We start from the raw sequence: 115,343 nt of genomic DNA on the forward strand, positions 1-115,343 counted from the left end.
ACTAATAGATGAATAGATCGGGAGGGTACCGGTAGTTGAGGTACCCTTTTCGAATGGAAAGCAATTTTTACCTAATGGAAAGAAAGTAGGAGAATCATGGCTCTAGAGAACGAAACGATTATTTCATTTCAGAATGTGACCAAGCAATACCCAAATGGGGTATTAGGTTTGAAGGACTTAAACATCGATATCAAAAAAGGGGAATTTGTCATCGTAGTGGGTTTATCAGGAGCAGGAAAATCAACGATGCTGCGCTCCATCAATCGACTGCACGAGATCACGAGTGGCGAGATTTTAATCGATAGCAAGTCGATCACAAAAGCAAAAGGAAGAGAGCTACGCTTGATTCGTCGAGACATTGGCATGATTTTCCAAAGCTTTAATTTGGTGAAACGTTCGAGTGTCTTGCGAAATGTCTTAACTGGGCGAGTAGCTTATCACCCAACGATCAAAATGTTGCTTGGTTTGTTCCCGCAAGCGGATAAAGAGCTGGCTTATCAATCGCTGCAGCGGGTCAATTTAGCAGAAAAAGTCTATACTCGAGCCGATGAATTGTCTGGCGGTCAGCAGCAGCGGGTTTCGATTGCCCGTGCTTTGACGCAAGAGCCGAAGATTATTTTAGCGGATGAACCGGTTGCTTCCTTAGATCCTTTAACCACTGAAAAAGTCATGAATGACTTAAAACGGATCAATCAAGATCTGGGGATTACCATCGTAGTCAATTTGCATTCTGTCCAATTGGCAAGAGAGTACGGCACGCGGATCATCGGGTTGCGAGACGGAGGCTTGGTTTTTGATGGCCCTGTCAGTGAAGCGACCGATCAGCGATTGAAACAGATTTATGGCAGCGAGATCATAGAAGAGCAGGAAGGGGCAGGACAATGACGACAAATACGTTGCCGAAACGCAGCGGACTATGGAAAAATGTTCTTTGGCTCGTCATTTTTTTAGTGGTATTGTTCGTTAGCGGCTCTATTTCAGGCGTTGATTTGGCACGGTTCTTTAGCAATAGCAGTCAAATGAATGTCATTTTACAAAAGATGGCTCATCCTGATTGGGCATATGCCAAAATCATTGTAGAGCCGATTTTACAAACGATCCAAATGGCGATCATCGGCACGACCTTTGGTGCACTGGCGGCTTTTCCGTTTTCACTTTTAGCAGCACGAAATATCATGACGAATCATTGGATCAGCGGTTGTTTCCGTTTTGTTTTGAATATCATTCGGACGGTACCTGATTTGATGCTGGCGGCTTTATTTGTTGCCATTGTCGGAATCGGTCCCGTTGCCGGGGTGATCTCCATCTCTGTGTTTTCTTTTGGGATGATCACCAAATTGTTTTATGAATCGATTGAAACGATTGATGAAGGTCCGATCGAAGCAATCACGGCTTCTGGAGGATCGAAGTTTGACATCATCCGCTATGCAGTCGTACCGCAAGTCATGAGCCATTTTCTTAGTTACTTGCTTTATGCCTTTGAGATCAATGTGCGGGCATCGACGATTCTTGGGTATATCGGCGCAGGCGGAATCGGTGTTTTCTTACAACGATCTTTAAGCCAATTTCGATATGACCAGACGTCGATTATCGTCTTAGTGATTTTTGCAGTTGTTTTGGTGATTGATACCATCAGTAATAGATTAAGGGAGCGATTGTTATGATGTTGCCAGCAGAACCGAAAAAGAAAAAAATACGGAATTGGCTGATCGCAGTAGTCGTTATCCTCCTTTATATTTGGGCTTTCGCTGGTATACCTTTTGCCGGCGTTAAAGAAAATGTCGGTCAAATTGTCGGCTCAATCTTTTATGGCCTGATCCATCCTGATTGGGGCTATGTTTATACCGGTGATGGCGAAGATTTGATCAGTTTGATGATCGAAACCGTTGCGATCGCCTTTGTAGGTACGTTTTTATCCTCAATATTAAGTATTCCTTTTGCCTTTTGGGCGGCGCGCAGCAAAAACAGCCCTCGCTGGCTATCAGGTTTCGGTAAAATCGTGCTGACGGCGATTCGAACGTTTCCAGAAATCGTCTTAGCGATCATGTTCATCAAAACAGTGGGTCCCGGATCCTTTGCTGGTGTTTTGGCAGTTAGTGTCCATTCCATTGGGATGTTGGCGAAACTCTATAGCGAAGCGATCGAGAACATGGATCACGGTCCTTCAGAATCGGTCGTTAGTGCGGGAGGAAATCGTTGGGATGTGTTAGGCTTTGCGACATTGCCACAATTGATTCCAGAATTTCTTTCTTTTACCTTGTATCGTTTTGAACTGGCTGTCCGTTCAGCTTCGATCTTAGGGATCGTAGGGGCAGGTGGGATCGGTACGCCGATGATCTTTGCCATCAATGCGCGATCATGGAGCCGTGTAGGAATCATTTTATTAGGGATCGTTGTGACGGTCACGATCATTGATTTTATTTCTGGGCGCTTGCGTAAACGATTGGTTTAATAAAAGGAAGTGCGTACTCGAAAAAACACAGTCTGCATAGGCTGTGTTTTTTTGCAGCGGATAGGCGGATGTCGTTTAAGACAGGTTTCGTGAAACTTGTTATACTGGATTCATAGAAAATGAACCCAAACAAGGAGGCTGTTTTATGAAAGCATTATTGATCGTCAATCCAAGTTCTGGTGGGGAACAAGCGAAAGAATTTGAGGAGATGGCAGAAGAAAAGCTGCGGGAAGCTTTTTCAGAAGTCGTTGTCAAACATACCGAAAAAGAAGGAGATGCTACACGTTTTGCCTCTGAGGCAGCAGCAGAATTTGACAGTGTCTTCGCAATGGGCGGTGATGGTACCGTCAATGAAGCAGTCAATGGCTTAGCTCCTCATGACAAACGACCAAATTTCGGTTTCTTCCCGCTGGGCACAGTAAATGATTTAGCCAGAGCATTAGCGATTCCACTAGATCCCAAGGAAGCCATCGAATCATTTGCAGTGGACCACACCCGCAAAATCGATATTGGGCAGGTTAATCAAGACTATTTTACCAATGTAGTGGCGATTGGTATGATTCCAGCGGCGATCAACAATGTGGAAGTTGAAGAAAAAACCAAGCTGGGAAAAATGGCCTATTTTGTTTCTGGTCTACGGGAAGTGCGGAAAAATGAAAGTCATCCGTTTGAAGTGACCGCCGAAAATAATGGCGAAAAAACGACGATCGCTGTGGAAAGCAGTACGATGATCGTTGGTTCATCCAATACGATCGGCGGTTTCGAATCTCTTTTGCCTAAAGCGAGTACCGATGACGGCAAATTACATCTGATCTACTTAAAGGATACGAATCTTTGGGAAACTGTCAAAAGCGTGCCTGAGCTTCTCAAAGGAGTTACGGAATCAAATGATGTTCTTGGTTATCAAACTTTTGATAAAGCAACGATTCGTTTGACGGATGGGGCAACGATCGAAACGAATGTCGATGGTGATCCAGGGCCGGAATTGCCAATCACAGTAGCGGTGCTGCCGCAACATCTTACCGTGTATTGCGGAGTTGAAAAAGCCCGTTAAATCATTCATAACTAGGAAACGATCCGTCAAAAGCGGATTGTTTTTTTTATTCAGAAAGAGTATACTGGGAAAAAATTTACTGAAAGAAGGGGTTCTATGACGATACGTTCTGCCACGATTGCAGATGCCCAAGCCTTGACAGCAATCTATGCTTATTATGTAGAAAATACACCGATTACCTTTGAAACGGAGGTGCCATCGGTTCAAGAATTCGCGGAACGCATCGCCAAGACCTTGAAACGCTACCCGTATCTCGTTGCAGAAGAGGCTGGTGAAATTGTCGGTTATGCCTATGCGTCAGCCTATAAAGAACGGGCGGCGTATGATTGGACCGTTGAAGTAACCGTTTATTTAGCGCCGGATGCCAAAGCAAAAGGGCTCGGCACCGCTCTTTATCAAGGGCTTGAAGAAAAACTAAAAGCGCAAAACGTGGTCAATCTGACTGCGTGTATTACAGGAGGCAATCAACAAAGCGAGGCTTTTCATGAGAAGCTTGGGTATCGGAAAGTTGCTGATTTTTCGCATGTCGGCTATAAGTTCAATCAATGGCACGATGTGATTTGGATGCAAAAAGAACTGCAACGGTTTCTTGATCAGGTGCCAACGTTCATTCCCAATGAAAAAGCCTAACACATCCTGACTTTTGAATATCTTTTTTTGGCAAAATGCTTTATGCTGAGAGTAGCATGTGAAAGGACGTTCTATTGTTCTTTCGAACAAAGTATTTTGCTTTTTCTGTGTGGAAAAAAAGTTGCTTTTTTATAGAAAAATGAGTAAAGTATTCAAGTGGAAAAAACAAGGAGGCGAAGCTGTTGGGCAAGCGAATCGAACGGATTTATCAATATATCGTCGAAAATACGATGAGCGGCTTAGGGGAAAAGAAGGGGTTGTCTACTTCAGAAGTTGCCGATCATTTAGCCATTCAGCGCAGTAATGCCAGTAAGGATTTAAATAAGCTTGTTAAAGAAGGGCGCGTCGAAAAAAGCGACTCGCGGCCTGTTCGTTATTGGGCGGCAGGGGTCGATCCCAGCAGTAAGGAAAAGTATGTCCCAAGCTACAAAGAAAGTCGCCCGCAAAGAGAAAAAGCCTTCCCTCAACGAGTACAAGGAAAACCCTCTGACCGAGATATTTTTGCGACGATCATCGGTGCCAACGGAAGTATGAAAAACGCTGTTGAGCAGGCGAAAGCAGCGATCTTGTATCCGCCGAAAGGGCTAAACTGCTTGATCACAGGGCCTACTGGTTCTGGGAAAACGTACTTTGCCCATGCGATGTTCCAGTTTGCCAAAAGCAATCAAGTAATTGCCGATGACAAAGAATTGATCGTCTTTAACTGTGCGGACTATGCAAATAACCCAGAGCTTTTGATGAGCCATTTGTTTGGTTATGTACGGGGGGCATTTACGGGTGCCGATCAAGAGAAGATTGGTATTATTGATCAAGCGGATGAGAGTATGTTGTTTCTCGATGAGATCCATCGATTACCTCCAGAAGGGCAAGAAATGATTTTTTACTTTATGGATCATGGAACCTTTAGCCGTCTAGGAGAGACGGGCAAAAATCATCAAGCGAATGTCCGAATCGTTGGTGCTACTACCGAAGACCCCAACTCAACGCTATTAGATACCTTTACCCGACGCATTCCCATCAATATTCAACTGCCCTTTTTTGAGAAACGACCCGCATCAGAAAAAGTCGATCTCGTTCGGGTATTAGTCGGGCAAGAGGCGACCCGTATTCAGCGGACGATCTCCTTGACAGAAGATGTGGTCAAAGCGTTGATCGGCAGTGTCAGTTTTGGGAATATCGGTCAATTGAAATCCAATGTCCAGCTAGTCTGTGCACGGGGCTTTTTGAATCATATGCAACAAGATGAGATTGAAATCGATTTGATCGATTTGCCAGAAGGGATTCGTTCAGGATTGATCGTTTTGGGGAATCGCCGCAATGAGCTGGCAGAGCTCTCTAAGATCCTTGAACCGAAGATCAGCATTCAACCGAATCAAAACTTAAACAATATTCAATCAGATTCCTATGAATTGCCTTATAATCTTTACGATATTATCGGCGACAAGGCTGCTCTGCTAAAAGCAGATGGGTTAGATCAAGAAGCGATCAATCATTTTATCTCAACAGATATCAATGTTCACTTAAAGTCTTTTTATAAAGATCACGGGTTTTCCTTTAACTCGGTCAATAAACTAAGTGAATTTGTCGATCAGAAAGTGATCAGTGTAACAAATCAAATCTATGAGCTGGTTCGACAACGCTTAAATTATGATTTTCAGCAAAATTTCATCTATGCCATGAGCTTACACATCAGCTCGTTTTTGAAAAAAATCCATTTGGGAGAAGAACGACAAACCAATGACAATATTCGTCAGATGGTAGCTGATTATCCTCAAGAGTTTGAAGTCGCCAAAGAAGTCCGCGATTTTATTGGTGATAGTTTCCAAGTGGCGATTCCTGAGAGCGAATCTTATTATTTAGCGGTTCTTCTGGTTTCTCTTAGAACCTCTCATTCCTCTGGGAAAATCGGCGTCGTCGTTGCAGCCCACGGCAACAGCACAGCCAGTAGCATGGTACAAGTGGTCAAACAATTGCTGGAAGTCGATCAAGTGACAGCGGTGGACATGCCGTTAGATATGCCCCCGGCTGTGGCGTTGAAAAAAATCGTGGATAGTGTACGGGCAGTCAATGATGGCAGTGGGGTGATCCTCTTAGTCGATATGGGGTCCTTAGCGACCTTTAATAATGAAATCCAACGAGAAACGGGTGTGGCTGTTCGAACAGTCGATATGGTGACCACCTCCATCGTCCTAGAGACGGTCCGTAAAGCGTCAGTGATCGGCACGGACCTCGATCAGCTCTATGATTCATTACGGAAGTTCCGCGGGTATGGAGCGGTCACTGTGGAAGAACCAGTGACACAAAACCACCATCCTAAAGCGATTCTAGCGGTCTGCGCTTCGGGAAAGGGAACGGCGCAGCGCATCAAAGAATTGATCCAAAGCTCATTGTCAAAACGTCAAAACCAAAATGTCGAAGTGGTGACGTTATCGGTGGCGGATCTGAGGACGGACTTGGATCAGATTCAACAGCGCTACCGTCTGATTGCCGCAACAGGGATCATCGATCCCCATATCGACGCACCGTTTATTTCATTAGAACGTTTTATTGATCAAGATGTTGATCTACTGTTGGATGATATCCTATTAGAGAATGATTTGAGTTTTGAAGATGAAGTACAGCTAGATGATCGGCAGGCGAAAGAAATCTGTGTCCGGTATTTAGAGGAAAACTTTACCTATGTCAATGCGAAAAAAGTAGTAGAGCCGTTGTGGAAATTTGGCGAAGAGATCATTCACGATTTGGATTTGGTAGGGGCGCAGCAAGGCTTTCAGATCAATTTTGTGATGCATGGCGCAGGTATGCTGGAGCGGATCTTACTGCGGCAGCCATTGACTGTTTCTGAAATTGATTTAGCAGCGATGGAGGAGAATCCGCTTTATGGCCAATTGCATGTGCATGTCCAATCGTTTTCACGCTTGATGAATATCGAAGTGCCTAAGACTGAAGAGTACTATCTGCTAGAGCTGATCAAAAACCATCACGAAAAAGAAATGTATTTTTAATTCTTACAAATAATACAGATACACTAAAAAAGATACAGTATTTTTTAGTGTATCTTTTTTAGTGTATTATCTGAATGCTGATTCTTAAGGTTTTTTCAAGAATAGTGTATCGGAAAAAATTGGCACGCTTCTTGCTTCTATATAAGTGGATACAGGAGGTGATTGAAAAAAGAACAGATCCTCAATATGAAAAGCGGATCGATGGATGTAGGAGGCTTGCACAATGGGAATGGATATACGTCTTGCCCGAATCGACGATCGGTTGATTCATGGTCAGGTCGCCACAGCTTGGTCGAAAATGACTGGTATCAATCGAATCATCGTGGTCAGTGATGAAGTCGCAAATGACCAATTACGAAAGTTTCTCTTGAAAGAAGCTGCTCCACCAGGGATCAAATCCAATGTGGTGACAGTAGCGAAAATGCTTGAGGTGGCGCATAACACATTATTTAATACGCAAAAAGTCATGTTATTATTTACCAACCCTCAAGATGTCGTGACTCTGGTTAAAGGAGGCATTGACATTCGTTCCGTCAATATCGGCGGTATGAGTTTTTCAATGGGAAAACGAATGATCACTAATTTCGTGTCAGTCAATGATCAAGATCTTGCTTCATTGCTTTACTTGCAAAACCAAGGCATTGAAGTGGAGATACGCAAAGTTCCAGCTGATCGTAAAATCTTTTTGAAGGATATTTTGGAAAAAGAAGGTAGTCACCCTTAGTTTTTCGATGTTGTTTTTTCTTTCGTATTCGTGTCACATTTTTCAATTTTGATATAGGAGGTAAAAAGATGGTAGGAATTATCCTAGCAAGTCATGGAGAATTTGCTAACGGCATTTTGCAATCTGGTTCAATGATCTTCGGCGAACAAGAAAATGTTAAAGCTGTTACATTGATGCCAAGTGAAGGTCCAGATGACATCAAGGCAAAAATGCAAGAAGCAATTGCTACATTTGACGATCAAGAAGAAGTATTATTCTTAGTTGATCTTTGGGGTGGTACTCCTTTCAACCAAGCGAACAGCTTGTTTGAAGATCACAAAGACAAATGGGCAATCGTTGCTGGTATGAATTTACCAATGGTGATCGAAGCCTATGCTTCACGTTTTTCAATGAATACAGCGCATGAAATTGCTGCGCATATCGTTGAAACAGCTAAAGAAGGGGTCAAGGTCAAACCAGAAGAACTTGAACCAGAAGAAGCTTCAGCACCAAAAGCAGTGCAAGACGATCAACCTAAAGGATCACTTCCTCCGGGAACTGTTCTAGGCGATGGCAAAATCAAAATCGTACTTGCTCGTGTCGATTCACGTTTGTTGCATGGTCAAGTTGCTACAGCTTGGACAAAATCAGTGAATCCATCTCGGATCATCGTTGTTTCTGACGCGGTGGCAAAAGATGACTTGCGTAAAAAACTGATCGAACAAGCAGCTCCTCCAGGAGTAAAAGCGAACGTCATTCCAGTGGACAAAATGATTGAAGTTTCTAAAGACCCTCGTTTCGGGAATACGAAAGCTTTACTATTATTTGAAAACCCACAAGATGTATTACGTGCTGTTGAAGGTGGCGTTGATATAACTGAAGTGAACGTTGGTTCAATGGCTCACTCTGTTGGGAAAGTTGTTGTAAGTAAAGTATTGTCGATGGGTACAGATGATGTGAATACATTTGAAGATTTGAAAGAACGCGGCATCAAATTCGATGTGCGTAAAGTACCAAATGACTCTCGAGACAACATGGATGAAATCTTACGCAAAGCCAAAAATGAATTGGCAAATAAATAGAAACGTATTCAACTAAATAGGAGGTCTATCATGACTATTATATCTATGGTATTAGTAGTACTCGTTGCCTTTTTAGCTGGTATGGAAGGGATCTTGGATGAATTCCAATTCCATCAACCGCTAATCGCGTGTACTTTGATCGGTTTAGTGACCGGTAATTTGGAAGCATGTATCATTTTGGGCGGATCATTACAAATGATCGCACTTGGATGGGCAAATATCGGTGCCGCTGTTGCACCTGATGCTGCATTGGCGTCTGTCGCATCTGCAATTATTTTAGTTTTAGGTGGACAAGGAACTGCTGGTGTTGATACAGCGATTGCCGTTGCGATCCCTCTAGCTGTTGCTGGGTTGTTCTTGACAATGATCGTTCGTACATTGGCTGTGCCAATCGTTCACTTTATGGATGCTGCTGCTGAAGAAGGCAACATTCGTAAAATCGAAATGTGGCACGTGATCGCTGTATGTATGCAAGGGGTTCGTATTGCGATTCCTGCAGCTGCATTGTTGGCTATCCCTGCTGCAACTGTTCAAAACTTCTTAGAATCAATGCCTGCATGGTTAACTGATGGTATGGCTATCGGTGGTGGTATGGTTGTTGCCGTTGGTTACGCAATGGTTATCAACATGATGGCAACTCGCGAAGTATGGCCATTCTTTATTATCGGTTTCGTAATCGCAGCTATCTCTCAATTGACATTGATCGCTATCGGTGCCTTGGCAGTAGCAATCGCATTGATCTACTTGAACCTAACTAAAATGGGCGGATCATCAAATGGAGGCGGCGGCAGCAACACTGGCGACCCTCTAGGCGATATCTTGAATGACTATTAGAATCGAAGGAGGAGAAAAAAATGGCAGAAAAAATTCAATTAAATAAAAAAGATCGTTTAGCCGTAGCATGGCGCTCTACCTTCATTCAAGGTTCATGGAACTATGAACGTATGCAAAATGGTGGTTGGGCATTCTCAATGATTCCAGCAATCAAAAAATTATACAAAACAAAAGAAGACCGTGCCGCTGCTTTGAAGCGTCACTTAGAATTCTTTAATACTCACCCATATATCGCATCACCAATCTTAGGTGTAACTTTAGCGTTAGAAGAAGAACGTGCCAATGGCGCGCCTGTCGATGACGTAGCGATCCAAGGGGTAAAAGTTGGGATGATGGGTCCTTTAGCCGGTGTCGGTGACCCTGTGTTCTGGTTTACTGTACGTCCGATGTTAGGTGCATTAGGTGCTTCTCTTGCTTTAGGCGGAAACATCTTAGGCCCAATCATCTTCTTCGTTGCTTGGAACATCATCCGTTGGGCATTTATGTGGTACACACAAGAATTCGGCTACCGTGCTGGTTCTAAAATCACAGATGACCTTTCAGGTGGTTTGCTACAAGATGTAACAAAAGGTGCTTCTATTTTAGGGATGTTCGTATTAGGGTCACTTGTTCAACGTTGGGTATCGATTTCCTTTGCACCAGTTGTCTCAAGCGTACCGCTTGATGAAGGTGCTTATGTCGACTGGGCGAACTTGCCTTCTGGTTCAACTGGTTTGCAACAAGCCTTCCAACAAGTAGCTGAAGGCCGTGCATTGACTGATACAAAAGTAACAACATTGCAAAACAACTTGGATCAATTGATTCCTGGTTTAGCTGCACTATTGCTTACTTTGTTATGTATGTGGTTATTGAAGAAAAAAGTTTCTCCAATCGTCATTATTATCGGTCTATTCTTAGTCGGTATCGGTGGACACTTGATCGGATTGTTATAATCTTTTCAATGATAGGTGCTTGGGGAGACCCAAGCATCTTTTTATTTATTCGCCAAACATGCCGCAAACACGTATAATAGGTAACGATAAGACGATATAGAATGGAGTAAGCGCAAATGGTACAATCCCTTAATACAAAAGTTGATTTGACGATCGATGCTACGTCTTTTTTAGGTATCAATGAATACGGTAAAATAATGATCGGCGATAATGCCTTTGAGTTTTATAATGATCGTGACAAACGCAAGTTTATTCAAATTCCTTGGGAAGATGTCGACTATGTGATCGCTTCGGTCTTGTTCAAAGGACGCTGGATCCCACGGTATGCGATTCGGACCAAAAAGAATGGGACATATACCTTCTCATCAAAAGAACCAAAAAAAGTTCTGCGGGCAATTCGCGAATACGTTGACCCAGATCATATGGTCCATTCTCTTGGCTTTTTCGATATCTTGAAACGGGCAATTACCCGTAGAAAATAACAAGAGAGCATATGTTTTTCCAATTGATTCTCAATATGTTACCCTTTTTATAAGAAAGTTTAGGAGGGGTTATTATGCACTTTTTATGGACATTGATCGTGGGAGCGGTCATCGGTTCAATCGGTGGCGCCATCGCAGGAGAAAAACGCGGTTGCATTTTTGATATCGTGGCAGGACTTGTGGGCGCATCAATCGGACAAGGCTTATTCGGCACTTGGGGACCGCAAGTGGCAGGAATGGCAATCGTGCCAGCAATCATTGGGGCAGTCATTTTCGTGGCTGTCGTATCATTCTTTTTGGGACGTAAAAGATAATTATCAAAGAAGCAATCCGTTGATTGGGTTGCTTTTTTTGTGGATTAAAGTTATCTAGAAAAGAACAACGAGAGAGCCAACTAGAGTCTTTTTAAAACACCATTCTTTAGGTTCGTATTGTTTGATTTTTTAGAAAACTTTTCGCTTACTTTCCGCTTTTTCTGGAAGTTTGTTATAATACTATCGTATAGAACAAGAAAGTAGGGAACGATACATGTTAAGAGTTGAAAAATTACGTGAAGCAATGAGAAAAGATTCGATTGATGGGTTCTTGATCACCAGCCCATACAATTTGCGTTACTTGACAAACTTTACTGGTACAACTGGTTTAGCAGTCATTACGTTGGACAAAGCTTTTTTTGTAACAGATTTCCGATATACAGAGCAAGCAGCTGCCCAAGCCCAAGGATTTGAGATCGTAAAAAATAGTGGACCGATTTTTGAAGAAGTTGCAACTATCTGCCAAAAGGAAGAAATCAATGTCTTAGCATTTGAAGAAAGTTTCGTCAGCTTTGCTGAATACTCCGTCTTAGAAGACTTGATTGAGGAATCCTCATTAGCTCCTGTATCTGGTATGATCGAGGCATTGCGGGAAGTCAAAGATGAGGAAGAAATCGCATTGATCCAACAAGCCTGCCATATCGCCGATCAAGGGTTCGAACATATTTTGAAAATGATCCGCCCAGGGATGACCGAAATCGAAGTGGCGAATCAGTTAGATTTCTTTATGCGTTCATTAGGTGCCACAAGCGTATCTTTTGAAACGATCGTGGCCAGTGGTCTTCGTTCAGCAATGCCCCATGGGGTTGCCAGTGAAAAAGTGATTGAACAAGGCGATCTGATCACGTTAGACTTTGGCTGTTACTATCAAGGCTATGTGTCTGATATGACCAGAACTTTTGCTGTGGGGGATCCTGGCGATAAATTGAAAGAAATCTATCAAATCGTGCTAGAAGCACAAGAAAAAGTCTTGGCAGCAGCAAAACCTGGAATGACCGGAATTGAGCTAGATGCGATCGCCCGGGATCACATAGCTTCCTTTGGCTACGGGGATGCTTTTGGTCATTCAACAGGCCATGGGATTGGTTTAGAAATCCACGAAGGACCAAATGTCTCCTTCCGTGCTGATAAAGCATTTGTTGTCGGAAACGTCATTACAGATGAACCAGGCATCTATCTTCCAGGAATTGGCGGCGTTCGTATCGAGGATGATCTTTTGATCACTGAAACTGGTAATAAAGTGTTGACACATTCACCGAAAGAATTGATCATTCTCTGATTCATCGACCTTGTTTTTCAGAAAATTCATTGAGAATAGTGGGTTATTATAGATTCTCAGTGCAGAAAATGATAAACTTAGAGCGAGAAGAAACACTGTGCCATGGATGTTATTGATTGAATCAAGCGCTGGCTTGTTTCAAACGGAAAAAACGAGCGATTTTTTTACAAACAATACGGTACAGCTGTTTAGAATGGAGGCAAAAACGTATGAATGAAGATAAAAACCTTGTATTAAATGCAAGTCCTGAATTAGGCGAAATCGTCATCGCGCCAGAAGTGATCGAGATCATTATTGGGATCGCTGCTTCTAAAGTGGAAGGTGTCTATGGGATGCGAGGAACACTGGCAAACAGTGTCACTGAATTACTAGGCCGCGCAGCTCATGGCAAAGGAGTCTACTTAACGATCGATGAAACAGGGATCAAAGTGGATATCTACTGCTATATCACTTATGGGATGTCAGTGCCTAAAGTGGCAATGGAGATCCAAGAACGGGTCAAACAGCAAGTCTTATTTATGACAGATGTGCAACTGGCTGAAGTAAATGTTCATGTTGTGGCAGTCGTGCCAGAAAAAGTAGATTTACCAGACATCGAAGAATTATTTGGAAACGACGAGGAAGAAAATGAGTAAAGAATTATCTCGGCATGAAATACGGAAAATGGCGTTACAAGCTTTATTTCCACTAGACTTTAACAAAGATTTAACGAAACAAGATGCCATCATGCATGCCATCGAGTTGGAACACCATGAATTGATTGATGAAGAACAAGAGCATTTTGTCCCTGTTTATTTAGATCAATTAGTGGCAGGTGTCTGTCATTACAAAGAAGCCTTGGATGAAGTCATTCAAAGTCATCTAAAAGCCGGTTGGAAAATCCAGCGTTTATCAAAAATGGACGTGACGATTTTACGAATCGCTTTGTATGAAATGATCTATGTGGATAATGTGCCGAATCGTGTGGCTTTGAATGAAGCGATCGAATTAGCGAAAACCTTTAGTGACGATCAGTCAAGAAAGTTTGTCAACGGTATTTTATCGACAGTCAATCAAGAGCTAGAAACAAAAAACAACCAAGTAAGTGAGTAATTTTCAGCCTTAACACTATCGAACAAAAGAAAACAGCCTTTATTCGATCGAGGCAGAAACCGAACGATTTATGAGCAACCGCCTTGTTTTGACGGTCCTGCTTGATCGTTCGGTTTTTTTGCATACACTTTGTCGGTTTGACCTCGTTTTTTCCGAAAAAAGGGAGCCTTAGACGGTGTTTTTCTTTTCAGAAAATGCTATGATAGAAAACATGAAGAAGCAGATCGACAAACGATTGGTGCGTTTCTTTTTACAAAATAAGTCAGTATAATCAGGTTGGAGGAGTTGTCAGAATGGGTACATTGATCAATGGAAAAGAATTGGCTGAAAAAATGCAAGCGGCGTTTCTTTCAGAGACAGCAACACTAAAAGAGCAGGGTGTGACACCGGGATTAGTTGTTTTACTTGTTGGAGAAGACAAAGCAAGCCAGACTTATGTGAAAAATAAAGAACTAGCTGCGGCGAAAATCGGCATCAATTCCCGTGTTGCCCGCTATCCTGAATCCATTACTGAGGCAGAATTATTAGCAGAAATCGAACAGTTCAATAACGATGATGCCTTTCACGGCATTTTGGTTCAACTTCCTTTGCCAAAACATATCAATGAAGAAAAAGTGCTGTTAGCCATCAAACCGGAAAAAGATGTCGATGGTTTTCATCCAATCAATTTAGGAAAATTATTTGCCGGTGTACCTGACCGAATTCCTTGTACCCCTTATGGCATCATGAAAATGTTTGCTGCGTATGGGATCGAATTGGAAGGGAAAAATGCTTTAGTTATCGGCCGCAGCAACATTGTCGGAAAACCGATGGCGCACTTGCTCTTAGGGGCAAATGCCACCGTGACTATTGCTCATTCAAAAACCAAAAATCTGCCTGAGTTAGCGAAGCAAGCGGACATTTTAGTCGTGGCGATCGGCCGCGGTCATTTTGTCACAAAAGACTTCGTAAAAGAAGGGGCCGTGGTGATCGATGTAGGAATGAATCGGGATGCCAATGGCAAGTTGATCGGCGATGTGAAATTTGATGAAGTCGAACCGATCGCTAGCTATATCACCCCGGTACCTAGAGGTGTAGGACCAATGACGATCACGATGTTGATGGCCCAAACGATCGAGGCAGCAAAGGAGACAATGAAAAACTAAATGGCGCAAGAATATTTAACGGTGACCGCATTAACAAAATATATCAAGCGTAAGTTTGACGTCGATCCGTATTTAGAACGGGTTTATTTGACGGGGGAAATCTCTAATTTTCGTCGTCGCCCCAATCACCAATACTTTAGTTTAAAGGATGATGGTGCAAAAATTTCGACCGTCATGTTCAAGGGCGCTTTTGACAAGCTGCGCTTTCAACCAGAAGAGGGCATGAAAGTCATGGCGGTTGGACGTATCACCTTGTATGAGGCAAGCGGAAATTACCAAATGGTGATCGATCACATGGAACCAGATGGTGTCGGTGCCCTTTATCAAGCCTATGAACAATTAAAGCAGAAATTGGCAGCGGAAGGATTATTTTCTGCACCGAAGCAGTCGTTGCCGAAATACCCGAAACGCATCGCAGTCTTGACCAGTCCTAGTGGGGCGGTGATCAGAGATATCATCACGACGACCCAGCGGCGTTATCCCATTGCTCAGATCGTTTTGTATCCAACCGTGGTACAAGGCAACAAAGCCGCGGATGATGTGGTGAAAAATATCCAACGAGTCGAAGCCGATGGTACCTTTGATACTATGATCATCGGACGTGGGGGTGGATCGATTGAGGACCTCTGGCCTTTCAATGAAGAACGAGTGGCAAGAGCCATTTTTGGCGCAAAAACCCCCGTTATTTCTTCAGTGGGGCATGAAACTGATACGACAATTGCCGATTTAGTGGCGGATGTGCGGGCGGCAACTCCAACCGCAGCTGCCGAATTAGCAGTGCCCGTCCTATCAGAAGAGATTTTGCGGATCGAAGAAAGACAAGCCCGATTAGAGCAAGCTTTTATGCACCAGATCCAGTACAAACAAGAACGCTATCAGCGAGTGATTGGATCATATGTTTTTCGACAACCAGAGCGCTTGTATGAGGCACAGTCCATCAAACTCGATCAGTTGCAGCAGCGGATGCAGCAAGGTCTGCAAACCTTGCTTTATGACAAGGATCGCCATGCACAGCAATTGATTTCACGTTTAGCACAACAACAACCAAAAGCGCGATTGCAAGCTAGTAACCAAGAGGTCAGTTATCTTTCCCAACGCTTAATGAAAGCCATGAAAGATATTTATGCAGCAAAAGAAAATCAATTTGCAAATGCAGTCCAATCTCTTGATTTGCTAAGCCCACTGAAAATCATGGGTCGGGGCTACAGCTATACCACGAAAAATGAGCAGGTGATCAAATCGATTGATACGATCGAGCCAGAAGACAAGCTGACGATCCATTACCCAGATGGCCAAGCACTTGTCGAAGTTATTAGTACAGAAGGAGTTAATCATGGCAAATCCAACATTTGAAGAATCATTACAAGAATTAGAACAAATTGTAACCCGTTTGGAACAAGGGGATGTTCCCTTAGAAGAGGCACTAGATGCTTTTCAAAAAGGGATGGTTTTGAGTAAGCAATGCAAGGACACTTTGAGTAAAGCAGAAAAGTCCTTAACAAAAATGATGACAGAATCTAACGAAGAAGTGCCTTTTGAAGAGGAAAACCAATGAGTGCTTTAACAGAATTCACAAAAGAACACGCCCCATTGATTGAAGAAGTCATGGAGCGCTTTGTCAAAGAACACACCTCTGATCAACGATTGTTTAAAAGCATGCAGTATTCGATCCAAGCTGGCGGCAAACGTATTCGCCCGCTTTTATTGGCAGCAACAGTCGCCGCTTTTCACAAACCCGTCAATACCGCGGTGTACCAGTGTGCGGCAGCCCTAGAAATGGTGCATACGTATTCGCTGATCCATGATGATCTTCCAGCAATGGACAACGATGATCTGCGTCGAGGCAAACCTACCAACCATAAGGTTTTTGGTGAAGCTTTAGCGATTTTAGCTGGAGATGGTCTTTTGACGGCTGCATTTCAATTAGTCGCTATGGCGGAGATCGAAGCCAATCAAAAAGTCTTGCTGCTGCAGCAATTGAGTAAAGCGGCGGGAACACAAGGCATGGTCGCCGGCCAAGCAGCTGATATTCAAGGAGAAAACCAAGCCCTTAGTCTTGAGGAACTGATGTCCATTCATGAACGGAAAACTGGAGAATTGATCCGCTTTGCGGTGATTGCTGGAGGTGTCTTAGCCGACCAGACGGAAGAAGTTCTGCATGAATTGGATCGCTTTGCCCAGCATATTGGGTTAGCCTTTCAAATTCGCGACGATCTGCTGGATGCCACTAGTACGACCGAAGAGCTAGGCAAAGTTGTCCGTCGAGATGACGAATTGGCGAAAAGTACCTATCCTGCTTTACTTGGCTTAGCAGGCGCGCAGCAAGCCTTGACAGAAGAATTAGGCAAGGCCAAAGAAATTCTGGCGCAATTAAGTCAATACGGTCAATTTACGCCGGATGTTTTGTTGGCATTTGTGGAACGATTTGAGATTCGAGGGAACGCATGAAGAAAGAACGAGTAGATGTTTTAGCTGTCCAGCAAGGCCTGTTTGAGACCCGAGAGCAAGCCAAACGGGGAGTGATGGCTGGATTGGTGTACAAAGAAAAAAATAATGAGCGCCTAGATAAGCCGGGAGAAAAAATTGCCGCAGATACGCTGCTGCAGATCAAAGGCAAAAAGCTGCCTTATGTTTCTCGTGGTGGTCTCAAGTTAGAAAAAGCACTCAAAGTCTTTGATTTTGACGTAACCGATAAAATCATGTTAGACATCGGCGCATCCACCGGTGGTTTTACTGATGCGGCATTGCAAAATGGTGCCAAAAAAAGCTATGCATTGGATGTCGGTTACAATCAGTTAGCCTGGAAGCTGCGGCAAGATGAGCGAGTGATCGTAATGGAGCGGGTCAACTTCCGTTATGCAAAACCAACTGATTTTTTAGACGGTCTTCCAGATGCCGCTACGATCGATGTTTCTTTTATTTCACTTAAACTGATTTTACCCCCGCTATATGATATTTTGGTAGCGGATGGCGAAGTGATGGCGCTGATTAAACCGCAATTTGAAGCGGGCAAAGAAGCAGTCGGGAAAAATGGGATCGTTCGTGATCCCAAAACCCATGAACGAGTTTTGGAGGAAGTACTAGCATTTGCTAAGAAAACAAACTTCGATGTCTTAAACCTAAGTTTTTCACCAATCACTGGTGGCGAAGGGAATATCGAGTTTATCGTACATTTAAAGAAAAGCCTGCAAGAAGGTACCGCAGCAGGGATCGATATCCCGAAAGTTGTTGCATCAGCACATGAGACCTTTCATCAACCAAAATAAAGAATGGAAGAGAGTGGACATTTTACTTGTCGGCTCTCTTTCTTTCTTGCGCAAAATAGGATAAAATTAGTAGGAATTCATTCAGGAGGAACAAGAGATGAGAAAAAAAGAACGGCATCGCTTGATTACACGATTGTTAAGTGAACAAGATATTCAGAAACAAGAAGATTTTGTCGAGTTGTTAAAAGATCGCGGCGTCTCAGTCACACAAGCAACCATATCAAGAGATATCAAGGAATTGAAGTTAGTGAAAGTTCCTTCCCAAAAAGGTGGCTATCGCTACAGTATCCCGCAAGAGACAACGGAAGACGTGAGTGGTAAACTAGATAAAATCCTAAAAACGGCTTTTGTTTCTGTCGATCGAATGGACAAATTTGTGATCCTGCGCACACTGCCCGGCAATGCCTCGGCTTTGGCGAATTTAATCGATAAACGTTATGCCAAGGAATTATTTGGCACGTTAAACGATGATGACAACGTCTTGATGATCACTAGAACAGAAGCAGATACCGAGAACCTATTCAGGGATTTCCAACGTTACGTTTAGAAGAGGAGGCAAGGGATGCTTTTAGAATTGTCGATCCAAAATTTTGCGATTATTTCCAACTTGCACTTATCTTTCCATGAGGGAATGACGGCACTGACAGGTGAGACAGGTGCCGGGAAATCAATTATTATCGATGCGATGGGTTTGCTAGCAGGCGGTAGAGGTTCCAGCGACTATTTGCGTCAAGGAGCAGAGAAATGCCGTTTAGAAGGGATATTCGAATGGCCGAATCAGCAGGAGTTCAAAGACTTGACCGCAGATTTAGGTATTGATGAAGAAGAAGTTTTGATCGTACAACGAGATATCTCTCAATCGGGGAAAAATATTTGTCGTGTCAATGGTCGAACCGTTACCTTGTCGGTTTTGCGTCAAATAGGTTTATTCTTGGTCGATATCCAAGGACAAAATGAGCATCAAGAGCTGCTGCAGCCAGAAAAACATTTGACCTTGATGGATGGGTTTGGGGATGATAGCTTTAAAGCGGAGCTTGCGGATTACCGTCAAGCCTATCAAAGCTATCGCTCTTTAGAAAAACACGTCAGGACCATTCAAGAAAATGAACAGCTATATGTCCAGCGAATGGACATGTTGCGTTTTCAACAAGAAGAAATCGCCCAAGCAGAATTGATGGAAAATGAAGAAGAACTGCTGATCGATGAACGAGAAAAACTGACCAATTATCAAAAAATCGTGGATGCTCTAGGGCAAAGTTATGGTGCCTTATCTGCCGAAGAAGTCAATAGCCTAGATGGGGTCAGTGTAGCTTTATCCGAGATCCAGTCAATCGCCCATCTTGATCCGGCTTACGAAAAAATCAGTGAAGCGATCCAAAGTGCGTATTACTTGTTGCAAGATGCAGCCACTGATATTTCGCGGCAAGTCGACAATCTTGAATTAGATGAAGGCCGACTGGAAGAAGTCATTTCACGGCTGGAAACGATTCGTCAATTGAAGCGCAAATACGGGGAGTCGATTCCTGTGATTCTTGCTTATTATGATGAGATCACTAAAGAAATCAGCGAGTCTGCCTATACAGAAGGTCAGTTGGAGCAATTAGAAGAAGAGCTTGCCCAAAAAGCTGAAGCAGTCTGGCAGCTGGCGGAAGCCTTGCACGTCAAACGACGTGAACTGGCTCATCGTTTAGAAAAAGAAATCGTTCAAGAGTTAAAAGAGCTGTATATGGAGCACGCACAATTTGAAGTACGGTTTGCACCTGGCTCAAAACAATTGAGTAGCAGCGGATTTGACACCGTAGAATTTTATTTGACCACAAATCCTGGTGAAGGCATGAAGCCGTTGGTGCGGGTTGCTTCTGGGGGAGAACTTTCACGGATCTTACTGGCCCTCAAATCAATTTTCTCTCGGAAACAAGGAATCACCAGTATTGTTTTTGACGAAGTTGATACTGGGGTCAGTGGCCGAGTAGCCCAAGCAATTGCTGAAAAAATCGCCAAGATCGCAGCCAATTCGCAAGTTTTGTGTATCACTCACTTGCCGCAAGTAGCTGCTGTAGCGGATAATCAATATTTTATTGAAAAAGCAATTCAAGAAGGACGGACAGAAACCCACGTCCGTAAACTATCTAAAGAAGAACGGGTGGCAGAGATCGCCCGTATGCTCTCAGGTGCAGAAATCACCGATTTAACGGTCGAACATGCACGAGAACTATTGGCCCTTGCACACCGATAAAAATTGGGAAACATTCGTAGAAAGATTCAGGAGATGATGGACCAGCAAGTTTCGTCTGCCATCCTTTCCTGATCTTCTTTTTTGCAGGAGGATATGATGAGAAAAAGAACAAAAGTTTTGATTGGTGTATTGGTCACCGTTGTTATTTTAACTATTGCCGGTTGGATCGGTTGGCAACAACTACACTACCCAGCAGTTGATGCTGCAGTCACAGCTGCGAAAGAGGCAGAAGATGAGGGGAATGTCCTTTATTTTGCTGGAGATGAAGAAAAGCCATTGGTCATTTTCTATCCCGGCGCCCTTGTCGATGCGGAAAGCTATAGTGTATGGGCAGCAGGTTTAGCGGAAAAAGGCTATCCTGTCGCGATCGTTAAAATGCCCTTTAACATGGCTGTTTTATCAGGCAATCGTGCAGAAGAGGTCTTGAAAGAAATTCCCCATAACTCCTATGTCATTGGTGGTCATTCATTAGGTGGGGTAATGGCGAGCCGTTTTGCAGCGAATCAATTGGCTGCAAACGACAAGGATTTAAAAGGGGTCTTTTTCTTCGCAAGCTATCCCGATGAAAAAGGGTCTTTGGCTGATCAGTCGATTTCTGTGCTATCGTTGACAGGGAGTCAAGATCAGGTGGTCAATCAAGAAAATTGGCAAGCTGCCCGCAGCTTCCTTCCAGAATCTACCACGTTCCAAACGATCGAAGGCGGCAATCATGCTGGCTTTGGTACCTATGGGTTACAAAAAGGAGAAGCCGCTGCTGATTTATCAAATGAAGCACAGCAAAAAGCCATCGTTGAGCAGATGGCTGCGTGGCTAAGTGAATTAGAGTAAAAAAAGACGGCAGAAGATGCATAGAAATGCTTCTTTCTGCCGTTTCGATTCAACAGACATTTTGGGGAAATGTTGATGAAATCGTGAAAACGCTGAACATAACAACATATTGTACTTGATTGGGGAAGCAAGATTAATAATTATGTTCTTTTAAAATACGTTTCCTCTCACAGTATAGCATAGCATACCTTCTGGATGCACGTAATTTAATTAAGAAATTCTGTCATTTTTTTTACGAAACAGTTATTTTGAGAAAGAAAAAAAGCGTTTTAAATAAACGAACGGACGCTGTTCCAGAAAAAAAAGCAAATAATAATTTTCATTAAATTCAACTAATGGTAAAATGAAAATAATTGATTTTTAAGATCAATGACTTACGAAAGTACAAGGAGCGTTATGATGAAAAAATTTAAACTTCTAAGTCCTATTATCGGATTGGTTATTTTACTCTCAGGATGTGCAAGCTGGGCAGATAGAGGAGAATCGATCACCGCAGTCGGTTCCTCTGCTTTGCAGCCGCTAGTAGAAACAGTTGCAGAAGAATTTCAAAACTCAAATCCAGGTAGGTTCATCAATGTCCAAGGAGGCGGAAGCGGAACTGGACTAAGTCAAGTCCAAGCCGGTGCAGTCGATATCGGAAATTCTGATTTGTTTGCGGAAGAAAAGCCAGGAATCGATGCTGATGCCCTTGTTGATCATCGGGTGGCAACGGTGGGAATCACACCAATCGTTAACAAAGGAGTTGGTATCACAGACATTTCCACAGAAGATCTAAAAAATATCTTCTTAGGAAAGATCACCAATTGGAGCGAAGTCGGTGGAAATGATCTGCCAATCGTTTTATTGAACCGGGCGACAGGTAGTGGTACGAGAAGCACATTTGAAAAATGGATCATGGATGGCGAAACCGCTATTCCTTCTCAAGAGCAAGATTCTAGTGGGATGGTACGCTCGATCGTTTCTGATACACCAGGGGCTATTAGCTACGTTGCATTTTCTTATGTGACTGATGAAGTCAATGTCCTTTCAATTGATGGCGTTGAACCTACGATTGAAAATGTGACGACGAATGATTGGAAAGTTTGGGCGTATGAGCATATGTATACAAAAGGAGAACCAACCGGATTAACTGCTGAGTTTTTAGAATATATGCTTTCTGACGAAGTCCAAGAGCATATCGTTGGGGATCTAGGCTATATTCCAATTTCCATCATGCAGGTGGAAAGAGACTGGGAAGGCAACATTGTTGAATAATCTTTACACAAAATTTACACAAGCTTTAACAGAAATTGATGTTGAACCGATAAACTAATGGTTATGAGTTTAGTTTGATTTTTGAGGAGGAACCCTCGTGGAAAATGTAAAAGAAGTGTTAACAAAAAAATCTAAGCGCGCAAGAATGGAACAAAGAGGAAAACTAATCAGTTTTCTTTGTATCGCGTTGATTGTTTTGGTTGTGATCTCCATTTTTTATTTCGTTGCTAGCCGAGGATTAGCGACATTCTTTGTAGACAAAGTCAATGTGTTTGACTTTTTGTTTGGTACCCAATGGAATCCGAGTGCTGTGGGACCTGATGGACAACCGTTAGTTGGTGCCTTGCCGATGATTCTAGGATCGTTCTTCGTAACGTTCTTATCAGCGATCGTGGCAACACCTTTTGCCATCGGTGCAGCCGTCTTTATGGTAGAAATCTCACCTCGTAATGGAGAGAAGATCTTGCAGCCGGTCATCGAACTTTTAGTCGGTATCCCTTCAGTTGTTTATGGTTTCATCGGTTTGTCTGTCGTTGTACCAGCAGTCCGCTCCGTTTTTGGCGGTACTGGTTTTGGGATCTTGGCAGGGACGTTTGTCCTGTTTATCATGATCTTACCGACAGTGACTACGATGACTGTCGACGCTTTGCGGGCAGTTCCACGGCATTATCGTGAAGCTTCGTTAGCTTTAGGTGCGACTCGCTGGCAAACGATTTACAAAGTTGTTTTACGAGCAGCTGTTCCTGGTATTTTAACAGCGGTTGTTTTTGGAATGGCGCGGGCGTTTGGTGAAGCATTGGCGATTCAAATGGTTATTGGTAATGCGGCATTGATGCCAACTAGCTTAGTGACACCAGCTTCAACATTGACTTCTATCCTAACGATGGGTATCGGAAATACGATCATGGGGACAGTCCAAAATAATGTTTTATGGTCATTAGCCTTGATCTTGTTATTGATGTCCTTACTATTTAACATTGTTATTCGCTTTATTGGGAAGAAAGGAGCCTTGAAATAATGAATGCAAAACGTTCAGATAAAATTGCTACCGGCGTCTTGTATGCCGTTGCTGGAATCATTGTTTTGATTTTGGCTTCCTTATTACTGTACATTTTGGTTCGGGGGGTTCCTCACATTAGCTGGGAATTTCTGACCTCTTCTTCAAAAGCGTATCAAGAAGGCGGCGGGATCGGCATCCAATTGTTCAATTCCCTTTATTTGCTTTTAGTAACAATGATCATTAGCTTCCCGATTTCTTTAGGAGCGGGGATCTACTTATCAGAGTATGCAAAGAAAAACTGGTTGACGGATATCATTCGGACATCGATCGAGATCTTGAGCTCACTGCCTTCAGTGGTTGTCGGTCTCTTTGGTTTCTTAGTCTTTGTTATTCAGTTTGGTTATGGCTTTTCAATTATTTCTGGTGCCTTGGCATTGACCTTCTTCAATTTGCCACTATTGACGAGAAATGTAGAAGAATCACTTCAAGCAATTCATTACACGCAACGTGAAGCAGGCTTGTCTCTTGGTTTGTCACGTTGGGAAACGGTCACACGCATCATTGTTCCAGAAGCAACACCAGGGATTTTGACTGGGGTCATTCTAAGTTCTGGTCGGATTTTTGGTGAAGCAGCAGCGCTGATCTATACTGCAGGACAAAGTGCACCGGCCCTTGATTTTACAAACTGGAATCCATTGAGTGTTTCCAGCCCGATCGGTCTTTTCCGACAAGCGGAGACGCTGGCAGTCCATATTTGGAAAATCAATACAGAGGGCACGATGCCTGATGGCGCACAAGTTTCAGCTGGAGCTTCGGCAGTATTGATCATTGCCGTCTTGCTATTTAACTTTGGCGCCCGTGCAGCTGGCAAACGGTTGTACAAGAAAATGACGTCAGCATAAGGAGAATGACAGTATGAACGATTACAATTGGGATGATCGAAATATCATTACCTTCGATAAACCAGAAGATGTGGCGCTTTATACCACTGACTTGCATGTATGGTATGGATCAAATGAAGCCATCAAAGGCATTGATCTACAATTTGAAAAGAATAAAATCACCGCATTGATCGGTCCCTCTGGTTGCGGAAAATCAACGTATCTGCGTTCCTTGAATCGAATGAATGACGGAATCGCAAATACGAGAGTCACAGGAAACATCATGTACAAAGGGGTCGACGTGAACACAAAAGAAGTCGATGTCTTCGAAATGCGTAAGCGGATCGGCATGGTTTTCCAACGACCAAACCCTTTCAGTAAATCGATCTATGACAACATCGCCTTTGCTTTGCGACGTCATGGAGAAAGAAACAAAAAGAAATTGGATGAAGCAGTCGAAACCAGCTTGAAACAAGCCGCACTTTGGGATCAAGTAAAGGACAGCTTAGACAAAAGTGCTTTGGCATTGTCCGGTGGACAGCAGCAACGTCTGTGTATCGCTCGAGCAATTGCGATGAAACCAGATATTTTGCTTCTAGATGAACCAGCTAGTGCCCTTGACCCCATCTCAACCGGGACAGTGGAAGAAACTCTTATCAACTTGAAAAACGACTATTCAATCATCATCGTGACCCACAACATGCAGCAAGCTGCTCGGATCAGCGATTATACCGCCTTTTTCTACTTAGGAAATGCGATCGAGTACGATGAGACCCGTAAGATATTTACTCGTCCAAAAATTAAAGCAACAGAAGATTACGTATCCGGTCATTTTGGCTGAGCCGATTCGATCAGTAAACGGAGGCAAAACAATGGCAGAAGAAATTATTACATCGAAAGATCTGCATTTATACTACGGAAAAAAAGAAGCATTAAAAGGAATCGACCTTTCCATCAAAAAAGGCGAGATCACTGCGATGATCGGTCCTTCAGGTTGTGGGAAATCGACCTACTTGCGTTCTCTTAATCGAATGAATGATTTGATCCCTGGTGTGACAATTACAGGAAGTGTTGTCTATAAAGGGAAAGACATTTATAGTCCGAAGCAAGACATCGTTGATTTGCGTAAAGAAATCGGGATGGTTTTTCAGCAACCGAATCCATTTCCCTTTTCAATTTACGAAAATGTGATTTATGGGTTAAAATTAAAAGGAGTCACGGACAAGGCGATTCTTGATAAGACGGTAGAGGAAAGCTTGAAAGCAGCGTCTGTCTGGGAAGATGTCAAAGATAAGCTTCACCAAAGTGCGCTATCTTTATCCGGTGGACAACAGCAGCGGGTATGCATCGCTCGGGTATTGGCTGTCGATCCAGAAATCATTTTGCTGGATGAACCAACCAGTGCGTTAGACCCAATTTCATCTGGGAAAATCGAGAATACCCTTTTGGCACTGAAAGAACGCTATACCATGATCATCGTGACTCACAACATGTCACAAGCTTCAAGAATCTCAGATAAAACCGCGTTCTTTTTGGACGGCAACTTGATCGAGTTTAATGACACGAAAAAAGTGTTCCTAAGTCCAAGCAAAAAAGAAACAGAAGATTATATCTCAGGAAGATTTGGTTAGGAGGAAAAGGGATGTTGCGTACACAGTTTGAAGAAGAATTATTAAATCTACACAATCAATTTTATGAGATGGGGATGCTAGTCAGCAGCGCGATCCACAAATCCGTACGAGCATATGTCAGACATGATAAAGCAATTGCTCAAGAAGTGATTGAAAATGATTTGGCGATCAACAATATGGAAGTTCGTTTGGAGAAAAAGAGCTTTGAAATGATTGCTTTGCAACAACCAGTAACCACCGATCTACGAATGATCATTACTGTAATGAAAGCCAGCTCTGACTTGGAACGAATGGGAGACCATGCAGTATCGATCGCGAAGTCAACGATTCGGGTCAAAGGTGAAACACGGATCGCTGAAATCGAAAAAGAAATTTCTGATATGTCGGATTATGTGAAGAAAATGGTCGATAATGTTTTAGTTGCCTATGTAAAAACTGACCAAGAAGATGCCCGTATGATCGCCCAAATGGATGATCGGGTCAATGAGTATTACAAAGACATCTATTACAAAACGATCGAGAGTATGAAAGAAAATCCGGAAACCGTTGTTAGTGGAACCGATTATTTATCTGTTGCACAGTACTTAGAACGTATCGGTGACTACGTAACGAATATTTGTGAATGGATCGTGTATCTTGCTACTGGAAAAATCAGTGAATTGAATACAAACCGTACGGAAATGATTTAAGAAACCAGCTTAGGTTCTTGATCACTTATCTCTTTTAAAAGAGATGGGACAGACCGCCGAAAGAAGTTGACCTTTAAGGAGTAACTTCTCTCGGCGGTCTTTTTGATTTGGAAGAATCACTGAAATAGATGACGTGAACAAGATAGACAAATTATAAAATGGCTTCCCTAAAGATGGACAATGGAAATCGATTCTATCGTAACCGAATTTTTCAAGTTGAACCTTCTGCTCTTTTCATCCCCGACCCGCAGTGAAATGAACAATAGATCATTTACTCTAGCAGGCCTATTCCTCAAGGCTGCTATTAGCTGAAACTTTTGTTTCCAATGGTTTTTCGTGGTACTGTTAAGATAAGGAAGATCGTTTTGTGCCTAAAGTAACGAAGAAAAGTGCCGGTTCTGCTTGCCAATCTGCAGATTGAGAAAAACTTGGTACTTAAGACCTATGACACTTTTGCAAAAACAAGGCATAATAGGTTCGTAAGCTAAACTTGCAATCACACATTTGCTGAAGGAGGCAATTTCCATGAACGAAAGAGAACGTATATTGGATCTAGTAAAAAAAGGTGTGCTTTCTACAGAAGAAGCCTTAGATTTACTAGAAGGTATGGCAAAAGCCAAAGACGAAAAACAAATTAACAAAGCTGCTGCTGAGGTAACCGCGGATAAGAATGCGACAAGCCCATTTGATGATACTGAAAATGACGATGAGATGTTCACGTTTGACGGCGAAGAAAAACTTCGTCAAAACGAAGCGCAAGACAAAGAAAATCTTGAAAAGATTCTTGATGGCTTAGCAACGGAAGCCAACCAAGCATCTGCTGAGTTGGACGAAATCAATGCTGAAATTCTTGGCGTCAAAGAAGAATTAAAAGAAGCGCAAGAAACTCTGATGCAATTGAATACCAAAGAAGAATTGGATCAATTGTCAGAAGAGGAATTGGCAACACGTCATGAAACAGAAGCGACCATTACTAGCTTAGAAGAAACGTTAGATGGCTTAACCGAAGAAAAAGCAGAATTGGAAGCAAAACTAAAAAATATTCGCAAAGACCAATGGTCTCAAACGAAAGAGAAAATCTCTCAAAAATTAGATATTCCAGAAGATTGGAAAGAGCAAGCGACCGATACTATCAATCAAGTAAGTGAAAAAATGGTCGATGCCAGCACCCACTTCGGACACTTCTTGAAGAAAACGGTTCGAGCAGTAACGGATTCTGTTAACGACAACATGGAATGGAAAGATATCAACTTGAAAGTTCCCGGTGTTGCAGCGACGAAATTTGAACACACATTCAGCTATGACGAAACGGCAGCGACATTGATCGATGTGAAGTTAGCCAACGGCAATGTTTCCTTCCAATTATGGGATGAACCAGGTGTCAAAGTAGATGCCAAAATCAAACTATATGGTAAAATGGATGCGGCGGAGCCTTTCGATGCTTTTGAAGCAAGAAGCCAAATCAATGTCGATGATGAACGCATCTCCTTCCAAATTCCAAACAAACGCATTCGTGCCGATCTGGTTTTCTATTTACCAAAACGTACCTATGATCATGTGGCAGTAAAACTATTGAACGGAAATGTTACATTCATTGAATTGGATGCAAAAGATGTTTATACAAAATCAACAAATGGCAATATCGATTTCCGCAAAGTAAACGCATCGATGTTAGAGATTGAAGGCGTGAATGGAACGATCACTGTTCAAGAGGGTGAGATTTTAGATGCCATCATCGAAACAGTGAATGGCGACGTGACGTTGACAGCCACACCACAAAACACCGGTATTTCTTTAGTAAACGGCAATATCCGTGTGACCTACAAAGAAGAAACGGTCCAAAAATTAAACGCCAGCTCTGTAAATGGCAATGTTAAAGTAGCATTACCTGCAGGGATCGGTTTTGAAGGGATCGCCAAAACAAGTTTAGGTAGCATTAACAATCGCTTAAGTGAGATGGAAGTTGTACGGGAGAAAAAAGAACGCCTAAACCAACTATTGCAATTCCGTCGGGTTGCCGATAAAGTCGCACAAATCGATCTATCCACAACAACAGGAAATGTCTTTATCAAAGATACAGATAAATAAGAATAGTTGAGTATACACTCATTAAAGAAAAGAAGGAAGGTGTAGATAAATGAACAAAAAATTAACAAAATCAGCCAATAACGTCGTCATTACAGGGACTCTAGGGGGTCTGGCAGAATACTTGCGAATCGATCCAACTATCGTTCGCGTGATCTATGTCTTTCTATCTTTAGTGACTGCTGGGTTCCCTGGAATCACTTTATATATCATCATGGCGGTCTTGATTCCTTCAGGACGCAAGAGCACCTCAGGATATGGTCATGACAATCGATATTACAAACAAAACAAATACAATGAAGCAAATCGTCCCCGTAAAGAAGCGGAAAAGGTAGAGGATGAGGACTGGAGTGACTTCTAGTGTCTTATTTTCAACGGCTTATCATGAATACACTGACGTTTGTCACATTGGCGGTTCTATTACCAAATATGATCCACGTTCAAAGCATTATGACTGCAGTGATCGCCAGTTTTGTACTGTCGATCCTGAATGCTTTGATTAAACCAATTCTGATCGTCATTTCATTTCCATTGACTTTACTGACGCTTGGGTTTTTCACCTTTGTGATCAATGCGCTCATGCTGAATTTGACTTCGTATTTTGTTGGGTCAGCCAACTTCGGCTTTTCCTCGTTTGGGGCTGCTTTATTAGTGGCACTGATCATGTCAGTGATCAATATGATCGTGACCGAACACCATATCGAAAAATATTCACGTTAAAAAGACGTTTCACGTTTTCTCCTACTAGCTAAGAAGCTAGTGGAGAAACGGAAACGTCTTTTTTTAGTTTAACTGTTCTTCTTTGATGGCTGACAGATACGTATCTACTGCCTGTAACGTTTCATCAAGCGCTCCTTTTTCAAAAGGTGAACGTAGATGAGCCAGAGCCAGGATCTCAAGAAATGTTTTCGTGCCGCCGACTTCGCAAATGGCCAAATAATCTTGCCAAGCGGTTTCGTCTTTTGCCACGATGAATCGATACCAAAATTGGAACGCACACACTTGTGCCAATGTGTAATCGATATAGTAGAAAGGTGATTCAAAAATATGCCCCTGTCTGAACCAATACAAGCCACGATCAAGGTCTGGATACTCTGAATAATCCCGTTCTGGACAGTATTGGCGCTCTAATTCCCGCCAACGGGCTTTGCGCTGTGATGGTGTCCATTCAGGATGCTCATAAACGTCTTGTTGGAAGTGATCTACTAAAACGCCATAAGGCAGAAATTGCAGGCTGCTAGCAAGATGCGCAAATTTGTATTTTTCTGTTTCTTCTCCAAAAAAGGCGTCCATCCATGGCCAAGCGATAAACTCCATCGACATTGAATGGATCTCGCAAGATTCATAATTTGGAAACAAAATTTCTGGTTCTTTGATCCAACGAGAGCGAAAGGCTTGAAAGGCGTGGCCAGCTTCGTGGGTCAAAACATCGACATCGCCCGAAGTACCGTTAAAGTTGGCAAAGATAAATGGCGATTGATATTCTTGGATAAAGGTACAGTAGCCGCCAGATTGTTTGCCTTTTTTGCTGAGGAGATCAAGCAAGTCATGTTCGACCATAAAGTCAAAAAATTCGCCAGTTTCAGGGGATAGTTCCTGATACATCACACGGGCTTTTTCCACTAGTTCTTCAGGTGTTCCTTTAGGCTCTGCGTTGCCACTAGGATAAACAAGTGGCAAGTCGGTAAAAGTTGCTTGTGCCAATTGATTACGCTGTGCCTGTCTTTGGTACAGTTTTTGGGTGATTGGGACGACTTTTTCTAAAATTTCACGACGATAGGTCTCAATCATTGAACGATCATAGTCCCAACGATTCATTTGGGTATCCGCAAAGGCGACGTAATTTTCAAAGCCGAGCTTGTGGGCGATCTCGGTACGAACCTTGACCATCTCGTCATAAATTTGATCAAAACGGTCTTCATTTTCCGTGAAGAAAGCCGTTTGCTTTTCAAACGCTTCTTTACGAACGCTGCGATCTTTATTTTCGGTAAATGGTCGCAGTTGTGCGAGGGTATAGGTTTCTCCTTGGAAGTCGATTTGGGCAGAAGCGACCAATTTGCTGTAATCAGAAGCCAATTGGTTTTCTTTTTGAAACAATTCGATCAAGGCCTCATCAAAAAGCTTCACACGGCTTTCGGCAAACAAGAAAAGTGTTTCTGGATATTCGGCTTTTAATTCATCTAAGACCGGTGAAGCCAAGAGTGCTTGATAGAATTGAAAATCCAGAGCTTCAAAATGAGGCTGGTATTCATTCCAGAAAGTGTCTTCTGTTTCATAAAAGGCATCGTTGGTATCGATCGAATAACGGATCGAAGCCAAGTTCATTGCGGTATCGATCGTTCCTCTTAGTTCGTTCAAAGCATCAAGAGCTTGCTTCGCCTCCGAGAAGGTATCGGCTGACTGAAGGTTTGCTAATGCTTTTTTGAATGTTTCTTGATAGACTGGAAAATCAGGGCGTTGATACGTGTATGCTGAAAATTTCATTAAAAATCCCTCCTTAGTAAAATAATAACACAAACGAAAAAGAATGAGGACTTCTATTGGCGAAGGTAGTAACTTTACTGATAGAATGATAAAATAGAACCAGAGTGTCGTTTACAAGAAGCAGCGGCAAGAATCATTGAGAAAAGAGGGAAAACCTATGGCAGAAACCGTCAAAGTCAGCGAGCTGGCGGAGGCTTTAAATTTAGAGATAGTTGAAGGAACTGAAAACAGTTTAGAAAGAGAAATCATTACCGGCGATATTTCCCGACCTGGTTTGGAATTGACGGGTTATTTTAATTACTATTCCCATGATCGTCTGCAATTATTCGGCAGCAAAGAGATCACCTTTGCGGAACGAATGATGCCAGAAGAACGCTTGATGGTGATGCGCAAAATGTGTGCCGATGATACACCGGGATTTATTGTTTCTCGCGGCTTGGAAGTACCAGCAGAAATGATTCAAGCCTGCAAAGAACATGAGATTACGATTCTACGTTCGCCCATCTCAACGTCACGTCTGCAAGGAGAGCTTTCTAGTTTTCTCGATGGGCGTTTAGCAACAAGAACCAGTGTCCATGGGGTATTAGTGGATGTCTATGGCTTGGGCGTTTTGATCCAAGGCGATAGCGGAATTGGTAAAAGCGAAACAGCATTAGAGTTGATCAAACGTGGGCATCGGTTGATCGCTGACGACCGTGTGGATGTGTATAAGCAAGATGAATTGACTTTGGTGGGGGAACCGCCGAAAATCTTGCAACACTTGATCGAGATCCGGGGAATCGGGATCATCGATGTCATGAATCTTTTTGGTGCCAGTGCCGTACGAGGGTATATGCAGGTTCAAGTAGCGGTGTATTTAGAAGCTTGGGCGAAAGACAAAAAGTATGATCGACTAGGAACCGATGATACGACGGTTGAAATTGGTGGCGTTGATGTACCACAAATCAAAATCCCCGTAAAAACTGGTCGAAATGTTGCGATCATTATCGAAGTTGCTGCCATGAATTTCCGGGCGAAAACGATGGGTTATGATGCTACGAAGACCTTTGAAAATCGATTGACGCAATTGATCGAAGAAAATTCTGGAAACTAGAGAGGATAAGATAGATGTTAGGTTTAGTAAATCGAGTCGCATTTGAACTATTTGGTTTGCCGATTTATTGGTATGCGATCATTATCGTATCAGGCGTGATCATTGCTATGTGGTTAAGCACGAGAGAGGCGGTTCGTGTCGGGCTCAAGCCAGATGATGTGACTGATTTTATGTTGATTGGATTGCCAGTATCGATCATTGGTGCACGGCTTTATTATATTCTATTTGACTTGCAATACTATATTGATGACCCAAGTCAAATTTTCAATATTCGGTCTGGTGGGATCGCTATCTATGGTGCATTGATCGCCGGGGGGATTTGGCTGTACTTTTTCTGCCAACGAAATTTTATTTCTCCCTGGACCTTTTTAGATATCGCCGCACCAAGTGTCCTATTGGCACAAGGCATCGGGCGTTGGGGCAACTTTATGAACCATGAAGCATTTGGAGCAGAAGTCAGCCGCTCCTTCTTAGAAAGTTTGTATATACCGAAATTTATTATCGATAATATGTATATCGACGAAGCGTATCGGCAGCCGACGTTTCTTTATGAATCGGTTTGGAATGTGATCGGATTTATCGTTTTGATTTTCTTGCGCAAGAAAACTGGGTTATTAAAAGAAGGCGAAGTTTTCTTGAGCTACTTAATTTGGTATGGGTTCGGACGCTTCTTTATTGAAGGAATGCGCACCGATAGTTTATACTTATTTGGGGATATCCGTGTGTCACAAGCACTTTCCGCTTTATTATTTTTTGGAGCGATTGGGCTATTGATCTGGCGTCGGAAAAACCAAACTTTAAAAGACTACAATCGCAGCTTTGGCAAAAACCAAACGATTATCTAAACAGTCATTTTATCGAAATTATGGTAAAATGACAAAGTGCATGAATTTGCGAAAAGGATAGAGGAGGTTTCCATAGTGAAACAGAAAATCGCCGTTTTAGGTCCCGGATCATGGGGGACTGCTTTGGCACAAGTCTTGTCTGAAAACGGACATGAAGTGACTATTTGGGGCAACAATCCCGCCCAAATCGATGAAATCAATACGTATCATACCAATCGGCATTATTTGCCTGATTTGAAATTACCTGAAAATATTTTAGGCTGCAAAAATCTAGAAGAGGCGATCCAAGGGGCGGATGCTGTCTTGTTTGTAGTACCAACCAAAGCGATTCGTGCCGTGGCACAAGAATTCACTAAGAAGACAACCGGTAAACCAGTCATCATCCATGCCTCAAAAGGATTAGAACAAGGCAGTCATAAACGAATCTCAGAAGTACTTGCCGAAGAGATCCCAGCCGATAAACGGCAAGAAATCGTTGTCCTGTCAGGACCATCACATGCCGAAGAAGTCGCTGTCCATGATATTACCACGATCACGGCAGCTTCAGAAAATGAATCGGCTGCTAAATATGTACAAGAGCTATTTATGAATGATTACTTTAGAATCTACACCAATAACGATGTGATCGGTGTCGAAACTGGTGCCGCGCTGAAAAACATCATCGCTATTGGTGCCGGAGCGATTGCTGGACTGGGCTTTGGGGATGATGCGAAGGCTGCGATCATGACCCGTGGGTTAGCAGAAATCAGTCGTCTCGGTGTGGCAATGGGTGCAAATCCATTAACCTTTATCGGATTGAGTGGTGTTGGCGATTTGATCGTCACGTGTACCAGTGTCCATTCGCGGAATTGGCGTGCCGGAAACCTATTAGGAAAAGGCCATAGCTTAGACGAAGTGTTAGACAATATGGGCATGATCGTTGAAGGAGTTTCAACCACCAAAGCTGCCCGCGAATTAGCAGAAGCTTTGTCAGTGGAAATGCCAATCACAGAAACGATTTATTCGGTCTTGTATGAAGGCAAAGACATCAAGCAAGCAGCTAAAGATATTATGCTGCGAGACGGCAAAGAAGAAAACGAATTTACGGTAGATCAATCATTATGATTAAAGGAGCGAGTCACATGAATGTCAAAAAAGCAGTTATCCCAGCAGCCGGTCTAGGTACCCGATTTTTACCAGCTACAAAGGCAATGGCAAAGGAAATGTTGCCGATCGTTGACAAACCAACGATCCAATTTATCGTGGAAGAAGCTTTACAATCAGGGATCGAAGATATTTTGATCGTAACAGGAAAAGCAAAGCGTCCGATCGAAGACCATTTCGATGCCAATTTAGAATTAGAGATGAATCTAAAAGAAAAAGGCAAGACAGAGCTTTTGAAATTAGTGGAAGAAACAACTGACGTAAATCTGCATTTCATTCGCCAATCTCATCCGAAAGGATTAGGCCATGCCGTATTACAGGCGCGGGCATTTGTCGGAAATGAACCGTTTGTAGTCATGCTAGGTGATGACTTGATGGAAGATCAAGTGCCATTGACGAAACAGCTGATCGATAATTATGAAAAAACGCATGCATCAACGATCGCTGTCATGGATGTTCCTCATGAAGATACATCAAAATACGGAATTATTGATCCTGGTATGGAAGTTGAAAAAGGCTTGTTCAATGTCAAAAACTTTGTTGAAAAACCAGCGCCAGAAAATGCGCCAAGTGATTTAGCAATTATTGGTCGCTACTTGCTGACCCCTGAAATTTTTGATATTTTAGCCAATCAGGAACCTGGTGCTGGCGGCGAGATCCAATTGACGGATGCCATCGACACATTAAACAAAACCCAACGCGTGTTTGCTCATCAATTTACCGGCAAGCGTTACGATGTAGGAGACAAATTTGGTTTCTTAAAAACAAGTATTGAGTATGGTTTAGTACACCCTGAAGTCAAAGACAACTTGAAAGAGTATTTGATCGAGTTAGGAAAAGAACTAGCTCCGGCTCAAAAAGAAGTCAAAGAAGCACCGAAAGAGTCAAAAAAATAACAAAAACTCCTAAACAAGGCAATTTCTGATGAAATTGCTTTGTTTTTTTATTAATGACTTTAGTCAGTTTCGTTCGCGTAGCGTACGAAACAAAAAAACCGCGCGTTTCTACGCGTGGACGAAATAGCTTTAGCGATAAAAGTTTAGCACATACCAGATGGAATTGTAAGTATCACATAGTCTTCACCCCGAAGTATCGACGAAAAGTGATTTATGGAAAGTTAAGAGTAAGTATTGGTCAGATATTAAGAAAATTGTGTGAGATGAAGGATGTTGAAATCATTGAAGCTCATGCCATGCCTGACCATATTCATATATTAGTAAGAATACCACCAAAGATTAGTATTTCTAGTTTTATGGGCTACTTAAAAGGACGAAGTGCAACCTTAATCCATGAAAAACATGCGAATTTGAAATATAAGTATGGGAATAAAAGCTTTTGGTCCAAAGGATACTACGTGAGTACGGTTGGGTTAAATCAAAAAACAATCGAAAAATATATTCGAGAACAAGAAGCAGATGATCGAATAAGAGATAGTATAAGTAAACAAGAGTATGTAGATCCATTTAAATAGTTAAAGAGAGATAGGGCTGTGAGCGGTTGGTGGTCATTTAAAAAGCCCCTTTTAAGGGGCTAGCGAGTGGTGAGCCCTTCTAGGGCTGTTAAAAAGCCACCCGTTTCACGGGTGGATATTTACTATTTCCTGTTGAAAGCGGATAATTTTCTTAAAAATGCAGTCTTTTATTTGTAGAAAGTGCAGTGAAATGCTATTCTTAATATAAGTAAATGGGGAAAGGAGCCATTCTATGTCAGGAGGAGAACTAGCTGCATTGATTGCTGCGATCGCATTTGTCGTATTGGTCATTTTCGTCGTTCGTTTGTTGATGCAAGTCAGCAAGACAATGACCAAAGTAGACAAAACGGTCGAAGAAGCAAACACAACCATCCGTGTCATTACCAAAGATGTTGATATTCTTTCAAAAGAGGTTGAAGGTCTATTGGTAAAAACGAATGAGCTTTTACAAGATGTGAACGGAAAAGTCGCAACCATCGATCCTTTGTTCACAGCAGTTGCAGATCTAAGTACCAGTGTTTCAGAACTAAATGTTTCTGGAAAAAATTTAATTACGCGCGTGGGTAGTCTTGGCCGGACTACTGCCAAAGCAACGGTAGCTGGAAAAGTCGGTCAAACAGCCATGAAATTTTTCAAAGACAAAAATAACCAAAAATAAAAGGAGGACTTTCAATGAGTAAAAAAGGCGGATTTTTATTAGGAGCAATCATCGGAGGAACAGCGGCAGCAGCAGCAGCACTTTTGTTGGCGCCAGAATCTGGTAAAACATTAAGAAATAAATTAGCAAAACAAGCAGACGATTTATTAGATAAAGCATCTGATTATGGTGATTTAGCCAAAGAAAGAAGTACGGATCTTGTCGATATCGCTAAAGATAAAGCAGCAAAATTAAGCGAGCAAGCATCTGACTTTACCGGTTCTTTAACAGCGAAAGTCGATGACTTAAAAGAAACAGCAGCTGGTTCATCAGAAGAAACCGTTGAAGAGTTAAAGAAACAAGCAGGTGACCTATCAGAACGCTTCAAAAAATCAGCAAGCGATGTGAAAGAAACAGCGAAAGATGCCAAAGAAGATGCAGATGATACAGTCCAAGATATCATCATTGATGCAAAATCTTCTGCAGCGGATATGAAACAAACCGTCAAAGAAGGGGCACAAGAAGCAAAACCTGTAGTTGAAGAAGCCAAAAAAGACGGTCAAGCAGCCGCAGCTGATTTGAAAAAAGAAGCTGGAAAAGCAGCGGATGATGCCAAAAAAACAGCGAAAGCAGAAACAAAAGAAGCTAAAGCTGACTTGGAAGATGCAAAAGAAGAATTAAAAGATACATTAGAAAAAAACAATCCTGAAGCATAAGCAAGGATACAAAATTTGATTGCTTTAAAAGATAAAAACGTTCGCCAGTTAAATCGGCGAACGTTTTTTGTGACTTCAGTAGCTATTCGTTTGATGCTTGGGTGATTTCCCAATCGCAAAGTTGATAGATCCAATCCCGCAGTTGACTGAATGGAAACCCAATTCCCTCAGCGAGAGCAACATTGATCGAATAAACAGGTGTACCATTGTAAGGGCCTTGATCACCTGTTTCTGAAAAGAGCGGGGAAAGACCGGTTTTTTCCGTTACGTATTGCAGCACTTCTTCTAAAGAAATCGTGCCTTTTGACGCACCGTTGATGGGTCCTGTGAAAGAGCTGGTACCTAAAAACGCTGAAAATTGGCCAGCTTCTTCAGCATCGACAAAGCCCATTTGATGCGTTAGATTATCGACAGCCATTGGCTTTTGCTTTATCAGATGGTCGATGTAAAAGGCAAAACGTTTTGTATAATCATCTGCACCGATCACGTAAGGAAAGCGGACAAAAACGGACGGAATCTGACTGTAGTTTTGGGTAAGAATCTCTTCAACGGTTCGTTTGCCTTCAGCATAATTGACTTCCTCAGAGCAGACAATTTTGACCGCTTCTTTGGCAGGGTCAAAATCCGTTTCTTTCAAATCGAAGTGCAGTTCATGATAGGCAGACATCGAACTAGTGACAATGTAGCGTTTGGGTGTGACATGACGCAGTAGAATCTCAATGTCGTTGGAAGTATAAGCAATATTGTCGTAAATAACATCATAGGTTTCTTGTGTCAACGTCGTTTTGATACTTTCTTCATCCGTGCGATCAAAGACAAGTCGGTTGACTTGATCGCCAAAAGAATCAGTCGTCTTCCCTCTGGTAGCGATCGTGACATCACAGCCTTGATCCACTAAAGATTGGACCAAATATTTACCGAAAAAACGCGTGCCGCCTAAAACTAACACTTTTTTACTCATAAGAACACTCCTTTTCATGTAATTCCAACATATTGCGCCGTTTCATTAAAAGAATCAAGATAAAATCAACAATTCTTTTTCTGTTTTGGTAAATGGTACACAGCCATCTGCAGTGACATAGATGCAATCTTCAATACGAACACCGACTTGATCTGGCAAATAAATCCCTGGTTCGATAGAGAAGCACATGCCTTCTTCAATCACTAAATCATTGCCAGTGATCAAAGAGGGGAACTCATGAACCGTGGTCCCGATGCCATGACCTAAACGATGGTTGAAGTAGTCGCCATAGCCATAACCCGTAATCACATCACGAGCGATCTTATCTAATTCTCCTGCAGTGATCCCAGGTTTAACTGCTGCTTGAGCGGCCAATTCCGCCTCTAAGACGATGTCATAAATTTTTCTTTGTAATGCAGTCGGTTCTTTATAGGCAACCGTTCTGGTTGCATCGCTGCAATACCCTTTCCAGATGACTCCTAAATCAAATAAGACGAGTTCATTGGCAGTCACTTTGCGATCCCCAGGTACGCCATGAGGACTTGCTGCATTGGCACCAGCTAATACGGTCGTATCGAAGGACATATGGGAAACCCCACGTTTTTTCAACTCGTACTCAATTTCTGCCACGATTGCCATTTCGCTAACGCCTTCTTTGATGGCAGCAAACCCAACCTCAAAAGCAACATCTGCCCAGTTGCCAGCTTCTAGTAAGGTGTCAATCTCAGACGCGGTTTTTGTTAATTGCATTTTTTGAATCACCGGGGTCACATCTAAAGAAAAATCAGTTTTTGGCAAGAACCGTTTCAATGCTTCATAGCGCTCGACGGAAAGGTCATTTTTTTCTAATGCCAAGGAAGAAACCTCGTAACGAGAGGTCAATTCTTGGCAGATTTTTGCCCAAGGGTCTTCACTATCGAGATAACCGATAATGTCAAAGGGCCAGCCGCTATTTTTTGCTTCTTCTACTTCCAGAGCTGGTGTGAAAAGAAAGGGATCTTTTCCAGGTGCGACGAACAAAGCAAGGACCCGTTCATGAGGTTCACTTTTAAAACCGGAAAAATAAGCGATCGTTGCTGGATTAGAAATATAGGCAACATCGGCGCCAGTGGTTTTCAACCAGGCATTTAACTCATTGATTTTTTTATCATTCATTTGATAAAACCTTCTTTCAAGTATTCTTTTTCTATTTTATCATGCTTTCGAAGAGAATAGGGGAGGGGAAAGTAGGAAATTGCTAAGTTTTCATGAAAACAAAATTAAAACGGTTGCAAATCCAGAAAAAATTTGCTATCCTAACAAAGAAATGTAAATAAGATTTTCTGAAAATAGAATAAGGGAGATATATCATGGAAAAACAAACAATTACGATTTATGATGTTGCACGGGAAGCGAATGTATCGATGGCAACTGTTTCACGGGTAGTCAACGGAAATCCAAATGTAAAACCAGCAACTCGTAAGAAAGTGCTGGAAGTGATCGACCGCTTGGATTATCGTCCAAACGCAGTTGCTCGAGGGTTGGCAAGTAAAAAGACCACAACTGTTGGTGTTATCATTCCTGATGTCAGCAATATGTTCTTCTCATCACTTGCTCGTGGGATCGATGATGTAGCGACCATGTATAAATACAATATCATCTTAGCCAACTCTGATGGCGATACGATGAAAGAAGTCAACGTATTGAACAACTTGTTAGCAAAACAAGTAGACGGCGTTATCTTCATGGGTCATCGCATCACGGATGAAATTCGCGGGGAATTCTCTCGCTCAAAAACTCCAGTCGTTTTAGCTGGTTCGATCGATCCTGATGAACAAGTAGGAAGTGTCAATATCGATTACACAGCAGCTGCCAAAGATGCTGTTTCGTTATTGGCGAAAAACAATCAAAAAATCGCTTTTGTCAGCGGTGCTTTGATCGATCCAATCAATGGCCAAAACCGCTTGAAAGGCTATAAAGAAGCCTTGAAAGAAAACAACCTTGACTATTCTGAAGGGTTGATCTTTGAATCACCATACAGCTTTAAAGAAGGCTTAGCATTAGTTGATCGCATCATCAACAGTGGTGCAACAGCAGCTTATGTTACAGACGATGAGTTAGCCATCGGCGTCTTAGATGGTTTGTTAGACAAAGGCGTTAAAGTTCCTGAGGATTTCGAGATCATCACCAGCAACAACTCATTATTGGCTGAAGCAGCTCGTCCACGCTTATCAAGTGTGACGCAACCATTGTATGATATGGGTGCCGTTGCGATGCGTCTATTAACTAAAATGATGAACAAAGAAGATGTAGAACAAAAAACGATCGTCTTGCCTTACGGTATTTCAGAAAAAAGCTCTACGAAATAAGCAGCGATTTAATAAAAAGACTAGTGGAGCAACGCTTTGTTGTTCCACTTTTTGCTTCAACGATCGTTCGTGTGGGTAGAAAATCTATGGATTTTCTACCCACACTTTTTTTGTATAAAAAAACTGATCAGCACAAGGCTGATCAGTCATCATCATCATTTGTATTAGGTTGGTTATTTTCTTGCTCGTCATCGTCGTCATCATTTGCAGTAGGTGTAACATTGTTGGATGCGTTATTCGATGATGTATTCGACGAACGATTTGTTGAACGGCTAGAGGATGCTTTTTTCCAATAGTCAGCATAGTTTGCATCTGAACCACCGAGTCCAAATTTGAAATCGACCGTATCTGGTCCGCCAGTTGCCCAATAAGAAGTAACGGTACTACTTGGATTCGTATAGGTTCGATTATCGACTCGCACGGTTCCGCCTGGTTGGGTACCAGTAAACTTGGAAACTTGAGCTTTTTTGACATCACTAGAAAGTTCAAACTTCTGATTTACACCAAAGACTTCTTGGTTTGTTTGATAGATACGATTGATCAAGTAAGCCATGTAATTGGCTGTCCGAGTTCCTGCGGCACTATCGGTAGCTTTATTGTCATCCCGCCCTGACCAGCTGCTGATGGTGATCGATGGGGTGGAAACGACTAGCCAAGAGTCAGACCAATTATTGGTAGACCCAGTTTTACCGACCCAATCGGCATTCCCGAGGTTCCAATCTAATCCGCTGATAACCGATTTAAAGGAACTGGTTTTTTGCTCATCGATAACACTACGCATCATGTCGGTCATAATGGAAGCTGTCGCTTCAGAAAAGACTTGGACCGGTTTGGCTTCATGCTGATAAAGCACTTCGCCTTCATTATCCTTGATTGATTCGATGATGTAGCCTTGCTGATAGACACCGTTATTGGCAAATGTTTGGAAGCCATTTGTTTGATTCAACACTGTGACATCGGTAACCCCTAATGGCGCTGATTCATATGCCCAGCTGTTATCTTCAGGATAGCCCATTTTGCTCAAATAATTTGAATAGGCATAAAAATGATCGCCTTCTTTTTCCCACAGATCTTGGAAAATATTTGTCGCTGCGATATTACTGGAAACTTCCAATGATTCGCGAATCGACATAAAAGTATTGGTTCCACGGTTTGTGGCATTGACGATCGGCTCACCGGCGTTTTCTCCTGTCCGCCATTTTGCGGCATAATCAGAAACCATTGATTCAGAGCCCATCAAGCCACTTTCGATCGCCGGTCCGTAAACCAGCATTGGTTTGATACTTGAACCTGCTTGGCGTTTAGCATCAAAGGCATGGTTGAATTGATTGTCAGCATAGTTACGACCGCCAATAAAGCCTAATACTTTCCCGGTGGCATTGTCCATCATGACATTGCCGACTTCGATGGTGGAGTCGCCCCAGTTGTCTAACATATAGCCGTATTTATCGACGGCATCTTGCATCGCATTATAAATATCTTTATCGATCGTTGATGTGACGGTATAGCCACCATTAACCAGTTTTTGCTGCGCCAATTCGAAGTATTTTTGGTAGGTTTCGTCTTTGGCATATTCTTCGTCACTGACATCATCTTCATCTGCCAGCTGTTTGGCAATAATGTCTTTTGCTTCATTTAACACAGTGTAATAAAGGAAGCTTTGATCCGTTTGTTCAATGGCTTCTTGTTTTTTGAAGTCTTGCTTCAAGTCATAATTAAGCGCCTCTTCGTATTCTTCTTTCGTAATATCGTGGTTACGATACATACTGAAGAGCACGAAGTCTTTCCGCTCTAAGCCAGCGGTCAAGTTTTCCTTGATCTCGCCCGTATTTGTATAAGGGCTGTAGACGATCGGGCTTTGTGGCAGACCCGCAATAAAGGCTGCTTGCGGTAAAGACAGGTCAGCTGCGTTAACGCCAAAAATTCCTTGCGCCGCTTCTTGCACACCTGCGATATTTTGCCCTTTATTGTTCCGGCCGAAAGGGGAGATGTTTAGATACATGGTGACGATCTCATCTTTATCGAAAAATTTCTCCACTTCCATGGCTAATAAAATCTCATTGGCTTTGCGTTTGAAGGTCGTTTCACTGGAAAGGATTTGTTGTTTCACCAGCTGCTGGGTCAAAGTGGAACCCCCGCTGCCGCCAAAGCCTGTCGCTTCGGATAATAACGCCCGCACGACTGCTTTTGGTACGACGCCATTATGAATATTAAAATATTCGTCCTCTGTTGCGATGATCGCTTTTTTCAAGTAGTCTGAAATTTGATCGGAATTAACCGACGTTCGCATCAGATCTGAGCGAATCGTTGCGATTTTACTGCCATCAGCGTATGCGAGTTGAGAAGTCTCTGTGATGTCGGTCAGTTCTTTCTGCAACTCATCTTTAGAAGGAGCTGCGGTATCTTCCACAAGAAAAGCAAAGTAGCCGGCACCGATCCCTAAAGCTAAAGAACCGCCTAGCACCAGTAAAGAAATAGCCACTAAGAACAAGGCATGTAAAACCCTAAGACTGATATTGAAATAGAACCAGCCTCTATTTTTGTTTTCTGTATTCTTTTGATTTTTCGTTTTCTGGGACAAAAAGAGTCACCTCAATAAATTAGAATAGATTCCGTGTAATTATAGCAAAAAACAAGGCGCTTGGGTAGCACCCTATCTGTTATCGAAAGAAGTGTGCGAGAAAATGCCAGTTGGTATTTGTATTGAACCAGCGATAATAAGGGAAAACGAACTGATTTGCCTAAAAGTTTCTTTTTTGGTAAAGGACTTTGAGAGAAAGACTTTTCATTGCCCTCTTTTTCAGTTAAGATGAACAATGAAGCAATTATTAGGAGGAGAAAGAATGAGTACAGACTTTTTTGAAGAACTAAAGCAACGCGGATTAGTTCATCAGACCACAGACGAAGCAGCCTTGACCAAACAATTAAATGAAGAGTCTGTGAAACTATATATCGGCTTTGATCCTACCGCAGATAGCCTGCATATTGGTCATTTATTGCCTATTTTGATGTTGCGACGTTTCCAACAAAACGGACATGTGCCAATCGCATTAGTTGGTGGCGGTACAGGAATGATCGGTGACCCATCCTTTAAAGATCAAGAACGTCAATTAAACACATTGGATACCGTTTTGGAATGGTCACAAAGTATCAAAAGCCAATTATCTCGCTTTATTGATTTTGATGACCAAGAAAATCCTGCCATCATTGCCAATAACTATGAATGGTTAGGGGAATTGAAACTGATCGATTTCTTACGGGACACGGGGAAAAACTTTACCATCAACTACATGATGAGCAAAGAAAGTGTCAAACGTCGGATCGAAACAGGAATTTCCTACACCGAATTTGCATACCAGCTTTTACAAGCCTATGACTTTTTGAACCTTTACGACAACCACGGTTGCTTGTTGCAATTAGGTGGTAGCGATCAATGGGGGAATATCACCTCTGGAATCGAATTATTGCGTCGTGAGCGTGAAGTCCAAGGGTTCGGTTTGACTATGCCATTGATCACAAAAGCAGATGGAACGAAATTTGGGAAAACAGAAGGCAATGCGGTTTGGCTAGATGCCAAGAAAACAACGCCTTACGAGTTCTACCAATTCTGGATCAATACGGATGATCGTGATGCAGTCAAATTCTTGAAATATTTCACCTTCTTATCATTAGAAGAAATCGCTGCGATCGAAGCTGAATTTAACGCTGCACCAGAATCTCGAACAGCACAAAAAGCTTTGGCAAAAGAAGTCACTACTTTGGTTCATGGGGCAGAGGCTTATGAACAAGCCGTACGCATCTCAGCAAGTTTATTCAGCGGCAATATCAAAGAATTGAACGCTGAAGAGATCGAACAAGGCTTTAAAGGGGTTCCTAGTCATCAGGTAACAGCGGATGATTCTTTGAACATCGTTGAAGTGTTGACGACTGCTAAAATCGAACCATCAAAACGTCAAGCAAGAGAAGACGTACAAAATGGGGCCATCTACATCAATGGGGAACGCGTCCAAGACCTAACGTACGAGATCCAAGCAAGTGATCGGATCGGTGGAAAATACGTCGTGATTCGTCGTGGCAAGAAAAAATATTTCTTATTAACATTTTAATCGCAAAAAGCGAACCGACCTGTTGGTTCGCTTTTTTTCAAATTTTTGTAGAGGAAGGGTCTTTGTTGGAATGGGAAATATAGTGTTGAATGCCGCCGGTTTATTTGCCATGATCTTCTTAGGGTATTTTCTTAAACGGCTAAATGTCCTTTCAAAAGCGGATGGCTCGATCTTATCCAAAATTATTTTGAATGTGACGTTACCGGCAGCAATCATTTTGAATTTAGCTTCAATGCAAGTACAAGTCAGTGCGCTTAGTTTGATTGTGATCGCTTTGATCATTACGGTCGTCCAGATCCTCTTCGCATTTTTCTTGACCAAAAAAGAATCGAACACGCTGCAACAGTTTGCTATGTACTGCGGGTCAGGCTTTAATATCGGCAATTTTGCAATTCCTTTTGCCCAAAGTTTTTATCCTTTAGGGATTCCACTGATTTCGCTGTTTGATATGGGGAACAGTATCATGTTGGCAGGGGGAACGACGATTTTCATCGAGTTCTTGATTGGAAAGCGGACGACGTTTGAACCAGGAAAAATCTTTTTGAATCTCCTGCGCTCGCCAACATTTACCATTTATCTAGTGATGCTGATTATCCGCAGTGCGGATTGGAGGATTCCCGAGTCAGCCTTGGCGCTCGTTCAGCCAATCGGGATCGCAAATACGTTTCTGTCCATGTTTATGATTGGCTTATTTTTGGATTTCCGCTTACCGAAGCACACTACGCCAACGGTAATCAAAATTTTAAGCTTACGCTACGGACTGGCTTTCGTGCTGTTCGCGGCTTTCTATGTTTTACCGATCCCAGTTTTATTAAAACCAGTACTTTGTTTGTTAGTGTTTGCTCCGATCCCTTTATTTGGGGTCATTAATTCCGTGATTGCTGGGATGGAGGAAGAGGCGGTGGGATTTGTTTCTTCCATTAGCTTTTTGATAAGTATGCCGCTAATGACGGGTGTCCTGATGTTATTTGGACTCGCTTGATAAAAAAATACGGCAATGAGCAAAATAATCGCTTTACAAGGTGCTTTTATCGATAATAGAGAAGACTAGATTTAGGAGGAAAAGAAAAATGTTGATTGGTTCACACGTTTCAATGAGCGGCAAAAAAATGCTTTTAGGAGCAGCAGAAGAGGCGGCTAGCTATCAAGCTACTACGTTTATGATCTATACCGGAGCTCCGCAAAACACGCGGCGCAAACCGATCGAAGAGATGCAGATCGCAGCTGGACAAGATTTTATGACGGAAAAGGGAATTTCGAATATCGTTGTCCATGCCCCTTACATCATTAATTTAGGTAATACCATCAAACCAGAAAACTTTGGCTTTGCCGTTTCGTTCTTACAAGAAGAAATCCAACGAGCCCAAGCTTTAGGTGCAACTCAAATCACGTTGCACCCCGGTGCCCATGTCGGTGCAGGACCCGAAGCTGGGATCAAGCAGATCATTAAAGGCTTGAACGAGGTCCTTGAAAAAAATCAAACCGCCCAGATCGCATTAGAAACAATGGCAGGTAAAGGCACCGAGATTGGTCGCAGCTTTGAAGAATTGGCAGCAATTATCGATGGCGTTACCTTAAATGAAAAATTATCCGTTACACTAGATACTTGTCACACGAATGATGCCGGCTACAATGTCAAAGAAGACTTTGACGGCGTCTTAAACGAGTTTGACAAAATCATCGGATTGGATCGCTTGAAGGTCATCCATGTCAATGATTCAAAAAATCCACAGGGCAGCCACAAAGACCGACATGCGAACATTGGTTTTGGCACGATCGGCTTTGAAGCCTTGAATAAGATCGTTCATCATGAGCAATTATCAGCGTTACCAAAAATTTTGGAAACACCGTATGTCGGCGAAGACAAAAAGAATAAAAAAGCCCCTTATGGCTATGAAATCGCGATGCTGCGGGAAAAGACCTTTGATCCTGAGCTATTGACGAAAATCATGGCGGGTGCTTAAACGGTTCATTTAACCATGAGCCAGCTTATTATTGGAGGAAGAAAAATGGACTTTCAGTTGCTGATCGATGCCGCGAAACAAAAACTGGGATTCAGACAGCTCTCTCAATTTGCAGAAGCAGGGAGTTGTGCGGCAGCTCTGACTACTGCAGATGGACAGATTTATACAGGGATCTGTATCGATACCAGCTGTTCCATGGGTTTTTGCGCCGAACAGGCTGCGGCTGCGCAAATGATCACCGATGGGCAGCAGCGGGTGTTACAGATGGTTGCAATCAATTCGGCAGGTGAGCCGATCCCACCTTGTGGTCGTTGCCGTGAATTCATCAGCCAGCTGGATCCTGCCAACCACAACACGCAGGTCATGATCGCAGCAGGAAAAATCATGACGATAGAAGAGCTGTTGCCTTTTGATTGGAAAGCATCAAAATAAAAAGAGATTTAGCCCCTTAGACCGCTCTGTTCTAAGGGGCATCTTTGTTTTATCGATCCAATGGACGATCAACATGTTTAGATAAAAAAACTCCTCAACCAGCAATAGTGCTTTGTTGAGGAGTTGATCGATAGCAATGATTAGAATTTTTTCGCAGCTGCTGCTACGCGTTCTAAACCTTCAGCAATGATTTCTGCTGTTTTAGAAGGATCTGCATTGTGACCTTCGATGATTACTTCTTCTGTGATGTTCATGCCGAACATACCACCGAAAACTTTTTCCATAAAGGTTACAGCGTTTTCCATTGCGCTCATTTCGCCTGAGTAAACACCACCACGGGCATTCAGTAGAACGATTTCTTTGTCTTTCAACAATTGGTTCATTGAACCATCTTCGTTATAAGAGAAAGTAAAGCCAGCTTGGAAGATATAGTCGATGAATGTGTGCAAAGCTGCTGGGATCGTTAGGTTCCACATTGGGAAAGCGAAAACGATGGTATCTGCTGCTGCGAATTTGTTCATCACATCTTGACGGACAGTCATCAATTCTTGTTCTTCTTGGTTTAATTCTTGTTCTTGTGAAAGTTTGCCAAATGCTTCAAATAACGTTTGACCGATATAAGGCATTGGTTGTGCGTACACATCAAAGGTTACAACGTCCACATTGTTCGTATCAAGATTTTCAACGAACGTATCAAACATTTTTGCAGATACTCCATCAGGACGGTTATTGGCTTTAACAACTAAAATATTTTTCATTTTTTTCCACCTTTACTTTAAGTAAGTTTTAATCACAAAACGTAGTATACTATAAAATAATTTTGCTTACAATAAATAAGTGTACTTTTTTTAAAAAAGCTGGAATTTTGCAGTATTTTTCACGTAGTTTTGGTAAACTTTAGAGAAAACAGGAGGGGTTCTATGAAAATATTCGTGGTCGAAGATGACAAATCGTTAGTCAAAATGATGGAAAATCAATTATCCCGCTATGCGTATCAAACCTTTGTTCCGGAAAATTTCGCTGCGGTTTTAGCTGAATTCTTGATGATCCAACCTGATTTGGTTTTGTTAGATGTCAATCTGCCTTATTATGATGGGTTTTATTGGTGCCAAAAAATCAGGGAACATTCATTGGTTCCAATTCTCTTCATCTCCGCACGTGACGGCAATATGGACCAAGTGATGGCATTAGAATACGGTGCTGATGATTATCTGGTCAAACCTTTTTCTTATGACTTGCTGCTGGCTAAAGTGAAGAGCCATATTCGCAGAGTCTATGGGAATTATGCACAGTCTGATCGGGCGAGAAGCTTGAAAGCTGGCGAATTGACCTATTATCCGGAAGCGTTGAAGATGGTCTATCGTGAAGCCAGTGAATGGCTGACTGTTCGAGAAGGAGAATTATTGACCCTGTTAATGTCAGCGCACCCAGAAATGGTCAAACGGGAACGGATTTTAAATCTATTATGGGATGATGAGCGTTTCGTTGATGACAATACGCTTTCTGTCAATGTTGGCCGTTTGCGAAAAAAATTGGCGGCAATGGGCATCAATGATCCGATCCAAACGATTCGCGGCAAGGGTTACGCCTTATCGGTAGTAGGTACAGAAGAATGAGAGCATATGTAAGTGTTCATTTAACTAAACTACTCGTTACCTTCCTAGCCATTTCATTGTTCGTTTTAGTGATTTGGTTGGATGGCTATCGAAATAACCTCGTGATTGGTTATGGTCTGCTTCTATTCGGGCTATTCATTGTTCTTGTTTATTTGGCAGATTACCTTTCCAATACTGCGTTTTATCATTATATCAAGCATGGAAGAGCGACACACCGAAGCAATGGCTACCTTTCCAGGCAATGGCGCAAGCAGTTCGATGCACAAGAGCAGCATGAGCAAGAGCGGCTGACAGAATTAGATCAGCACCATCAAAATCATATTCGTTTCATGAATATCTGGGTTCATCAAATGAAAACACCTGTCTCAGTTTTGGCGCTAATGGCTGAAAGTGAAGAAGTCGATAGCTATGATCTTTTGGCTGAAACAGATCGCTTAAAAAGTGGCTTAGCGACTGCGCTGAATTTTGTGCGCTTGGAAGATTTCACGGAGGACTTCGTTATCGAGTCAGCCTCACTGTTGGAATTGTTAAAACACAGTATCGGTGACCAGAAGCGGAATTTTATTCGCAGTGAAGTCTATCCGAAGCTGATGAGTGAAGCAGATATCACGGTGACAACAGACAAAAAATGGCTAGGTATTCTGCTCTTTCAACTCATTAGCAACGCCATTAAGTACTCAACAGCAGAGAGCAAAGTCTATTTTGAAATTGATCCGTTTTCTAGAAGCTTGACGATCGCAGATGAAGGATGCGGGATTGCAGCAGCGGATCTCCCACGGGTTTTTCGCCCCTTTTATACAGGGCAGAATGGGCGGCAAACAGGAGAGGCAACTGGGATCGGTCTTTATTTAGTTGAAACGATCAGTACGCAATTAGATATCGATGTGTCGCTTGCCTCTATGGAGAATCAAGGCACGACGGTTACCCTAACATTTCGGAGGTGAAGGCTTTCTTACAATTTTGTAAGCTTTCTATCATGAAATCGATAACTGATTGCGGTGCCGCCTGCTAAACTAGTAGCAAAGGAGTGAAAATGATGGCTTTACTAGAATTGAAAAATGTATCGAAAACCTATACAGGGGAAGTGTATGTTGAGGTTTTACAGCAAATCGATCTCAAAGTGCCAGAAGGAGAATTTATCAGCATTATGGGTCCATCTGGCAGTGGCAAGACCACCATGCTGAATTTGGTGGCAACATTGGATAAACCGACTTCAGGTTCGTTGATCATCAAGGGCGAGCAGCCCCTAGAATTATCTAAGCAAAAACTCGCGGAGTTTCGTCGTCGGCAACTAGGTTTTGTTTTTCAAAACTACAATTTACTTTCGCCATTGAGCGTGCTTGAGAATGTGATTTTACCACTGACATTGGATCGGGTGCCGGTTCTTGAGATGAAAGAACGTTCGGAACAGCTATTACGTGAGCTTGGGATCTATGAGAAAAAAGACAAACGCATCTATCAGCTTTCCGGTGGAGAGCAGCAGAGAGTTGCGATTGCTAGAGCTTTGATCCATCAACCGGAATTGCTTTTAGCAGATGAACCGACGGGCAATCTTGATTCAAAGGCAGCACGAGATGTCATGGAAATACTAAGTCAGATGAACAAGCAACTTAAGGTCACCACCATGATGGTCACCCATGATCCTTATTCTGCCAGCTTTTCTGATCGGGTCGTTTTCATCAAAGATGGAAAGCTGTATAACGAAGTCTATCGCGGGGCTGATCAACAGCAATTTTATCAAAAAATTCTTGAAGTCCTAGCACATTTAGGAGGTCGCCGTCATGAATTTCAGACAGTTGATCATTCGTAATCTGCGGGGGAATTTTCGAACCTATGCGGCCTACTTCGTCAGTAGCGCCTTTGCGGCGATGGTGTTTTATATCTTTAGTCTTTTGCTCTTTCATCCGCAATTGGAAGAAAATTTGTCCAATAGCGGTACACTTTCAGAATTGGCGAAGGTCGGTCTATCCGTCGCACTTGTGGTGATCGCTTTACTGTCGCTGTTGTTTTTATGGTATACATTTGTGGTCTTTTTAAAACGACGCAAACGTGATCTGGCAATCTACTTGATTTTGGGGATCGAAGAAAAAGATCTGCGAAAGATTTTGTTTGTCGAAAATGCCCTTTTAGGAACCTGTGCCACAGTGACCGGTATTGGGTTAGGGATTTTATTGACGAAATTATTGCTGCTGATTGCGCAAAATGTCATGTATCTAACAGAAGGACTGAAATTTATGGTTCCTATGGAAGGTTTAGGATTGACCTTTGGGATCTATGTCTTTATTTTTCTCTTGATCTCCTTTTTCAGTACCCGCGCCTTGCAAGGAGAACAGATCATCTCATTGATCAAGGAAAATGAAAAGCCACGTCCTGAACCAAAAAGCCATTGGGCATTGGCTTTTTCAGGAATTGTGCTGTTACTAATTGGCTATGGATCGGTCTTTTATTTTAGCTACCAAACGTACTCGATGCTGCCGCTTATGCTAGGAGTCTTGTTGACTGTTGCGGGCACGATTTTGTCATTCCATCAGTTCAGCGTATTTCTATTGAAACGATTAAAGAAACGCCCGACCTTCTTACGAGGGACTCGGATGCTGACTATCAGCGAATGGATTTTTCGCATGCGAGACAATGCGGCGATGTATAGTCTGATTGCTATTAGTACCTCCGTGGCATTCGTTGGGATTTCCGTGATGCTGGCGATTGGCAGTTCTTCTTTTTCTTCGATCCAAGGAATTAGTGTAGCCTATGTATTTCCGTGGTCTGGGCCAGAAGACCTCGATCATTCTGAGAGAAAAGTGAATGAAATTAAAACTGCCATAGAAGAAAAAGGGTATGCACCTGTAACGGATAGTGTTTCCTTACTATGGGCCTATGCGAATCTTGATGAATCTGCAGTTATGAATGATTCATTTTATACGACGAATGGCTTTTCAATTATGCGAGAAAGCGACTATCAGAAAATGATGAAACAAATCGGTGAGGAAGCTGATTCCGTTGCAGATAATCAAATAATGACACTTAGTGCTAATTATTCACGTCGAAAACAGCTCCTAGAAGTCCCTGAGAACGAACGCACAAGTATCTACCCACTTGAATTGGGTTCAGAAACCGGTATAAAAAAGGATATTACGATTGTCCACAGCCCCTCAATGCTTTCTCTGAATCACTTTGGTTTGTCAGTTGTGACAGATAAGACCTTTGAGGAATGGCAAGCTCTCTTACAAGAATCTAACGATGATATGGAATCTGGTTTTATTTGGTTAGACTATCCAGAATGGGCTGAAACACCTGAATTGGTATCTGATTTCAATGGGAATTTAGATAAAGAAAATGCCTTGATCGATCAGCAATACGAAGAGCTCAGTCAGGAGTTTGAAGCCAAAGGTGACTATACGGATGAAGAGTGGTCAGAAGCGGCAAAAGACATTCCGATGCGTACGTCTTATACCTCGAAATACCAAGTTTTCCAAGAAAATCGTCAGGGAAATGGCATCATTTTAATGATCACGGTATTACTGGGTTCGGTTTTCTTTATTTTCTCCGCTTCGATTATCTATTTCCGTTTATTTGCAGATTTAGATAAAGATGGGGCGTACCATCGTTCCTTGCATATTTTAGGTGTGTCGCCGAAGGAGCGGCACAAAGTTCTGAGACGCCAGCTGCAAGTAATGTACTTCTTGCCAACAGTCGTTGCAATGATCCATTTCGCGGTAGCGATGACCGCTTTGCGTATCTTAGTAGAATTGCCTGTTTGGCAATACTACGGTGTGATCGCTAGTCTCTTTTTGATTTTTCAAATCGTTTTTTACTTGATTTGTCAATATCGATACTTCCAGCAAATTGATAGGATCGCCGATCCTACAGAGTAATTTATTCTTCAAGCCAAATCTCTTTCAGTTTGTACTGATTGGGATTTGGCTTTTTATTAGCTAGTTTGTCTAAATTTCTATCCATGAAGCCTTTTAATTGTGCAAATCATTGAAAAGCAGATAAAATTAAGTAACGCTCATTTTGTCAAACAAACGAAGAGACACTGTTAGAACACGACAACTGTCAGATGCAAAATTCATTTCGAGTACAGTGAAGGCTGCGGTCGATGGATTTAGGGAAGCACTTATTTGAGGGAGGAGACCAATGATCACACGACTTGGAAAAGCATTTGCAGTCTTACTGTTGCTGATTCCTTTATTTGCTGGTATCCGGATTGTTTATGGAGAAACCGATGTGGGCGCCAAGCTGATCACAAATGTGTCGATCGTCAATAGCCACAATGAGGTCATTACAAGTATCGAAAAAGATGACTCGTTTAAAATAGATATGACGTGGAGTTTAGAAAATCTGGGTGACTTAAAAGCCGGTGACAAAGCAACAGTCACCTTGCCAGTTGAGATTGAAGGCGTCAATAATACGTATGCTTTATACGATGAAAATAACAACTTAGTGGTCAATGTTACCCAAGTTGGCAATCAGCTGACCTTTGTTTTCACGGAATTTGTCGAACAAAATACCAATGTACACGGGGACTTTTATTTTTGGACAAAGTTCAGCGATGAAGTGACAGAGAACCAAATCAACAACATCAACTTCGAAACAGTAAATGGAACGCAATCGGTGCCTATTTTTATTCAAGCAGTGGATGATACAGGGGAGGGAGCCTTACTCACCAAACAAGGACTGTATTTAGGTACGCAAGAACCCAAACGGATTATTGATTGGCGTGTGTATATCAACTCGTTTGATACAAATCAAGTGACGATCAAAGATGGAACGTTTATTGATATTTTAGGTCCCCATCAGACACTCATCAGTACGACTGCCCGAGTGGTTTACGGCCCCAGCGTTTCCAACCCAACGTATGTTGAGCAAGTACCGATCGTTTTAAATAGTGATGGCTCCTTTGAAATTCCTTTGCGGGATACGGAGGAACGGATCTACATTACCTATAAAACAGAAACTGATGGATCATTGGAACAATATACCAATCGGGGCATCCTTGATGCCGTGGTCAATGATGTGCCAAGAACAAGCAGTATTACTGGCTATACGCCACGCTATGGTGGCGGTGGTGGCGGAACCGGTGAACCAGGGGAGTCCAGCAGCACGGAACCAAGTAGTGGAAGCAGTACTAGTAGTACTACCGAACCAAGTAGTGAAAGCAGTACAAGTAGTAGCACGGAATCAAGTAGTGAAAGCAGCACCAGCAGTAGCACAGAACCAAGTAGTGGAAGCAGTACTAGTAGTACTACCGAACCAAGTAGTGAAAGCAGTACAAGTAGTAGCACGGAACCAAGTAGTGAAAGCAGCACCAGCAGTAGCACAGAACCAAGTAGTGAAAGCAGCACTAGTAGTACTACCGAACCAAGTAGTGAAAGTAGTACTACTAGTAGCACAGAACCAAGTAGTGAAAGCCGCATTAGTAGTAGCACGGAACCAAGTAGCGACAGTAGCACCAGTGAATCCACCGAATCAACTAACAGGAGTAGTTCTAGTAATACTGGGGCGGTGTCACCTGAAAATTCATCCTCTGGGATCAATAAGTCATCCAAAACAAATAATTTGCATAATCAATCAGAAAAACAGCACTTTCCTCAAACGAATGAAGTGTCTAATCATTTATGGATTGCAATAGGAATGGTTTTAGCAGGATGCGCATTGAAGTTAGGTTGGAGTAAATTTATCAGGTAGATAGAAACTGAAATTTTGGAGGCAGTTTTATTACTTGGAAGAAAAATTAATAAAGACTTATTTAAAGGAAAGATGCCATTTTATGGCCACTTTCCTTTTTTTTTCGGCGCATGTTTTCTCTGAGATTTTATTATAATTTCTTTATCAAGTTATCTTGAAATATACATTTAGGAAGTGAGGAAATGAGAAAACTGGTTGGTGTATTAATCACAATACTGCTAATAGGGTTATTGATTCTTGTGTTTGGTTTCGATCATACTTCAGCAAAAGAACGTTCCAGAGGAAATCTGTCGTTTTCTGTACAAACGAACCGAGTGATTTATAACGAAGCCTTGAAAATGATCATGGTTCCGGTACGTCCGAACAAAACACTGACTTCACAAAAGGTTCGTGTCTTACTAACTTATGGTTGGGATGGGAACGGACACAGTGAAAAAGTGATCGGCGAAACAGTTTTAACGAAAGTCGATTGGTTTTCAGGTGTTGAAAACTACTTAAGGATCCATGCGGAGATGGCTATTGATGAGATAAAAAGTATGGATAAAGTTGATTTAGTTGTTATATATGATGGTGAAACAACAATAACTGAAAACCTGAAGCCCGGTCATTGGCAAGTAACCGCGCCGCCAAGCAGTAATGAGAGTACGACAGCTGAGACAAGTAAAAGCTCAAACGAAACGGTAGCAACAAGCGCTTCCTCTAGTACTATCGAGCCAAAATTTAGCGAGTCTCAATCGACGAATCCAACGACTTCTGAGGCTGAAATTACCAGTGAAGACATCCAAAGCACACAAAGCACTATCGATATCAGTGATTCGGAAACCGTCAGCACCCAACCAGTCACTAAAAGCGAGCCAAGTCAGACAGAGAGCTGTCAAGAAAACGCAGCGACAGCCATAACGTCTACCGAGAAGGAATCTGCTTCGACAAAGCATTCAGATTCACAAAAGAAAACCAAAGGATTGCCAGCCAATCAATCCCAGAAAAGTCAGGCGAGCGTTTCATCTAGTGTCCGTACAGAAGAGCACCAAGCGACAACATCTTCTCAAGACAAAAAGGAACAACTTCAACCCACGGAGATAAGCAGTGGCAAGGAGGTCAATGCAGCCGTACTACCGAAAACCGGCAGCAAAACTACCAATCTTCGCTATCTACTCTTTGGTCTAGTAGTGGTTCTGACTGTGTTTCTTTACTGGCTGAAGCGAAAGTTATTTTATGATGAGAAGCTGTAACGAACATACCCAAAAATCATGAGAAAATTGATAACCCACGATTGGAAATTTCTTCCCCAGAATGCACAATCACGTGTTGTTTTGCCGTAATTCATAATTAGTCTGACGATCGTTTTGAGGCGTCAGACTTTTTTTATGAAAATATACAGATAACAAAAGGAAAATTTGTTAAAAGTAATTTGACAGAAAAGAGGGCACAGTGGTACGATCACCAAACATTCACAGCTTACAATTTTGTAAGGTGATAGATTCAAAGCAAAAAACAGCTTTGGCTGACCATACAAGCGAGGGAATTTTCATGTTACACGCACTTTTGGATACCACAGAAAAACAAATTTTTCAGTTTCTAAGTTATTGTTACGAAACGAACAAACCAAAATATACAATTAAAGAGCTTTCTGATGTTTTCAATAGGAGAACGAATAAAATGCAGTCGATCGTGCAACAAGTCGAATGGTTTTGTGCCCGCTATCCTCAGTTTACGTTGATTTATGATGAACAAGAAAAAGAAGTGGTGATTGCTTTTTCTCCACGATTTTTATTGAGTCAAGCATATAATGTATTGTTACAGGGAACCGTTGGGTTTATCTTACTCGATGCACTCTTTCATGGGGACTATCACTCCCTTGAACAACTCAGCCTCAAAACCTTCAGCAGTCTCCGAACGGTCCAACGAAAATTGAAAGAACTAAATCACATTTTGGCGAACTATCATTTGTCCTATAGTCTGAAGAAAGGAGATCCCTTGACAGGTGAGGAATACGCAATCCGCTATTTTTATCATTTAACCTATTGGCAGATTTTCGATGAGAAGCACTCACAGGTCGTGGCATCGATCAAGGATAAAGAAAGCGTTATGGCTTTGTTTGAAACTCATGCTTCTTATATGAGAAAAATCGATATCGATAAGTTTCTTAATCTATTCGCTATCTCCCTGCAAAGAATTCATCAAAAGCATCCAATCACTTTTTTACCAGAGGAAGTAAGTACCTTTGAACATCCACTGATTGAAAGGAATCAGTTTTTTGAGGTCTTTTTAAAGCCATTATTCAACGGCAATCACCTTTCTCTATCTGAAATCTCGGAGCCTGAATGCAGCTTCTTGTATTTTATGTTTGGCGTAATGAACACCTATCTTGAAGAGGATCTTTGCGAGGCGGAACTCTCGTGGTTGACCCAACCCAAGTATCAGCCAGAAGTATTACTTGTTGAACAACTAGCCCAGTGTTTTCGTCTGAGGTTTACCGATGCTGAAAAAAACTATTTACTAGTTAATTTCGTAATGATCCATTCTGCTTCCAACCTTTTTGGTACCCGACAAAAAAGTGATAGTTTTGGTAAACCGACCGACAAGCAAGAGCTACAAGCGGCTTTCCCAGTGCTTTATCCGACCGTGAAACGATTTTTTGAGGAAGCGACTGTTTCTTTACCTGATTTGCGTGCATTGCTGCAAAAGAATGACCGATTGATTTTCCAATACTGTATGTTATTGAGAGTTATTTTTATCAAATATGAACAGCCAGTCACTTTCTCGATCCATTCGAAATACGGAAAAACGCAAGAACTTTGGATGAAGAACCGACTATTGAATGCAACGCATCGAGCGATGGCGCATCTTTCACTTACTCAAAAACCAGATTTGGTCATCAGTGATTATCCGATTCATCAAGAATTTTCTGAGGAAGAACAGCCCTATATCTTTTATTGGAACGGTCAACCAAGCGCAAAGGAGTGGAAACAACTTAAACAAACGATCAAACAGATCAGAAGTGCCAAGAACAAGGCAGCTTTTGAAAAGCTCGTTTTTGCCCAATCGATTTGATCGTACCATGTAAATAATCAGCCGCGTGGGTTGGCTGAGCAGACAGAACTTATAATTTCGTAAGTTTCGGCAGTAAGGCGAAAGTGAAAAGCGACTTTGATAAACACAGGTGTCAAGAAGCAAAAACAGGAACATCGTCGTTCCTTTTTCGCTTCTTGACTTTTTTTTACAGAGATGGCATGGTATACATATTATCATAACGTTTTTTATTTAAAATCGTTGCAGAAAAGGTGTTAGGAAGAAGGGGTAACTTTGACAGAAGTATTAGCACTGCAAAATGTTTCCAAATTGATTGGAACCAAACGAATCATTGAGGATGTTTCCTTTGTGGTGGACCAAGGACAAGTCGTTGGTTTATTAGGGCCTAATGGGGCTGGGAAGACGACGATCATTCGGATGATTGTTGGGTTGATGAAGCACAACACAGGATCGATTGCCATTATGGGGAATTTACTGGATTCTTCTTTTAAAACCGCGATTGCCTCAGTCGGTGCGATCGTTGAAAATCCTGAGTTTTATAATTATATGACAGGCTATGAAAATTTGATGCAGTATCAGCGCATGGCGAAGAAAAAAAGTACGACAGCAGAATTAGAAGCTCTTATTCGTCAGGTACATTTAGAAGGACACATCCATCAAAAAGTCAAAACCTATTCATTAGGGATGCGTCAGCGTTTAGGTGTTGCCCAGGCATTGGTCCATCAACCAGACTTATTAGTTTTAGATGAACCGATGAATGGCCTGGATCCTAAAGGCATGCGGGAGTTTCGAGAAATGATTCTTTCTTTGAGAGAAAAAGGCGTTTCTGTCTTAGTTTCCAGTCATCAATTAAGCGATATCGAACAAATTGCCGATCATTTGATCGTGGTGCAAAAAGGAAAAGTCACTCATCAAGTAGCAATGGCAGAGTTGAAAGCAGAGAAAAATGTACTGATTATTAAAACTGATGATAATGCGGAAACAGAAGCACTGTTAAAAGCTTCCTTTGAGGTCGAGGTCTTGCAGGTTGCAGATGAATTGCAAGTCACTCTAGCAACAGATCAGCGTTCGGCAATCGCTGGAGCGATCGTGACGGCTGGGATCGGCTTGAAAGAACTACGGACAAAGCAATCTTCTCTAGAAGATACATTCTTGGCTTGGACCGAAGAAGGAGGTTTGTAAGCATGCTGACATTGGTTAAAAATGAATGGATCAAATTAACCAAAAAACGTTCTACTTGGATCATGCTGCTTTTATTGGTTCTAATGACTTTTGGGTTGACCTATGTGGTTCGCTTAGGTAGTCCCGAGATTGGTGCCAATGATTTATTCGCTTCTTTGAGCGACATGACTTCCTTTTTAAACTTATTTGTGGTGATTGTGGCAGCTTCTTCAGTGGCGGAAGAGTTCAGTCGTGGAACAATCAAGTTCTTATTGATTCGGCCTTTTTCCAGAAGCCAAATCTTAGCAGCAAAAGCCATCAACACGTTTTTATTTGCGCTTTTAGGGACTGCTGTTTTACTGATCAGTAGTTTAGCAGCCGCCAATTTATTTTTAGCAGCTGAATCACCTTTTGCTGCTACTGGCTACAACGGGCTAGCGGCGATTCTCGTTGCCTTTGTTTTTGCGGGAACCAACTTGCTATTGATTGTCTTTTATATTGCATTGACCATCTTTATCTCAGCCGTCATTCGCTCTCAAAGCCTGGCGGTTGGCTTAGGCTTGGGTATGTTGTTTGGAAGCAGCATCATCAACTCGATCATGCTTTTTGCTCAAGAAAAATACCCATGGCTGAAGTGGAACCCGTTTAATTTTATGAATATCAAAGAGCAGATACCGAGTTTATTAAATAGTCCTGACATGCAGATGACTGCCTTTGATCCGGGATTGGGCTATTGGGAAATGGCGATCGGGATCCTTGTTTATAGTGTTTTAATCTACCTTTTAACAAATTGGTTATTCAATAAAAGAGATGTCGCATTAAGTTGAGGAAACGAGTGAAAGTTTTTGGATAAATCCAACTTTCACTCTTTCTTTTTGTGTTTTTTTCTAGTAAAATGATTCATTGAGAGTACAAGAGAAAGGAGAGTTTTCAAATGGTTAGTGTAGGAATCGTAATCGTGATCGCTGTTGTTGCAGCATTACTAGGCGCTGTCGGCGGCTTCTTTTTGGCGCGTAAATATATGCAAGATTATCTAAAGAAAAATCCTCCCGTTAATGAGGATATGCTTCGCTCGATGATGATGTCAATGGGTCAAAAACCTTCTGAGAAAAAGATTCGTCAGATGATGCAGCAAATGAAAAACCAAAAGTAGGTTTTTTTCTAAGAAGCGGGCTGATTTTATCAGCTCGCTTTTTATTGCGGCAAAATGCAGAAACTAAAAGAATGTCCCCAGGCTGCTTTTTCTATTTACGTTCTGTGAATAGCGGGGTAGCAATCGAATCTGAATCTAATAAATATTCGGAAAAATCGCAAAATTTAGGCAACAGGTCACAAAGAAATGGAGAGTGTTATGTCAATATTTAGGAAGTTAGGTTGGTTTTTTAAACAAGAAAAGAAACATTATTTGTTAGGCGTAGGCTCTTTAGTCCTAGTCGCCTTGGTACAGTTGGCCCCTCCCAAAGTTATCGGGATCATCATCGATGAAATTGCGGAAAAAGAGATCTCGATGCAGACGATCTTTTTTTGGGTCATGATCTTGATTGCTTCAGCTATCGCTCAATATGTGTTTCGTTTTGTCTGGCGAACGCATATCTGGGGCAGTGCCGCTCGGCTAGAAAAAACGTTACGCAGACAGTTATTTGCACATTTTACAAGGATGGATCAGTTGTTTTATCAAAAGCATCGGACAGGTGATTTGATGGCCCATGCCACCAATGACTTGAATGCCATCCAGAATGTGGCAGGGGCGGGGATCTTGACCTTTGCTGATTCCTTCATCTCTGGTGGAGCTACCATCATTGCGATGGTTCTCTTTATCGATTGGCGGTTAACGATCATTGCTCTATTGCCGCTGCCTTTCTTAGCAGTCATGGCACGGGTTCTTGGTAGCAAATTGCATGATGCGTTTCGTGACTCGCAAGAAGCCTTTTCTTCCATCAACGACAAAGCCCAAGAAAGTATTACTGGGATGAAAGTCATCAAAACCTTTGGACAGGAAAAAGAGGACATCGCTGATTTTCAAACCAAAATCGACCATGCCATCATCAAAAACCGCAAAGTCAATTTTCTGGATGCCTTATTTGATCCGTTTATTACGATCATCATTGGAATCTCCTATGTGCTGACGATCATCGTTGGCGGCAATTATGTCATGGACGGTACCATCTCGATCGGTCAATTGGTATCTTTCATCAGTTATATCGGTATGTTAGTTTGGCCAATGTTTGCCATCGGACGCCTGTTCAATGTGCTGGAACGAGGCAATGCAAGTTATGATCGGGTTGCCGAATTATTGGCGGCAAAGACCCATATCATTGAAGCCAAAGATGCGGTCGATACCCCAGCCCAAGGAACGGTGAACGTTCAAATCAATGATTTTCACTATCAAGGAGATGATTTTGCCCTGCAAGACATCCACTTTACTTTGCCTGCCGGGCAAACACTTGGTGTGGTCGGGAAAACTGGTGCAGGAAAAACCTCTTTGATGAAGCTCTTGTTGCGAGAGTATGATTCATTTGATGGGGCGATCACCTTCGGGGGCATCGACAGCAAGCAATACTCTTTGAATGCTCTTTTGGGTTCGATCGGTTATGTTCCGCAAGATCATTTCTTATTTTCCATGACGATTCGAGACAATATCCGCTTCGCGCAACCACGGTCTTCTCAAGCAGAAGTTGAAGCGGCTGCTAGATTAGCAGTGATCCACGAGGATATCAGTCAGTTTCCTGAAGGGTACGAAACGATGGTGGGGGAACGTGGTGTTTCTCTTTCCGGCGGACAAAAACAGCGTTTATCCATTGCCCGTGCCTTGATCACTGACCCAGAATTATTGATTTTAGATGACGCCCTTTCAGCAGTAGATGCCAAAACGGAAGAAGCTATTTTACAACAATTACGGACATTCCGTCAGAATAAAACAACGATCATTGCTGCCCACCGCCTAAGCAGTGTCAAGCATGCAGAAGAAATTCTCGTGATCGACAATGGGAAAATCAGTGAACGTGGGACCCATGAACAATTATTGGCTGCAAATGGCTGGTATAAAAAAATGTGGGACAAGCAGCAACTAGAAGCCAAAATCGAAGGGAGTGAAGCCTAATGCAAGAATCAGAATGGAGCAAATCGATTCCCTTTAAAGAGCAAAAAAACATCATCAAACGAATGTTTCTTTTTGCCAAACCGTTTCGAAAAACCTTCTATGCAGCGATCTTTTTTGCTTTTGTGCTATCGATCATCAATATCTTGTTGCCTTTGATCATTCAAACCTTTATGGATAATTATTTGACCAATCAGACGGCGACCCAGCAAGTCATTTATTTCTTTGCTGCGTTGTATTTCTTTGGGGTGTTGGTAAAAGCCGTGATTTGGTTTTTCCAATGGTTCCTTTATTCAATGGGTTCTTTAAAAACCTATCAATATATTCGAGCAAAATTATTTGAAAAATTGCATAGTCTTGGGATGCGCTATTTCGATCAGACGCCAGCGGGTTCGATCGTTTCACGGGTCAGCAACGACACAGAAACATTGTATGAATTTTGGTATGTCTTCTTGATGGTATTGACAGGAATTTTTGCGGTGGTTTCTTCTTTTGCCGCCATGTTCCGCATCAACGTCAAAATTGCCTTACTAAACTTGATTTTTCTGCCAATCCTAATGGTAGTCATCTGGTATTATCAAAAATTCAGCTCTCGTATCTATCGTCAAATGCGGGAAAAACTGAGTCAGCTGAATACGAAATTGAATGAATCGATTTCTGGTATGCAGATCATTCAACAATTCCGCCAAGAGGCGCGGCTGAATGAAGAATTCGAAGCGACCAACGATGATTATTTGAAAACCAGATACGCTATGATCCGCACGAATGCGCTGCTACTATCACCAATCATTAGTTTGTTGTATGCCTTAGCGATCGCCTTGTCATTGACGCTCTTTGGGTTTGATGCTTTAGAATCGCCGATTGAAGTTGGGTTAATTTTCGCCTTTACGACCTATATTCAAGGATTCTTTAATCCAATGACACAGATGATGGATTTTCTCAGCGTCTTTACTGATGGGATGGTAGCCGGCAGCCGGATTTTGAAGATTATGGATAACGAAGAATATACGCCGCAGCAAAATTCCGATGCCAGTCAAACCATCACCAAAGGAAAAATTGAATTTCGCGATGTCAGTTTTTCCTATGATGGAAAAAACAACGTATTGAATCATATTTCTTTCATCGCCTATCCAGGTGAGACCGTGGCTCTAGTCGGTCACACAGGAAGTGGCAAGAGCTCGATCATCAATGTGTTGATGCGTTTTTACGAATTTGGGGAAGGGCAAATTTTGATCGATGATCAAGATATCCGCGACTTCACGATGGAAGAGCTTCGGAAAAAAGTTGGACTCGTATTGCAAGATGCTTTCATGTTTTATGGGGACATCGCTGACAATATCCGCTTATTGAATCAGGACATTCGTGAAGAACAGATCGAAGCAGCAGCAAAATTTGTTCAAGCAGATGCCTTTATTCAAAAACTACCTGGTAAATACCACGCCAAAGTGATTGAACGGGGTGCCAGTTATTCAAGCGGGCAACGGCAATTGATTTCCTTTGCCCGAACGATGGTGACCGATCCGAAAGTGCTGGTCTTGGATGAGGCGACTGCCAATATCGATACTGAAACAGAAGGACTGATCCAAGAAGGCTTGGCAAATATGCGTCAAGGGCGAACCACGATCGCGATCGCCCATCGATTGTCTACCATTCGCGATGCTGAGTTGATTTTGGTGCTTGATAAAGGCTCGATCGTCGAACGAGGCACCCATGATGAACTTTTGGCTCAAAAAGGGTTGTATGCCGATATGTACCGTTTGCAGGCAAGTGAAGTTTAATAGCTTTGATAGTAATGCTAACCTTAAAGACTCTCGTTTTTAAGGTTTTTTTGTACGAAAAAAAGAAGGAAGGGATGAAAATAAAAATAACGAACAACGATTGACAGCGCTTTCTACCTTTGCTATGATAAAGATAATAGAACTGGTTCTAATGGATAGTGATTGTTGATTTTTAACAAGCTAAACCTGATGAAGCTGCGGTATTTGCGCTGCTTTCATGAGGTTTTTTCTGTGTTGACTGTTGGCTAAACAATAAAGACAAGCAATGAACCATATCCGCAATGATAAAGTAAGTGGGGGTAGGACATGAAAATCAGTAAAGTGTTAAACAATAATGTTGTGATCACTACCGATCAAAGTCAAAACGAGATTATTGTTATGGGGCGGGGGATTGCCTTTAAGAAAAAAGTGGGAGATGACATTTCTTCAGAAACGGTCGATAAAGTATATCGCTTAGAAAATCAGACGATCTTATCTCAATTTCAAGAGCTGCTTGCTGACTTACCACTGGAATATCTTGAATTATCCAATGAGATCATTGAGTATGCTCGGCGAGAATTGTCATCCCCCATCAATGATTCCATCTACATCTCGCTGACAGATCATATGCACTGTGCCATTGAACGATCGAAAAAAGGAATGACGGTCAAAAATGTCTTATTGTGGGATATCAAGCGTTTTTTCCCCGATGAGTACCAAATAGGCTGCAAAACAGTAGAAAAAATCAAAGAACATTACGGGATTCAGCTGCCAGATGATGAAGCTGGCTTTATTGCTCTGCATCTGGTCAATGCGCAAACCGAAAATGGTGACCAAGGCAATATTGCTGAGCTAACCCAAACGATGCAAGACATCATTAACATTGTTAAATATTTTTTCAAAACCACCTTTGATGAAGAGTCCGTTTATTTTTATCGCTTCACTACGCATTTGAAATTTTTTGTCTCAAGAATGCAAAACCATACCCCTCATACGGATGAAACCGATGAAGATCTTTTGGCTATGGTCAAAGTGAAGTACCGAAATGCGTATCAATGCGTACAAAAAATCGCTGAACTATTAGAAAATCAATATCAGTATCAAATGTCCAGTGACGAAAGTTTGTATTTAACGATTCATATTGCCAGACTTGTGCAAAAAAATCGTTGATTGAAATAAAGAAGAAAGGAGAAGGAGTTTTACTCAGTGCAAGATATAGAAGAAAGAATGATTTTTTGGCAATGATTTTTATTAAAACGTATTTTTAGGACCGCTAGTTAAGAAGTAGCATATCAAAGACGAAACATTTTGGATAGTGACATTCAGTTGGCTAAACCTTCAATACAAAAAAATTGGAGGAATCAAAAATGGGAAAATATCGTGAATTAGCAGAAAAAATCGTCGCAAATGTCGGTGGGAAAGAGAACATCAATAGCTTGACGCATTGTATCACACGCCTGCGTTTTAAGTTAAAGGATGAAGGCGTCGCAAATGATGAAGTCTTAAAGAACATGGAAGGTGTCGTGACGGTCATGAAGAGTGGCGGTCAATACCAGGTGGTTATCGGAAACCATGTGCCAGATGTCTATGCAGAAGTGATCGATGTTGCAGGAATCAGTGGTGATGCTGAAGAAACAGCCTCAGGTGGCAACTTGTTTGATCGTTTGATCGATATTTTGAGCGGCTGCTTCCAACCCTTCTTAGGTGCTTTGTGTGCGGCTGGGATGATCAAAGGACTAAACGCACTGTTGCTTTTTATTGGTACAACAGGTTTGATCGATTATACAACAACGACTGGTACCTATGTGATGTTCAATGCGATCGGTGATTCGATCTTCATGTTTATGCCGGTGATTTTAGGGTATACGTCAGCAAAAAAATTCCGCTTAAATCCAATGGTGGGAATCGTGATCGGGTCGGCGCTTTGCTATCCGACGATTCAAGGATCAGCCTTGCAAGCGGCATTTGTTGCCGGAGCTGGCGAGGGAGCTGCTGCACCTTATAGCTTATTAGGCTTGCCAGCGTATGAAACCTTCTTAGGGATTCCGTGGGTTGGTGCGACATATACTAGTAGTGTGGTTCCAGTAATCTTTATCATCGCATTCGCTGCACAAGTTCAAAAATTGGCGAAGAAAATCATTCCGTCTGTTGTCCAAACATTTTTAGTGCCTTTCTTGGTTTTATTGATTGCATTGCCAATTGGCTTTTTGGTGATTGGACCTGTGATCAGTATGTTGACGGATCTTTTAAGCTCAGGATTTGAAGCATTGATGGACTTCTCTCCAGCGATTTATGGTTTGTTATTAGGCTTCTTCTGGCAAGTCTTGGTTATTTTCGGCTTGCATTGGTCAGTTGTGCCACTACACATTATGCAAGTGACACAGCTCGGCTACAGTCAAATTTTGGTAGCATCATTTGGTGCCAGCTTTGCCCAAACAGCGGTAGTGATGGCTATGTACTTTAAACTTAAAGACAAAAAACTAAAAGCTCTATGTCCACCAGCCATTATCTCAGGACTTTTTGGTGTAACAGAACCAGCAATTTATGGGATCACGTTACCGAAAAAAATGCCGTTTTTCTTCTCAATGATTGGTGGGGCGGTCGCAGGTGCCTTCTTAATGATCAATGGCACAACGAGCTATACCTCTGGTGGTTTAGGCGTCTTTGGAATCTTTAACTATATCACTCCAGAAGGAGATGCCAGTGGCATGTGGTTCTCGGTCATCGGAATCTTGATCGCTGCTGCAATTGGCTTTGGTTTGACGATGGCTTTCTGGAAAGATGATGCGGTGGAAGAAGAAATCGCTGAAGGACAACCAGCGATGACTGTTCGGAAAGAAGTAATCACTTCCCCTGTTGAAGGAACGATCGCACCACTAAGCAGTGCAAAAGATGAAGCCTTCGCACAAGGGATTCTAGGAAAAGGCATCTTGATCCATCCCTCAAAAGGCGAAGTTGTGGCTCCTTTTGACGGAACAGTAATGACCTTGTTCCCAACCAAACATGCCATTGGGTTGATCTCTGAGAACGGCTTAGAGCTTTTGATCCATATTGGTTTAGATACTGTTCAATTAAACGGTGAATACTTTGAAGCCCATGTGAAGCAAGGAGACACGGTGACTCGCGGACAAAAATTGATCACCTTTGATAAGGATGCATTGATCAAAGCTGGATTTAATATTGAGACCCCAGTGTTAGTCACCAACTCCGCCGATTATTTGGATATCATCGAGTCAGACAAACGTGAGGTAGGCTGTTCCGATGATTTGATCACGGCTTTAGTTTAGCCAAAAACTTTCTAACAAGTTCTACGTAAGGTTAAAAGCGATCGCCCATGTGAAGCGATCGCTTTTTGTCAGTCATTTAATTGGGAAACAGTGAGTCTTTATAATGAAGATTTTTATCGTAGGTTGGCTCAGCGATTATCGTCGATGATGTAGGGCGCTTGTCATAAGCCATGCCAATATCGATCAAATGCTGCAAGTTTTTTTCATAATGCTCCGAAAAGACGACTGCGTACAACAAATCCAGCAAGTAGCAAACGGACGTATTGATCGTAAAGTTGGCGATCTTTGAGTAGAGCCGTTCTCTTGTCGTGATATTCAAAACACAATTACTTAATTTCGCCAAGGAGTTCTCCCCGATACTCGTCATGCCAATGATGGAAACCTGCCGCTCGGCAAGGATCTTACCGATTTCTTTGACCATTTTGTTTTCACCGGTGTAAGAAATCAAGATCGCGGTCGTATCGGAGGTACAGTTAGATGCCTCGTAAGCACTCTCGCCGAAGGTGTCGCAGACGTGAATGTTTTTTCCTAAACGCCGCATCTTCAAAACAAAGTCTTGAGAAATCAAGGTATTGGCATTACTGGCGAAGATCTTGATATGGTTGGCGTTGAGCAACGATTGTTTCGCTTTTTGTAATTCATCATGATGGATCAAGGAAAGCGTATCTTCAATCGTTGTTTGTTCAAGCTTTGCCAACTTTTTGGCGATGGTCATAATGCCGTCATGGGAGGAAAAAGGGAAGTTCGCATCTACATCAGTAAAATGGCTGCTCATATAAGTTTGCTCTTCCACAAAGGCCGTTTTTAAGTCGAGCCAACCATTGAAGCCTAATTTTTTGGCAATCCGAATAAAAGTAGAAGGATGAACGTAGGTCTTTTCTGACAATTCCTTAATGGTTTGATCCGCCATCGCAGTCGGGTTGGCTAATAAATAATCGATCAACGATCGTTCCGCTGATGCTAGTTTGATTTGGCGCATTTTTTCTTGTAACAACATGGTATATATGCTCCTTTTTACATTTTTTTATGATTATTTGTAAATGGTTTTTACAAAAATTCGTTTTTATTCAGTACCTAGCGAATCGTTTACATCCTAATTATTCCTTATTTGATGCTCTTTGTAAATCTTTTTTACAAAACATCTGCAAGAAGAAGCGAGATTTGCAAACGCTTTTTCTAAATATGCTATTTACATTGAATCAAATGTTTTTATGAATGATAATAAGAATGTAAATAAAATAGCAAAGGAGCAATACAATGACAAAAGGAATTAAAATTGCAACCATTGGTGGCGGCAGCAGCTATACCCCGGAGTTAATGGAAGGCTTTATCAAACGCTATGAAGAATTGCCGATTCGTGAGATTTGGCTAGTAGATATCGAAGCAGGAAAAGAAAAATTAGCAATCGTTGGTGCGATGGCACAACGGATGTGGGATGCGTCACCCTACGATGTAAAAATCCACATGACATTGGATCGAGAAGAAGCGTTAAAAGATGCTGATTTCGTTACGACTCAATTCCGAGTAGGATTGCTGAATGCCCGTATCAAAGATGAACGAATTCCTGCCTATTACGGCATGATTGGTCAAGAAACCAACGGCCCTGGTGGTATGTTCAAAGCGTTTCGTACGGTTCCAATCATTCTTGAAATCGTTGAAGACATGAAACGCTTGTGTCCCGATGCCTGGTTGATCAACTTTGCGAATCCAAGCGGTATGGTGACTGAAGCAATCGTGCGTTACGGAAAATGGGACAAAGTCATCGGGTTGTGTAACGTGCCTGTCATGGCAACGATGGTTGAACCTGCGTTGCTTGGCAAAGAACCTGACGAATTGATTTACAAATTTGCAGGATTGAACCACTTTCACTGGCACAAAGTTACCGACTCACACGGCAATGACGTTACGATGGACATTATTGATAAAATGTATGAAGAAGACAATGGCTTACCGAAGAATATCTTTGATGTACCATTTTACAAAGAACAGCTGGAACAAATGAAGATGATTCCTTGCGGGTATCACCGTTATTACTATCGTCAAGAAGAAATGTTGAATCATGCGATCGAAGAGTACAAGACTGTCGGTACACGCGCACAGCAAGTGAAACAAACCGAAGCCGAATTGTTTGAGTTGTACAAAGATCCTGAATTGGATCATAAACCAGAACAGCTGCAAAAACGTGGTGGTGCTTACTACTCAGATGCAGCGTGTGAAACGATTGCTTCCATTTATGCTAATAAAAATACCCAAATCGTCGTTTCAACCAAAAATGAAGGCGCCGTTCCAGATCTTCCTGCCGATTGCGTAGTCGAAGTAACAGCTTACGTTGGCGGACAAGGGGCTAGAAATGTTGCCTTTGGTGAGTTACCGACAGCTGAAAAAGGTTGGTTACAGGTAATGAAAGCAATGGAATTATTAACGATCGAAGCAGCTGTGACGGGGGATTACAATATCGCATTACAAGCCTTCACCATCAACCCATTGGTTCCATCAGGTGATACGGCAAAACGTGTCATGGACGAACTGTTTATTGCCCACAAAGATCACTTGCCTAAATTTAAGGAAACGATCGCACGTCTTGAAAAAGAAGGCGTAGAAGTACAAGATGAAGTAGCTCGCGAACTTGATCGCGAACTAGTTAAATAAAGAGAAAGTAGGAAAGAAACATGGCATTTAGAAAAGACTTTTTATGGGGCGGCGCAACAGCTGCCAATCAATGTGAAGGAGGCTACCAAGAAGGCGGACGCGGCTTGGCAAACGTTGACGTGGTACCGATCGGCAAAGATCGTTTTCCAGTCATTACTGGTCAAATGAAAATGTTCGATTTTGATGACGAACATTTCTACCCAGCAAAAGAAGCGATCGATATGTATCATCGCTACAAAGAAGACATCGCGCTATTTGGCGAAATGGGCTTTAAAACCTACCGTTTGTCGATCGCTTGGAGTCGGATTTTCCCTAAAGGGGATGAAACAGAACCAAATGAAGACGGCTTGAAGTTCTATGAAGATCTTTTCAAAGAATGCCACAAATATGGGATCGAACCATTAGTAACGATCACTCACTTTGATTGCCCGATGCATTTAGTTGAAAAATACGGAGCATGGCGTTCTCGTGAATTAGTCGGATTCTATGAAAACTTGTGTAACGTGATTTTCAACCGCTACAAAGGATTAGTAAAATACTGGTTGACCTTCAACGAAATCAACATGATTCTACATGCGCCATTTATGGGAGCGGGACTTTATTTTGAAGAAGGCGATAACGTTGAGCAAGTGAAATATCAAGCGGCTCACCACGAGTTGTTGGCATCCGCAATCGCAACGAAAATCGCTCACGAAGTTGATCCTGAAAACAAAGTAGGTTGTATGCTGGCTGCTGGCGCGTACTATCCATATACAAGCAAACCAGAAGATGTCTGGGAATCACGCAAAGCAGATCGCGAAAACTATTTCTTTATTGATGTTCAATCACGTGGGGAATATCCACAATATGCGCTGAAAGAAATGGAACGCAATGGGATCGAAATCAAAATGGAAGAAGGCGACCTTGAGCTGTTGAAAGCTCACACCGTAGACTTTATTTCTTTCTCTTACTATTCTTCACGCGTATCAACAACGGACGCTGAATTGTTAGAACAAACGGCTGGCAATATTTTTGCCTCTGTGAAAAACCCATACTTGGAAGCAAGTGAGTGGGGTTGGCAAATTGATCCACTTGGTTTGCGGATTACAATGAATGACATTTATGACCGTTACCAAAAACCATTGTTTATCGTTGAAAATGGTCTAGGCGCTGTGGATACACCAGATGCAGATGGCTATGTGGAAGATAATTACCGCATCCAATATTTGGCAGAGCATATCCAAGCAATGAAAGATGCGGTTGAACAAGATGGTGTCGACTTATTGGGTTACACGACTTGGGGTTGTATCGATTTAGTTTCAGCTGGAACAGGTGAAATGAAAAAACGCTATGGTTTCATTTATGTGGACCGTGACAATGAAGGAAACGGCACCTTGAAACGAACCAAGAAAAAATCATTTGATTGGTACAAACAAGTGATTGCTTCAAATGGTGAAGATTTATCGAATAACTAATCAAAAGAAGCTGCAGTTGATCCCGTTGAGAAATCAAAGGGGATCCACTGCAGTTTTTTTAAAGTCTTTTTGAAATCTTTGTAACGAATGGTTTCTTTAAGAAGAAATAGACATTCAGATATTTTGACAAGCGCCAATTTGATTGTTGTATAATGTTTATGTTGCAGCAATCACAAAAAGGTGACCTTAAGGATGACATGTTTTGTCCTCAAAACCGCCTTTCTCTGTTTTTTAAAGAACTTTTTCAATTTCTGGAATCATTTTTTGAGGATTTGTCTGGGGAGCAAAACGCTCAACGACTTTACCTTGGCGATCCACCAAGAATTTCGTGAAATTCCATTTAATGGCTTTTCCTAGCGTGCCAGGTGCTTCTTCTTCCAAATAGCGAAACAAGGGATCCGCGTCTTTTCCATTGATCACTGTTAACTTGTGCATCGGAAAGTCGACACCATAGGTGGTTCGGCAAGCGGCTGCGGCTTCTTCGGCTGACCCGACTTCTTGTTTGAACTGATCAGAAGGAAACCCTAAAACGACCAATCCTTGGTCTTTATAAGTTTCATAAAGACCTTGTAGTTCTTTGAACTGCGGGCTCAAACCACACTTCGTAGCTGTATTGACGATCACTAGCGGTTGACCTTCGTATTTTGCTAGCGAATAAGTTTCGCCATTTTCCAATGTTGCTTGGTAGTCATAGATTGACATAGCAAACGCTCCTTTTAATGTAAATCTTAGTCGATAGCTTCTGAGACAAGTATAGAGCAAAGTCTTCAAAAAAACCAAGCAAACTTCTTGGCGCATTTTATTTTTTATGGAAAACAAAAAAGTCCAGCAGTCACCGAGACCGCTGGACTTTAATTATGCTTCTGGCAATACTTCGGGTTCTGTTTCTTGTGGATGAACGACAGATTTAGTTTTCCATACACCGGAGTGCCAACGATAAATCATTAAGACGCTGCGCAATGCTTCGTCAATGGCATAAGCGATCCAAACGCCGATCAAGCCGAATTTAAAGACGATCGCCAGTGAATAGGAAAACGGTAAGCTGATGACCCATAGAACAACTAGACTACAGATCAATGGGAACTTCACATCGCCACTTGCATTTAAAGAACCCACAAGGATCATATTGACTGCACGCGCCGTTTCTAAAACGATCTCTACCAAAAAGACACCTTTGGCAATCTCGATCACTTCCGCGTTGGTGGTAAAGATTCCCATGATTGGCTCAATAAACAAGTAAGTCAATAAACAGATCGTTACCGACGCAATGATCCCGATCACCATTGTGTGCATGCCTCGCTGATGCGCGCGATCGTATTCTCCAGCACCGACATTGCGGCCAATCATGATTTGATTCCCTTGACTCAATGCGGAGGCAATCAAATAAACAAATTGGGTGATAGCTGTTACGTAAGATTTTGCAATCAAGACGCTGGCACCAAGTTGAGCCACGATCATCGTCACTACGACTTGCGCTCCCTGATAGGAAAGAGACTCGCCAGAAGAAGGCAATCCGTAAGTCAAAATGTTTTTCATCACACCCCAAGAGACATTCGAGAAACGGGCAGATAAAACAGAAAAATTCACATGCTTCTTCAGCAACATTGCGGCAATTATTAAACCGATCGAATTACCAAAGACGCTAGAAAATGCCAATCCGGTCACACCGAAATTCGGTAAACCAAAGGGGCTATATAAGACAAAGTAATTTCCAATGACGGCTAGGATACTAGCAAACATCGGCACCAATAACGCAGGTTTTGTGAAACTGTGGCTACGCATGACAGCAATTATGACCGCCGTGATCGATGAAAGGAACAGACTTCCTCCATACACTTGTAAGTATCCATGACCTAAAGCAACTAATTCAGCATCCAATCCCATGAAACGAAGGAGATAGGTTGAGCCGAAAAGGAACATTAAGCTGATCAAAATCCCGATGAACAATGAGCCAAAGAGAGCGGTATTGATGACTTTCGGTATCTGGTCGCGTTTTTTCGCACCAATCAATTGTGCGATAATGATCTGAGTACCCACGGTGATGAAACCGTAAATAAAGACCGTTAAATTCAATAGTTGATTGGCAGCACTGACGGCCGCTACTGCTGGCTCGGAGTAATGAGAAATCATCCAAACGTTGACATTCCCAATAACGACCCGCAAAAATAGCTCAACAAAAATCGGCCAGCTGAGGAAAAGCAGTTCACGGTCTGATTTTCCTAAAAGTTTTTTCTTATTCAATTGTAAGGACTCCTTATTTTCTATATAATAGACGTATCGTGAAAATTTTACAAAAATTGCAAAGAAAGTCAATGTAATTTTCAAAAGTAAAAGCAGGAATATCTTATTATTTTTTGTAAGCAGATGAGTTGAAAGAATTTGCTTTTGAAAGTAAAGTATGGGTAGTCCAAATTGGAGGGAAATATATGTATGATGTAATTATCATCGGCGCAGGCCCTGCGGGGATGACAGCAGCGCTTTATGCGTCAAGATCGAATTTATCAGTACTAATGATTGAACGAGGCGCACCTGGCGGTCAAATGAACAATACGGCTGAAGTTGAAAACTACCCAGGATACGAATCAATCTTAGGCCCTGAATTAGCATTTAAAATGTATGAAGGTGCCATTAAATTTGGTGTTGAAAATGCCTATGGGATCGTTCAGAGCATCACGGATCAAGGTGAATTCAAAGAAGTTGCCACCGAAGACAAAACCTATCAAGGGAAAACAATCATCATTGCCACAGGATGCGTACATAGAAAGTTAGGCGTCAAAGGCGAAGAAGAATTCGCGGGACGCGGTGTTTCATACTGTGCGGTTTGTGACGGTGCCTTTTTCCGTAACAAACGCTTGATTGTTGTTGGCGGAGGCGACTCGGCAGTCGAAGAAGCTATCTACTTAACACAATTTGCTTCCGAAGTAACGATCGTTCACCGTCGTGACGAATTACGAGCACAAAAAATCATTCAAGACCGCGCATTTGCCAACGAGAAAATCTCTTTTATTTGGGATTCTGTTGTTGAAGAAATCAAAGGCAATGAGATGGTCGTGACTGGCGTGCAAATCAGAAACGTAAAAACGGATGAAGTGACAGAAGAAGCTGCTGGCGGTGTCTTTATCTATGTTGGTTTAGATCCGTTGACAGAACCATTCAAAGCCAGCGGTATCACGAATGATGCTGGCTGGATTTTAACCAATGAGCAGATGGAAACTTCAATTCCTGGTGTTTACGCGGTTGGCGATGTTCGTGAAAAAGGCTTGCGTCAAATCACGACGGCAGTCGGCGATGGCAGTATTGCTGGTCAACAAGTGTTTGATTTTATTGAAACACAAAAGGATGCTCAATTAACGAAATAGTTTAATGGGATCAGCTGTTATTTTTAAAGTGTCAATCACTTTTGATAGCAGCTGTTTTTATTTTTCGTTTGGTTATTCTTTGAGAAATCTGTAAGTAGTGTTATACTAATTTTAGAGCATTTTAACGGAAAAAGGAGAGGTTATTTTATGGCATGGGAACAAACATTTAATCAATGGAAAAACAGTGAACACTTAGATCCACAATTAAAAGAACAATTGACCGCATTAGAAGCAGATCCTGCGATGTTAGAAGACGCTTTTTATATGCCTTTGGAATTTGGGACTGCCGGTATGCGAGGAATTTTAGGACCTGGTATCAATCGGATGAACATTTATACGATTCGTCAAGCAACCGAAGGATTGGCTCGCTTTATGGATACACAAGATCCTGAAACAAGACGTCGTGGCGTAGCGATCGCCTATGATTCCCGTCATTTTTCACCTGAGTTCGCGTTGGAAGCGGCAAAAACATTGGCAAAACACGATATTCCAGCCTTCGTCTTTGAAAGCTTACGTCCGACGCCAGAATTATCTTTTGCTGTGCGTTACTTAAAAACCTTTACTGGAATCATGATCACAGCTTCTCACAATCCAGCCGAATACAATGGCTACAAAGTATATGGGGAAGATGGTGGACAAATGCCACCAGCAGATGCGGATGCATTGACAAAATTCGTTCGGGAAATTGAAAATCCGTTAGAGATCCCTGTATTAAGTGAAGAAGAAGCCAAAAACAGCGGCTTGATCTCTATTATTGGCGAAGAAATCGATACTGCCTATCTGAAAGAGATCAAAGAAGTCACGATCGATCAAGAATTGATCGATACGGTGGGCAAAGATTTGAAACTTGTCTATACACCACTTCACGGAACAGGGCGGATGCTTGGGGAGAAAGCGTTGAAACAAGCTGGTTTCCAACAATTCATTATTGAACCTTCTCAAGCGGTTGCTGATCCAAATTTCAGTACAGTAAAATCACCGAATCCAGAAGAGCACTCTGCCTTTGAATATGCGATTGCTTTAGGAGAAAAAGAAGGTGCTGACCTGTTGATCGCAACAGATCCAGATGCCGATCGCTTAGGAGCTGCAGTAAGAATGCCAGATGGCAACTACCAAGTGTTGACAGGTAATCAGTTAGGCGCATTGATGATCCGTTACATTTTAGAAGCCCATAAAACAGCTGGGACATTGCCAGAAAATGCAGCAGTCTTAAAATCGATCGTTTCTAGTGAATTGCCAACAGCGATCGCTAAATCCTACGATGTGGATATGATCAACGTATTGACCGGCTTTAAATTTATTGCCGAAAAAATCCAACAATTTGAAAAAGCCCATTCTCAAACCTTTATGTTTGGCTTTGAAGAAAGCTATGGCTACTTAGTAAAACCATTCGTACGGGACAAGGACGCGATCCAAGCGCTCGTTTTATTAGCAGAAGTGGCTGCTTTTTACAAACAATCAAACAAAACATTGTATGACGGTCTGCAAGATATTTTTGAAGAGTACGGTTATTATGCAGAAAAAACGATTTCTGTAACGATGAGCGGCATGGAAGGGGCAACTAAGATTGCTGCCTTGATGAAGACTTTCCGTGAAAAAGCACCTTCTGTCTTTGCAGGAACCCCTGTCGTACAAACAGAAGACTTTAAACTGTTGACTCGTGTGGGCTTAGATGGTCACCAACAAAAAATGACCACACCGCCTTCTGATGTTTTGAAATACACCTTGGAAGATGAAAGCTGGATTGCGGTTCGTCCTTCTGGGACCGAACCGAAAATCAAGTTTTATATTGGTGTAAAAGGCGAAACGGCAGAAGCAGCAGAACAAAAAATTGCTGATCTGCAAGCAGCGATTGAAGAAATCACAGGTGAATAAAGTCATCTGCTGCCTTCATAATCAAAAAATTGCAATTTGACTGAATGATCCGAGTGGTAGAAAAAGAAGCATTTGTTTCCCCAACGAACAGTTGTTGAGGGACCTAAGCTTCTAAAGGGAATTTTCTGACACTTGGATCTATTCTTGTCTTTTATCTGATTACTTCTCCTTGTTTGGCGGCCGCTGATTGACAAGCCGTCTATCAAGGGCTAAAATGCAAAAGGAAATAAGAGAGGATGTGGCGCGATGACTCCGCCTAAATTAGAGGAAATTCAGCAAGTAACGCAGATTTTTAAGATGCTTAGTGATCCGACCAGATTAAAAATTTTGTTGTCCCTTCAAGAGGGTGAACGCAATGTCACTTCAATCGCGGAACAAGTACATATGGAACAATCAGCTGTCTCTCATCAGTTGAAACTATTGAAAGATAATCGGATCGTAAAGTCGGAAAGACAAGGAAAAACCATCCTTTATAGTCTTGATGACAAACATGTTGTGGATATTTTGCAAAAAACATTCGAACATATCCATCACCGTTAAAACTAGGGCGAGAATTTCTCAAAAGTCCTAGTTTTTTCTTATTGTTTTTGGTATGCTAGTGGAAATATTAAAATTGGATGAACGGTTTTTAATAACGTTTTCAGTTAGGGGGCATTATGGGTAAGCAATTGAACATTGGATTATTAGGAATGGGTGTTGTCGGCAGCGGGGTATGCCAAGTGTTGGCAGAGCAAAAAGAAGCCATTCTGGCACGCACAGGAGTCAGTGTGCAAATCACGAAAGCATTAGCTTCGCCTTATGAGGATAAGTCTGCGTTAGCAGCTAAGTATGGGTTTGCTTTGACGAATGAGGCAAATGAGTTGTTTGAAGATGAGACCATCGACGTAATTGTGGAATTGATCGGGAAGATCGATCCGGCAAAAGCGTTTATTTCAGCTGCTTTAGAAAATAAAAAGCATGTTGTGACGGCAAATAAAGATTTGATTGCCACCCATGGACCTGAACTGCTGGCAATTGCTGAAAAAGCCGGTGTTTCTCTTTATTATGAAGCCAGTGTGGGGGGAGGAATTCCGATTTTGCGCACATTGAGCACCCACTATCTACCTGATACCATCACAGGAATTTTTGGCATCGTCAATGGGACGACCAATTATATGCTGACGAAAATGACGGAAGATGGCATGACCTATGAAGATGCGTTGTCACAAGCTCAAGTAAAAGGTTTTGCCGAATCAGATCCTTCCAATGATGTTGACGGTATCGATGCGGCTTATAAAATGGTGATCCTGACCAAATTTGCTTTTGGGAAAACAATCGACGTTGCTGATGTTGCAACAAAAGGTATTCGCGGATTAGCTGTAGAAGATATTAAGCAGGCACAAGCTTTTGGCTATGAAGTGAAATTGATTGGCGCAGCTCAAAAGACTGATGACGGTTCCCTTACTGTATCGGTTGGGCCGGTGTTAGTGCCAAAAAACCACGCCTTGGCGACGATCCAAAATGAGTTCAATGGTATTTTTATCAAAAGCGACGGAATTGATCAGTCGATGGTTTATGGACCAGGGGCTGGATCGCGTCCGACAGCCACTAGTGTGGTTGCCGATTTGACGGTATTGGCTAAAAACAAAACATTCGGGATCGTTGAACCTTTTTTAACCTTTGAAAAAGAAACTGCATTGGCTTCGGTACAAGAAGTTCCTGTGCAACACTATGTTTCCTTTTCAAGTAAAGACCTTAATGCAGCTTCTTTCCCAGAATGGTTTGAATCAAAGCACACAGCATTTGATGAAGCAAGCCAACGAATAGCTGGAATCACGAAGCCAATCAGTGAAAAGGAACTAACAGTAGCACTCAAGGCATACGCGAATACGCAAAACGTGCAAATAATGAAAGTGATGGAGGAATAAACATGTATCAAGGATTATTGCATCAATACAAGGAATATCTCCCAGTTAATGAAAATACCCCAGCATTGTCGCTGGCTGAAGGAAATACACCTCTGATTCCATTACCAAGTCTTTCAAATGAATTAGGGATCCAATTGTATGGAAAATACGAAGGCCTGAATCCGACAGGCTCATTTAAAGACCGCGGCATGGTGATGGCGGTGGCAAAAGCGGTGGAAGAAGGCGCGAAAGCGATCGTTTGTGCCTCGACAGGAAATACTAGTGCAGCCGCAGCCGCTTATGCGACCAGAGCAGGAATCAAAGCTTATGTCGTCATTCCAGAAGGCAAGATCGCTATGGGGAAACTGGCGCAAGCGATCGTTTATGGTGCGGACATCATTTCGATTCCAGGAAACTTTGATGAAGCGTTAAAAGCAGTCCGGGATATTGCGAAAACAGAAGCTGTGGCATTAGTGAACTCTGTCAATCCTTATCGTTTAGAAGGACAAAAAACAGCTGCATTTGAAGTATGCGAACAGCTAGGACAGGCGCCTGATGTTCTTGCAATTCCAGTTGGTAATGCTGGGAATATCTCGGCTTATTGGAAAGGATTCAAAGAATGGCATGAGAAAAAAGGCACCACGTTGCCAAGAATGCATGGGTTTGAGGCAGAAGGTGCGGCTGCCATCGTTCGTGGGGAAGTCATTGAACAGCCGGAAACCATCGCTACAGCGATTCGGATCGGCAATCCAGCCAGCTGGCAGTTGGCAGAAGCCGCTCGTGATGAATCAAAAGGATACATCGATGCAGTAACCGATGAGGAAATTTTGAATGCGTATCGTAAAATTGCTGCGCAAGATGGTGTGTTTATTGAACCAGGCTCAGCTGCATCGCTGGCTGGTGTCATCCAGCACGTGAAAGCAGGGAAAATCAAACCAGGTGAGACTGTCGTTGCCGTCTTTACTGGAAATGGTCTGAAGGATCCTGATACAGCTATCAAAGCGACAGAAGTAACCATCAATAAGATGAGTGATTTAGAAGAAATGCGCCAGCATCTTCGTGAAGGAGTTGCCAAGTTATGAAGATCCGCGTTCCTGCAACCAGTGCGAATTTAGGGCCTGGCTTTGATTCCTGCGGGATTGCCCTGTCAAAGTATTTGTTCATCGAAGTTTTAAAAGAAAACGATACATGGGAAATCATCCATGAGCTAGGCTCAGAGATCCCAAACGATGAAACTAACTTACTTTTGCGTGTGGCACTAAAATTAGCACCAGACATGAATCCCCTGAAGATCCGTATGAGTTCGGATATTCCTTTGGCACGAGGCTTAGGCAGTAGTTCCTCGGTGATCGTCGCTGGTATTGAACTAGCCAACCGAATGGCCCACATGAATCTGAGTGCAGCACAAAAGCTTGAGATCGCAACTGCCATTGAAGGGCATCCTGACAATGTTGGACCAGCGATCTATGGAGATTTTGCAGTTGCTGCTTATGACCATCAGCACAAGCATACGTATTTAGTAAAGCATCATTTTCCAGAGTGCGAGATCATTGCCTATATTCCTCATGAAGAACTTTTGACTGAAGCAAGTCGTCAAGTCTTGCCGCAAACACTTTCTCACGAGCAAGCAGTTGAGGCCAGTGCGATCGCCAACGTGATGATCGCAGCGGTCATCAATGGCAATCTGCCTCTTGCAGGGAAATTGATGCAGCAGGATCGTTTCCATGAAGCCTATCGGGAAAAGCTTGTGCCACACTTGTCGACCATTCGCCAAATCTGCGAAGAAGAAGGCGGCTATGGTTGTTTCTTAAGCGGCGCTGGACCAACGGTCTTAGCGATCGTCCCAGAGGAACGGGCAGAACGAATCTCAAAACTTTTACATGCCTTGGAGAGCAATGCGTATATCGAACAATTACAAATCGATCGTGAAGGGCTGCAAGTTTTTTAAAAAACTTTGAAATGATAGATATTCTAAAAAAGATGAGCAGACGGCAGTCTGTTCATCTTTTTTTATTGCTTTATCGTTGTCAGTCTTTTGTCTCTGAAGTGTAATAGCTATGGTCTTCTAAGTTTAATGCATTTAAAATCATTGAGGCGGTTTCTTCGATGGAAAGGGAAGCGACATTGATCACGACACAACCTAATTTCTCATAAAGATCATTAGCAAACGTCAGCTCTGCTTTGATTTTTTCAATATCGGAATATGCAGAGTCAGGGTTCAGGCCATAAGAACGCATCCGTTCTTTGCGGATACTGTTTAACACATTCGGATCATTTGTTAACCCGACGATTTTTTTCGGATCGATTTCCCAGAGCTGTTTCGGGATGTGGGCTTGTGGAACCAAAGGCAAATTAGCGACTTTTAAGTTTTTGTTCGCTAAAAATAGACTCAACGGTGTTTTTGAGGTTCGAGAAACCCCTAGTAACACGACATCTGCTTCCAAGAAGCCACGAGGGTCTTTTCCGTCATCGTACATGACCGCAAATTCCATGGCTTTGATGCGTTTGAAATAATTTTCGTTCAGGTGGTGCAAAGCCCCTGGCTCTCGCGAAGGTGCTACTCCAGTGCGGCGTGCCACTTCACTGACAGGCGGTGTTAATACGTCGAAATGATAGAGATCCGCTTCTTCACAAAAATGATTCGTCAAATCCACGAGTTCTTCTTTGATCAAAGTGTGAAGAATAATGGCATTGTGTTTCTTAGCATCTGATAATGCTTTGATCAAGTGCTCTTTCGTGTGGATAAACGTGCGTCTAAAAAGGTTAAATTCGACGCTGGGGTACTGTGCCATTGTCGCTTGGGCAAGCTTCGATGCTGTTTCACCGGCAGAGTCCGACAAAACGAACATCGTCACTGCAGCACTGGTTTGCAATTTTTCTTGCAAGTCTAGTTGTTCTGGTTCATTTGGCTTCATAAGAAAAATCCTCTCTTGCTTTTTTATTGATTTCATTATACCATACTTAAGATTGATAGAATCGGAATGATTTTGATTTATCAGGAGGGTCTACGATGAAAAATCAAACGCTCATAGAGCATGCCATGACAACGTTGAAAGAAAATGGCTTTAAAAATACGAAAAAAAGAGAAGCGATCATTACCTATTTAGTGAAACGCAATCGCTATTTACCGGCAAAAGAAATTCACGAATACATGTCGGAAAAGTACCCTGGCTTGAGTTATGATACGATCTACCGGAATTTGCACGATTTTTCTGAGATCGGTATTTTAGAAGAAACAGAACTGAACGGTGAGATGAAGTTTCGCTATAACTGTTGTGCAGAATTAGAAGACCATCATCACCATCACTTTATTTGCACGGTTTGTGGCAAAACAAAAGAACTGCATATTTGCCCAATGGACTTCTTTCAAGAACAGCTTCCCGGTTGTTTGATCGAGGGTCATCGCTTCGAGATTTTGGGTCGTTGTGAAGAATGTCAATGAAAACCCAAACAAACTTGACAGTATCGAAGACTTTTTTAACAGAATGCCTTGACACTTTTTCAGGGGTTAGCTATAATTTTTAAAGGACAGTCGTGTTTTTTGGGATTTTATTTCAATAACAACTACGGTTACTTTTTAAGCTCGGAGGGAGGGAATTTACATGTCAAAAACAGTCGTTCGCAAAAACGAATCACTTGACGATGCTCTTCGTCGCTTCAAACGTTCCGTGTCAAAAGCGGGTACTTTACAGGAATCTCGTAAACGTGAATTTTACGAAAAACCTAGCGTAAAGCGTAAGAAAAAATCTGAAGCAGCTAGAAAACGCAAAAAATTCTAATTTTCTACTGTTTTGAGAATTGGAGCTGGTAGTGTGACACTACTAAGTACACTGAATGATGACATGAAGACAGCGATGAAAGCCAAAGACAAGGAAACCTTGCAGGTGATCCGCATGTTGAAAGCATCAATTCAAAATGAGCAGATCAAAAAAGGTTCTGACTTGAATGAAGAAGAAGAGTTGACCGTTTTATCTCGTGAGATGAAGCAACGTCGGGACTCTTTACATGAGTTTGAGAAAGCTGACCGAAATGATCTAGCTGAGAAAGTCGAAGTTGAAATTGCAGTTGTTGAAAAATATTTGCCAGCACAACTTGATGAAGCGGAAATCCGCCAAATCGTTGCTGGAGCGATTGAAAAGACTGGTGCTTCTTCTTCCAAAGAATTTGGAAAAGTGATGGGTGCTGTAATGCCGCAAGTCAAAGGCAAAGCAGACGGCAATCAAGTCAATGCGATCGTTAAAGAATTATTGGATCAAATGTAAGCTCACGCCGCGAGTATGGATGACATGCTCGCGGCTTTTTTTCTGATTTCAAAAACTTAAAAAAAGCATAAGGACAAAAAGGAAACTACCCTTGGACTTTATAAGTAATTTTTCTTTTTTCCATCTTATGTTATTATTAATAAGAACGCCAAAAAAGGAGCTGTAACATATTTGACAGACAAAACTATGACGATCGAGATAACACTTAGTGAGAACGATGACGTTCGTTTACTCTTAGGTGCTCACGATAAGAACATTAAAATCATTGAAGACTCGACGGGGACGGTCATTCACACTCGTGGGGAGCTGATCCAAATCGTCGGCGAAGCGGAAGCTACAGAAAAAGCACAATCCGTGATCCGAGCGTTGCAAGAGTTGATCAAACGAGGCATCAATATCAGTACTCCTGATGTGATCACAGCTTTGAACATGGTAAACAAAGGCAGTCTTGATTATTTCAAAGATATGTATGAAGAAGAAATCATCAAGGACCGTAATGGGAAACCGATTCGGGCAAAAAATGCCGGTCAAAAGAAATATATCGAAGCTGTCCGTAAACATGATGTGGTCTTTGGGGTCGGACCAGCCGGAACCGGAAAAACCTTTCTGGCCGTCGTAATGGCGATCGCTGCTTTAAAGAAAGGTCAAGTTCAAAAGATTATTTTGACACGGCCCGCGGTTGAAGCAGGAGAGAACCTTGGCTTTCTGCCAGGCGATTTGAAAGAAAAAGTCGATCCTTACTTACGCCCCGTTTATGATGCGTTGTATCAAATTTTTGGGATGGATCATACGAACCGTCTGATGGAACGAGGCGTCATTGAGATCGCACCATTGGCATATATGCGTGGACGTACGCTAGAAGATGCCTTTGTCATTTTAGATGAAGCGCAAAATACGACGATCGCTCAAATGAAAATGTTTCTGACGCGTTTAGGATTCAACTCCAAAATGATCGTCAATGGCGATACGAGTCAGATCGACTTGCCAAAAGGGACTTTAAGCGGTTTGATCCATGCGGAGCGAACGTTGCAGGAGATCCCTAAAATTGCTTTTGCTAATTTTGAAGCAGGAGATGTGGTGCGGCACCCAGTTGTGGCCGATATCATTCGAGCTTATGAAGAAGCAGATCTTAAAGACAAGCGCTGATCGTCTTTCAGGAGGAGAACTATGATCATTCAACCACTACGGAAACTTAGAGAAAGACTCGGGAAGTTTTATTTACCAGTTTTGATGTTTCTCTTCTTTCTTTTTTCGATTGGTATCATGTACACCAGTGTCAAACAGAATAATGTCGATTATAGCGAAGGCCAGGTGGCGGAAGAAAACATTCGTGCCAATAAAACGATCGAAAACACTACTGCAACGGAACAAAAACGCAAATTGGCAGCAGAAGCGGTTCCGCCAGAGTACACCTATCAGGATACTCTAGCGCAGACACAGCACGATCGCATCGACCACCTTTTTGACTTAGTTGATTCAGTCAAAAAATCAACGGATGAGGCACATGCAAAAGAAGTTGCTGAGGCGGATGAGGATGAAAATATCCCTAAACCGAGTACGGATGAATACATCGCAGCCTTAAAAAAAGAGTTTGAAAAAATGAGTGATGATGAACTTGATTTCTATCAGTCATTGACGAATAATTTTTTGTCGACATTGTTTTCATTAAGTACCGATGAATTGAATACGGTACGAACCTATGCGTTGCAGCTAGTAGACGAGCAAATGGCCAAACAGATCCGTCAAACAGAACTCAGTACTTTCCGCTCAGAGGCGGAAGACAAGATCCAATTTCTAGATGTTACTTCGGATATGGCGTCCGTTTTACGCTTCATTGTCAATCAAGGAATCGTCGTCAATGATATTCCCAATGAAAAGCGGACGGAAGAAGCGAGACAAACCGCCATGGATGCTGTTCCACCGGTAATGATCTATCAAGGGGAGATCATTGTTCGTGAAGGATCACAGATCGATGCCAACGCATTGGAAAAGCTGCAGCTTTTAGGAATGACCAATCAGACCTTCTCAGTTTTTCCATTAATCGCCTTAGTTTTAGCGACCTGCTTACAAATGCTCATGCTGTTTTATTATACAAGACAGACAAAAGATGTTGAAAAGCGAATGAACGCCGTCACTTTTTATATTTTGGCGATGGCATTCAGTATCTTGATCATGAAATTTTTCCAACTGTTCCAATCAGAATTAGTGACCTTTATCCCGCTCTTTTTCCCAGCAGCCTTTACACCGCTGATTCTAAGCATTTTCTCCAGCAGACGTTTAGGGATATTAGCCGCGATTTTCCAAGTGGTCAGTGCACTCTTCATTTACTTTGATTCCAGTGGGACCAACTTGTTGACGACTGTTTTAGTGACCTATCTCTTCTCTGGGTTGATGGGAACGATGATCAAACGAGCACGTATCGCCAGTCAAGGGAAAATCGCAGTCATGTGGGTGATCGTTTTCCCATTACTCTTAAGCATCATGTTGGTCATTTTCCAAGGAATGGATTTGGCCCGCGGCAATACGTGGACAACACTCGTCTGTGGATTGGCCGGCTCGCTTCTTAGCTATTTGCTGACGATGGGGCTGCATCCATATATCGAATTATTGGTAACGGATGAAAGTATGATCGTGTTGAATGAATTGAGTAACCCGAACCACCCGTTATTGAAGCAGTTGCTGGAAGAAGCACCAGGGACCTATCATCACAGTATGATGGTTGCTAATCTTAGCGCCAATGCCGTCGCCGAGATCGGTGGGCAAAGCTTACTGACCCGCGTGGCTTGTTATTACCATGATATTGGCAAAGTCAAACATGCCAATTTCTTCGTAGAAAATTTACCTGCTGGTGCCGAAAACCCGCATAATTTTTTGCTGCCGGAAGACAGCAAACAAATCATCTTCGGTCACGTGATCGACGGAGCGGAAATTCTCGAAGAAGCCAAAATGCCGCGGATGGTGATCGATATTTGCCGTCAACACCATGGCACAACTCTGATGCGTTATTTCTATGTAAAAGCTCAAGAGCGTAATCCCGAGGTGACGGAAGAAGATTTCCGTTATCCTGGGCCAAAACCGCAGACACGAGAAGCGGGTGTCGTGAGTATCGCTGACAGTTGTGAAGCAGCTGTTCGAGCGATGGAAAATCCGACCAATCAAAAAATTCAAGAATTTGTTGCGAATCTCATCAATGATCGGATCTTAGACGGTCAATTGGATGAAACGGGACTAACGTTGAAAGAAATCCGGATGATTGAAAAATCACTGGTCAACGGACTATGCAGTACCTTCCATTCACGGATCAAATACCCAAAAATGAAATCGGAAGCAGAGAAAATGAAAGAAGAACAAGAAAGAAGAGAGCGCTAATGGAGATTACCTTTTTAGATGAGACAAATTCAGTGGGGGAAACGAAGATCAAAGAGATCGAAGGACTTCTGCAATTTGCTGCAGGACATTTAGACCTTCCAGAGGATACGGAAATGTCCGTCACGTTTATGGACAATGCAGCCATCCAAGAAATCAATCGGGAGTATCGCGGCAAAGATATGCCGACAGATGTCATCAGTTTTGCCTTCGAAGAAGAAACGGCGGAGGAGATGCCGATTATTTTTGACGAAGTCCTTGAAGAGCTGCCGCGTGATCTAGGAGACATTATGATCTCCATTGAACGGGCAAAGGAACAAGCTGCTGAATATGGGCATACCTATGATCGGGAACTTGGTTTCTTGGCGCTGCATGGTTTCTTGCATATCAACGGCTATGATCATATGACACCAGAAGATGAAAAGGAAATGTTTGGATTGCAAAAGGAAATACTGGATGCCTATGGACTCAAAAGATAAGAATATTGGGAAAAATAAACAGTTTATCTCGTCAATCGAATTTGCTTTCACCGGTATAAAAACCGTCTTTAAAGAGGAACGTAATATGCGTAAACATGTTGGGTTAGGCATCGTTGCGATCATTGCAGGCTTTATTTTCCGATTGAATCAAATGGAATGGCTTTGGCTGCTGTTAGCCGTTTTCTTGGTCTGGATCGTGGAGATCATCAATACAGTCTTTGAGAATGTCGTTGACATGTTTACGGACTTTCATTTCCATCCAATCGGGAAAAAAATCAAAGATATGGCAGCTGGTGCTGTGCTGATGACCGCAGTTTTTGCATTAGTGGTCGCAGCGATCATCTTCTTGCCAAAATTACTGCAGCTCTTCTGATACGCACTAAAACCACAAGATAAAGGGGAACAACAATGACAACACACAAATCAGGCTTCGTTGCGATCGTCGGACGGCCAAATGTTGGGAAATCCACACTACTAAATCGAGTTGTAGGACAAAAAATCGCTATCATGAGTGACAAGGCGCAAACGACTCGTAATAAAATCCAAGGGGTCTATACGACAGATGACGCACAGCTCATCTTTATCGATACACCAGGGATCCATAAACCCAAACACCGTCTAGGCGATTTTATGGTGGAAACCGCCTATAGCGCACTTCGTGAAGTTGACGTGACACTATTTATGATCAGTGCCGATCAAAAGCGCGGCAAGGGTGATGATTTTATCATCGAACGGTTGCGTCAAAGCCAGACGCCGGTTTTCCTAGTGATCAATAAAATTGATAAAGTCCATCCGGATGCTTTATTGGCAATCATTGAAGATTACTCCTCACAAATGGACTTTGCCGAGATCGTACCGATTTCTGCAACGGAAGGCAATAATTTCGAAACGCTAATGAAACTATTGGTCGATGAAATGCCTGAAGGTCCTCAGTATTTCCCAGAAGATCAAATCACTGACCATCCGGAATACTTTATCGTTTCCGAGTTGGTACGGGAAAAAGTCTTGCTGCTGACCAGAGATGAAGTGCCTCACTCGGTAGCGGTCGTCGTTGACTCCATGAAACGAGATCATAATGATAAGGTGCATATTCAAGCGACGATCATTGTCGAACGTGACAGCCAAAAAGGCATTATCATCGGTAAAGGCGGTAAAATGCTGAAGCAGATCGGGACGAAAGCCCGTCTAGATATTGAACACTTACTAGATGACAAAGTCTTCTTGGAATTATGGGTGAAAGTTCAAAAAGATTGGCGCGACAAGCAAACCTTCTTAACGGATTACGGCTATCGTAAAGATGAGTATTAAGGAAAGGCAGATCCATCACGGTCTGCTTTAAAGAGGAAAAACTGATGCAGTTAGCGAACTGGATCATTTTTTTTCAAGAAATGAGGTGCGACGATGAATCTTGTTGAAACAAAAGGAATTTTGCTTTTTTCAAAGGACCATAAAGAAAAAGACAAGCTAGTCAAAATCTTTACGGAATCTGCCGGGAAGCAAATGTTTTATGTCAAGGGTGCTCATCGGAAAAATAATCCCTTGGCACCAGCGTTGCTCTCTTATACTGAAGCCACCTACATGGGAACCATCAAAACGGAAGGCTTGTCCTTTTTAAACAATGCCAAAGACATCCATCCTTTTCGTACGATCCAAAGTGATATTTTTATTGCTGGTTATGCGACCTACTTGTTGAATTTGGCTGATTCTGCTATCGATGATCGGGTCTATGACCCACATCTATACCAATTTTTACATGAGGCATTGCACTTAATGGATCAAGGGAACGACGCAGAGATCATCACCAATATCTTTGAGATCCAGATTTTGCATCGTTTCGGGATCACCCCGAATTGGACCCATTGTGCCATCTGCGGAAAAACCGACGGTCGGTTTGACTATTCCTCAAAGTTTAGCGGTATTTTATGCGAACAACACTGGGGGATGGACGAACGTCGCTATCATGCGGATTCTCGTGCGATCCATTTTATTCGCTTATTTTCGCAAATATCCTACGAGCAGATTGCTTCGATCAAATTAAAGCCAGAAACGAAAGCAGCGATTCGACAAGTGATCGATCTATTGTATGATGAATATGTGGGCATTCATTTAAAAAGTAAGAAGTTTATCGATCAGATGGGGCAATGGCAAGACGTCTTAAAACCGAAAAATCAATGATAGAGTTGGCGAAACTTCAATGGAGTTAAGCCGACTCTTTTTTTGAATAATGCGGTAAAGTGACTCGCATCCTGAAACCCTACAGCAAAAGCGGCTTGCTGAATGGGCAGATCCGGCTGTGCCACCAAAAGCTCTTTGGCACGGGTCATGCGATAGTTTAATAAGTATTGGGCGGTGGATTGTCCTAAAAAACGCTGGAACAACCGAGAGAGATATTGAGGCGAAACATAGACTAAACCAGCCAAGTTTTTGATCGTGATCGCCTGATCATAATTGGTTTCGATTTCTTGTATAACAGGGACCAGATATTGTTGAAACAAGGGGTGTTTTTCGGTTGGATTCCCAGAGCGCTCTTGCATGATCGCCAGCAAAAAACGATAACACTCACTAGAAGCCCGTAACGGATCCCAGCTTATTTTTTGGTCTTCTTTAATGCGTTGTTTGATCCAAGTCATATAGGAAAAAGTTTTAGACTCTTCAACTAAAAGATAAGGTTGACTTGTAAATTGTTTTAATATCTCAGCTGCCAAAGGTCCTTGAAAGGTAGCGAAGGAGGTTTTCCAATCTGATAAGGGATAGTAGCGATGAGGAGTGAAAGGGAAAATCAAGATGCCTTCACTGGGACGTAAAATAAAGGATTCTTGACCAAAGGTGACGCGACCTTCTCCTTGTTCTGTCTGCAGCCAATGAAAGTAAGGGTAGCCATCGGGACGAACAACGTCATCTTGTGGCCAATCGTTTCCGATACTTTCAAGCGACAAAGGCAACTGCTGGTTTGTTTGATAAAAATAAATAGGCATGTTCAACCTCCATGTTTCGAAAAGTTATAAAATAGTGTTTCATGTATTATACTACAACAAAATGAAAAGCCTTACAATAAGAGAGTAGAAATCATTTTATTTTAAAGGAGCGTTCACTTATATGACAAAATTTTTTGATCGAATTCTATTCGGCGGCGATTATAATCCAAATCAGTGGCCGAAAGAGATTTGGGAAGAAGACATTCGGATCTTTAAAAAAGCAAGTATCAATAGCGCGACCGTCAATGTTTTTTCATGGGCAAAGATCCAACCCTCTGAAAATTGTTATGATTTTGAGGAATTGGATCAAATCATCGAAAAATTAAGTACGGAAGGCTTCGACATCGTCTTAGCCACTTCCACAGCCGCTTTGCCAGCTTGGATGTTTAAGAAGTATCCGGAAGTCGCTCGCACCGATTATGATGGACGCCATCATAAGTTTGGGCAACGGCATAATGCCTGTCCCAATAGTTTGGTATATCAAAAATACGCAGAACGTCTGGCAACGAAATTAGCCGAACGTTACGGCGAAAATCCACAAGTGACTTGTTGGCACATCAATAATGAATACGGCGGCGAATGTTATTGCGACAACTGTGAAAAAGCGTTTCGTGTTTGGCTAAAGGATAAATATCAAACGATCGAAGCACTGAATAAAGCCTGGAATATGGAATTTTGGGGTCATACTGTATATGAATGGGATGAAATCGTTCTGCCAAATGCGCTGTCAGAAGGAATCGGCTATGACAAGACGGCATTTGCAGGAATTTCTATTGACTACCGACGCTTCAACTCGGATAGCCTTTTAAAAAACTATATGATGGAGCGGGACGCTATTCGGAAAATCGATCCCACGACACCGATTACAACGAATTTGATGGGAACCTTTAAAGGACTGGATTATTTCAAGTGGGCGAAGGAAATGGACCTTATTTCGTGGGATAATTATCCAGCGTATAATACGCCATGGAGTTTAGTAGCCATGACACATGATCTAATGCGCGGCTTGAAACAACAGCCCTTTATGCTGATGGAACAAACACCCTCTCAACAAAACTGGCAACCCTATAACTCATTAAAAAAACCGGGACAAATGCGGGCGCAAAGCTACCAAACGATCGCTCATGGGGCGGACACGATCCAATATTTCCAATTGCGACGTTCCATCGGTGCTTGTGAGAAATTCCATGGAGCTGTTATCGAACATGTCGGTCATGAAGACACGCGAGTTTTCCGAGAAACGGCAGCTCTTGGTGCTGAATTAGCGCAGCTTTCAGACATTATTGGGACGCAAACTCAAGCACAGGTTGCCGTGATTTTCGATTGGGACAATTATTGGGCATTAGAATATACGAGTGGTCCGACCGTTGATCTGAAGTATGTAGAACAGATCCATCGCTACTATCGTTATTTTCATGAACAAAATATTGCCGTCGACTTGGTTCCCGTGGATGCTGACTTATCAAAATACAAATTAGTCGCAGCACCTGTTCTCTACATGATCAAAGAAGGAATGCAAGAGCGGCTCACTGATTTCGTCAAACAAGGTGGTTCTTTACTTACCACGTATATGAGCGGTATCGTTGATCAATCTGACAACGTTCACTTAGGGGGCTATCCTGGGCCATTGCGGGAGTTAGCTGGCATCTGGGTGGAAGAAATCGATGCATTAGCCCCAGAACAATCAAACGGCGTTTCCTTAGTCAATGAAGAACTGACAGGAACCAGTAATTTAGTCAGCGATTTGATCCATTTAGAAACCGCCGAAGCGCTAGCGCATTACACAAGCAATTTCTATGCAGGAATGCCGGCAGTGACGAAAAATATGTTTGGCGATGGCACCGTCTATTACTTTGGTGGACAGTTGGAAGATCAGCTGCAAGATCAGCTTTTCAAAACGATTGTCGAAGAAAACGATATCACCCCAGTGATCGAGGAAGCAACAAAACTAGAAGTTGCCTGTCGTGAAAATGCAGAGGCGAAATTCTTCGTTATCATCAATTTCCACGAAGAAGCACAACCGTTGCCAGCAATGTTTGTTGGAAAGACGGATCTTCTGACGGGTGAGGTTCTTTCTTCAGAAACGAAACTGGCACAGTACACCACCTATATCGTCAAAGAGGAGCGTAACTGATGCGAACTTTTGCTATTGAAGATGACTTTTATTTAGACAACAAGCCGTTTAAAGTGATCTCTGGAGCGATCCACTATTTTCGTGTCGTTCCTGAATATTGGCAAGATCGTTTAGAGAAGCTGCGCTTGATGGGCTGTAATACAGTGGAAACCTATGTTCCTTGGAATCTCCATGAAGCACAAGAAGGTGTCTATCAGTTTGAGGGGATCCTTGATTTGCGGCGATTTATCCAAACGGCACAAGAAGTAGGGCTTTATGTGATTTTGCGACCAGCACCTTATATTTGTGCGGAGTGGGAATTTGGTGGGTTGCCTTATTGGCTATTGCAAGATCCTATGATGAAGCTTCGGTTTGATTATCCACCATTTATGGAAAAAATCACTCGTTATTTCGCCCATTTGTTTCCACAAGTGCGGGATCTGCAGATCACCCAAGGCGGTCCGATTTTAATGATGCAAGTAGAAAATGAATACGGCAGCTACGCCAATGATAAAGAGTATTTGCGGAAAATGGTGGCTGCGATGCGGCAACAGGGTGTAGAAACGCCGTTAGTGACCTCTGACGGACCTTGGCACGATATGTTAGAAAACGGCAGTATCAAAGACTTGGCATTGCCAACGATCAACTGCGGCTCCAACATCAAGGAAAACTTTGAAAAACTTCGAAGATTTCACGGAGAAAAACGGCCACTGATGGTCATGGAATTTTGGATCGGCTGGTTTGATGCTTGGGGTGATGACCATCATCATACAACATCAACGGCTGATGCAGTAAAGGAACTTCAGGATTGCTTGGCAGAAGGTTCTGTCAATATTTATATGTTCCATGGCGGGACCAATTTTGGCTTTATGAACGGGTCAAACTATTACGAGCGTTTAGCGCCGGATGTCACTAGCTATGATTATGATGCCTTGTTGACAGAATGGGGAGAACCTACTGCCAAATACCAAGCCTTCAAAAAAGTGATCGCTGACTATGCGGAAATTCCTGAGTTTCCCTTGAGTATGAAACTTGAGCGAAAAGCTTATGGAACATTCTCAGTGAAAGAACGAGTCTCCTTGTTTTCGACGATCGACACGATCAGTCAACCGATCATAAGGAATTACCCTTTATCGATGGAAGCCTGCAATCAAGCGACAGGTTATATCTATTATCGCTCACTGATTGGGCCTGCTCGGAAGATTGCCGACTACCGTCTGATCAATACGATGGATCGTGCCCATACGTTTATCAACCAGGAACTTTTGCGCATCGATTACGATCGAGAAATCGGTCAATCCTATAGTTTCGATCTATCAGAATCAGAAAACGAGTTGGGGATCTTGGTGGAGAATATGGGGCGGGTCAATTATTCCGTTAAAATGAACCATCAGCACAAAGGCATTAAAGACGGTGTGATCATTAATGGCGCATTCCAAAGCAACTGGGAAATCTATCCCTTGCCGATGGATAATTTGCATGCCATTGATTTCCAAGGGAAATGGCAAAAAGGCCAACCAAGTTTCTCACGCTTTGAATGTGTTTTTGATGAATGTGCAGATACCTTTATCGAATTGCCGGGCTGGGGCAAAGGGTTTGTCCAAGTCAATGGTCATATGATCGGCCGTTTCTGGGAAAAAGGACCGCAGCAGCGCTTGTACGTCCCGGCGCCGTTTTTAAAAACTGGAATGAATGAGATCATTGTTTTTGAAAGTGATGGGAAAATCGCTGATGAGATCGTCTTTCATGATCAGGCGGATTTAGGTCCAGAAGGATAAAAGTTCAAATTAATCATTGACAAACCCTAGCTTCAACTACTATCATAAGGGTAATCGAATCCGTGCTATGACCGGAAGAAAGAAAGAAGACCATTCCATGAAGCGAACTTGGGAGAGTGAAAGCCAAGTTGGAACCTTATTTCGCAGGCGTCCGTGAGCATGATCAATGAAGCTGCCGACTTGTCGGAAGTAGGGTGGAACCGCGAATGTATCGTCCCTATATCTATACACTTTGTATAGATATAGGGACTTTTTTATGTTTCACACTAAGAATAGCCAAAAATAAAGGAGGGTTTTTATGTTATTTGATATGACGATTCCAGCAAGTGCGTTTACCGAAAAAAAGCTCAAAGTATTAGCAAGTATTCCACTGCAGGTTCGCCTTTTAAAGGATGAACAGCTTTTACATGAATTTACAACGAGTCCAGACCAAATGCTTTACGACTTATCTGATATTTTAGAAGCAGATGCCGTGGTCGAAGTGAAATTGATCCCCGGATCAGTTGTCGAGTTTTATCCTGTCGTCAATGCGTTATAAGAAAGGAAGAAAAAGATGAGTAAACTAACTGTGCAAGAGATGATTTTGACTTTGCAAAAATTCTGGTCTGAAAACGGCTGTATGCTGATGCAGGCCTATGATACAGAAAAAGGGGCTGGAACCATGAGCCCATACACATTTTTACGTGCAATCGGTCCAGAACCATGGAACGCCGCTTACGTAGAACCTTCTCGCCGTCCAGCTGATGGCCGCTACGGGGAAAACCCAAATCGTTTGTATCAGCACCACCAGTTCCAAGTCGTGATGAAGCCCTCTCCTGAAAATATCCAAGAGCTTTATTTAGAAAGCTTGCGTCTTTTAGGGATCGATCCATTAGAACATGATATTCGTTTCGTCGAAGATAACTGGGAAAACCCCTCAATGGGTTGTGCAGGTCTTGGTTGGGAAGTTTGGTTAGATGGGATGGAGATCACCCAGTTTACTTACTTCCAACAAGTTGGTGGCTTAGCGTGTAAGCCAGTGACATCAGAGATCACTTACGGCTTAGAACGTCTAGCATCTTATATTCAAGAAGTTGAAAGTGTCTACGATCTTGAATGGTCTGCAGGTGTCAAATATGGTGAGATTTTCCGCCAACCTGAGTATGAACATTCAAAATACTCCTTTGAAGTCAGTGACCAAGACTTGCTTTTAGGGAACTTCGATCGTTTTGAAAAAGAAGCAAAACGCTGTATCGATGAACGCTTAGTTCATCCAGCTTACGACTATATCTTAAAATGCAGCCATACCTTCAACCTGTTGGATGCTCGTGGCGCAGTCTCCGTCACTGAACGTGCTGGGTACCTCGCACGTATCCGTAATATGGCCCGTCAAGTAGCAAAACTATTTGTAGCAGAACGGGAAAACCTCGGTTATCCATTGCTTGATCCAGAAGTGGCGCAAAAACTGATTGAGGAGGGAAAATAAGATGGCACAAAACCTATTATTAGAAATCGGCTTAGAGGAATTACCTGCGCATGTCGTAACCCCAAGTATGAAACAATTACAAGAAAAAACGGCAGCTTTCTTAGATGCTCATGCATTACCTTATACAGCGATTGAAGCTTATTCGACACCTCGTCGTTTGGCAGTCTATGTCACTGGTCTTCCTGAAAAACAAGCCGATACACAAGAAGAGGTCAAAGGGCCAGCGAAAAAAATCGCCTTAGACGAAGCAGGCAATTGGTCGAAAGCAGCTCAAGGATTTGTTCGGGGGCAAGGCTTGACAACTGATGACATCACCTTCCGTGAATTAAAAGGTGTTGAGTATGTCTATGTAACGAAACATACCCAAGGTCAACCAACCGTTGAGGTATTGAAAGGATTGCAGGAAGTAATCACGAGTTTGACTTTCCCAGTAACGATGCACTGGGCAGACTACGATTTTGAATATATCCGACCAATTCATTGGATCGTCGCACTCTTTGGTGAGCAAGTCATTCCTTTCCAAATCCTTGATATTGTTACCGGACGCGAGTCAAAAGGTCATCGTTTCTTAGGTGAGGCAGTCACGTTTGATCATGCGGACGACTATTTGGAGAAAATGAAGCATCAGTTTGTCATTGCTGATCCTAGCGAACGTCAACAAATGATCACCGCACAAATCAATGCGATCGCTCAAGAAAACAACTGGCGGATCGATTTAGATGAAGACCTACTCGAAGAAGTGACAAATCTGGTTGAATACCCAACAGCTTTTGTAGGGGACTTTGAAGAAAAATATCTTTCTGTACCTGAAGAAGTGTTAGTTACTTCTATGAAAGAACATCAACGCTACTTCGATGTCCGCACCCTTGATGGAGAATTGCTGCCGCATTTCATCTCTGCCCGCAACGGGGATGCCGTGAAAATTGATAATGTCATCAAAGGAAACCAAAAAGTACTGACCGCCCGTCTAGAAGATGCTGAGTTTTTCTATAATGAGGACAAAAAATTGACCATCGACCATTGCGTGGAAAAGCTTAAGCAAGTCACCTTCCACGAAAAAATTGGTAGTTTGTATGAAAAAATGCAGCGTGTTGGATTAGCTGCACAAATCATCGGGAATACTGTTGGTTTAACACAAGAAGAACTGACTGATCTCCAACGGGCAGCTCAAATCTATAAATTTGATTTAGTGACAAATATGGTGGGAGAATTCCCTGAATTGCAAGGAATCATGGGGGAAAAGTATGCCTTGATACAAGGAGAAAAACCAACAGTTGCCCAAGCGATTCGTGAACACTACATGCCGATCTCAGCAGAAGGTGAACTGCCGCAATCGAAAATCGGGGCTGTTTTAGCCATTGCGGATAAATTGGACAGCTTGCTTGCGTTCTTCGCTGTCGATATGGTTCCAAGTGGTTCAAACGATCCTTACGCACTCCGCCGGCAAACGTACGGAATTATCCGCATCCTAGCTGAAAAACGCTGGTATTTCCCATTTGCTCAGTTACAAGAAGAGATTCGTGAAGCTATTAATGCCCAACCGGAAATTTTTGGTATTCAACTTGCCGCAGGTCAAGAACAAGTGACCGATTTTGTGAAAGGCCGTCTGCGTCAATTCTTACTCAGCAAAAATACGCGTCATGATGTCATTGAAGCTGTTTTAGGCGCACGCCAAGCAGATATCAGTACGCTATTTGAAACGGCTCAAATGTTAAGAGAACATTTGCAAGACACCGACTTCAAACCATCGATGGAAGCCTTGACCCGAGTAATCAATTTAGCGAAAAAAGCCGAATTGGAACAAGTAGCAATTGATCCTGCCTTGTTTGAAAACGACTCTGAAACTGCCTTGTATGAAGCGGTCTTAACAGTAGAGAACAAGTTCCCACATCAAACGATGGAAGAAAACTACCAAAGCTTAGTGGCACTGCGCCCATTGATCGAAGCTTATTTTGATCAAACAATGGTCATGGTGGAAGATGAACAGATTCGCCGCAACCGTTTTGCCTTGTTGGATAAAATCGCGAATATGAGTCTGGCAGTGGCTAGTTTAGATGCTTTGATTACAAAATAAAAAGCAGCTTGCAGTTGCACATTTCTGAATAAAAAAGCTGGAACTGAAAGAATCAGTTCTGGCTTTTTTTCTATGTTTCTCGATTTTTTTTGTACTTAGAATTGCTTTCTTGCAGTGTTAAATATTATATAATAAAAAACATTTTGACCCATTACTTTTCAAGGGATCGAACGATTCTTCGGCTTTAATGATTGGGGATTTGATGATGCTTATAATGATACAAAGATTCTCATCATACAGACCGATTCATTTTTCCATTGAAAATACGCTGAAACGATAGGTGCAATAAAATAGCCTGACAGATCACAAAATGATTTGTCAGGCGAATGTTTATTTGCGGGTCAATTTTACCACCACTTCGCAGCGTGCGGTTTGTGGAAACATATCTACTGATTGCAGATATTCTACGTGAAACACTTTGGCTAATTGGACTAAGTCTCTTGCTAAAGTGGAAACATTACAAGATATATAGACCATCTTCTTCGGTGGTTGTTTCAGCAAAGCTTGCAATAATCGTTCATCCAAGCCTGTCCTTGGCGGATCAACAATGATGCTATCAGGTTTGAAGCCTTCATTGAACCATTTTGGTAAGAGCTCCTCAGCAGTTCCCGTTTCATAATGGGTATTTTGGGCACCAATACGGTGGGCATTTTCTTGGGCATTTTCGATCGCTTGAGGAATAATGTCCATGCCGCGGACTTCTTTGGCATAAGGTGCCACACTCAACCCAATCGTCCCCACACCACAGTAAGCATCAACAACTGTTTCATTTTTGCTCAAGTCAAGGGCTTTTAACCCTTCTTGATACAAGACGCTGGTTTGCTGCGGATTCAGCTGGAAGAATGCGCGGGCGGACAAATCGAAGGTCAGTTCATTCAACCGTTCTTCGATTGCTTCTTTGCCCCAAAGATGAATCGTTTCCTCTCCCATGACGACGGACGTTTTTTTGTTTTGCACATTTTGCATGATGGAAACGACTTGCGGCAAGCGCTGATTGATCTCGCGAATCAGCGCATTTTTTTGCGGCAGTTTGACAGAATTGGTAATGAAAACAACTTGGACTTCGCCAGTGGCGATCCCGATGCGAACCATCAATGTTCGTAAAATCCCGCTATTTTTTCGTTCATCGTAAATCGGGATCTGGTATTTGTTCAACAATTGGACGATGCCGTTGATCACTTTTTGCGTATCTTGTTCTTGTACGAGGCAATCATCAATGGCGACTAAGCGATGAGACTCCATTTCGTATAAACCCGCTTCGATTCGTTTGGTTTGACTGTTGTAACGCAATTGAAATTGTGCTTTGTTGCGGTAATGCCAAGGAACATCCATGCCTAAAGTATCCCTTAGTTCAAACTGTTGGTAACCTTTTGGCTTAAATTTTTCAAGTGCTTGTTTCAATAGGTCTTTTTTGAAGTCTAATTGTTTGTCGTAGACTAAGTGCTGCAATTGGCAGCCGCCGCACCGGTCGTAAAACTTGCAGGGTGGTTGGATGCGATCGCTGCTTGGCTTGATGATTTTGGTCATCTTAGCTTCAGCAAAGCGGGGAGAGGCTTTGGTGACTTCGGCAATGACCTGTTCCCCCGGTAGAACACGGGGAACAAAGATGATCAGCTTTTTGTAATACCCGATGCCTTCTCCGTTGATCCCCAAGCGTTTGATCGTTAGTTGTAGTTTTTGTCCAAGCTGGACTTGTGTATTTGCCATGTGAACTCCTTAAATAAAATAGTCAGTTCATTTTACCACATTTTTTCAGCTTGATTAGAAGGAATTTCATCGTAGTTGTGGTAAAATAGAATGTACGTTCGCGAGGTGAAGAAGATGAATACAATTATTCGTATCAATAAAGGAAAAGGACCATTTTATGAAGTGGCGACATCAGAAGGTGAAACGCTGCGGGTCTCAGAAGATCTTTTGGTCCGTTTTCGGCTATTAAAAGGCAAGGAACTGAGTGAAGAAGAATTAAAAGAAATCAAAAAAAGTGCGGGGTTTGATTTAGGATTGCAGCAAGCCATGAACTATATCAGCTATCAGCTGCGTTCTGAAATGGAAGTCCGTACCTATTTGAAAGACAAAGAAATCGAAAAACAAGACCGAGACTTAGTCGTTAAACGTCTGAAAGAGTTGAATTTGATCGATGACAAAAACTACGGAGAAAGCTACATTCGCACCCAAGTCCGCATGAGTGATAAAGGACCCGTGGTCATCAGTCAGCAATTGAGAAAAAAAGGATTAAAAGATCCCGTGATTCAGGAAGTATTGCCTTTGTATACCGAGGAAATGCAGTTTGAAGTCGGGTATCATACGGCTGAAAAAGCGATGCGTCGTTTTCACAACAAAAGCCATAAAGAAATGATCCAAAAGATAAAAATGCATTTGATGCAAAAAGGTTTTCATCAAGGAGTCATTCAGATGATTTTGGATGAATTACCGATGGAAAAAGATGAGGACCAAGAAAATGAAGCGCTCCAAAGAGAAGGGGCCCGACTTATGCGGCGGCATCAGCGGTTACCATTGATGAAACGAAAAATGAAAATCAAGCAAGGCCTTTATCAAAAAGGGTTTGCCATCGATGATATACAACGATTCTTAGATGAGGAAGTAATGGATGAGTAAGCAATGGGAAACTTGGGATGAAGAAAAAATCAAGACGTTCCAAGAAACATTTTTAACTTGGTATCATAAAGAAAAACGCAATCTGCCTTGGCGGGCGACCAACGATCCGTATGCAATCTGGATCTCAGAGATCATGCTTCAACAAACACGAGTGGAAACAGTGATTGGCTATTTCTATCGTTTTATGGAACAATTCCCGACGATCCAAGACTTGGCGGCAGCCGAAGAACAAAAGCTTTTAAAGGTTTGGGAAGGTTTAGGTTATTACTCTCGTGCCCGTAACCTTAAGGCTGCTGCACAGCAAATCGTTGCCGAATTCGACGGAGAAATGCCCCAATCAATTGAAGAGATTCGCTCATTAAAAGGAATTGGTCCCTACACAGCTGGAGCCATTGGCAGTATTGCTTTTGGCTTGCCAGAACCGGCAATCGATGGAAATGTGATGCGGGTCGTCAGTCGGTTATTTTGTATCGAAGCAGATATTGCGAAAGCCAGCAGCCGAAGACCATTTGACGAGGCGATGAGAACAATCATTTCCCCCGATGAACCTGGTGAGTTTAATCAAGCCTTGATGGATCTTGGCTCACGAATCTGTACACCCACTACACCGAAATGTGAAGAGTGTCCCATCAGTCAGTATTGTCTTGCTTATGCGGAGAATCGACAAACAGACTTTCCAGTGAAATCGAAAAAAGCAAAGCCAAAAGATGTCTATTACATCGCAGGCGCCATCGAAGATCAAGGCTCGTTTTTACTCGTGCAGCGACCTGAAACAGGCTTATTAGCTTCTATGTGGCATTTTCCTTTGGTAGAAGTGACGAAAGAACAGTACGAGGCTCTGCAGCGAACATGGGCAAAAGAGGAGCAGCTGCAGTTGGATTTGATTGCCGAAGATGATGCGCTCGAAATTTTTCCTGATCTGCCTGTCGTTTGGCAAAAACGACATTTTGGCGAGATCACTCATATCTTTAGTCATTTGAAATGGCACGTCCTTTTATTTTACGGCAGAAAACGTGGAGAGCTCACGTTACAAGACAGCGAATGGGCAGCAAAAGAATCCTTTCAAAACTATGTTTTCCCAAAACCCCAGCAGAAATTGGTGGATCAATTAAAGAAATATCAGAAACTCGATAAAGATTTCTAGGCAAAGCTTTCTTTTATTGCTATAATATTAACGATGTCGGTGTAATGAACACCCAAACAAAACGCAAGTTTTCTTGCTGAGGGAAGGGTTGCTATGCGAGTTCCAAAAGAAGGAGAGTTTGTCAGCATTCAAAGCTACAAACATGACGGCAATTTGCATCGAACGTGGCGGGATACGATGGTCTTAAAGACCAGTGAATTCTCAGTGATAGGGGTCAACGATCATACATTAGTGACCGAATCAGATGGAAGACGCTGGGTTACCCGTGAACCAGCAATTGTATATTTTCATAAAAAATACTGGTTTAATGTTATTGCAATGATTCGAGAAAAGGGGGTTTCCTATTATTGTAATCTTGCTTCACCGTATTTACTTGATGAAGAGGCATTGAAATATATCGATTATGACCTTGATATCAAAGTATTTCCTGATGGCGAGAAACGTTTACTAGATGTGGATGAGTATGAATTGCACAGTAAGATTATGCAATATCCGCAAGACATTGATTTTATCTTAAAAGAAAATGTCAAAATTTTAGTAGATTGGATCAATAATGGCAAAGGACCCTTTTCGCAAGGGTATGTGGACATTTGGTATGATCGCTACAAGCAGTTGTCTCAAAAATAAGTAAAATGGGTCGAATCGCTCATTTTCCCTAAGAAACTTCAACCAAGTTGGTTGGAGTTTTTTTGTGTTTCTAATGGAATGCTTCAATCAGCAGGTTTTAAGTTCTGTTTAAGCTGACAGTCCCATGATAGAGAGACCAAGAAAATTAGTGGGGGAAGCACATGAAGAAAAAAGGGAAGCTTGTTATCGGGACCACCATGATTCTGCTTTTTGCAGCGGGGTTTGCTGTGTTGAGAAACGACCAATCCGCTCGTGAGGAGAGTCAAGAAAGTACTTCTCAAACTGAGCTTAACGCTCAAACTGAAGAGACCGCTCAGACTGCCAGTATGGTTCAAATTTATGTAGATCCCTCAGAATACGATGCAGCGATTGAAAGTGAGAACGATTATGTACCGATTTATCAGTCAACAAGTCAAGAGACAGTCATTGGGAAAATCCATCGGGGAAGTTGGGCAACCTTCATCAGTCAAACAGAAGACATGGTTGAAATTCAAACAGACGATGGGGTAACTGGTTATATTGAAAAACAATCAGCATCGATTCAAGAAGTCGCGCTTTCGGCAATCCCAAAAGATCTATCGAACTTCAAAGTCGTCCTTGATGCAGGTCACGGCGGCGAAGATTCTGGGGCACTGTCAACGGATCAAACGATCATGGAAAAAGACTTGACGCTAACAACGGTCCAAACGATCGGCGAAGTGTTGACAGAAGCAGGTATTCAAGTCAGTTATACACGCACTGAAGATCGTTATCTCTCGCTGTCTGATATCACCGCTGCTTCGCTTTCAGAAGAACCGGATTTATTTATTAGCATTCATTACGATAATTCAGAAATACCAAACAGTAATCAAGGACTGACAACTTACTATTACTATACTGGGTCAAAAGAGATGGCAGAAACGATCACTGCCAATTTGAGTTCTTCGGTGGCATTGAGTTCCAACGGCACTCGTTTTGGTAACTATTATGTGTTGCGAGAACAATATCTTCCAGCAGTATTATTGGAGTTAGGCTATTTGAACAGTGACAATGATTTGGCAATGATTACAAGTGAAGGGTATGATCAAAGGGTGGCGCAAGCGTTGCTGACAGCGATTGAAGAGATCGTTGAAGCAGAGGAATAAAAAACGGCGACTACAAAACAGAGGAAGGATCTGTTTTGTGGTCGCTATTTTAAGGAATCACTTCTCGTTAAAGGTTTTGCTCATTTTGATATGGGGCATATCTGCGTCTAAAAAGACATCGCCTTCAGGCTGATAGCCTAACTTCAAGTAAAACTCTTTTGCGGTTATTTGTGCCCCTAAAGTGACTTTTTTGATTCCTTGTTTTTGAATGAAGGCTTCCGCACCTTCGATCAGTTGTCTGCCATAACCTGAACCTCGATGAGCAGCGGGGACCGCCATTCGCTGCAACTTCACTTCATGATCAGAGATAGGTAAGAAACGCAAGGTTGCGACTGCTTCATTATCGTCGTCATATAAGACAAAGTGGACTGCCAATGCTTCATTTTCATCTACTTCCAATGCTAATGGAACACCTTGCTCTTTCACGAATACTTGATTTCGTATTTTCAATGACGCCAAATAAATGTCACTCAGCGTATCTTTTGTTTGTGCAATATGCATAAAAAACTCACCTCAGCTAAGATTTCTCCGTTATTTTTAATAGTATACCACTTTTTTTACAAATTTTTTTTGTTTGCGGCTAAAGTCGCAAGCTTTTTTTTTCAAAATCATCTATAATGTTATAAAAAAGGGAGGGAATCTTTTGTTCGACAAATTCAAACAATCAAAACTGTTCTTTTGGTCATTGGAAGCATTGGTTTTAGTGACACTCGTGTTTGTGTTAAGTAAAGTCAATTTTCTATTTGCACCGATCGGCACGTTTTTTTCTACTTTATTTGCACCAGTATTGATTGCTGGCTTTCTGTATTACCTGCTAAATCCAATCGTCTTATTTTTGATGAAAACCACAAAAATAAAACGACTGTTTGCAGTCATATTGGTTCTGTTGTTATTAGTAGCAGCAATCATCTTGATTTTCGTCAGCGTTATTCCTAATCTAGTGAGTCAGATTACTTCATTGGCGGAAAATATTCCAACATTTGCCAAAAATATGGAAAGTTGGATCTCAAGAATCGCAGATGATCCATTTTTCAAACAAATCGATATCGCGCAGCAGTTAGAAAACCTAAATCTTTCTTATGGTTCTTTGCTGCAGCAGTTTCTTAGTGGGTTATCCACTAGCTTAGGATCGATCGTCAGTACGATTGCTTCCGCGACGATGATCATCGTTACAGTACCATTCATCCTTTTTTACATGTTGAAGGATGGAGAAAAGCTAGTTCCTAATCTGAAAACTGTCTTTCCAGAAAGAAGACGAGATCAGATTGTTGGGTTGCTAGGTGACTTAAACAAGACATTATCCAATTACATTAGTGGGCAAGCGATCGAATGTATTTTTGTCGCTACCTTCACGTTTATTGGTTACTGGATGATCGGCGTTAACTATGCCTTTCTTTTTGGGGTAATTGCAGGCGTCACAAACTTGATCCCTTATTTAGGCCCATATCTTGGTTTGATTCCGGCGGTGTTAGTGACGGTCTTTGATGAACCATTTCGCGCATTATTATGCTGTATCGTGGTTCTGGTCGTCCAACAATTAGACGGAAATGTTATTTACCCGAATGTAATCGGAAAATCATTGGCGATCCATCCGTTAACGATCATTTTGGTCTTATTAGTTGCTGGAAATCTAGCTGGCTTGCTGGGGATTTTCCTAGGTGTGCCATTTTATGCGATTTGCCGAACGATCGTCGTCTTTATTGTTCGCCTGATCAAAGACGACAAAATTAAGAAAAATCAGGAACGGTTGATCGAATAATCAATGACTGGTGTTTTTTATTGCAAAGAAAAAAACTTTGTGATAGGATTTTATCGTGGGCTAAGCCCACGATTTTTTTTAGAAAATGAAAAAATAAGGAGAGAATGCTATTATGAATGCTGACCCCGAGAGTCAGTCGCTTCTAGCGCAAATTTTATTATTGATCGTTTTGACATTGATCAACGCTTTTCTAGCGGCCTCTGAGATCGCAGTTGTCTCAGTTAACAAAAACCGTGTGGAGCAAAAAGCGGAAGAAGGAAATGTCAAATCACAAAAATTATTGAAAATCATTGATAATCCAACAAATTTCTTGTCAACGATCCAAGTTGGGATTACCTTGGTGAATATTTTATCTGGGGCATCTCTGGCAGATACCTTGTCGACCCGTTTGGCACCTTTATTAGGTGGAGGGACGGCGGCTAAAAGCTTAGCGAACATTATTGTTTTAGCGATCTTGACGTATGTGTCGATCGTTTTCGGTGAGTTGTATCCAAAACGGATCGCCATGAACAAATCAGAAGAAGTTGCCCAGTTCACTTCTGGTGTCATTCGAACGATCGGGATTATTGCAAAACCTTTCGTCTGGTTCTTATCTGCTTCGACAAGTTTATTGGCGCGCATCACTCCAATGGAATTTGACGATGAAGACACGAAGATGACCCGTGATGAAATGCGGTATATGTTGGAAACAGAAGGGGTCTTTGAAGAAGATGAATTAGAGATGCTGCAAGGGATCTTTTCATTAGACACGAAAGTCGCCCGGGAAGTCATGGTTCCTAGAACCTCAGCCTTTATGGTGGACATCAATGACTCAGTAGAAGAAATTTTGACTGAAATTTTAGCAGAAAATTATTCTCGTATTCCTGTATATAATGAAGATAAAGACAAAGTCGTAGGGATTCTACATACCAAAAATCTTTTGAAATGTGCGTACAAATACGGCTTTGATACGATGGACATCAAACAAATCCTGCAGGAACCATTGTTTGTGCCAGAAACGGTCTTTATCGATGATTTGCTTTATGAATTAAAGAAAACCCAAAACCAAATGGCGATTTTGCTTGATGAATATGGCGGCGTCGTTGGATTGGTTACACTAGAAGACTTGCTAGAAGAAATCGTCGGCGAGATCGATGATGAATCAGATGAAGTCGAAGAGCTTTATGAAAAAATCTCTGATAAAGAATATGTCATCCAAGGACGCATGTTGATCGATGATTTTAATGAAGCCTTCAACATGAGCTTGCATATGAGTGATGTGGATACGATGGCAGGATATTTGATCACTGCTTTAGGATTAATCCCCGATGAAGGAGAAAAACTATCCTTCGAAGTGGACAATGTGAAGCTGATCTCTGAAGAAATGGAAGGATCACGCGTCTTGAAGATCCGGGTGATTTTCCACGACCCGGAAGAAGGGGAAGTGGAACCAGAGGAAGAGCGGCGCTATTTCCGTAAAGATTTTGAGGAAGATGAGCCTCGCCGTTAAAGTTCCGTATAAATGAAATGAGAAAGACCAAGGCAGTTGCTTTGGTCTTTTTTGTTCGTTTTTTTACGTATTCCCCTTGATTTGTATGGAAGAAACGGTTACGATAAATTTATTGAATAATACAGTTTAAAAACAGATAAAAAAACACGTGTATCTTATCGTTAAGCAGTTTGATTGCAATTTTCCGTAAGAAAAGCGAGAATATCCATAGAAATATAATGAGAATGAGGGGCTTGAAATGAAATTTTACCGTATGCTTAGTGAAGATATCCGTTACAATTTGGCGACTGAAGAGTATTTGATGAATAACGTAGATGTTTCGGAGCCTTGTCTTCTGTTATACATACAAAAACCATGTGTTATAATCGGCAGAAATCAAAATGCGTATCAAGAGATTGATTTTGACTATCTAAGAAGCCGTAAGATCGTTTTGACTCGCAGAACGTCTGGTGGTGGAGCGGTTTATGACGATCTAGGCAATATGAGTTTTAGTTTTGTCACCAAAAAAGATGCCACGAGCTTTGGTGACTATCAAAGTGCAACACAACCTATCATGAAAGGCTTAGCGGCAATGGGAGCCAAGGATGTTGAAGTACATGGCCGTAATGATCTGTTCATTGATGGGAAAAAGTTTTCTGGCAATGCGATGTATACAAAAAAAGGCCGGACGTATTCCCATGGCACATTGATGTATGATGTGGATCTAGAAGAATTGACGAAAGTTCTACATGTTGCCCAAGAAAAAATTGCTTCTAAAGCAACGAAATCAGTTCGGAAAAGTGTGACGAATATCAAGCCCTTTTTGGCAGAGCAATACCAATCAATGGATACCAAGGAATTTCGAGATACACTGCTTTGCCGAATCTATGAAGTAGAATCGATTGATGAAATCAGTGAGCAAGAGATCGTCTTAACGGAAACCGATCGACAAGCGATCCAAACACTGTTTGAAGAACGATATGCCAATAATGAGTGGATTTTTAATGAAGCGCCTGCTTTCGAATGGCAAAAAAGAAAGCGGTTTGAGCAGGTTGGGATTGTTGAAGTCGATTTTACTGTCAACAAAGGCAAGATTGCAGCGATTCAAATTACCGGTGATTTTTTTGGACAAAAAGAGATCAGTGAACTTGAAGCGATGTTGCAAGGTATTGATTTTGAAAAAAGCACCATTAGCCGCTTGCTAGAGGGAATCGCCATCGATCAGTTTATCCATCAGATGACCGCTTCTGAATTTTTAGCATTGCTGTTTGATTAGGAGGAAAAAGATGTTAGAAGCGATCAATCTCACAAAGCGTTACGATCGAAAGGTTCTCGATGGTTTGTCTTTTTCTGTTCAGGCAGGAGAAATCGTTGGGGTCGTCGGCAAAAGCGGCTCAGGAAAATCGACGTTGTTGCGGCTTTTAAACTTGATTGAAACCCCAGACAGCGGGGAATTACTTTTTGATGGCAAAAAAATCGATACATCGAATAAAAAGCATCTGCTACGTGCACAACAAGAAATCGGCATGATTTTTCAAAATTACAATCTGTTACACAATCGAACCGTTTTCGAAAATGTCTATTTGCCCTTGAAGTTAATGGGAAAGTCAGCAGATATGGTACTTGAGATGCTTTCGTTTGTTGGCATGGAAGATAAGGCCCACATCTATCCGGCCAAGTTAAGCGGCGGAGAGAAACAACGAGTGGCTATTGCACGGGCTTTGATCCGTGAGCCAAAAATCTTGCTGTGTGACGAGCCCACTAGTGCGCTGGACGAAGATACGAAAGCCGATGTTCTTGCTTTGCTGCAAAAAGTTCAACAGACGTTTCAACCAGCTGTCGTCTTTGTCAGTCATGAGCTATCGGCCGTCCGACAAATTTGTCAACGTGTGTTTGTATTGGAGGACGCCGTCTTTGAGGCGGAGTTTGCCAATCAGCCACAACCAATCGTCCGCATTGAAAGCTCTTATGTGAACAAAGTGGAGAGGAGTCTGCTGCATGACGATCAGTGAGAGTATTTTGTATTATCTGCCTGAATTGCTGCAATCTTTGAAAGAAACAGCGATCATGATGGGCATTTCGATGCTCGCAGCCATTGTCTTAGGTCTACCGTTAGGTGTCTGGCTTTTTCTCAGTCGCAGCCGAGGGAAAAAAATCTCATTTCTTTATGAGTGTTTGAATCTCATTGTGACGATCATCCGCTCGTTTCCTTTTTTATTATTTGTTGTAGCGTTGATCCCGTTGACGCGGATGCTTTTAGGCAGCTCATTTGGACCGATTCCCGCCAGTTTTCCTTTGAGCATCGTTGCTATGAGTATTTTTGCTCGTTTGACGGAGCAAGTGCTGTTGGATGTTCCAGAAGAAGTTTCTTATTTGGCGAAATCTCTTGGTGTCAGTCAATGGCAGTATGTTTGGTCGTTTTTACTAGTGGAAGCTAGAAGCGGCTTGATTTTATCTTTAACGACGACAGCAGTCAGCATGGTTTCTTATTCGACGGTGATGGGGATCGTTGGTGGCGGCGGTATCGGCGATTTTGCGATCCGTTATGGGTACCAGCGTTATGAGTATGGCGTGATGTATTTTGCAATTATCATCATGATTCTTTTGGTCTTTATCCTGCAAGGGATTGGCAATCAAGCAGCAAGAAAACTTGATAAACGAAAATAGGAGGAATGAAAGTGAAAAAAGGATTTGTTTTAGGATTGAGTGTATTGGCATTAGGTGTATTGGGGGCTTGCGGTACAGGTTCTGATGAAGCGAGCGAAGAGAAAATCATCAAGGTCGCTTCGCAAACGACGCCAATGACCGATGTCGTAAAGGTTGCAGCTGAAGCAGTGGAAGATGGCTGGGAAATCCAATTGGTCCAAGTCAATGACAATATCCAGTACAATGAGTTGCTGAATAATGACGAGGTCGATGCTAACTTTGCGCAACATGAACCATATATGCAAATGTATAATGAAGAAAAAGATGCAAACCTAGTGGCACTAGATAAAATCTACAACGCAAAAGTCGGTTTTTATTCCAAAGAGTATACGAATATCAATGATATTCCAGAAGGAACGAAAGTCGCATTGCCAAATGATGTGTCCAATGAAGGTCGAGCATTAGCGATTTTAGCAGAAGAAGGATTGATCACCCTTAAAGAAGGCGTTGGTGTCAATGGAACACTTAAAGACGTTACCGAAAATCCGAAAAATTTTGAGTGGTTATCTGTCGATTTACTGAATCTTGCGGAAGCCTATGATGAACCAAACGTATCTTTGGTATACAATTACCCAACCTATATCGCGAAAATCGGTTTGAAACCAGCAGATGCCCTTTTCTTAGAAAAGACCATCGATGATCGCTTTGCTATCTCATTGGTTGCTCGAGAAGACAATCAAGATTCTGAAAAAATCGCTGTATTGCGCCGTGCCATGACTAGCGATAAAGTTCGTGAGTTTTTAGAAAGCGAGCATAGCGATACCTTATTGCCAGCATTTTAATTTATTTCTATCAAAATGGAAGGAGCGCCCTTTGCCTAACTCTCTAAAAGAGAGTAGTCAAAGGGGTTTCTTGTCTTTTTTTGCTTTTTTATCACCCTTATCCATGATATACTGATTTGGTCAGAAAACTAGCGACAGTCTAAAATAGACACTGTTCGCATTGTAAATACAAGAAATGGAGCAATAGAATCAATGGATAATCCAAAATTAAAACAACAAGTCGATAGTCGCCGTACCTTTGCGATTATTTCCCATCCGGATGCGGGGAAAACAACCATTACAGAACAATTATTATTATTCGGTGGCGCGATTCGCCAAGCTGGTACGGTCAAAGGGAAAAAGACTGGTAATTTCGCAAAGTCCGACTGGATGGAAATCGAAAAACAACGGGGGATCTCCGTTACCAGTTCCGTTATGCAGTTTGATTACCAAGGCAAACGGGTCAATATTTTAGATACCCCTGGGCATGAGGACTTTTCTGAAGATACCTACCGTACCTTGATGGCGGTGGATAGTGCTGTCATGGTGATCGATAGCGCAAAAGGGATCGAAGCACAAACGAAAAAACTCTTCCAGGTCGTTAAAAAACGTGGTATTCCGATTTTTACTTTTATCAATAAACTCGACCGTGATGGCCGCGAACCATTAGAATTATTAGAAGAACTAGAAGATCTTTTAGAGATCGAATCATTTCCAATGAATTGGCCGATCGGCATGGGGAAAGGCTTGGAAGGACTGTATGATATCCACAACCAACGGGTCGAATTTTACCGTCCTGACAATCACGGTGGGGAACGTTTAGTTGCCCTAGATGAAAATGGTCAATTCCCAGCAGATCATCCATTTGCCGAAGATGGGCTGTTCCAACAAGTTTTAGAAGAAGTGGAATTGCTGCAAGAAGCTGGCGACGCCTTTGATACAGAAAAAATCGCTCGGGGCGATCAAACCCCTGTATTCTTTGGTTCTGCTCTCACAAATTTTGGCGTACAGACCTTTTTAGAAACCTTCTTGACTTTTGCACCAGCACCTTACGGACATAAAACACTAGCTGGTGAGGAAGTCAGTCCTTATGAACCAGAAATGTCTGGGTTTGTATTCAAGATCCAAGCAAACATGAATCCTGCCCATCGTGACCGGATCGCCTTTGTCCGCATTTGTTCAGGAACCTTTGAACGAGGCATGGACGTTACTTTAGAACGTACTGGCAAAAAAATGAAACTCAGCAATGTGACTCAATTTATGGCTGATACCCGTGAAAATATTGAAGAAGCTGTCGCCGGAGATATTATTGGTGTCTATGACACGGGGAATTATCAAATCGGTGACACGATCTATGAAGGAAAACTAAAAGTTGCTTACGAAGAGCTGCCATCGTTTACTCCGGAACTCTTTATGAAAGTTACTGCGAAAAATGTGATGAAGCAAAAATCTTTCCATAAAGGAATCTATCAGTTGGTCCAAGAAGGGGCTATCCAGTTGTACAAGACGTATCTTAGTGATGAGTATATCATCGGTGCTGTCGGGCAACTGCAATTTGAAGTTTTCCAATATCGCATGATGAATGAGTACAATGCGGAAGTCATCATGACCCCAATGGGCCACAAGATCGCCCGTTGGATCGATCCGAAAGACTTGGATGAGCGTATGAGCTCCAGTCGTAACATTTTAGCGAGAGACCGTTTCGACCAGCCATTGTTCTTGTTTGAGAATCAATTTGCGATGCGTTGGTTCGCAGATAAGTATCCAGATGTCGAATTGAAGAGTTTGATGTAAGAGCCGTTTCCCGCGAGCCTGTCTAGGTATGCGCAACTCTGTACGTAAGGCTGATCTTTTTGAATTGAACGATCGTAGAAAGTCCTTTCTTATCAAAATGGATAAGAAGGGGCTTTTTTTTGCTGAAAACGTGCTTTTGATACAGAAAGAAGGCTGTGTGGTTGGGGCAATGGTCCAATGATCAGACAATTATCCTAATTTATAAACATTCTTTTAAAAGAAGATAAAAAGAGTTGGAAAAAGAGCGTAGTATTAAATATGACCGCAAGGAAGTGCACTTGAAATGAATAGAAAAATATCATAGGCACATTTGGTGATTCAGGAAATTTTCACTTGTTTGAAAGTAGAGGGAAAGCAGAGAATAGATTGCCAGTGATAGAGGTCATTTAATCATTTGATCGAGGGACAAGTTCTTTTTGTCAGATGCTACTAGTGAAGACTAAACTTTCTTTATCTGAGCATGATTCGGTTATAGCCCTTAAAACTTCATTTGAAGCACTTCTAACAGATGGCTTAAGTTTTCAGTTGGTGAACCATGGTTTCATAACTCCAAAATGAATTAGTCTCATTGCTAGTCTACTAGTTATCTATAGATCGATTTTGCTAAAGCGAATGATTATTTGTTAAATAAAAGTGATTTTTGAAAGAAGAAAGGGGACCATGTAGTGCTAAAAAGTTTGTTATTTATATTTTCGGCGATATTTTTCTTTCCAACAGTAGAGGCTGCGGCTGATGAGGTTTCCGAAACGTTGATTTTTGATTTGAACACGATTGACTTTAAGGACGAACACTATTATTTGTTGAAAACCACACAAGATCTTCAGCTGACCGTCGATAGCAACGGCAGTGAAGGTGCTTTTGGCGTAGAGATCACAGCTGTCGGGAAGGCATTTTCAGCAGAACTAAACAGCGTGAACGGTTCGGAAGAGAAAATCATTCAGATTGAGGATACTGATGAAGCATCAATGATTCTTAACGTAGCTGCAACATTGAACATAAAGGAATATCTTGATTCCAACTCTGAGTACTACCTATCAGTCACTTTTACAGCAATTGATGATTCAGAGACCTTTACGAAAGATATAAAAATGAATCAGACGGATGAGGAAAAAGAAGAGATATCGGATGAGAATTTAATGACTGAAGACCAAGACGATGAAAAGCAAGAAGACAATGGCATCGAAGATGATTCTGAGAGCCAAAAGGAAGAAGCAGAATCTATTTACGACGAGCAAGCAAACTTGGAAGAAGACTCGCTTGATAAGGATTCTACCAAACTAGAAGATTCAATCAGTGATGTTGAGGATGAGGCTGGTACTGAGTTTTTTTTAGGGAAGAAAAGCCAATGTGAGACAGCAACATTTTTTTCAAAAGAAATGATCATTGAAAAAAATATGTTTAGATTTATATTAGGAAAAACCGCTTATTTGATATGAGCAGTTTTTCTTGTCTCACTTCTTCTATTTCTTCCTAAAGAGGAAACCATGGAGAGAAGATACGCAACATTTCTTTAAAAAGGAATCTCTCAATAATTGATGACCAATGGAATAAGTAGAAGCAGAACAAAAGAGAGGAACTAGCCCTCTCTTTTTCTTTTTGATTTTAAAATGTAGATGACTGCAGTTGCTAGCGCTGCAATGAGAACAAAGATGATCCAGATAAGGATTTGATTATTTGTCTGAACGTTGGCAGCGTTCGTTGGACGGTTCTCTTTTTTGAAGTTATCCAAGTCCTCTTTCTCATAAGAAAAAGTAGTGGTGATCGCTTTTCTAGTTGTTTCTATTGTTAAACGGTATTCGCCTTCAATAAGCTCACTATCGTCTATTAAAGGAATCTGCATTCTTGATTTGGTTAACGGCGTTAAAAGAACGGAATCTGCTAACTCTCCAGAGGCAATTGTTTCTCCATTTGGGTTTATTAGTTCGTAGAGCGCATTGTTTAGGTTGCCTAAAATAGGATTATAGTTGAGGGCATAAAATTGTAGGTTTATCGTGTCCTGAAGAGCAACAAATGAGAAATCTTGATAAATAATATCTTGAATATCCTCATATTTGCTAAAAATTAAGTTGATAAAAATGATAGACTCGTAGGCAGACGCAATACTAATAGAATTTTCAGCTGTTTGAACACCTAATATTTGCTTAAAATTAATTCCACCCATTACAGTACCTTCAAGCTCTATGTCGTCTGGAACATTTATGGTAATGCTGACACCAACAGATTCATTAGGAGCAATTTCTATTTGATTCTCTTCGTCTATAGCTTCTGAAGCGATAGTAACATAATTTGAAAAGTCGTATTTATCATCGAGAAGGTTCTCTGTATTCGAAGTGTACAAAATAGAGGATTCTCTTGAAATAGCAGTTGAAGCAAAGGGAGTGACCACTATTGATGAATCACCAGCTCCGATGTTTTCCAATTTAATTTCAAATGTATACTTTTTATCAACATCAGAAGGAAGAGTAATAGTATTTCTTGATGTCTCATATTCGGTATCGCTAAGCGATAGTTTTAAAGTATTCGTTGTCTCATTCGCTGCTGCAATACTTATATTTATATTTGCGATTATTGTCAATATGAGGAAGAACACAGAAACTCTTAGAAAGGAGTCTCTGTGTTTTGATATTTTATCCATATGTTATCCTTTTTAAGAATTAAAGGTCTTGGCCATTGTCTAAGTCAGTAGTATCTGATGCAGTAACTGTGATAGTGGGTGTGCCATCTAGCAAAGCAGTTTGACGATTGAATGTGAAAGTTGTATCTACGCTGGTAGCTACTGATTGGGAAATAGCTTCTGCTTCAACGGCAACATCACCATTTTCGGTGATAACGATTCCTTCAGAATCAGAAGAAACTGTAATTGTAACTTTATTAACTGAACGAGTTAAGTTTGTTAATGTTCCGCCAACGTTTTCAATAGTTCCTGTCATTGTTCCGTTGACAAATAATGCTGGACTTATTTCGAACGTTTCGTTTAAATTCATATCATTAAATGCAAAACTAGATGTTCCTTCTGTTATAGTAACAGCAAATGGAACAGAGGGAACCTCTGGCATAGCAACATCTGCTGACGCAGTGATTCCTCCTACTAGTAGTAAAGATGTTGCCAATGTAGTACCCAAAATAACTTTTTTCATAATAAAACCTCACTTTAATTTTTGCAGATGATTTACTGCTTAAATAAAGTATACAATGATGATGTATTAAGTTATTATCCGTTTTTGCGCTATTTTTAATGAAAAAGTAGAAAGTATTTTATTAATCTGATTTTTTATAAAATAATTTAATCAAATTTTCTAGTAGTCAAGTGATGTTGATTATCAAGTCCACATATTTTTCTGTGTAGCAATTGTCCGTGCGGTAATGATTTATATGAAAATAATTTTGTTGCAATGTTACAATTTGGCTAATATTTTAAGTCAAGATCTTCTCAGAGTTGAAAGAATTGTCGTTCCAACTACGATTCGACCTAGCAAAGTAATTATATTGTTATTCGTAGTCTCTGAGAATTTGCTCTGAATCAGTCGCTATCAGGGGAATCAGTTCTGAAGATTCATATCTGTTATTTCTTTCGTGAACATCTGCAATTCAGTAGAATACAATCTTCTATCATTTTTAAGATACTATTTATAGAAGTAGTTTTACGAGTATGAACTATTGCATAGGTGGGGATTGAACGTATTGTTCTATTTATGCATTTCTATTGAATGGGCAATCAAAGTCATAGATTTGAAAATTATCAATTAATGTTTTTATTCAATTTGTAATCTGTACCTATAAATCTTCTACCTTAACGGGACAGAGATATTAAAGGTTGCTTCAAGCTTAAAATTATAAATCCGTACTTGTTTCATTTTAAAAATATCTCAAAAAAATTAGCTGTTTAGAATTACTATCTCATTAATACTAGATTTTAGTAGGATTCATAATATTAGGAGAATATACAATAAGACTCTTTGAAGAAACCTTAGAGTTTTTTTGTCTCTTTTATTTTTATGAAGTTGCTACTCGTTTCTAATTAACAGGTCTTTTAGTCAGTAGAAAGAAAAATGAGGAACAATGATTATTTTATTTGTAGTTTTTTTGAAAAAAAGACGATAAAAATCGGCTGGTTCTTACTATATCCTTAATAGCAGAGGATCAAAGTTCTTTTAAGGAGTGAATCAAAATGCTGCAAACCAGAATAAATTTCAGTCGAAAAAAGAATGCTACCATGTTGACTGTGCGCTTTTTCAGCAACAAGACGAATACGATTTTAGAGAGAAATTTAATTGTGGATCAAGAAGATGATCGCCAATCGGTTCTTGACTACTTAGCACAATCACTAGGGGAAATCAACATCTTGCAATACTCTTCGAAAAACGTTTTGTGTATCGCTGAACGTTCAAGGTTAGAAAAAGCAGGCGGCAGTCATCGATTGGAACATTTTTGGGGAGATGTGATCAGCTATATCGTTGAGTGCGTGGATAAATCTGGTGTTCATTATGATTTGCATGTCATTGGCAATGTTGATTCGGATGATGAAGAAATCATGCGGTCAATCAATCAAATGAGTGATGAATTGTCGATCATCAACATTTATGAATACAAAGATTGCTGGCTAAAAAGAGAAGATATTTTATTACAAGCTCTTTGAAATGAACTTGATTCCTCAAAGAAGTTTGTCCAGCTAGAAAATGATTTTACTCTCCAAGTCACTTACCAATCAATGAAAGAATACGAATTTTTTCTAAGTTTATGGAAACAGCTAATTCACAGGTTCTTTTTCATGGTTTCCAACACTTTTATGTTACAAAAAATAAGAATCGTTTCACAAGTTTTTCTCACCCGTACTGTTTTAAAGAAGAGGGGATTTTTCTGAAGTTTTTATTAAAATTGTCCGTTTAATGAAAAAAG

Annotated in this window: 107 protein-coding genes and 1 pseudogene (1 of these 108 only partly in view); 94 read left to right on the plus strand and 14 right to left on the minus strand. The window is 41.9% G+C overall.

Features of this window, described 5'->3' with window-relative positions; genetic code table 11:
- The 33 genes from phnD to IGI89_RS11830 form a co-directional block, all read left to right on the plus strand.
- On the plus strand, window position 1 holds a 1-nt sliver of the coding sequence (phnD, locus tag IGI89_RS11670) for a phosphate/phosphite/phosphonate ABC transporter substrate-binding protein (RefSeq protein WP_005235326.1). Its footprint begins 935 nt before the window's first position; a 1-nt sliver of its 936-nt coding sequence is all that appears in the window; its start codon lies off the left edge, out of view; its stop codon straddles the left edge of the window (only 1 of its three bases is visible, at window position 1).
- Window positions 2–96: 95 nt separating this feature from the next.
- Complete coding sequence (gene phnC, locus IGI89_RS11675; protein ID WP_005235328.1) at window positions 97–885, plus strand: phosphonate ABC transporter ATP-binding protein; 789 nt, start codon at window positions 97–99, stop codon at window positions 883–885.
- Window positions 882–1,664, plus strand: coding sequence for a phosphonate ABC transporter, permease protein PhnE (gene phnE, locus IGI89_RS11680; protein WP_005235330.1), 783 nt, complete (start codon window positions 882–884; stop codon window positions 1,662–1,664). The genes phnC and phnE (IGI89_RS11680) overlap by 4 nt, the downstream gene beginning before the upstream one ends.
- On the plus strand, window positions 1,661–2,452 hold the full coding sequence (phnE, locus tag IGI89_RS11685) for a phosphonate ABC transporter, permease protein PhnE (protein WP_016612248.1): 792 nt from the start codon (window positions 1,661–1,663) through the stop codon (window positions 2,450–2,452). The genes phnE (IGI89_RS11680) and phnE (IGI89_RS11685) overlap by 4 nt, the downstream gene beginning before the upstream one ends.
- Window positions 2,453–2,597: 145 nt before the next feature.
- Window positions 2,598–3,506 (plus strand): diacylglycerol/lipid kinase family protein, encoded by a 909-nt coding sequence (locus tag IGI89_RS11690; RefSeq protein WP_008378502.1) that lies wholly within the window; start codon window positions 2,598–2,600, stop codon window positions 3,504–3,506.
- A gap of 96 nt (window positions 3,507–3,602) precedes the next feature.
- A complete protein-coding gene (locus tag IGI89_RS11695) occupies window positions 3,603–4,136 on the plus strand; it encodes a GNAT family N-acetyltransferase (RefSeq protein ID WP_438735690.1) in 534 nt (177 codons plus the stop codon).
- 230 nt (window positions 4,137–4,366) lie between these two features.
- Complete coding sequence (locus IGI89_RS11700; RefSeq protein WP_016620450.1) at window positions 4,367–7,141, plus strand: sigma-54-dependent transcriptional regulator; 2,775 nt, start codon at window positions 4,367–4,369, stop codon at window positions 7,139–7,141.
- 229 nt (window positions 7,142–7,370) lie between these two features.
- Window positions 7,371–7,865 (plus strand): PTS system mannose/fructose/N-acetylgalactosamine-transporter subunit IIB, encoded by a 495-nt coding sequence (locus IGI89_RS11705; RefSeq protein WP_026008065.1) that lies wholly within the window; start codon window positions 7,371–7,373, stop codon window positions 7,863–7,865.
- 68 nt (window positions 7,866–7,933) lie between these two features.
- Entirely contained in the window at window positions 7,934–8,926 is a 993-nt protein-coding gene (locus IGI89_RS11710) for a mannose/fructose/sorbose PTS transporter subunit IIA (protein WP_008378493.1), read from the plus strand.
- Window positions 8,927–8,956: 30 nt separating this feature from the next.
- On the plus strand, window positions 8,957–9,760 hold the full coding sequence (locus IGI89_RS11715) for a PTS mannose/fructose/sorbose transporter subunit IIC (RefSeq protein ID WP_008378492.1): 804 nt from the start codon (window positions 8,957–8,959) through the stop codon (window positions 9,758–9,760).
- A 20-nt stretch (window positions 9,761–9,780) separates the two neighbouring features.
- Entirely contained in the window at window positions 9,781–10,692 is a 912-nt protein-coding gene (locus IGI89_RS11720; RefSeq protein ID WP_008378490.1) for a PTS system mannose/fructose/sorbose family transporter subunit IID, read from the plus strand.
- 116 nt (window positions 10,693–10,808) lie between these two features.
- Complete coding sequence (locus IGI89_RS11725; RefSeq protein WP_005235348.1) at window positions 10,809–11,174, plus strand: DUF956 family protein; 366 nt, start codon at window positions 10,809–10,811, stop codon at window positions 11,172–11,174.
- Between the two features lie 74 nt (window positions 11,175–11,248).
- Window positions 11,249–11,488 carry a GlsB/YeaQ/YmgE family stress response membrane protein gene (locus IGI89_RS11730; RefSeq protein ID WP_005225767.1) on the plus strand — a complete coding sequence of 80 codons (240 nt, stop codon included), beginning with the start codon at window positions 11,249–11,251 and terminating at the stop codon, window positions 11,486–11,488.
- A gap of 214 nt (window positions 11,489–11,702) precedes the next feature.
- The gene (locus tag IGI89_RS11735; protein ID WP_005235349.1) at window positions 11,703–12,767 is read left to right on the plus strand and encodes a M24 family metallopeptidase; all 1,065 of its coding nucleotides are present in this window, start codon (window positions 11,703–11,705) and stop codon (window positions 12,765–12,767) included.
- A 209-nt stretch (window positions 12,768–12,976) separates the two neighbouring features.
- The gene (locus IGI89_RS11740) at window positions 12,977–13,402 is read left to right on the plus strand and encodes an Asp23/Gls24 family envelope stress response protein (RefSeq protein ID WP_005225770.1); all 426 of its coding nucleotides are present in this window, start codon (window positions 12,977–12,979) and stop codon (window positions 13,400–13,402) included.
- The gene (gene nusB, locus IGI89_RS11745; RefSeq protein WP_005235350.1) at window positions 13,395–13,859 is read left to right on the plus strand and encodes a transcription antitermination factor NusB; all 465 of its coding nucleotides are present in this window, start codon (window positions 13,395–13,397) and stop codon (window positions 13,857–13,859) included. Before IGI89_RS11740 ends, nusB begins: the two co-directional genes overlap by 8 nt.
- Window positions 13,860–14,152: 293 nt before the next feature.
- Entirely contained in the window at window positions 14,153–15,004 is an 852-nt protein-coding gene (locus IGI89_RS11750) for a bifunctional methylenetetrahydrofolate dehydrogenase/methenyltetrahydrofolate cyclohydrolase (protein ID WP_005235351.1), read from the plus strand.
- Window positions 15,005–16,357, plus strand: coding sequence for an exodeoxyribonuclease VII large subunit (gene xseA / locus IGI89_RS11755; RefSeq protein ID WP_315039980.1), 1,353 nt, complete (start codon window positions 15,005–15,007; stop codon window positions 16,355–16,357). It begins immediately after the preceding gene.
- Entirely contained in the window at window positions 16,338–16,559 is a 222-nt protein-coding gene (locus IGI89_RS11760) for an exodeoxyribonuclease VII small subunit (protein ID WP_005235356.1), read from the plus strand. The genes xseA and IGI89_RS11760 overlap by 20 nt, the downstream gene beginning before the upstream one ends.
- Window positions 16,556–17,452 carry a polyprenyl synthetase family protein gene (locus IGI89_RS11765; protein WP_005235358.1) on the plus strand — a complete coding sequence of 299 codons (897 nt, stop codon included), beginning with the start codon at window positions 16,556–16,558 and terminating at the stop codon, window positions 17,450–17,452. The genes IGI89_RS11760 and IGI89_RS11765 overlap by 4 nt, the downstream gene beginning before the upstream one ends.
- On the plus strand, window positions 17,449–18,270 hold the full coding sequence (locus IGI89_RS11770; RefSeq protein WP_016620449.1) for a TlyA family RNA methyltransferase: 822 nt from the start codon (window positions 17,449–17,451) through the stop codon (window positions 18,268–18,270). Before IGI89_RS11765 ends, IGI89_RS11770 begins: the two co-directional genes overlap by 4 nt.
- 97 nt (window positions 18,271–18,367) lie before the next feature.
- Window positions 18,368–18,817 carry an arginine repressor gene (gene argR, locus IGI89_RS11775; protein ID WP_005235362.1) on the plus strand — a complete coding sequence of 150 codons (450 nt, stop codon included), beginning with the start codon at window positions 18,368–18,370 and terminating at the stop codon, window positions 18,815–18,817.
- Between the two features lie 15 nt (window positions 18,818–18,832).
- Window positions 18,833–20,506 (plus strand): DNA repair protein RecN, encoded by a 1,674-nt coding sequence (gene recN, locus IGI89_RS11780; RefSeq protein ID WP_194188716.1) that lies wholly within the window; start codon window positions 18,833–18,835, stop codon window positions 20,504–20,506.
- Between the two features lie 96 nt (window positions 20,507–20,602).
- Complete coding sequence (locus IGI89_RS11785) at window positions 20,603–21,334, plus strand: alpha/beta hydrolase (RefSeq protein ID WP_008378480.1); 732 nt, start codon at window positions 20,603–20,605, stop codon at window positions 21,332–21,334.
- A 399-nt stretch (window positions 21,335–21,733) separates the two neighbouring features.
- A complete protein-coding gene (locus IGI89_RS11790; RefSeq protein ID WP_008378479.1) occupies window positions 21,734–22,588 on the plus strand; it encodes a phosphate ABC transporter substrate-binding protein PstS in 855 nt (284 codons plus the stop codon).
- A 97-nt stretch (window positions 22,589–22,685) separates the two neighbouring features.
- Window positions 22,686–23,606: a phosphate ABC transporter permease subunit PstC gene (pstC, locus tag IGI89_RS11795; protein WP_005235375.1), complete on the plus strand. Its 921-nt coding sequence runs from the start codon at window positions 22,686–22,688 to the stop codon at window positions 23,604–23,606.
- Window positions 23,606–24,490, plus strand: a complete 885-nt coding sequence (gene pstA, locus IGI89_RS11800; RefSeq protein ID WP_008378478.1) for a phosphate ABC transporter permease PstA — start codon at window positions 23,606–23,608, stop codon at window positions 24,488–24,490. The genes pstC and pstA overlap by 1 nt, the downstream gene beginning before the upstream one ends.
- Before the next feature lie 13 nt (window positions 24,491–24,503).
- Window positions 24,504–25,310, plus strand: coding sequence for a phosphate ABC transporter ATP-binding protein PstB (gene pstB, locus IGI89_RS11805; RefSeq protein ID WP_005225783.1), 807 nt, complete (start codon window positions 24,504–24,506; stop codon window positions 25,308–25,310).
- A 31-nt stretch (window positions 25,311–25,341) separates the two neighbouring features.
- Complete coding sequence (gene pstB / locus IGI89_RS11810; protein WP_005235379.1) at window positions 25,342–26,100, plus strand: phosphate ABC transporter ATP-binding protein PstB; 759 nt, start codon at window positions 25,342–25,344, stop codon at window positions 26,098–26,100.
- A gap of 11 nt (window positions 26,101–26,111) precedes the next feature.
- Entirely contained in the window at window positions 26,112–26,789 is a 678-nt protein-coding gene (phoU, locus tag IGI89_RS11815) for a phosphate signaling complex protein PhoU (RefSeq protein WP_008378477.1), read from the plus strand.
- Between the two features lie 525 nt (window positions 26,790–27,314).
- On the plus strand, window positions 27,315–28,877 hold the full coding sequence (gene liaX / locus IGI89_RS11820) for a daptomycin-sensing surface protein LiaX (protein WP_008378476.1): 1,563 nt from the start codon (window positions 27,315–27,317) through the stop codon (window positions 28,875–28,877).
- A 49-nt stretch (window positions 28,878–28,926) separates the two neighbouring features.
- Window positions 28,927–29,235, plus strand: coding sequence for a PspC domain-containing protein (locus tag IGI89_RS11825; RefSeq protein WP_005235384.1), 309 nt, complete (start codon window positions 28,927–28,929; stop codon window positions 29,233–29,235).
- Window positions 29,235–29,594, plus strand: a complete 360-nt coding sequence (locus tag IGI89_RS11830) for a phage holin family protein (RefSeq protein WP_005225788.1) — start codon at window positions 29,235–29,237, stop codon at window positions 29,592–29,594. The genes IGI89_RS11825 and IGI89_RS11830 overlap by 1 nt, the downstream gene beginning before the upstream one ends.
- 63 nt (window positions 29,595–29,657) lie before the next feature.
- Here IGI89_RS11830 and IGI89_RS11835 read toward each other — a convergent pair whose 3' ends face one another.
- The gene (locus tag IGI89_RS11835) at window positions 29,658–31,358 is read right to left on the minus strand and encodes a M3 family oligoendopeptidase (RefSeq protein WP_438735694.1); all 1,701 of its coding nucleotides are present in this window, start codon (window positions 31,356–31,358) and stop codon (window positions 29,658–29,660) included.
- Window positions 31,359–31,515: 157 nt separating this feature from the next.
- On the opposite strand from IGI89_RS11835, the gene hprK reads away from it, so the two are divergent.
- The 7 genes and pseudogenes from hprK to IGI89_RS11870 all read left to right on the plus strand — a co-directional run bounded on the left by hprK (window position 31,516) and on the right by IGI89_RS11870 (window position 37,263).
- Entirely contained in the window at window positions 31,516–32,451 is a 936-nt protein-coding gene (gene hprK, locus IGI89_RS11840; protein ID WP_005235388.1) for an HPr(Ser) kinase/phosphatase, read from the plus strand.
- A 14-nt stretch (window positions 32,452–32,465) separates the two neighbouring features.
- The gene (gene lgt, locus IGI89_RS11845; RefSeq protein ID WP_005235390.1) at window positions 32,466–33,296 is read left to right on the plus strand and encodes a prolipoprotein diacylglyceryl transferase; all 831 of its coding nucleotides are present in this window, start codon (window positions 32,466–32,468) and stop codon (window positions 33,294–33,296) included.
- A 75-nt stretch (window positions 33,297–33,371) separates the two neighbouring features.
- Window positions 33,372–34,400: an NAD(P)H-dependent glycerol-3-phosphate dehydrogenase gene (locus IGI89_RS11850; protein WP_008378474.1), complete on the plus strand. Its 1,029-nt coding sequence runs from the start codon at window positions 33,372–33,374 to the stop codon at window positions 34,398–34,400.
- A 17-nt stretch (window positions 34,401–34,417) separates the two neighbouring features.
- Window positions 34,418–35,335 carry a UTP--glucose-1-phosphate uridylyltransferase GalU gene (galU, locus tag IGI89_RS11855; RefSeq protein WP_008378473.1) on the plus strand — a complete coding sequence of 306 codons (918 nt, stop codon included), beginning with the start codon at window positions 34,418–34,420 and terminating at the stop codon, window positions 35,333–35,335.
- Between the two features lie 134 nt (window positions 35,336–35,469).
- A pseudogene (gene tnpA, locus IGI89_RS11860) lies at window positions 35,470–35,910 on the plus strand (IS200/IS605 family transposase); the annotation flags it as partial.
- A gap of 232 nt (window positions 35,911–36,142) precedes the next feature.
- Entirely contained in the window at window positions 36,143–36,568 is a 426-nt protein-coding gene (locus tag IGI89_RS11865) for a DUF948 domain-containing protein (RefSeq protein ID WP_005235398.1), read from the plus strand.
- A 14-nt stretch (window positions 36,569–36,582) separates the two neighbouring features.
- Window positions 36,583–37,263, plus strand: coding sequence for a YtxH domain-containing protein (locus IGI89_RS11870; RefSeq protein ID WP_005235400.1), 681 nt, complete (start codon window positions 36,583–36,585; stop codon window positions 37,261–37,263).
- A gap of 82 nt (window positions 37,264–37,345) precedes the next feature.
- Here IGI89_RS11870 and IGI89_RS11875 read toward each other — a convergent pair whose 3' ends face one another.
- Together IGI89_RS11875 and IGI89_RS11880 are read right to left on the minus strand one after the other, a co-directional pair.
- A complete protein-coding gene (locus tag IGI89_RS11875; RefSeq protein ID WP_438735695.1) occupies window positions 37,346–38,224 on the minus strand; it encodes an NAD-dependent epimerase/dehydratase family protein in 879 nt (292 codons plus the stop codon).
- A 54-nt stretch (window positions 38,225–38,278) separates the two neighbouring features.
- Window positions 38,279–39,379 carry a M24 family metallopeptidase gene (locus IGI89_RS11880; RefSeq protein ID WP_429967843.1) on the minus strand — a complete coding sequence of 367 codons (1,101 nt, stop codon included), beginning with the start codon at window positions 39,377–39,379 and terminating at the stop codon, window positions 38,279–38,281.
- A gap of 194 nt (window positions 39,380–39,573) precedes the next feature.
- Between IGI89_RS11880 and ccpA the strand changes: the two genes are divergently transcribed.
- A complete protein-coding gene (ccpA, locus tag IGI89_RS11885; protein WP_008378470.1) occupies window positions 39,574–40,572 on the plus strand; it encodes a catabolite control protein A in 999 nt (332 codons plus the stop codon).
- A 142-nt stretch (window positions 40,573–40,714) separates the two neighbouring features.
- Here the strand turns inward: ccpA and IGI89_RS11890 are convergent, their stop codons facing one another.
- Window positions 40,715–43,153 carry a transglycosylase domain-containing protein gene (locus IGI89_RS11890; protein WP_005235408.1) on the minus strand — a complete coding sequence of 813 codons (2,439 nt, stop codon included), beginning with the start codon at window positions 43,151–43,153 and terminating at the stop codon, window positions 40,715–40,717.
- A 262-nt stretch (window positions 43,154–43,415) separates the two neighbouring features.
- On the opposite strand from IGI89_RS11890, the gene tyrS reads away from it, so the two are divergent.
- The 4 genes from tyrS to IGI89_RS11910 all read left to right on the plus strand — a co-directional run bounded on the left by tyrS (window position 43,416) and on the right by IGI89_RS11910 (window position 47,074).
- Complete coding sequence (gene tyrS / locus IGI89_RS11895) at window positions 43,416–44,678, plus strand: tyrosine--tRNA ligase (protein WP_438735696.1); 1,263 nt, start codon at window positions 43,416–43,418, stop codon at window positions 44,676–44,678.
- Between the two features lie 70 nt (window positions 44,679–44,748).
- Window positions 44,749–45,660: an AEC family transporter gene (locus tag IGI89_RS11900; protein WP_005235411.1), complete on the plus strand. Its 912-nt coding sequence runs from the start codon at window positions 44,749–44,751 to the stop codon at window positions 45,658–45,660.
- Between the two features lie 88 nt (window positions 45,661–45,748).
- Entirely contained in the window at window positions 45,749–46,642 is an 894-nt protein-coding gene (locus tag IGI89_RS11905; protein ID WP_005225802.1) for a deoxyribonuclease IV, read from the plus strand.
- 45 nt (window positions 46,643–46,687) lie between these two features.
- The gene (locus IGI89_RS11910) at window positions 46,688–47,074 is read left to right on the plus strand and encodes a cytidine deaminase family protein (RefSeq protein WP_438735697.1); all 387 of its coding nucleotides are present in this window, start codon (window positions 46,688–46,690) and stop codon (window positions 47,072–47,074) included.
- Between the two features lie 140 nt (window positions 47,075–47,214).
- On the opposite strand, the gene IGI89_RS11915 is transcribed toward IGI89_RS11910, so the two are convergent.
- On the minus strand, window positions 47,215–47,832 hold the full coding sequence (locus IGI89_RS11915) for an FMN-dependent NADH-azoreductase (RefSeq protein WP_005225804.1): 618 nt from the start codon (window positions 47,830–47,832) through the stop codon (window positions 47,215–47,217).
- 162 nt (window positions 47,833–47,994) lie between these two features.
- Here IGI89_RS11915 and IGI89_RS11920 point away from each other — a divergent pair, with 162 nt between their 5' ends.
- From IGI89_RS11920 to IGI89_RS11985, 14 genes are all read left to right on the plus strand, one after another.
- Window positions 47,995–48,690, plus strand: a complete 696-nt coding sequence (locus IGI89_RS11920) for a response regulator transcription factor (protein ID WP_301387675.1) — start codon at window positions 47,995–47,997, stop codon at window positions 48,688–48,690.
- The gene (locus IGI89_RS11925; RefSeq protein WP_438735698.1) at window positions 48,687–49,634 is read left to right on the plus strand and encodes a sensor histidine kinase; all 948 of its coding nucleotides are present in this window, start codon (window positions 48,687–48,689) and stop codon (window positions 49,632–49,634) included. The genes IGI89_RS11920 and IGI89_RS11925 overlap by 4 nt, the downstream gene beginning before the upstream one ends.
- Before the next feature lie 89 nt (window positions 49,635–49,723).
- Window positions 49,724–50,500, plus strand: a complete 777-nt coding sequence (locus tag IGI89_RS11930) for an ABC transporter ATP-binding protein (RefSeq protein WP_438735699.1) — start codon at window positions 49,724–49,726, stop codon at window positions 50,498–50,500.
- Window positions 50,472–52,562: an ABC transporter permease gene (locus IGI89_RS11935; RefSeq protein ID WP_438735700.1), complete on the plus strand. Its 2,091-nt coding sequence runs from the start codon at window positions 50,472–50,474 to the stop codon at window positions 52,560–52,562. The genes IGI89_RS11930 and IGI89_RS11935 overlap by 29 nt, the downstream gene beginning before the upstream one ends.
- Before the next feature lie 265 nt (window positions 52,563–52,827).
- On the plus strand, window positions 52,828–54,378 hold the full coding sequence (locus IGI89_RS11940) for an Ig-like domain-containing protein (RefSeq protein WP_438735701.1): 1,551 nt from the start codon (window positions 52,828–52,830) through the stop codon (window positions 54,376–54,378).
- A gap of 182 nt (window positions 54,379–54,560) precedes the next feature.
- Complete coding sequence (locus IGI89_RS11945) at window positions 54,561–55,610, plus strand: LPXTG cell wall anchor domain-containing protein (RefSeq protein ID WP_438735702.1); 1,050 nt, start codon at window positions 54,561–54,563, stop codon at window positions 55,608–55,610.
- Between the two features lie 298 nt (window positions 55,611–55,908).
- Window positions 55,909–57,432, plus strand: a complete 1,524-nt coding sequence (locus IGI89_RS11950; protein ID WP_082741613.1) for a helix-turn-helix domain-containing protein — start codon at window positions 55,909–55,911, stop codon at window positions 57,430–57,432.
- Between the two features lie 252 nt (window positions 57,433–57,684).
- On the plus strand, window positions 57,685–58,593 hold the full coding sequence (locus IGI89_RS11955) for an ABC transporter ATP-binding protein (RefSeq protein ID WP_438735703.1): 909 nt from the start codon (window positions 57,685–57,687) through the stop codon (window positions 58,591–58,593).
- Window positions 58,594–58,595: 2 nt separating this feature from the next.
- Window positions 58,596–59,399 (plus strand): ABC transporter permease, encoded by an 804-nt coding sequence (locus tag IGI89_RS11960; RefSeq protein ID WP_438735704.1) that lies wholly within the window; start codon window positions 58,596–58,598, stop codon window positions 59,397–59,399.
- Between the two features lie 107 nt (window positions 59,400–59,506).
- The gene (locus IGI89_RS11965; RefSeq protein WP_005235432.1) at window positions 59,507–59,725 is read left to right on the plus strand and encodes a YneF family protein; all 219 of its coding nucleotides are present in this window, start codon (window positions 59,507–59,509) and stop codon (window positions 59,723–59,725) included.
- A gap of 198 nt (window positions 59,726–59,923) precedes the next feature.
- A complete protein-coding gene (locus tag IGI89_RS11970) occupies window positions 59,924–61,672 on the plus strand; it encodes an ABC transporter ATP-binding protein (protein WP_086332450.1) in 1,749 nt (582 codons plus the stop codon).
- Window positions 61,672–63,447, plus strand: a complete 1,776-nt coding sequence (locus IGI89_RS11975; RefSeq protein WP_005235438.1) for an ABC transporter ATP-binding protein — start codon at window positions 61,672–61,674, stop codon at window positions 63,445–63,447. Before IGI89_RS11970 ends, IGI89_RS11975 begins: the two co-directional genes overlap by 1 nt.
- A gap of 306 nt (window positions 63,448–63,753) precedes the next feature.
- A complete protein-coding gene (licT, locus tag IGI89_RS11980; RefSeq protein WP_005235451.1) occupies window positions 63,754–64,596 on the plus strand; it encodes a BglG family transcription antiterminator LicT in 843 nt (280 codons plus the stop codon).
- A gap of 197 nt (window positions 64,597–64,793) precedes the next feature.
- Window positions 64,794–66,713, plus strand: coding sequence for a beta-glucoside-specific PTS transporter subunit IIABC (locus IGI89_RS11985; protein WP_005235453.1), 1,920 nt, complete (start codon window positions 64,794–64,796; stop codon window positions 66,711–66,713).
- A 76-nt stretch (window positions 66,714–66,789) separates the two neighbouring features.
- Here the strand turns inward: IGI89_RS11985 and IGI89_RS11990 are convergent, their stop codons facing one another.
- Window positions 66,790–67,710: a MurR/RpiR family transcriptional regulator gene (locus IGI89_RS11990; protein WP_438735705.1), complete on the minus strand. Its 921-nt coding sequence runs from the start codon at window positions 67,708–67,710 to the stop codon at window positions 66,790–66,792.
- A gap of 260 nt (window positions 67,711–67,970) precedes the next feature.
- On the opposite strand from IGI89_RS11990, the gene IGI89_RS11995 reads away from it, so the two are divergent.
- Window positions 67,971–69,362, plus strand: a complete 1,392-nt coding sequence (locus tag IGI89_RS11995) for a 6-phospho-beta-glucosidase (protein ID WP_005225822.1) — start codon at window positions 67,971–67,973, stop codon at window positions 69,360–69,362.
- 20 nt (window positions 69,363–69,382) lie between these two features.
- Window positions 69,383–70,816 (plus strand): 6-phospho-beta-glucosidase, encoded by a 1,434-nt coding sequence (locus IGI89_RS12000; protein ID WP_400450637.1) that lies wholly within the window; start codon window positions 69,383–69,385, stop codon window positions 70,814–70,816.
- Between the two features lie 231 nt (window positions 70,817–71,047).
- On the opposite strand, the gene IGI89_RS12005 is transcribed toward IGI89_RS12000, so the two are convergent.
- Both IGI89_RS12005 and IGI89_RS12010 read right to left on the minus strand, forming a co-directional pair.
- Complete coding sequence (locus IGI89_RS12005; protein WP_005235460.1) at window positions 71,048–71,518, minus strand: glutathione peroxidase; 471 nt, start codon at window positions 71,516–71,518, stop codon at window positions 71,048–71,050.
- A gap of 153 nt (window positions 71,519–71,671) precedes the next feature.
- Window positions 71,672–73,057, minus strand: a complete 1,386-nt coding sequence (locus tag IGI89_RS12010) for an MATE family efflux transporter (RefSeq protein WP_438735706.1) — start codon at window positions 73,055–73,057, stop codon at window positions 71,672–71,674.
- 185 nt (window positions 73,058–73,242) lie between these two features.
- Here IGI89_RS12010 and trxB point away from each other — a divergent pair, with 185 nt between their 5' ends.
- The 6 genes from trxB (at window position 73,243) to thrB (ending at window position 79,884) form a co-directional block, all read left to right on the plus strand.
- On the plus strand, window positions 73,243–74,175 hold the full coding sequence (trxB, locus tag IGI89_RS12015) for a thioredoxin-disulfide reductase (protein WP_008378419.1): 933 nt from the start codon (window positions 73,243–73,245) through the stop codon (window positions 74,173–74,175).
- A gap of 147 nt (window positions 74,176–74,322) precedes the next feature.
- The gene (locus IGI89_RS12020; RefSeq protein ID WP_438735707.1) at window positions 74,323–76,050 is read left to right on the plus strand and encodes a phospho-sugar mutase; all 1,728 of its coding nucleotides are present in this window, start codon (window positions 74,323–74,325) and stop codon (window positions 76,048–76,050) included.
- A gap of 246 nt (window positions 76,051–76,296) precedes the next feature.
- Complete coding sequence (locus tag IGI89_RS12025) at window positions 76,297–76,590, plus strand: ArsR/SmtB family transcription factor (RefSeq protein WP_005235473.1); 294 nt, start codon at window positions 76,297–76,299, stop codon at window positions 76,588–76,590.
- A gap of 116 nt (window positions 76,591–76,706) precedes the next feature.
- The gene (locus tag IGI89_RS12030) at window positions 76,707–77,957 is read left to right on the plus strand and encodes a homoserine dehydrogenase (RefSeq protein WP_101699152.1); all 1,251 of its coding nucleotides are present in this window, start codon (window positions 76,707–76,709) and stop codon (window positions 77,955–77,957) included.
- Between the two features lie 2 nt (window positions 77,958–77,959).
- The gene (gene thrC, locus IGI89_RS12035; protein ID WP_016620425.1) at window positions 77,960–79,018 is read left to right on the plus strand and encodes a threonine synthase; all 1,059 of its coding nucleotides are present in this window, start codon (window positions 77,960–77,962) and stop codon (window positions 79,016–79,018) included.
- On the plus strand, window positions 79,015–79,884 hold the full coding sequence (gene thrB / locus IGI89_RS12040; protein ID WP_429961308.1) for a homoserine kinase: 870 nt from the start codon (window positions 79,015–79,017) through the stop codon (window positions 79,882–79,884). Before thrC ends, thrB begins: the two co-directional genes overlap by 4 nt.
- A 79-nt stretch (window positions 79,885–79,963) precedes the next feature.
- Here thrB and IGI89_RS12045 read toward each other — a convergent pair whose 3' ends face one another.
- Window positions 79,964–80,851, minus strand: a complete 888-nt coding sequence (locus tag IGI89_RS12045; protein ID WP_008378409.1) for a pyruvate, water dikinase regulatory protein — start codon at window positions 80,849–80,851, stop codon at window positions 79,964–79,966.
- A 95-nt stretch (window positions 80,852–80,946) separates the two neighbouring features.
- Here IGI89_RS12045 and IGI89_RS12050 point away from each other — a divergent pair, with 95 nt between their 5' ends.
- The 9 genes from IGI89_RS12050 (at window position 80,947) to recO (ending at window position 88,218) form a co-directional block, all read left to right on the plus strand.
- Complete coding sequence (locus tag IGI89_RS12050; protein WP_008378408.1) at window positions 80,947–81,378, plus strand: Fur family transcriptional regulator; 432 nt, start codon at window positions 80,947–80,949, stop codon at window positions 81,376–81,378.
- Between the two features lie 160 nt (window positions 81,379–81,538).
- On the plus strand, window positions 81,539–81,715 hold the full coding sequence (rpsU, locus tag IGI89_RS12055) for a 30S ribosomal protein S21 (RefSeq protein WP_002356740.1): 177 nt from the start codon (window positions 81,539–81,541) through the stop codon (window positions 81,713–81,715).
- A gap of 33 nt (window positions 81,716–81,748) precedes the next feature.
- Window positions 81,749–82,198, plus strand: coding sequence for a GatB/YqeY domain-containing protein (locus tag IGI89_RS12060; protein ID WP_438735708.1), 450 nt, complete (start codon window positions 81,749–81,751; stop codon window positions 82,196–82,198).
- A 186-nt stretch (window positions 82,199–82,384) separates the two neighbouring features.
- Window positions 82,385–83,344 (plus strand): PhoH family protein, encoded by a 960-nt coding sequence (locus IGI89_RS12065; RefSeq protein ID WP_016612213.1) that lies wholly within the window; start codon window positions 82,385–82,387, stop codon window positions 83,342–83,344.
- 21 nt (window positions 83,345–83,365) lie between these two features.
- Window positions 83,366–85,567 carry an HD family phosphohydrolase gene (locus tag IGI89_RS12070; protein ID WP_008378271.1) on the plus strand — a complete coding sequence of 734 codons (2,202 nt, stop codon included), beginning with the start codon at window positions 83,366–83,368 and terminating at the stop codon, window positions 85,565–85,567.
- Window positions 85,567–86,043, plus strand: a complete 477-nt coding sequence (gene ybeY / locus IGI89_RS12075) for an rRNA maturation RNase YbeY (protein ID WP_430601016.1) — start codon at window positions 85,567–85,569, stop codon at window positions 86,041–86,043. Before IGI89_RS12070 ends, ybeY begins: the two co-directional genes overlap by 1 nt.
- Window positions 86,027–86,416 (plus strand): diacylglycerol kinase family protein, encoded by a 390-nt coding sequence (locus tag IGI89_RS12080; RefSeq protein WP_016612211.1) that lies wholly within the window; start codon window positions 86,027–86,029, stop codon window positions 86,414–86,416. Before ybeY ends, IGI89_RS12080 begins: the two co-directional genes overlap by 17 nt.
- A gap of 35 nt (window positions 86,417–86,451) precedes the next feature.
- Window positions 86,452–87,351 carry a GTPase Era gene (era, locus tag IGI89_RS12085; protein WP_008378264.1) on the plus strand — a complete coding sequence of 300 codons (900 nt, stop codon included), beginning with the start codon at window positions 86,452–86,454 and terminating at the stop codon, window positions 87,349–87,351.
- A 93-nt stretch (window positions 87,352–87,444) separates the two neighbouring features.
- Window positions 87,445–88,218 carry a DNA repair protein RecO gene (gene recO / locus IGI89_RS12090; protein WP_430601015.1) on the plus strand — a complete coding sequence of 258 codons (774 nt, stop codon included), beginning with the start codon at window positions 87,445–87,447 and terminating at the stop codon, window positions 88,216–88,218.
- Here recO and IGI89_RS12095 read toward each other — a convergent pair.
- Window positions 88,212–89,018, minus strand: coding sequence for an AraC family transcriptional regulator (locus tag IGI89_RS12095; RefSeq protein WP_430601014.1), 807 nt, complete (start codon window positions 89,016–89,018; stop codon window positions 88,212–88,214). The two genes, recO and IGI89_RS12095, sit on opposite strands and share 7 nt — an antisense overlap.
- Before the next feature lie 121 nt (window positions 89,019–89,139).
- On the opposite strand from IGI89_RS12095, the gene IGI89_RS12100 reads away from it, so the two are divergent.
- From IGI89_RS12100 to glyS, 5 genes are all read left to right on the plus strand, one after another.
- Window positions 89,140–91,152 (plus strand): beta-galactosidase, encoded by a 2,013-nt coding sequence (locus IGI89_RS12100; RefSeq protein ID WP_430601013.1) that lies wholly within the window; start codon window positions 89,140–89,142, stop codon window positions 91,150–91,152.
- Window positions 91,152–92,909 (plus strand): glycoside hydrolase family 35 protein, encoded by a 1,758-nt coding sequence (locus tag IGI89_RS12105; protein WP_008378257.1) that lies wholly within the window; start codon window positions 91,152–91,154, stop codon window positions 92,907–92,909. The genes IGI89_RS12100 and IGI89_RS12105 overlap by 1 nt, the downstream gene beginning before the upstream one ends.
- 298 nt (window positions 92,910–93,207) lie before the next feature.
- Complete coding sequence (locus IGI89_RS12110) at window positions 93,208–93,447, plus strand: hypothetical protein (RefSeq protein ID WP_008378255.1); 240 nt, start codon at window positions 93,208–93,210, stop codon at window positions 93,445–93,447.
- 15 nt (window positions 93,448–93,462) lie between these two features.
- On the plus strand, window positions 93,463–94,374 hold the full coding sequence (gene glyQ, locus IGI89_RS12115) for a glycine--tRNA ligase subunit alpha (protein WP_005225852.1): 912 nt from the start codon (window positions 93,463–93,465) through the stop codon (window positions 94,372–94,374).
- A gap of 1 nt (window position 94,375) precedes the next feature.
- A complete protein-coding gene (glyS, locus tag IGI89_RS12120; RefSeq protein WP_430601012.1) occupies window positions 94,376–96,448 on the plus strand; it encodes a glycine--tRNA ligase subunit beta in 2,073 nt (690 codons plus the stop codon).
- A 330-nt stretch (window positions 96,449–96,778) separates the two neighbouring features.
- On the opposite strand, the gene rlmD is transcribed toward glyS, so the two are convergent.
- A complete protein-coding gene (gene rlmD / locus IGI89_RS12125; RefSeq protein ID WP_008378249.1) occupies window positions 96,779–98,155 on the minus strand; it encodes a 23S rRNA (uracil(1939)-C(5))-methyltransferase RlmD in 1,377 nt (458 codons plus the stop codon).
- 114 nt (window positions 98,156–98,269) lie between these two features.
- Here rlmD and recX point away from each other — a divergent pair, with 114 nt between their 5' ends.
- The 4 genes from recX (at window position 98,270) to IGI89_RS12145 (ending at window position 101,959) form a co-directional block, all read left to right on the plus strand.
- Complete coding sequence (gene recX, locus IGI89_RS12130; RefSeq protein ID WP_430601011.1) at window positions 98,270–99,064, plus strand: recombination regulator RecX; 795 nt, start codon at window positions 98,270–98,272, stop codon at window positions 99,062–99,064.
- Window positions 99,057–100,208 (plus strand): A/G-specific adenine glycosylase, encoded by a 1,152-nt coding sequence (mutY, locus tag IGI89_RS12135; RefSeq protein WP_016610228.1) that lies wholly within the window; start codon window positions 99,057–99,059, stop codon window positions 100,206–100,208. The genes recX and mutY overlap by 8 nt, the downstream gene beginning before the upstream one ends.
- A gap of 93 nt (window positions 100,209–100,301) precedes the next feature.
- The gene (gene ntdP, locus IGI89_RS12140) at window positions 100,302–100,835 is read left to right on the plus strand and encodes a nucleoside tri-diphosphate phosphatase (RefSeq protein ID WP_005225863.1); all 534 of its coding nucleotides are present in this window, start codon (window positions 100,302–100,304) and stop codon (window positions 100,833–100,835) included.
- 161 nt (window positions 100,836–100,996) lie between these two features.
- Window positions 100,997–101,959, plus strand: coding sequence for an N-acetylmuramoyl-L-alanine amidase (locus IGI89_RS12145; protein ID WP_016612206.1), 963 nt, complete (start codon window positions 100,997–100,999; stop codon window positions 101,957–101,959).
- Between the two features lie 57 nt (window positions 101,960–102,016).
- Here IGI89_RS12145 and IGI89_RS12150 read toward each other — a convergent pair whose 3' ends face one another.
- The gene (locus IGI89_RS12150) at window positions 102,017–102,460 is read right to left on the minus strand and encodes a GNAT family N-acetyltransferase (RefSeq protein WP_005235519.1); all 444 of its coding nucleotides are present in this window, start codon (window positions 102,458–102,460) and stop codon (window positions 102,017–102,019) included.
- Window positions 102,461–102,602: 142 nt separating this feature from the next.
- On the opposite strand from IGI89_RS12150, the gene IGI89_RS12155 reads away from it, so the two are divergent.
- From IGI89_RS12155 to IGI89_RS12190, 8 genes are all read left to right on the plus strand, one after another.
- The gene (locus IGI89_RS12155) at window positions 102,603–103,718 is read left to right on the plus strand and encodes an AI-2E family transporter (RefSeq protein ID WP_008378242.1); all 1,116 of its coding nucleotides are present in this window, start codon (window positions 102,603–102,605) and stop codon (window positions 103,716–103,718) included.
- A gap of 112 nt (window positions 103,719–103,830) precedes the next feature.
- The gene (locus IGI89_RS12160) at window positions 103,831–105,207 is read left to right on the plus strand and encodes a hemolysin family protein (RefSeq protein ID WP_005235523.1); all 1,377 of its coding nucleotides are present in this window, start codon (window positions 103,831–103,833) and stop codon (window positions 105,205–105,207) included.
- Window positions 105,208–105,445: 238 nt separating this feature from the next.
- A complete protein-coding gene (locus IGI89_RS12165) occupies window positions 105,446–106,462 on the plus strand; it encodes a lipoate--protein ligase (RefSeq protein ID WP_005235525.1) in 1,017 nt (338 codons plus the stop codon).
- A 10-nt stretch (window positions 106,463–106,472) separates the two neighbouring features.
- Window positions 106,473–107,198, plus strand: coding sequence for a methionine ABC transporter ATP-binding protein (locus IGI89_RS12170; RefSeq protein WP_101699142.1), 726 nt, complete (start codon window positions 106,473–106,475; stop codon window positions 107,196–107,198).
- A complete protein-coding gene (locus tag IGI89_RS12175; protein WP_005235530.1) occupies window positions 107,185–107,853 on the plus strand; it encodes a methionine ABC transporter permease in 669 nt (222 codons plus the stop codon). The genes IGI89_RS12170 and IGI89_RS12175 overlap by 14 nt, the downstream gene beginning before the upstream one ends.
- 5 nt (window positions 107,854–107,858) lie before the next feature.
- Window positions 107,859–108,674: a MetQ/NlpA family ABC transporter substrate-binding protein gene (locus IGI89_RS12180; RefSeq protein ID WP_430601010.1), complete on the plus strand. Its 816-nt coding sequence runs from the start codon at window positions 107,859–107,861 to the stop codon at window positions 108,672–108,674.
- 192 nt (window positions 108,675–108,866) lie between these two features.
- Window positions 108,867–110,447, plus strand: coding sequence for a peptide chain release factor 3 (locus IGI89_RS12185; protein ID WP_430601009.1), 1,581 nt, complete (start codon window positions 108,867–108,869; stop codon window positions 110,445–110,447).
- Between the two features lie 665 nt (window positions 110,448–111,112).
- Window positions 111,113–111,883, plus strand: coding sequence for a hypothetical protein (locus IGI89_RS12190; protein WP_061054249.1), 771 nt, complete (start codon window positions 111,113–111,115; stop codon window positions 111,881–111,883).
- 140 nt (window positions 111,884–112,023) lie between these two features.
- Here IGI89_RS12190 and IGI89_RS12195 read toward each other — a convergent pair whose 3' ends face one another.
- Complete coding sequence (locus IGI89_RS12195) at window positions 112,024–113,082, minus strand: WxL protein peptidoglycan domain-containing protein (protein WP_430601008.1); 1,059 nt, start codon at window positions 113,080–113,082, stop codon at window positions 112,024–112,026.
- Window positions 113,083–113,101: 19 nt separating this feature from the next.
- Window positions 113,102–113,584, minus strand: a complete 483-nt coding sequence (locus IGI89_RS12200) for a hypothetical protein (RefSeq protein WP_005235554.1) — start codon at window positions 113,582–113,584, stop codon at window positions 113,102–113,104.
- Between the two features lie 1,031 nt (window positions 113,585–114,615).
- Here IGI89_RS12200 and IGI89_RS12205 point away from each other — a divergent pair.
- Entirely contained in the window at window positions 114,616–115,083 is a 468-nt protein-coding gene (locus tag IGI89_RS12205; RefSeq protein ID WP_430601007.1) for a hypothetical protein, read from the plus strand.
- Window positions 115,084–115,343 lie beyond the last annotated feature (260 nt).

It is taken from the genome of Enterococcus sp. AZ141 (assembly GCF_051714385.1).
In the GTDB taxonomy this organism is placed as follows: Bacteria; Bacillota; Bacilli; order Lactobacillales; family Enterococcaceae; genus Enterococcus_D; species Enterococcus_D entomosocium.

Coding starts and splice junctions, on each gene's coding strand:
- IGI89_RS11970 (WP_086332450.1), top strand. CDS start 59,924: ATGTCAATATTTAGGAAGTTAGGTTGGTTTTTTAAACAAGAAAAGAAA.
- IGI89_RS11760 (WP_005235356.1), top strand. CDS start 16,338: ATGGCAAATCCAACATTTGAAGAATCATTACAAGAATTAGAACAAATT.
- glyQ (WP_005225852.1), top strand. CDS start 93,463: ATGAGTAAACTAACTGTGCAAGAGATGATTTTGACTTTGCAAAAATTC.
- IGI89_RS11925 (WP_438735698.1), top strand. CDS start 48,687: ATGAGAGCATATGTAAGTGTTCATTTAACTAAACTACTCGTTACCTTC.
- IGI89_RS11700 (WP_016620450.1), top strand. CDS start 4,367: ATGAGCGGCTTAGGGGAAAAGAAGGGGTTGTCTACTTCAGAAGTTGCC.
- phnE (WP_016612248.1), top strand. CDS start 1,661: ATGATGTTGCCAGCAGAACCGAAAAAGAAAAAAATACGGAATTGGCTG.
- IGI89_RS12045 (WP_008378409.1), bottom strand. CDS start 80,851: ATGAAGCCAAATGAACCAGAACAACTAGACTTGCAAGAAAAATTGCAA.
- IGI89_RS11730 (WP_005225767.1), top strand. CDS start 11,249: ATGCACTTTTTATGGACATTGATCGTGGGAGCGGTCATCGGTTCAATC.
- era (WP_008378264.1), top strand. CDS start 86,452: ATGACAACACACAAATCAGGCTTCGTTGCGATCGTCGGACGGCCAAAT.
- phnE (WP_005235330.1), top strand. CDS start 882: ATGACGACAAATACGTTGCCGAAACGCAGCGGACTATGGAAAAATGTT.
- recN (WP_194188716.1), top strand. CDS start 18,833: ATGCTTTTAGAATTGTCGATCCAAAATTTTGCGATTATTTCCAACTTG.
- IGI89_RS11915 (WP_005225804.1), bottom strand. CDS start 47,832: ATGAAAAATATTTTAGTTGTTAAAGCCAATAACCGTCCTGATGGAGTA.
- IGI89_RS11750 (WP_005235351.1), top strand. CDS start 14,153: ATGGGTACATTGATCAATGGAAAAGAATTGGCTGAAAAAATGCAAGCG.
- IGI89_RS12205 (WP_430601007.1), top strand. CDS start 114,616: ATGCTGCAAACCAGAATAAATTTCAGTCGAAAAAAGAATGCTACCATG.
- argR (WP_005235362.1), top strand. CDS start 18,368: ATGAGAAAAAAAGAACGGCATCGCTTGATTACACGATTGTTAAGTGAA.
- IGI89_RS11920 (WP_301387675.1), top strand. CDS start 47,995: ATGAAAATATTCGTGGTCGAAGATGACAAATCGTTAGTCAAAATGATG.
- IGI89_RS11865 (WP_005235398.1), top strand. CDS start 36,143: ATGTCAGGAGGAGAACTAGCTGCATTGATTGCTGCGATCGCATTTGTC.
- IGI89_RS11910 (WP_438735697.1), top strand. CDS start 46,688: ATGGACTTTCAGTTGCTGATCGATGCCGCGAAACAAAAACTGGGATTC.
- IGI89_RS12095 (WP_430601014.1), bottom strand. CDS start 89,018: ATGCCTATTTATTTTTATCAAACAAACCAGCAGTTGCCTTTGTCGCTT.
- thrB (WP_429961308.1), top strand. CDS start 79,015: ATGAAGATCCGCGTTCCTGCAACCAGTGCGAATTTAGGGCCTGGCTTT.
- IGI89_RS11735 (WP_005235349.1), top strand. CDS start 11,703: ATGTTAAGAGTTGAAAAATTACGTGAAGCAATGAGAAAAGATTCGATT.
- IGI89_RS11935 (WP_438735700.1), top strand. CDS start 50,472: ATGAATTTCAGACAGTTGATCATTCGTAATCTGCGGGGGAATTTTCGA.
- lgt (WP_005235390.1), top strand. CDS start 32,466: ATGTTAGGTTTAGTAAATCGAGTCGCATTTGAACTATTTGGTTTGCCG.
- IGI89_RS12050 (WP_008378408.1), top strand. CDS start 80,947: ATGAAAAATCAAACGCTCATAGAGCATGCCATGACAACGTTGAAAGAA.
- IGI89_RS11905 (WP_005225802.1), top strand. CDS start 45,749: ATGTTGATTGGTTCACACGTTTCAATGAGCGGCAAAAAAATGCTTTTA.
- IGI89_RS12000 (WP_400450637.1), top strand. CDS start 69,383: ATGGCATTTAGAAAAGACTTTTTATGGGGCGGCGCAACAGCTGCCAAT.
- IGI89_RS11900 (WP_005235411.1), top strand. CDS start 44,749: ATGGGAAATATAGTGTTGAATGCCGCCGGTTTATTTGCCATGATCTTC.
- hprK (WP_005235388.1), top strand. CDS start 31,516: ATGGCAGAAACCGTCAAAGTCAGCGAGCTGGCGGAGGCTTTAAATTTA.
- IGI89_RS12070 (WP_008378271.1), top strand. CDS start 83,366: ATGATCATTCAACCACTACGGAAACTTAGAGAAAGACTCGGGAAGTTT.
- IGI89_RS11985 (WP_005235453.1), top strand. CDS start 64,794: ATGGGAAAATATCGTGAATTAGCAGAAAAAATCGTCGCAAATGTCGGT.
- pstA (WP_008378478.1), top strand. CDS start 23,606: ATGAATGCAAAACGTTCAGATAAAATTGCTACCGGCGTCTTGTATGCC.
- pstB (WP_005235379.1), top strand. CDS start 25,342: ATGGCAGAAGAAATTATTACATCGAAAGATCTGCATTTATACTACGGA.
- IGI89_RS12005 (WP_005235460.1), bottom strand. CDS start 71,518: ATGTCAATCTATGACTACCAAGCAACATTGGAAAATGGCGAAACTTAT.
- IGI89_RS11875 (WP_438735695.1), bottom strand. CDS start 38,224: ATGAGTAAAAAAGTGTTAGTTTTAGGCGGCACGCGTTTTTTCGGTAAA.
- IGI89_RS12200 (WP_005235554.1), bottom strand. CDS start 113,584: ATGAAAAAAGTTATTTTGGGTACTACATTGGCAACATCTTTACTACTA.
- recX (WP_430601011.1), top strand. CDS start 98,270: ATGAATACAATTATTCGTATCAATAAAGGAAAAGGACCATTTTATGAA.
- IGI89_RS12170 (WP_101699142.1), top strand. CDS start 106,473: ATGTTAGAAGCGATCAATCTCACAAAGCGTTACGATCGAAAGGTTCTC.
- trxB (WP_008378419.1), top strand. CDS start 73,243: ATGTATGATGTAATTATCATCGGCGCAGGCCCTGCGGGGATGACAGCA.
- IGI89_RS11690 (WP_008378502.1), top strand. CDS start 2,598: ATGAAAGCATTATTGATCGTCAATCCAAGTTCTGGTGGGGAACAAGCG.
- IGI89_RS12080 (WP_016612211.1), top strand. CDS start 86,027: ATGGACTCAAAAGATAAGAATATTGGGAAAAATAAACAGTTTATCTCG.
- IGI89_RS11695 (WP_438735690.1), top strand. CDS start 3,603: ATGACGATACGTTCTGCCACGATTGCAGATGCCCAAGCCTTGACAGCA.
- IGI89_RS11710 (WP_008378493.1), top strand. CDS start 7,934: ATGGTAGGAATTATCCTAGCAAGTCATGGAGAATTTGCTAACGGCATT.
- IGI89_RS11725 (WP_005235348.1), top strand. CDS start 10,809: ATGGTACAATCCCTTAATACAAAAGTTGATTTGACGATCGATGCTACG.
- phoU (WP_008378477.1), top strand. CDS start 26,112: ATGTTGCGTACACAGTTTGAAGAAGAATTATTAAATCTACACAATCAA.
- IGI89_RS12020 (WP_438735707.1), top strand. CDS start 74,323: ATGGCATGGGAACAAACATTTAATCAATGGAAAAACAGTGAACACTTA.
- licT (WP_005235451.1), top strand. CDS start 63,754: ATGAAAATCAGTAAAGTGTTAAACAATAATGTTGTGATCACTACCGAT.
- IGI89_RS11975 (WP_005235438.1), top strand. CDS start 61,672: ATGCAAGAATCAGAATGGAGCAAATCGATTCCCTTTAAAGAGCAAAAA.
- IGI89_RS11715 (WP_008378492.1), top strand. CDS start 8,957: ATGACTATTATATCTATGGTATTAGTAGTACTCGTTGCCTTTTTAGCT.
- IGI89_RS11945 (WP_438735702.1), top strand. CDS start 54,561: ATGAGAAAACTGGTTGGTGTATTAATCACAATACTGCTAATAGGGTTA.
- IGI89_RS11995 (WP_005225822.1), top strand. CDS start 67,971: ATGACAAAAGGAATTAAAATTGCAACCATTGGTGGCGGCAGCAGCTAT.
- ccpA (WP_008378470.1), top strand. CDS start 39,574: ATGGAAAAACAAACAATTACGATTTATGATGTTGCACGGGAAGCGAAT.
- galU (WP_008378473.1), top strand. CDS start 34,418: ATGAATGTCAAAAAAGCAGTTATCCCAGCAGCCGGTCTAGGTACCCGA.
- IGI89_RS11785 (WP_008378480.1), top strand. CDS start 20,603: ATGAGAAAAAGAACAAAAGTTTTGATTGGTGTATTGGTCACCGTTGTT.
- IGI89_RS11770 (WP_016620449.1), top strand. CDS start 17,449: ATGAAGAAAGAACGAGTAGATGTTTTAGCTGTCCAGCAAGGCCTGTTT.
- IGI89_RS11870 (WP_005235400.1), top strand. CDS start 36,583: ATGAGTAAAAAAGGCGGATTTTTATTAGGAGCAATCATCGGAGGAACA.
- IGI89_RS11790 (WP_008378479.1), top strand. CDS start 21,734: ATGAAAAAATTTAAACTTCTAAGTCCTATTATCGGATTGGTTATTTTA.
- IGI89_RS11765 (WP_005235358.1), top strand. CDS start 16,556: ATGAGTGCTTTAACAGAATTCACAAAAGAACACGCCCCATTGATTGAA.
- thrC (WP_016620425.1), top strand. CDS start 77,960: ATGTATCAAGGATTATTGCATCAATACAAGGAATATCTCCCAGTTAAT.
- IGI89_RS11950 (WP_082741613.1), top strand. CDS start 55,909: ATGTTACACGCACTTTTGGATACCACAGAAAAACAAATTTTTCAGTTT.
- tyrS (WP_438735696.1), top strand. CDS start 43,416: ATGAGTACAGACTTTTTTGAAGAACTAAAGCAACGCGGATTAGTTCAT.
- rpsU (WP_002356740.1), top strand. CDS start 81,539: ATGTCAAAAACAGTCGTTCGCAAAAACGAATCACTTGACGATGCTCTT.
- IGI89_RS12185 (WP_430601009.1), top strand. CDS start 108,867: ATGGATAATCCAAAATTAAAACAACAAGTCGATAGTCGCCGTACCTTT.
- nusB (WP_005235350.1), top strand. CDS start 13,395: ATGAGTAAAGAATTATCTCGGCATGAAATACGGAAAATGGCGTTACAA.
- IGI89_RS12195 (WP_430601008.1), bottom strand. CDS start 113,082: ATGGATAAAATATCAAAACACAGAGACTCCTTTCTAAGAGTTTCTGTG.
- IGI89_RS11930 (WP_438735699.1), top strand. CDS start 49,724: ATGATGGCTTTACTAGAATTGAAAAATGTATCGAAAACCTATACAGGG.
- xseA (WP_315039980.1), top strand. CDS start 15,005: ATGGCGCAAGAATATTTAACGGTGACCGCATTAACAAAATATATCAAG.
- IGI89_RS11835 (WP_438735694.1), bottom strand. CDS start 31,358: ATGAAATTTTCAGCATACACGTATCAACGCCCTGATTTTCCAGTCTAT.
- IGI89_RS12180 (WP_430601010.1), top strand. CDS start 107,859: ATGAAAGTGAAAAAAGGATTTGTTTTAGGATTGAGTGTATTGGCATTA.
- IGI89_RS12105 (WP_008378257.1), top strand. CDS start 91,152: ATGCGAACTTTTGCTATTGAAGATGACTTTTATTTAGACAACAAGCCG.
- mutY (WP_016610228.1), top strand. CDS start 99,057: ATGAGTAAGCAATGGGAAACTTGGGATGAAGAAAAAATCAAGACGTTC.
- IGI89_RS12110 (WP_008378255.1), top strand. CDS start 93,208: ATGTTATTTGATATGACGATTCCAGCAAGTGCGTTTACCGAAAAAAAG.
- IGI89_RS11720 (WP_008378490.1), top strand. CDS start 9,781: ATGGCAGAAAAAATTCAATTAAATAAAAAAGATCGTTTAGCCGTAGCA.
- liaX (WP_008378476.1), top strand. CDS start 27,315: ATGAACGAAAGAGAACGTATATTGGATCTAGTAAAAAAAGGTGTGCTT.
- IGI89_RS12150 (WP_005235519.1), bottom strand. CDS start 102,460: ATGCATATTGCACAAACAAAAGATACGCTGAGTGACATTTATTTGGCG.
- IGI89_RS12145 (WP_016612206.1), top strand. CDS start 100,997: ATGAAGAAAAAAGGGAAGCTTGTTATCGGGACCACCATGATTCTGCTT.
- IGI89_RS11825 (WP_005235384.1), top strand. CDS start 28,927: ATGAACAAAAAATTAACAAAATCAGCCAATAACGTCGTCATTACAGGG.
- IGI89_RS11705 (WP_026008065.1), top strand. CDS start 7,371: ATGGATATACGTCTTGCCCGAATCGACGATCGGTTGATTCATGGTCAG.
- IGI89_RS11940 (WP_438735701.1), top strand. CDS start 52,828: ATGATCACACGACTTGGAAAAGCATTTGCAGTCTTACTGTTGCTGATT.
- IGI89_RS12030 (WP_101699152.1), top strand. CDS start 76,707: ATGGGTAAGCAATTGAACATTGGATTATTAGGAATGGGTGTTGTCGGC.
- IGI89_RS12065 (WP_016612213.1), top strand. CDS start 82,385: ATGACGATCGAGATAACACTTAGTGAGAACGATGACGTTCGTTTACTC.
- IGI89_RS12165 (WP_005235525.1), top strand. CDS start 105,446: ATGAAATTTTACCGTATGCTTAGTGAAGATATCCGTTACAATTTGGCG.
- recO (WP_430601015.1), top strand. CDS start 87,445: ATGAATCTTGTTGAAACAAAAGGAATTTTGCTTTTTTCAAAGGACCAT.
- IGI89_RS11880 (WP_429967843.1), bottom strand. CDS start 39,379: ATGAATGATAAAAAAATCAATGAGTTAAATGCCTGGTTGAAAACCACT.
- rlmD (WP_008378249.1), bottom strand. CDS start 98,155: ATGGCAAATACACAAGTCCAGCTTGGACAAAAACTACAACTAACGATC.
- ybeY (WP_430601016.1), top strand. CDS start 85,567: ATGGAGATTACCTTTTTAGATGAGACAAATTCAGTGGGGGAAACGAAG.
- glyS (WP_430601012.1), top strand. CDS start 94,376: ATGGCACAAAACCTATTATTAGAAATCGGCTTAGAGGAATTACCTGCG.
- ntdP (WP_005225863.1), top strand. CDS start 100,302: ATGCGAGTTCCAAAAGAAGGAGAGTTTGTCAGCATTCAAAGCTACAAA.
- IGI89_RS12100 (WP_430601013.1), top strand. CDS start 89,140: ATGACAAAATTTTTTGATCGAATTCTATTCGGCGGCGATTATAATCCA.
- IGI89_RS11960 (WP_438735704.1), top strand. CDS start 58,596: ATGCTGACATTGGTTAAAAATGAATGGATCAAATTAACCAAAAAACGT.
- IGI89_RS12025 (WP_005235473.1), top strand. CDS start 76,297: ATGACTCCGCCTAAATTAGAGGAAATTCAGCAAGTAACGCAGATTTTT.
- IGI89_RS11740 (WP_005225770.1), top strand. CDS start 12,977: ATGAATGAAGATAAAAACCTTGTATTAAATGCAAGTCCTGAATTAGGC.
- phnC (WP_005235328.1), top strand. CDS start 97: ATGGCTCTAGAGAACGAAACGATTATTTCATTTCAGAATGTGACCAAG.
- IGI89_RS12175 (WP_005235530.1), top strand. CDS start 107,185: ATGACGATCAGTGAGAGTATTTTGTATTATCTGCCTGAATTGCTGCAA.
- IGI89_RS11990 (WP_438735705.1), bottom strand. CDS start 67,710: ATGTTGTTACAAGAAAAAATGCGCCAAATCAAACTAGCATCAGCGGAA.
- IGI89_RS12160 (WP_005235523.1), top strand. CDS start 103,831: ATGAATGCTGACCCCGAGAGTCAGTCGCTTCTAGCGCAAATTTTATTA.
- IGI89_RS11965 (WP_005235432.1), top strand. CDS start 59,507: ATGGTTAGTGTAGGAATCGTAATCGTGATCGCTGTTGTTGCAGCATTA.
- pstB (WP_005225783.1), top strand. CDS start 24,504: ATGAACGATTACAATTGGGATGATCGAAATATCATTACCTTCGATAAA.